The sequence below is a fragment of the Nostoc sp. genome (assembly GCF_036917135.1).
In the GTDB taxonomy this organism is placed as follows: domain Bacteria; phylum Cyanobacteriota; class Cyanobacteriia; order Cyanobacteriales; family Nostocaceae; genus Nostoc.
In genome coordinates this window covers 1-82,478 of sequence record NZ_JBALEA010000059.1, presented here as the reverse complement: position 1 = coordinate 82,478, position 82,478 = coordinate 1, and the positions used below count along the sequence as shown (strand labels likewise).

Annotated in this window: 85 protein-coding genes and 1 pseudogene; 48 read left to right on the top strand and 38 right to left on the bottom strand. The window is 42.1% G+C overall.

What is annotated here, in order from left to right; all coding sequences use genetic code 11:
* Positions 1-152 precede the first annotated feature (152 nt).
* From V7K50_RS17605 to V7K50_RS30745, 3 genes and pseudogenes are all read right to left on the bottom strand, one after another.
* Positions 153-719: an IS630 family transposase gene (locus tag V7K50_RS17605; protein ID WP_334962183.1), complete on the bottom strand. Its 567-nt coding sequence runs from the start codon at positions 717-719 to the stop codon at positions 153-155.
* Between the two features lie 35 nt (positions 720-754).
* Positions 755-1,111, bottom strand: coding sequence for a helix-turn-helix domain-containing protein (locus V7K50_RS17600; protein WP_334962181.1), 357 nt, complete (start codon positions 1,109-1,111; stop codon positions 755-757).
* A gap of 133 nt (positions 1,112-1,244) precedes the next feature.
* Positions 1,245-1,427: pseudogene (locus V7K50_RS30745) on the bottom strand (IS4 family transposase); the annotation flags it as partial.
* 823 nt (positions 1,428-2,250) lie between these two features.
* On the opposite strand from V7K50_RS30745, the gene ftsH reads away from it, so the two are divergent.
* The 5 genes from ftsH to V7K50_RS17570 all read left to right on the top strand — a co-directional run bounded on the left by ftsH (position 2,251) and on the right by V7K50_RS17570 (position 8,515).
* Positions 2,251-4,170 (top strand): ATP-dependent zinc metalloprotease FtsH, encoded by a 1,920-nt coding sequence (gene ftsH / locus V7K50_RS17590; protein ID WP_334962179.1) that lies wholly within the window; start codon positions 2,251-2,253, stop codon positions 4,168-4,170.
* Positions 4,171-4,658: 488 nt separating this feature from the next.
* A complete protein-coding gene (locus V7K50_RS17585; RefSeq protein WP_334962177.1) occupies positions 4,659-5,573 on the top strand; it encodes a DUF928 domain-containing protein in 915 nt (304 codons plus the stop codon).
* A 164-nt stretch (positions 5,574-5,737) separates the two neighbouring features.
* Positions 5,738-7,909, top strand: a complete 2,172-nt coding sequence (gene topA, locus V7K50_RS17580; RefSeq protein ID WP_334962175.1) for a type I DNA topoisomerase — start codon at positions 5,738-5,740, stop codon at positions 7,907-7,909.
* Between the two features lie 103 nt (positions 7,910-8,012).
* The gene (locus tag V7K50_RS17575; protein WP_334962173.1) at positions 8,013-8,252 is read left to right on the top strand and encodes a hypothetical protein; all 240 of its coding nucleotides are present in this window, start codon (positions 8,013-8,015) and stop codon (positions 8,250-8,252) included.
* Positions 8,249-8,515 (top strand): type II toxin-antitoxin system RelE family toxin, encoded by a 267-nt coding sequence (locus V7K50_RS17570; RefSeq protein WP_334962171.1) that lies wholly within the window; start codon positions 8,249-8,251, stop codon positions 8,513-8,515. Before V7K50_RS17575 ends, V7K50_RS17570 begins: the two co-directional genes overlap by 4 nt.
* A 174-nt stretch (positions 8,516-8,689) precedes the next feature.
* Here the strand turns inward: V7K50_RS17570 and V7K50_RS17565 are convergent, their stop codons facing one another.
* A complete protein-coding gene (locus V7K50_RS17565) occupies positions 8,690-9,226 on the bottom strand; it encodes a phosphoribosyltransferase (protein ID WP_334962169.1) in 537 nt (178 codons plus the stop codon).
* Positions 9,227-9,324: 98 nt separating this feature from the next.
* Between V7K50_RS17565 and V7K50_RS17560 the strand changes: the two genes are divergently transcribed.
* Positions 9,325-10,776 carry an MFS transporter gene (locus V7K50_RS17560; protein ID WP_334962167.1) on the top strand — a complete coding sequence of 484 codons (1,452 nt, stop codon included), beginning with the start codon at positions 9,325-9,327 and terminating at the stop codon, positions 10,774-10,776.
* A 177-nt stretch (positions 10,777-10,953) separates the two neighbouring features.
* Here the strand turns inward: V7K50_RS17560 and V7K50_RS17555 are convergent, their stop codons facing one another.
* The 3 genes from V7K50_RS17555 to V7K50_RS17545 all read right to left on the bottom strand — a co-directional run bounded on the left by V7K50_RS17555 (position 10,954) and on the right by V7K50_RS17545 (position 13,620).
* Positions 10,954-11,766 (bottom strand): class I SAM-dependent methyltransferase, encoded by an 813-nt coding sequence (locus V7K50_RS17555; protein ID WP_334962166.1) that lies wholly within the window; start codon positions 11,764-11,766, stop codon positions 10,954-10,956.
* Positions 11,767-12,253: 487 nt separating this feature from the next.
* Positions 12,254-13,363 carry a response regulator gene (locus tag V7K50_RS17550; RefSeq protein WP_334962165.1) on the bottom strand — a complete coding sequence of 370 codons (1,110 nt, stop codon included), beginning with the start codon at positions 13,361-13,363 and terminating at the stop codon, positions 12,254-12,256.
* Between the two features lie 110 nt (positions 13,364-13,473).
* Positions 13,474-13,620, bottom strand: coding sequence for a hypothetical protein (locus V7K50_RS17545; RefSeq protein WP_334962163.1), 147 nt, complete (start codon positions 13,618-13,620; stop codon positions 13,474-13,476).
* A gap of 586 nt (positions 13,621-14,206) precedes the next feature.
* Between V7K50_RS17545 and V7K50_RS17540 the strand changes: the two genes are divergently transcribed.
* The 3 genes from V7K50_RS17540 (at position 14,207) to V7K50_RS17530 (ending at position 18,608) form a co-directional block, all read left to right on the top strand.
* Positions 14,207-14,587, top strand: coding sequence for an RNA polymerase sigma factor (locus V7K50_RS17540; protein WP_334962161.1), 381 nt, complete (start codon positions 14,207-14,209; stop codon positions 14,585-14,587).
* A gap of 722 nt (positions 14,588-15,309) precedes the next feature.
* Complete coding sequence (locus tag V7K50_RS17535; protein ID WP_334962159.1) at positions 15,310-17,067, top strand: hypothetical protein; 1,758 nt, start codon at positions 15,310-15,312, stop codon at positions 17,065-17,067.
* A 296-nt stretch (positions 17,068-17,363) separates the two neighbouring features.
* Positions 17,364-18,608, top strand: coding sequence for a hypothetical protein (locus V7K50_RS17530; protein ID WP_334962157.1), 1,245 nt, complete (start codon positions 17,364-17,366; stop codon positions 18,606-18,608).
* An 81-nt stretch (positions 18,609-18,689) separates the two neighbouring features.
* Here the strand turns inward: V7K50_RS17530 and V7K50_RS17525 are convergent, their stop codons facing one another.
* Together V7K50_RS17525 and V7K50_RS17520 are read right to left on the bottom strand one after the other, a co-directional pair.
* On the bottom strand, positions 18,690-18,911 hold the full coding sequence (locus V7K50_RS17525) for a hypothetical protein (RefSeq protein ID WP_334962155.1): 222 nt from the start codon (positions 18,909-18,911) through the stop codon (positions 18,690-18,692).
* Between the two features lie 328 nt (positions 18,912-19,239).
* On the bottom strand, positions 19,240-19,407 hold the full coding sequence (locus V7K50_RS17520; RefSeq protein WP_334962153.1) for a hypothetical protein: 168 nt from the start codon (positions 19,405-19,407) through the stop codon (positions 19,240-19,242).
* Positions 19,408-19,450: 43 nt separating this feature from the next.
* On the opposite strand from V7K50_RS17520, the gene V7K50_RS17515 reads away from it, so the two are divergent.
* The 3 genes from V7K50_RS17515 to V7K50_RS17505 all read left to right on the top strand — a co-directional run bounded on the left by V7K50_RS17515 (position 19,451) and on the right by V7K50_RS17505 (position 20,437).
* Complete coding sequence (locus tag V7K50_RS17515; protein WP_334962151.1) at positions 19,451-19,867, top strand: XisH family protein; 417 nt, start codon at positions 19,451-19,453, stop codon at positions 19,865-19,867.
* Positions 19,855-20,184, top strand: a complete 330-nt coding sequence (locus V7K50_RS17510) for a XisI protein (RefSeq protein ID WP_334962149.1) — start codon at positions 19,855-19,857, stop codon at positions 20,182-20,184. Before V7K50_RS17515 ends, V7K50_RS17510 begins: the two co-directional genes overlap by 13 nt.
* Before the next feature lie 130 nt (positions 20,185-20,314).
* On the top strand, positions 20,315-20,437 hold the full coding sequence (locus tag V7K50_RS17505; RefSeq protein ID WP_334962147.1) for a hypothetical protein: 123 nt from the start codon (positions 20,315-20,317) through the stop codon (positions 20,435-20,437).
* Positions 20,438-20,621: 184 nt separating this feature from the next.
* On the opposite strand, the gene rtcA is transcribed toward V7K50_RS17505, so the two are convergent.
* The 3 genes from rtcA to V7K50_RS17490 all read right to left on the bottom strand — a co-directional run bounded on the left by rtcA (position 20,622) and on the right by V7K50_RS17490 (position 24,092).
* Positions 20,622-21,668: an RNA 3'-terminal phosphate cyclase gene (gene rtcA, locus V7K50_RS17500; RefSeq protein ID WP_334962145.1), complete on the bottom strand. Its 1,047-nt coding sequence runs from the start codon at positions 21,666-21,668 to the stop codon at positions 20,622-20,624.
* Between the two features lie 144 nt (positions 21,669-21,812).
* Positions 21,813-23,159: an FAD-binding oxidoreductase gene (locus tag V7K50_RS17495; protein ID WP_334962143.1), complete on the bottom strand. Its 1,347-nt coding sequence runs from the start codon at positions 23,157-23,159 to the stop codon at positions 21,813-21,815.
* Positions 23,160-23,264: 105 nt separating this feature from the next.
* A complete protein-coding gene (locus tag V7K50_RS17490; RefSeq protein WP_334962142.1) occupies positions 23,265-24,092 on the bottom strand; it encodes an ABC transporter permease in 828 nt (275 codons plus the stop codon).
* Positions 24,093-24,192: 100 nt separating this feature from the next.
* Here V7K50_RS17490 and V7K50_RS17485 point away from each other — a divergent pair, with 100 nt between their 5' ends.
* Complete coding sequence (locus V7K50_RS17485; RefSeq protein ID WP_334962140.1) at positions 24,193-25,422, top strand: ABC transporter substrate-binding protein; 1,230 nt, start codon at positions 24,193-24,195, stop codon at positions 25,420-25,422.
* A gap of 17 nt (positions 25,423-25,439) precedes the next feature.
* Here the strand turns inward: V7K50_RS17485 and V7K50_RS17480 are convergent, their stop codons facing one another.
* Positions 25,440-26,207 (bottom strand): ABC transporter ATP-binding protein, encoded by a 768-nt coding sequence (locus V7K50_RS17480; protein ID WP_334962138.1) that lies wholly within the window; start codon positions 26,205-26,207, stop codon positions 25,440-25,442.
* Positions 26,208-26,430: 223 nt separating this feature from the next.
* Here V7K50_RS17480 and V7K50_RS17475 point away from each other — a divergent pair, with 223 nt between their 5' ends.
* The gene (locus V7K50_RS17475) at positions 26,431-28,470 is read left to right on the top strand and encodes a DNA adenine methylase (RefSeq protein WP_334962136.1); all 2,040 of its coding nucleotides are present in this window, start codon (positions 26,431-26,433) and stop codon (positions 28,468-28,470) included.
* 52 nt (positions 28,471-28,522) lie between these two features.
* On the opposite strand, the gene V7K50_RS17470 is transcribed toward V7K50_RS17475, so the two are convergent.
* Positions 28,523-29,608 carry an ABC transporter substrate-binding protein gene (locus V7K50_RS17470; protein WP_334962135.1) on the bottom strand — a complete coding sequence of 362 codons (1,086 nt, stop codon included), beginning with the start codon at positions 29,606-29,608 and terminating at the stop codon, positions 28,523-28,525.
* 193 nt (positions 29,609-29,801) lie between these two features.
* Between V7K50_RS17470 and V7K50_RS17465 the strand changes: the two genes are divergently transcribed.
* Positions 29,802-31,811 carry a serine/threonine-protein kinase gene (locus V7K50_RS17465; RefSeq protein ID WP_334962133.1) on the top strand — a complete coding sequence of 670 codons (2,010 nt, stop codon included), beginning with the start codon at positions 29,802-29,804 and terminating at the stop codon, positions 31,809-31,811.
* Here V7K50_RS17465 and V7K50_RS17460 read toward each other — a convergent pair.
* From V7K50_RS17460 to V7K50_RS17450, 4 genes are all read right to left on the bottom strand, one after another.
* The gene (locus V7K50_RS17460) at positions 31,808-32,875 is read right to left on the bottom strand and encodes an ABC transporter substrate-binding protein (protein ID WP_334962131.1); all 1,068 of its coding nucleotides are present in this window, start codon (positions 32,873-32,875) and stop codon (positions 31,808-31,810) included. The two genes, V7K50_RS17465 and V7K50_RS17460, sit on opposite strands and share 4 nt — an antisense overlap.
* A gap of 20 nt (positions 32,876-32,895) precedes the next feature.
* The gene (locus V7K50_RS17455) at positions 32,896-33,378 is read right to left on the bottom strand and encodes a tetratricopeptide repeat protein (RefSeq protein WP_334962129.1); all 483 of its coding nucleotides are present in this window, start codon (positions 33,376-33,378) and stop codon (positions 32,896-32,898) included.
* A 718-nt stretch (positions 33,379-34,096) separates the two neighbouring features.
* Positions 34,097-34,366 (bottom strand): acyltransferase family protein, encoded by a 270-nt coding sequence (locus tag V7K50_RS30740; RefSeq protein WP_442944615.1) that lies wholly within the window; start codon positions 34,364-34,366, stop codon positions 34,097-34,099.
* A 497-nt stretch (positions 34,367-34,863) separates the two neighbouring features.
* Positions 34,864-35,958 carry a hybrid sensor histidine kinase/response regulator gene (locus V7K50_RS17450; RefSeq protein WP_334962127.1) on the bottom strand — a complete coding sequence of 365 codons (1,095 nt, stop codon included), beginning with the start codon at positions 35,956-35,958 and terminating at the stop codon, positions 34,864-34,866.
* A 436-nt stretch (positions 35,959-36,394) separates the two neighbouring features.
* Between V7K50_RS17450 and V7K50_RS17445 the strand changes: the two genes are divergently transcribed.
* The 5 genes from V7K50_RS17445 (at position 36,395) to V7K50_RS17425 (ending at position 40,789) form a co-directional block, all read left to right on the top strand.
* On the top strand, positions 36,395-37,114 hold the full coding sequence (locus tag V7K50_RS17445; RefSeq protein ID WP_334962125.1) for a response regulator transcription factor: 720 nt from the start codon (positions 36,395-36,397) through the stop codon (positions 37,112-37,114).
* 157 nt (positions 37,115-37,271) lie between these two features.
* Positions 37,272-38,969 (top strand): NAD(P)H-quinone oxidoreductase subunit 4, encoded by a 1,698-nt coding sequence (locus V7K50_RS17440; RefSeq protein WP_334962123.1) that lies wholly within the window; start codon positions 37,272-37,274, stop codon positions 38,967-38,969.
* Positions 38,970-39,332: 363 nt separating this feature from the next.
* Positions 39,333-39,596 carry a DUF433 domain-containing protein gene (locus V7K50_RS17435; RefSeq protein ID WP_334962121.1) on the top strand — a complete coding sequence of 88 codons (264 nt, stop codon included), beginning with the start codon at positions 39,333-39,335 and terminating at the stop codon, positions 39,594-39,596.
* Positions 39,580-39,900 carry a DUF5615 family PIN-like protein gene (locus V7K50_RS17430; protein ID WP_334962119.1) on the top strand — a complete coding sequence of 107 codons (321 nt, stop codon included), beginning with the start codon at positions 39,580-39,582 and terminating at the stop codon, positions 39,898-39,900. The genes V7K50_RS17435 and V7K50_RS17430 overlap by 17 nt, the downstream gene beginning before the upstream one ends.
* Positions 39,901-40,147: 247 nt before the next feature.
* Positions 40,148-40,789 carry a restriction endonuclease subunit R gene (locus tag V7K50_RS17425; protein WP_190963742.1) on the top strand — a complete coding sequence of 214 codons (642 nt, stop codon included), beginning with the start codon at positions 40,148-40,150 and terminating at the stop codon, positions 40,787-40,789.
* A 146-nt stretch (positions 40,790-40,935) separates the two neighbouring features.
* Here V7K50_RS17425 and V7K50_RS17420 read toward each other — a convergent pair whose 3' ends face one another.
* Positions 40,936-41,253, bottom strand: a complete 318-nt coding sequence (locus tag V7K50_RS17420; RefSeq protein ID WP_334962117.1) for a hypothetical protein — start codon at positions 41,251-41,253, stop codon at positions 40,936-40,938.
* Between the two features lie 370 nt (positions 41,254-41,623).
* On the opposite strand from V7K50_RS17420, the gene V7K50_RS17415 reads away from it, so the two are divergent.
* Genes V7K50_RS17415 through V7K50_RS17405 form a run of 3 tightly spaced genes read left to right on the top strand, consistent with a single transcriptional unit; the run spans position 41,624 to position 42,516 of the window.
* The gene (locus V7K50_RS17415; RefSeq protein ID WP_334962116.1) at positions 41,624-41,947 is read left to right on the top strand and encodes a hypothetical protein; all 324 of its coding nucleotides are present in this window, start codon (positions 41,624-41,626) and stop codon (positions 41,945-41,947) included.
* Complete coding sequence (locus V7K50_RS17410; RefSeq protein ID WP_334962114.1) at positions 41,925-42,395, top strand: hypothetical protein; 471 nt, start codon at positions 41,925-41,927, stop codon at positions 42,393-42,395. Before V7K50_RS17415 ends, V7K50_RS17410 begins: the two co-directional genes overlap by 23 nt.
* Positions 42,385-42,516, top strand: a complete 132-nt coding sequence (locus tag V7K50_RS17405) for a hypothetical protein (RefSeq protein ID WP_334962112.1) — start codon at positions 42,385-42,387, stop codon at positions 42,514-42,516. Before V7K50_RS17410 ends, V7K50_RS17405 begins: the two co-directional genes overlap by 11 nt.
* 357 nt (positions 42,517-42,873) lie before the next feature.
* Here the strand turns inward: V7K50_RS17405 and V7K50_RS17400 are convergent, their stop codons facing one another.
* The 4 genes from V7K50_RS17400 to V7K50_RS17385 all read right to left on the bottom strand — a co-directional run bounded on the left by V7K50_RS17400 (position 42,874) and on the right by V7K50_RS17385 (position 45,925).
* A complete protein-coding gene (locus V7K50_RS17400) occupies positions 42,874-43,032 on the bottom strand; it encodes a type II toxin-antitoxin system VapC family toxin (RefSeq protein ID WP_334962110.1) in 159 nt (52 codons plus the stop codon).
* Positions 43,023-43,247: a hypothetical protein gene (locus V7K50_RS17395; protein ID WP_334962108.1), complete on the bottom strand. Its 225-nt coding sequence runs from the start codon at positions 43,245-43,247 to the stop codon at positions 43,023-43,025. Before V7K50_RS17395 ends, V7K50_RS17400 begins: the two co-directional genes overlap by 10 nt.
* 144 nt (positions 43,248-43,391) lie before the next feature.
* Complete coding sequence (locus V7K50_RS17390; RefSeq protein WP_334962106.1) at positions 43,392-44,672, bottom strand: vWA domain-containing protein; 1,281 nt, start codon at positions 44,670-44,672, stop codon at positions 43,392-43,394.
* Positions 44,669-45,925 carry a vWA domain-containing protein gene (locus V7K50_RS17385; protein ID WP_334962104.1) on the bottom strand — a complete coding sequence of 419 codons (1,257 nt, stop codon included), beginning with the start codon at positions 45,923-45,925 and terminating at the stop codon, positions 44,669-44,671. The genes V7K50_RS17390 and V7K50_RS17385 overlap by 4 nt, the downstream gene beginning before the upstream one ends.
* A gap of 239 nt (positions 45,926-46,164) precedes the next feature.
* On the opposite strand from V7K50_RS17385, the gene V7K50_RS17380 reads away from it, so the two are divergent.
* The 3 genes from V7K50_RS17380 to V7K50_RS17370 all read left to right on the top strand — a co-directional run bounded on the left by V7K50_RS17380 (position 46,165) and on the right by V7K50_RS17370 (position 48,380).
* On the top strand, positions 46,165-46,827 hold the full coding sequence (locus V7K50_RS17380; RefSeq protein ID WP_069072491.1) for an ATP-dependent Clp protease proteolytic subunit: 663 nt from the start codon (positions 46,165-46,167) through the stop codon (positions 46,825-46,827).
* A gap of 104 nt (positions 46,828-46,931) precedes the next feature.
* Positions 46,932-47,543, top strand: a complete 612-nt coding sequence (locus V7K50_RS17375; protein ID WP_334962102.1) for an ATP-dependent Clp protease proteolytic subunit — start codon at positions 46,932-46,934, stop codon at positions 47,541-47,543.
* Between the two features lie 213 nt (positions 47,544-47,756).
* Positions 47,757-48,380 carry a J domain-containing protein gene (locus V7K50_RS17370; protein WP_334962100.1) on the top strand — a complete coding sequence of 208 codons (624 nt, stop codon included), beginning with the start codon at positions 47,757-47,759 and terminating at the stop codon, positions 48,378-48,380.
* 103 nt (positions 48,381-48,483) lie between these two features.
* Here the strand turns inward: V7K50_RS17370 and V7K50_RS17365 are convergent, their stop codons facing one another.
* Both V7K50_RS17365 and V7K50_RS17360 read right to left on the bottom strand, forming a co-directional pair.
* Complete coding sequence (locus tag V7K50_RS17365; RefSeq protein WP_334962098.1) at positions 48,484-49,683, bottom strand: aminotransferase-like domain-containing protein; 1,200 nt, start codon at positions 49,681-49,683, stop codon at positions 48,484-48,486.
* A 238-nt stretch (positions 49,684-49,921) separates the two neighbouring features.
* Positions 49,922-51,268 carry an AAA-like domain-containing protein gene (locus tag V7K50_RS17360; protein WP_334962096.1) on the bottom strand — a complete coding sequence of 449 codons (1,347 nt, stop codon included), beginning with the start codon at positions 51,266-51,268 and terminating at the stop codon, positions 49,922-49,924.
* A gap of 288 nt (positions 51,269-51,556) precedes the next feature.
* Between V7K50_RS17360 and V7K50_RS17355 the strand changes: the two genes are divergently transcribed.
* Together V7K50_RS17355 and V7K50_RS17350 are read left to right on the top strand one after the other, a co-directional pair.
* Positions 51,557-52,087 carry a hypothetical protein gene (locus V7K50_RS17355; RefSeq protein WP_334962094.1) on the top strand — a complete coding sequence of 177 codons (531 nt, stop codon included), beginning with the start codon at positions 51,557-51,559 and terminating at the stop codon, positions 52,085-52,087.
* A gap of 157 nt (positions 52,088-52,244) precedes the next feature.
* Complete coding sequence (locus V7K50_RS17350) at positions 52,245-52,613, top strand: pentapeptide repeat-containing protein (protein WP_334800117.1); 369 nt, start codon at positions 52,245-52,247, stop codon at positions 52,611-52,613.
* 220 nt (positions 52,614-52,833) lie between these two features.
* Here the strand turns inward: V7K50_RS17350 and V7K50_RS17345 are convergent, their stop codons facing one another.
* On the bottom strand, positions 52,834-53,874 hold the full coding sequence (locus tag V7K50_RS17345; protein WP_334962092.1) for a LysR substrate-binding domain-containing protein: 1,041 nt from the start codon (positions 53,872-53,874) through the stop codon (positions 52,834-52,836).
* 200 nt (positions 53,875-54,074) lie between these two features.
* Here V7K50_RS17345 and V7K50_RS17340 point away from each other — a divergent pair, with 200 nt between their 5' ends.
* The 3 genes from V7K50_RS17340 (at position 54,075) to V7K50_RS17330 (ending at position 56,294) form a co-directional block, all read left to right on the top strand.
* A complete protein-coding gene (locus V7K50_RS17340; RefSeq protein WP_334962090.1) occupies positions 54,075-54,785 on the top strand; it encodes a cadmium resistance transporter in 711 nt (236 codons plus the stop codon).
* A 63-nt stretch (positions 54,786-54,848) separates the two neighbouring features.
* Complete coding sequence (locus V7K50_RS17335; RefSeq protein ID WP_334962088.1) at positions 54,849-55,511, top strand: hypothetical protein; 663 nt, start codon at positions 54,849-54,851, stop codon at positions 55,509-55,511.
* A 225-nt stretch (positions 55,512-55,736) separates the two neighbouring features.
* Entirely contained in the window at positions 55,737-56,294 is a 558-nt protein-coding gene (locus V7K50_RS17330; protein ID WP_334962086.1) for a YidH family protein, read from the top strand.
* 140 nt (positions 56,295-56,434) lie between these two features.
* Here the strand turns inward: V7K50_RS17330 and V7K50_RS17325 are convergent, their stop codons facing one another.
* Genes V7K50_RS17325 through V7K50_RS17315 form a run of 3 tightly spaced genes read right to left on the bottom strand, consistent with a single transcriptional unit; the run spans position 56,435 to position 57,582 of the window.
* Positions 56,435-57,157, bottom strand: a complete 723-nt coding sequence (locus V7K50_RS17325) for a class I SAM-dependent methyltransferase (RefSeq protein WP_334962084.1) — start codon at positions 57,155-57,157, stop codon at positions 56,435-56,437.
* 20 nt (positions 57,158-57,177) lie between these two features.
* Positions 57,178-57,450, bottom strand: coding sequence for a hypothetical protein (locus V7K50_RS17320; protein WP_334962082.1), 273 nt, complete (start codon positions 57,448-57,450; stop codon positions 57,178-57,180).
* A 6-nt stretch (positions 57,451-57,456) separates the two neighbouring features.
* Complete coding sequence (locus tag V7K50_RS17315) at positions 57,457-57,582, bottom strand: hypothetical protein (protein WP_334962081.1); 126 nt, start codon at positions 57,580-57,582, stop codon at positions 57,457-57,459.
* A 482-nt stretch (positions 57,583-58,064) separates the two neighbouring features.
* On the opposite strand from V7K50_RS17315, the gene V7K50_RS17310 reads away from it, so the two are divergent.
* The 5 genes from V7K50_RS17310 (at position 58,065) to V7K50_RS17290 (ending at position 63,682) form a co-directional block, all read left to right on the top strand.
* Positions 58,065-59,261, top strand: a complete 1,197-nt coding sequence (locus V7K50_RS17310) for an ABC exporter membrane fusion protein (RefSeq protein ID WP_442944617.1) — start codon at positions 58,065-58,067, stop codon at positions 59,259-59,261.
* Positions 59,262-59,404: 143 nt separating this feature from the next.
* Entirely contained in the window at positions 59,405-60,577 is a 1,173-nt protein-coding gene (devC, locus tag V7K50_RS17305; RefSeq protein WP_334962185.1) for an ABC transporter permease DevC, read from the top strand.
* Positions 60,578-60,925: 348 nt separating this feature from the next.
* On the top strand, positions 60,926-61,618 hold the full coding sequence (locus V7K50_RS17300) for a DevA family ABC transporter ATP-binding protein (RefSeq protein WP_334962077.1): 693 nt from the start codon (positions 60,926-60,928) through the stop codon (positions 61,616-61,618).
* Positions 61,619-62,085: 467 nt separating this feature from the next.
* Complete coding sequence (locus V7K50_RS17295; protein WP_334962075.1) at positions 62,086-63,021, top strand: M23 family metallopeptidase; 936 nt, start codon at positions 62,086-62,088, stop codon at positions 63,019-63,021.
* A gap of 121 nt (positions 63,022-63,142) precedes the next feature.
* Positions 63,143-63,682 carry a late competence development ComFB family protein gene (locus tag V7K50_RS17290; RefSeq protein ID WP_334962073.1) on the top strand — a complete coding sequence of 180 codons (540 nt, stop codon included), beginning with the start codon at positions 63,143-63,145 and terminating at the stop codon, positions 63,680-63,682.
* A gap of 460 nt (positions 63,683-64,142) precedes the next feature.
* On the opposite strand, the gene V7K50_RS17285 is transcribed toward V7K50_RS17290, so the two are convergent.
* A complete protein-coding gene (locus V7K50_RS17285; protein ID WP_442944614.1) occupies positions 64,143-65,087 on the bottom strand; it encodes a L,D-transpeptidase in 945 nt (314 codons plus the stop codon).
* A 47-nt stretch (positions 65,088-65,134) separates the two neighbouring features.
* Between V7K50_RS17285 and V7K50_RS17280 the strand changes: the two genes are divergently transcribed.
* From V7K50_RS17280 to V7K50_RS17265, 4 genes are all read left to right on the top strand, one after another.
* Complete coding sequence (locus tag V7K50_RS17280; RefSeq protein ID WP_334962069.1) at positions 65,135-65,290, top strand: hypothetical protein; 156 nt, start codon at positions 65,135-65,137, stop codon at positions 65,288-65,290.
* Positions 65,291-65,366: 76 nt separating this feature from the next.
* Entirely contained in the window at positions 65,367-65,519 is a 153-nt protein-coding gene (locus V7K50_RS17275; protein ID WP_334962067.1) for a hypothetical protein, read from the top strand.
* 369 nt (positions 65,520-65,888) lie between these two features.
* Complete coding sequence (locus V7K50_RS17270; RefSeq protein WP_334802064.1) at positions 65,889-66,545, top strand: sigma-70 family RNA polymerase sigma factor; 657 nt, start codon at positions 65,889-65,891, stop codon at positions 66,543-66,545.
* A 157-nt stretch (positions 66,546-66,702) separates the two neighbouring features.
* The gene (locus tag V7K50_RS17265) at positions 66,703-67,320 is read left to right on the top strand and encodes an anti-sigma factor family protein (RefSeq protein WP_334962066.1); all 618 of its coding nucleotides are present in this window, start codon (positions 66,703-66,705) and stop codon (positions 67,318-67,320) included.
* A 9-nt stretch (positions 67,321-67,329) separates the two neighbouring features.
* Here the strand turns inward: V7K50_RS17265 and V7K50_RS17260 are convergent, their stop codons facing one another.
* Together V7K50_RS17260 and V7K50_RS17255 are read right to left on the bottom strand one after the other, a co-directional pair.
* Positions 67,330-67,785, bottom strand: a complete 456-nt coding sequence (locus tag V7K50_RS17260; protein WP_334962064.1) for a gamma-glutamylcyclotransferase family protein — start codon at positions 67,783-67,785, stop codon at positions 67,330-67,332.
* 254 nt (positions 67,786-68,039) lie between these two features.
* Positions 68,040-68,228: a hypothetical protein gene (locus V7K50_RS17255; RefSeq protein ID WP_292705282.1), complete on the bottom strand. Its 189-nt coding sequence runs from the start codon at positions 68,226-68,228 to the stop codon at positions 68,040-68,042.
* A 127-nt stretch (positions 68,229-68,355) separates the two neighbouring features.
* On the opposite strand from V7K50_RS17255, the gene V7K50_RS17250 reads away from it, so the two are divergent.
* The 5 genes from V7K50_RS17250 (at position 68,356) to V7K50_RS17230 (ending at position 75,299) form a co-directional block, all read left to right on the top strand.
* Positions 68,356-68,733 (top strand): hypothetical protein, encoded by a 378-nt coding sequence (locus V7K50_RS17250; RefSeq protein ID WP_334962063.1) that lies wholly within the window; start codon positions 68,356-68,358, stop codon positions 68,731-68,733.
* A gap of 252 nt (positions 68,734-68,985) precedes the next feature.
* Positions 68,986-71,634 carry a leucine--tRNA ligase gene (gene leuS, locus V7K50_RS17245; protein ID WP_334962062.1) on the top strand — a complete coding sequence of 883 codons (2,649 nt, stop codon included), beginning with the start codon at positions 68,986-68,988 and terminating at the stop codon, positions 71,632-71,634.
* A 451-nt stretch (positions 71,635-72,085) separates the two neighbouring features.
* Positions 72,086-72,412, top strand: a complete 327-nt coding sequence (locus tag V7K50_RS17240) for a DUF433 domain-containing protein (RefSeq protein ID WP_334962060.1) — start codon at positions 72,086-72,088, stop codon at positions 72,410-72,412.
* A 3-nt stretch (positions 72,413-72,415) separates the two neighbouring features.
* On the top strand, positions 72,416-72,757 hold the full coding sequence (locus tag V7K50_RS17235) for a DUF5615 family PIN-like protein (RefSeq protein ID WP_334962058.1): 342 nt from the start codon (positions 72,416-72,418) through the stop codon (positions 72,755-72,757).
* Between the two features lie 1,390 nt (positions 72,758-74,147).
* A complete protein-coding gene (locus V7K50_RS17230) occupies positions 74,148-75,299 on the top strand; it encodes a pyridoxal-phosphate-dependent aminotransferase family protein (RefSeq protein ID WP_334962056.1) in 1,152 nt (383 codons plus the stop codon).
* Between the two features lie 468 nt (positions 75,300-75,767).
* On the opposite strand, the gene V7K50_RS17225 is transcribed toward V7K50_RS17230, so the two are convergent.
* From V7K50_RS17225 to petM, 6 genes are all read right to left on the bottom strand, one after another.
* Positions 75,768-75,995, bottom strand: coding sequence for a DUF2949 domain-containing protein (locus V7K50_RS17225; protein WP_334800120.1), 228 nt, complete (start codon positions 75,993-75,995; stop codon positions 75,768-75,770).
* 510 nt (positions 75,996-76,505) lie between these two features.
* Positions 76,506-77,012 (bottom strand): DUF192 domain-containing protein, encoded by a 507-nt coding sequence (locus V7K50_RS17220; RefSeq protein ID WP_334962054.1) that lies wholly within the window; start codon positions 77,010-77,012, stop codon positions 76,506-76,508.
* 151 nt (positions 77,013-77,163) lie between these two features.
* Positions 77,164-77,850, bottom strand: coding sequence for a response regulator transcription factor NblR (gene nblR, locus V7K50_RS17215; protein WP_334962052.1), 687 nt, complete (start codon positions 77,848-77,850; stop codon positions 77,164-77,166).
* A gap of 377 nt (positions 77,851-78,227) precedes the next feature.
* Positions 78,228-79,145 (bottom strand): NAD(+) kinase, encoded by a 918-nt coding sequence (locus V7K50_RS17210; protein ID WP_334962050.1) that lies wholly within the window; start codon positions 79,143-79,145, stop codon positions 78,228-78,230.
* A 130-nt stretch (positions 79,146-79,275) separates the two neighbouring features.
* The gene (locus tag V7K50_RS17205; RefSeq protein ID WP_334962048.1) at positions 79,276-80,274 is read right to left on the bottom strand and encodes an SDR family oxidoreductase; all 999 of its coding nucleotides are present in this window, start codon (positions 80,272-80,274) and stop codon (positions 79,276-79,278) included.
* 210 nt (positions 80,275-80,484) lie between these two features.
* Positions 80,485-80,589, bottom strand: coding sequence for a cytochrome b6-f complex subunit PetM (petM, locus tag V7K50_RS17200; RefSeq protein WP_334800107.1), 105 nt, complete (start codon positions 80,587-80,589; stop codon positions 80,485-80,487).
* A gap of 205 nt (positions 80,590-80,794) precedes the next feature.
* Here petM and pdxA point away from each other — a divergent pair, with 205 nt between their 5' ends.
* From pdxA to V7K50_RS17185, 3 genes are read left to right on the top strand one after another with little or no spacing between them, the layout of a single operon-like run.
* Positions 80,795-81,886 carry a 4-hydroxythreonine-4-phosphate dehydrogenase PdxA gene (gene pdxA / locus V7K50_RS17195; RefSeq protein WP_334962046.1) on the top strand — a complete coding sequence of 364 codons (1,092 nt, stop codon included), beginning with the start codon at positions 80,795-80,797 and terminating at the stop codon, positions 81,884-81,886.
* 39 nt (positions 81,887-81,925) lie between these two features.
* The gene (locus V7K50_RS17190) at positions 81,926-82,099 is read left to right on the top strand and encodes a hypothetical protein (RefSeq protein ID WP_334962044.1); all 174 of its coding nucleotides are present in this window, start codon (positions 81,926-81,928) and stop codon (positions 82,097-82,099) included.
* Between the two features lie 57 nt (positions 82,100-82,156).
* Positions 82,157-82,396 (top strand): hypothetical protein, encoded by a 240-nt coding sequence (locus V7K50_RS17185; protein WP_334962042.1) that lies wholly within the window; start codon positions 82,157-82,159, stop codon positions 82,394-82,396.
* Positions 82,397-82,478: the final 82 nt, after the last annotated feature.

The following is an 82,478-nucleotide window of genomic DNA, read 5'->3' as shown; positions in this document are numbered from 1 at the left end:
TTTAGGGGTAGCCCTACGCAAAAATAGCTCGATGCCAGGGATCATAATTTAAACAAAAGCCTCCTCATGATAATTTGAGGAGGCTTTTGTTATTTGTGTGTTGCAATGTATCAAATTACAGCTATTTGCGAACAAACTAACCACAGAAAGAGCTATCTAATAGGGCTGAAAAATAGACCACAATGATGAAACCAATTGAGAGCATTTTCATCAGTAATAGCATTAACAGCCATAGTGATTGTTTCATCAAGAGCATCGAATGTGCGAGTTTTCGCAGAACGAAGAATTTCTTTTAACTTTGACCAACATAATTCTATTGGTGATAAATCAGGTGAGTATGGAGGTAAAAACTTAATTTTAGCTCCAACAGATTCTATTAAAGCTTTTGCACTATTAGCATAATGTACAGGTAAATTATCCATAACTACAATTGCTCCTAGCCACAACTGAGGTAGTAATATTTGCTCAAGAAAAACTAAAAAACTATCAGTGTTCAAACTACCGGGAAAAGTCATAGTGGCTATTAATCCTTCATCACTCATAGCTGCAATTACAGTGATGTTTTTACCTTTATTCCCTGGGCGATTGTCATAAACTCTCACTCCACCTTCACACCTGCCATAGTGTCGTGTCATAGCTAGATTTACACCTGTTTCATCAATGAATACAAGGTTTTTAACATCTATAGTATCTAACCAACGCCGAAATTCATGGCGCAATTCCTGTACTCTTTCTGTAGCTTGCTCAGTCGCGACTAAAGTTTTTTTTTGCGCTTTAGTTTTAAGCGGTTAAGAGTCCGGGACAAGCTTGATATACTTACTTCTATTTCTGTGCGTTCTTTTATTGCTTCTTGAATTTCTCGCAAATATATATCACTTTGTTCTGTCACCATTATCTTTAATAATTCTTCTTCTTTACCTTTGAGCTTCGAGCGGCGATCTCCTCCTTGTGGTCTGGCACTTATCTCCCCCGTCTCTCGATACCGACGCAAGAAGTCACGGATGAATGATAAACTAACTTTAAATCGTTTTGCTAATTCTCTTTGCGTGCCTTCTTTGTTTTGCCACGCACTTAATATCTTCTTTCGTAAGTCGATTGAATATGCTGCCATTTCTTAATAATCTTCTTTTTTACATCTTTAAAGTTTACGATATTTGTAGTGGATTTGATCTCAAATTGCTGTAATATCTACTGTGGACCATCGGTGAGAGGTAAGAGTGATTGCACTTTTGTCAAGAGGGTGCAGGAAAAGGGGATAAATCCAGCTTGGAGACTGGTTTTCGCAGCGCTTTAACAACTCCTAAATCTTGATTCTCTTTTGCAGCGAAGTACTTAATAGGGTCATCCGCCTTACCTTTGTCATAGGCAACACTAAAATGGTACAAACCGCGAAATATCATCTCCAAAGAAATGCGGTCAAATGGTAAAAATCTCTGTCAAGTAAAATCAGAGTTTTGGCAGGTAGCAAATTCAGTAATGGGGCTGAAAAATTCGTCTCGGATGCAGCGGGTTTTGTGTGAAACAAAACCTCGACAGGTAAACGATTAACCAAATCAATAACTGTACAAATTTTACCCGCTAGTTGCCCTGTTTTCAAGTCTTCCAGGCTTTTGAGCTTCCGAAAAAGCTTCTAAGTGTTTAGCAATCGCTTCATTATCTATAGTAGGAGTATGATGTCGGTGTGGGTGGTCAGAGTTTTATTTTTGTCCCTTGGGCATAATGGTAGACCAAACTTTTCATTACCTCGTTTGATAATTGAATTTACCTAACGATGCTGCCCACTTTTTACGTCGTTACAATACTTTTTCATCTCCGATAAAAGCAGTTAAACATTTTAAAGATAATGATAATCAAATATAGGGGGAGGAGGTGAGCGTCGCTCACCTCCTCCCCCTACCCTCAACACGATTATCATTCTTATTTAAGATATTTTGAGTATTTTAACTGATTGACAAAAGATACTTTATCCTAAGCTCTCACCGATGACTGTGGACTGACTGGGGAAGATGAGAAGCAGTAAGTCTTTGACCAATACCCAATACCCAATACCTGGTGTTAAAAGCTGCATAAATCTAAAGAATGATCTTGGTTGTTCAACTTCATGCGATCGCTGGAAGAAACTTGGGAATGGTTTTGTGTGGAAGTTAGACTAGATAAGAAAAGTGTAATTTCCAGTTATTACAATTTTTGATAGAAGAATAGGCATAAAACCATAGCTCAACTTGTGCCAGCAGACAAAGGGTAATTATTATGACAAATTTGGGAAAAAAAGCATTGGTAAAAAGGCAGTCATCAAAGCGGCTTGCTTGGGTTAGTGCGAAGGCGTTGCCCACCCTAGGCATCGCTGCTAGTTTGATTATGTTGCCAGGAATTTTCTCGACTTCTCCCGTCTTGGCACAAAAAGCAGATAGCAGCAGCAGCACCTCTCTAAATTATGGCGACTTGCTCAAGAAAGCAAAGGCGGGAGAAATCCAAAAAGTCGAGCTTGATGAAACCGAACAGCTAGCGAGGGTTTATCTCAAGGGGCAAAAGGAGAATACACCACCGCAACAGGTGAGACTCCTAGCCCAAAACACAGAGTTAATTAACATACTCAAAGATAAGAATGTTGATTTTGGGGAAGTTTCATCTGCTAACAGTCGAGCTGCTATTGGGCTGTTGTTCAATCTCATGTGGATTTTGCCACTGGCGGCTTTTATGCTACTGTTCCTCCGCCGCTCTACTAATGCTTCTAGCCAAGCGATGAATTTCGGTAAATCTAAAGCCCGCTTCCAAATGGAGGCAAAAACTGGAGTGAAATTTGAAGATGTCGCCGGGGTTGAAGAAGCTAAAGAAGAACTCGAAGAAGTTGTGACTTTCCTCAAACAGCCAGAAAGATTTACTGCTGTAGGCGCACGTATTCCCAAAGGAGTGCTGTTAATTGGCCCTCCTGGTACTGGTAAAACTTTACTAGCAAAAGCGATCGCTGGGGAAGCAGGTGTACCATTCTTCAGTATTTCCGGTTCAGAATTCGTGGAAATGTTCGTTGGTGTGGGTGCATCTCGCGTGCGCGACCTCTTCAAAAAAGCCAAAGAGAATGCCCCTTGCCTAATATTTATCGATGAAATTGACGCCGTAGGTAGGCAACGGGGTGCTGGTATTGGTGGCGGTAACGATGAGCGCGAACAAACCCTCAACCAACTGCTCACCGAAATGGATGGTTTTGAAGGTAACACAGGCATAATTATTATTGCTGCCACTAACCGCCCAGATGTTTTAGATACAGCGTTACTCAGACCAGGACGCTTTGACAGGCAAGTGATGGTCGATCCACCGGATCTTAAAGGGCGACTGGAAATTTTGAAAGTCCACGCTCGGAATAAGAAAATTGATCCTAGCGTATCATTAGAAGCGATCGCTCGCCGCACTCCTGGTTTTACTGGCGCAGACTTAGCTAATTTACTCAATGAAGCTGCCATTCTCACTGCTAGGAGGCGCAAAGAAGCTGTCACCCTTTTAGAAATTGATGCTGCTGTAGATCGAGTTGTTGCAGGTATGGAAGGTACTGCCTTAGTAGACAGCAAGAGCAAGCGCTTAATTGCCTATCATGAAGTTGGACACGCTTTAGTGGGTACGTTGCTCAAAGAGCATGACCCAGTGCAGAAAGTTACATTAATTCCACGGGGACAAGCACTAGGATTAACTTGGTTTACTCCCAACGAAGAACAGGGGTTAATTTCCCGTTCCCAACTCAAAGCCAGAATTACTGCTACTTTGGGTGGTCGCGCCGCCGAGGAAATTGTTTTTGGTCAGCCAGAAGTGACCACAGGTGCAAGCAACGACTTACAACACGTCACAGGAATGGCGCGGCAGATGGTGACACGCTTCGGTATGTCAGAATTAGGCCCATTATCACTGGAAAATCAAAGTGGAGAGGTATTTTTAGGACGGGACTGGATGAATAAATCAGACTATTCTGAAGAAATTGCTGCCAAAATTGATTCACAGGTACGCGAAATTGTCAACACCTGCTACATCAAGGCCAAAGAACTATTGCAAGAAAACCGGATAGTTTTGGAGCGTTTAGTAGATTTGCTCGCAGAACAGGAGACAATTGAAGGCGATTTATTCCGCCAAATTGTTGCTGATAATGCTGAGGTAGTCGATGCAAAATTGGCTGTACCTCATTAGAGATATGGTGAAAAATAATCTAGAGACCTAGCATCTCAGATTCCCGACTTCTTAAAGGAAGTCGGGAATCTTATTGCAAACAAGTCATATCATGTCCGAATAATTTGGTGAGAGTATTGACTCAGGTTTTTATAACCCTTATTGGTTCGTTGTTTATTCTCAATAAAAACGCAGTTTTAGCGAGAAGATTAAAAGCGAATTTGTCAAGTATGCCTAACTCTTAAATGTCTAAGACGGTTATAGAGCATAGGTTTCAAGATTGTTAAGAAAGATGTGACTAATGGATAGGCTCTTCGGGAGGGGAGACAAAGCATAGCTTTGCAGGCGGGGTGGGGTTCTTCGAGTTTAATAAGTAATCAAGCGGACATGATATCAGAAGGCTACCTCAGCCTTACCAAAAACTAGCACACATCAAGTCTTGCCACTGTAAAGCTTAGGCTATTGTATTATATAGACCAAGCAACGTACTACAAGTGGAAATGGACATCATGAAACATAGATTTTGGGCAAGCTATTTGCTTGCTGCTTTAGCCTTTCTTGCCTTCGAGCCTGTAAACACTACTCAAGTTTTGGCAACAGAGCCAGTTTACCAACTGGCACAAGCTAAAACTGCTTACACCCAATATATGCAGCTTGGCTATAATGAAACCAAACGGAGAAACTATCGAAAAGCTTTAGGATATTTTCAGCAAGCAGAGCAGCTACGTCCTGGAGATAGATATGCTAATACTGCAATTAGAAATGTTACAAGTTACATTCAACGCGGTAGAAATCGGATCGCCTTTGTCCCTGGTAGACCTGGTAGGGTAAGATCAGCAGGAACACGGGGAAGTTGCTTTCAAGCTGGACAATATCTGATTCCCCTGACACCAACAGATAAGGAAGCTCAACGAACCACAGCAGAACGTCCGACATTCTTTTTCTACGTTCCTCAAACTTCTACAACAGTACAAGCACTAGAATTTGTTTTGCGGGATGGTGATAACGTTGACCCATTGTATAAGGGAACTTTTAAACCTGTTGGGCAGAATGGTATTGTTAGTGTAAACGTGCCTGCTGATCAGCCACCTCTACAAATCGGGAAAGAGTATAATTGGACTTTTTCGATGATTTGTGATAATAGTAACCGCGATAAAGACTCGTATGTAGAAGGTACAATTGTGCGATCGCAAGATGAAAACCTATCTGTTCAGCTAAAGCAACCAAACACAGACTTAGATCGGGCAGTTTTATTTTCAACAGCTGGATTTTGGGAAGATGCTCTGAGAACTTTAGCTAATTTACGTCGCCAGCGTCCTAACGATCCTGAAGTTGAGAAATATTGGGAAGATTTGTTGAATTCAGTAGATATTAAAGATGTTGTGAACAAGCCTTTATTGCCCTGTTGTACTGCTCAGAAATAAATTAACAATTACTTAAAAACCCGGTTTTGATAGATAAATCGGGTTTTTTACCCTTAAATTTAAAACTAGAAAAAGCACTAGATGATACAGATATACTAAAATCTACTATGGAATTGCTTGTTGTTACAAACTATTCAACATAGAGCATCGAGAACGCAGTTGCTATGATCAAACGCCTGCTTGTGGTGGAATCTCCGGGAAAAGTCAAAAAACTCAGTCAAATTCTGGGTTCGGATTGGAAAGTTCTAGCCAGTTGTGGCCATATCCGAGAACTCAGCAATGAAGGAAACGATTCCTTGGGCTTCGTCATGGACGGGAGTAATGTACGCTGCAATTACGTCCCGCGTGACCAACGAGCGAAAGAAACAATCCAGAAGCTCAAGTCTGCGGTGAGGCAGGTAGATGAAGTTGTTTTAGCAACGGACCCAGACCGGGAAGGTGAGACAATCGCTTGGCATCTTAAAGAAACGCTCGGTCTAAGGGAACCGAAACGGGTAATTTATACTGAGATTACAGCATCGGCGGTGCAGAGTGCGATCGCTAATCCCAGAAAGCTAGACCAAAACTTAATCGGTGCTGGGCTGTGTCGAGATTGTCTAGATAAGTTGGTAGGTTACAAGGGTAGTCCTTTAGTTTGGGCATTGAATAACGGCGCTAAGAGTGTTGGCAGAGTCCAAAGCGCCACGTTGCACCTAATTTGTCAACGAGAAAACGAAATTCTGGCGTTTGTCCCCCAAGATTACTGGAGTGTCTGGGTAGATTATGCTGAAGGATTACGAGCTTTTTACAAAGGGACGGTCGATTCTGCAAAAGATGCAGCAGACCAAGAAACTGAAACTCACGATGACGCAAAGGTGGGTAATACTCCAGAAACACCGGAGTCTAAGCGTGTTCTTTCCGAAGCAGAGGCTACACGTTTAGTAGAAGAAGCACAGCGACATCCTCATCAGGTGATTCATTTTGAAGGAAAAATTGTTAACCGCCAGCCACCGCCACCATTTACAACTTCTAGCCTTCAGCAAGCAGCCGGTTCAAAGCTGAGGTTTGCTCCCGACAAAACTATGATTGTGGCCCAAAAGCTTTATGAGGCAGGGCTTATCACATATATGCGAACAGATTCAGTTATGCTGAGTCCAGAATTTTGTGCCAGCGCCCGCAAATGGTTAGAGCAAAATGACCCGCAGAATGTACCGTCGCAAATCGCCAAGCATCGCAGTAGCAAATCGGCTCAAGAAGCACATGAAGCGATTCGTCCAACGGATGTATTTCGTCCCTCAGTTCAATTGCGCTTAGAACTTCCTGATGATGAGTTTAATCTCTATGTGATGATCTGGAAACGGTCAATTGCCTCTCAGTGTTGCGCTGCCCAATTGCGTAAAACTTTGGTGATTACTCAGTCTGGTTCCTTACTTTGGTCAGCCAGAGGGCAAGTGATTGAATTTTACGGTTATGCCCGATACTGGAACAATCTCAGCAAAGATAGTATTTTACCTTCATTACAACAGGGACAAGCATTGAAACTGGAGAATGCTGGACATGAGCAGAAGCAGACGCAGCCACCACCCCGTTATAGCGAACCAAAATTAGTGCAACTGATGGAACGTAAAGGAATTGGTCGCCCAAGTACTTATGCTCCTACTGTTGCTACCTTAAAAAAACGAAATTATGTGGAGTTGAAAAAAGATCATCTGCAACCGACAGCGTTAGGGTTAGAAGTTGATGCGTTTTTGCTCAAGGCACTGCCGGATTTACTAGAGGCGGAATTCACAGCGAAAATGGAGGATGCTCTTGATGCCATTTCTGAAGGAAAGAATTCTTGGCAGCATTATTTAACTAGTTGGAATCAGAATTACTTTATACCAGCGCTCTCCAAAGCTAAAACTGTAGTTGCAAGTTCCTCAATAGGTAAAGCTAATGTGATAAATGAGCGCAAATATGAAACTTCCAAAACGCGATGCCCTGAATGCAGCAATTTTCTCGCCAAAATTCCCAGTAGTAAGGTTAAAAAGAAATATTTCCTCAAATGCACAAAAGGCTGTGAAAATGTCGTGCTATTTTGGAGCGACTTTAACAAAACTTGGCAGCCACCACAAACTAAAACAGTCCAAACTGAGAATCAACAAAAGCCTCCCATCAAGGTTACGGCATATCCCTGTCCAGTATGTAAGAAACCTTTAGAGGAGTACAGTTACATCAAAGAAGGGCAGAGTAAGACAATGTTGCGATGTTCTGACCCACAAGCGCGTAAGGACACCAAACATAAAGATGTGGCTTATTTCAATACGCCAAAAGGTTGGTGGAGTCCTAAGTTTGGGGAGTTAGGAGTTGGGAGTTAGGAGACTTCAAAAAAACAATAGGGATAATTGATATCATGAGATGCCTTTAGGGGAAACTAGAGACAGTGGCAGAAAAAGTAAAACGACCCTCGGATGATTAAAAATGAAACCAGCACACGAAAGAGAACAGTTAATCAAAGATATCAACTTACTGTTAAACCAAGCTTATGACAGTACTCTAGATGAAATTTATGCACTACTTCAAAAAATCGAAGATGAAGAGGAAGATGAAGATTTAAAATCCTATGAGCTAGCAAAAAAAGACGCTGAGATTGATGGCTCAGTGTCATGGGAGGAAGCTAAAAAAGAACTTAAACGAGAAATAAAAAAGGAAGTTGCGTGAGTTATAAAGTTGAAATATTAAAGGGGGCATTAAAACAACTTAAAAAACTATCGCCAGAACTTCAAGAACGAATACAAGTTAAAATTGATAATTTAGCCACAGAACCCCTTCCAAACGGGGTAAAAAAGTTAAAAGGTAAAGAGAATGCTTATAGGATTAGAGTAGGTGAGTATCGAGTTATATACGATATTTTTGATGATATTCTAATGGTGAATGTTGTAGAAGTTGGACATCGTAGCAAGGTTTATAAGGATGAAAGTTAGCACTAAGTAAGTCGGTGAGAAAAATTCAATGTATATGAAGAAATATAAATTAGCTGTAGGGTGTGTTATGCCTTATAGCAACGCACCTGGGATTGTTGACGGTGCGGCGCTTGGCGACAACACACCCTACATTAAAATTTCTTAACATAGCTGGAAATATTAGCACCGACTTACTTAATTAGGGCTTGCTGAATCAATCACATCTTCAACATTACCTGCAAGTTCTGCGATGTTCATCTGCTCGTAGTGTTCAAAGGGTTGGTGAATCCAGGGGTTCTCAGCCAAGTAATCGACATAATAATCGGGTGCTATAACTGAACAGGCTTTATACCAAAGTACGGCGGTGCGAATTTCCTCAATGGGGGAATCAGTATTTTGCTTGAGCCAAGGTATAGTTTCTTGCAGTGTGATCCCAGAGTCTACTAAGTCATCAACTAGGAGAATACGCGAACCTAACTTTTCAGCAGTCATCGTCAAGTGGCGTGAGAAAATTAAATTACTTCTTTCTTGCTTGCCAGTGCCACTGTAAGATGAGGTTGCTAAAATTGCCAGTGGTTGCTGGTATATACGGGAAAGAATATCTCCAATTCTTAGTCCCCCTCTGGCCAGACAGATAATCTGGTTAAATTTCCAACCGGATTGATAAATCTGAATAGCCAGTTGTTCAATTTTTTGGTGATAATCTGACCAAGAAACATAAAGGTCTGGCATAAGTCTAACGGGAGTGGTAGATAACTAGTATTGAAGGCGATGTCTACGACGGGCTACGCCTACCCAAACTTTATATTTTAGTATGAGTGCAAGTTATTATGAACGATTCTGTTGCTGATGGCGATGCCCAACGAGATATTCTCAGTAAAAAACTCGACTTAAAAACAAAGCTGGCTTACGGTGCAGGAGATTTAGGCCCAGCAATTACTGCAAATATCTCGGTCTTTTATCTCCTGTTTTTCTTTACCAATATCGCTGGTATCCCTGCGGGTTTAGCTGGCAGCATTTTGATGATTAGCAAAATCTGGGATGGTGTAAACGATCCGCTTGTTGGGTTCCTGAGTGATAAAACGAAATCTCGTCGCTGGGGTCGTCGTCTTCCTTGGATGTTTTATGGGGCAATTCCCTTTGGAATTTTCTTCTTCTTGCAGTGGATTGTACCCCAATTTAGTGCAAATCACAGTGATAATGTTTGGCCGTTATTCTGGTATTACGTAATTATTGGGGTGATATCTCAGTCTTTTTACACGGTTGTAAATTTGCCTTATACGGCGATGACTCCAGAACTAACTCAAGATTACGACGAACGCACTAGTCTTAACACCTTTCGCTTTACATTTTCCATTGGTGGTAGCATTCTGTCATTGATTTTAGCGCAAATTGTTTTTTCCCAAATTGCCGATCGCCAACAACGATATGTCTTTTTAGCAGCAATTTGTACGGTAATTTCGATTTTAGGATTATATTGGTGCGTTTTTGGAGTCCGCGATCGCATCTTGGCTTTTGAGGCCAAACGCATCCAAGCCGAGGAACCTGCATCTCTCCCCTTCCCCGAACAGCTAAAAATTGTCTTTAGCAACCGACCTTTTCTATTTGTTATTGGTATATATCTTTTTTCTTGGCTAGGTGTGCAAATTACAGCCAGTATTATTCCCTATTTTGTAGTAAATTGCATGGGTCTCAAAGAATCAGATGTGCCTACACTACTGATTGCAGTGCAAGGAACTGCCCTGTTGATGCTATTTGTCTGGGGGGCGCTGAGTAAAAAACTCGGCAAAAAAGTTGTTTATTTTCTGGGAATGAGTTTATGGATAATAGCCGCCGCAGGACTATTTTTCTTACAACCTGGTCACATAGTTTTGATGTATGTGATGGCTGTTATGGCTGGTATTGGCGTGTCCACAGCTTATCTAATTCCCTGGTCGATGATTCCAGATGTGATTGAATTAGATGAACTCCAAACCGGACAACGCAGAGAAGGCATTTTTTATGGCTTCATGGTTTTGCTACAAAAATTTGGTTTAGCTTTCGGACTGTTTTTGGTGGGAAATGCTTTGCAAGTATCGGGTTTCAAAGAATCCTTAGCCGGAAGTCCACCACCCATCCAACCGGAATCCGCACTTTTTGCGATTCGCGTTGCTGTTGGGCCTATACCTACAGTTTGTTTGATTTGTGGCTTAGTTTTAACGTATTTTTACCCAATTACCCGCGAGATGCACGCAGAGATCATGCTGAAACTCAAAGAACGACAAGAGAAAAGGGAGAGTTAAGGGAGCAGGGGGAGCAGGGGGGAATTTTGGAAGTTGCTAAATAGGCATCTCCAGAAATTAAATATGCGTTACCCAGAACCCTTGTAGAGACGTAGCAGTGCTACGTCTCTACTTTTTCGGAGATGTCTAATAATCCCGCTTTCTCTGCAACCCCAGATTTTTTGTGTTATGGCAAGCTCACCTTTCTAGCTTACGGCCAACCATATACCACAAACCCACGGCATAGGGAATGTAATGGAGTTCTGTAAAACCTGCTTTCGCAAACTCGTACTCAAAGTTGAAATGGATAAAGTCATCCAACCACGGTTCTTGAAAAGAAGCGCTCAGGGCGTATTCACCACGATAGGTGTCAGCGTATAGTACCCAACCTCCGGGTTTGGTAATCCGGTACATCTCTTTAAGAATCTTAGGCGTCCACTCTTTAGGTGTCTCGTGCAAGAGTAGCGATGACGTGACAAGATCAAAGGAGTTGTCAGGATAGCCAGTGTTACGCGCATCCACCTGCTCGAACGAAGCCCGCTCACTAAATCCAACCTTGTTAAACTTGTGCTGACTGATGACCAGCATATAAGGCGAAACATCAGTAACGCGAAAAGTGGCCTGTGAAAACCGTCGTGCTAGGGCCAGCGCTCCACCAGCCGTACCTGCACCAAGCTCTAGCACCGTCTCAATTTGGGTGTCTTCAGGAATTAGTTCAGCCATTTTCTCGCGCAGCTGCTGGCAACTAACATTGTGGCTGAGGGGAATAATGGCATCCATCGCCGCATCCCACGCTAAACACGACTGAGGGTTGGTGTAGGAATCCGTTGTCCCATGAATGGGAGCGTGGATGTAGTCAGGGTAATATTCATGGTCGGTATGGTAGCCTTTGAGTTCCTCTTCCCAATTAATTGAGGCATATTCCTGCATTACTAAGGGCATTGCTGCGGTAACGCGTTGAATCACCTCGGTTCGATACGCTTGTTTCTCCTGTGCGCTCCATCTTGGCATAAATGAATATCTCCTACTGACACTCGTTGCTGGCGTTCCTAGACTCCAACTTGGAAACAAGAAATAAACTGCAAATACACTGATATTCTAGTATCTTTTTTGTATGAGATGCAGATGATGCTTGGCAGATTGCCCCATGCCCAATTAGGAGTCCCTTGTATTTGCGATCGCAAACTGACTTAACCTAAATATATGCCTTTAGCAGAGGTAAATTTAAAGGCTATGTTCGATTTTTAAATACAGGGTAAGTATCAGGAAGGACTGAACTCAGTCTTAACCATAAGATCCCCGACAACTTTTACGAAGTCGGGGATCTTAGTCTCTCGATTTTCACAACTCATTTAGGATTGCTATGGTAGATTTATTGTGGAAGTGCGATCGCTTTTGGGACAATACGCTTGCGTGAACATAAGCAGAAACAAAAACCCTCTCCCGTTAACTTTTTGCTTCTCTTTCTATCTCCTTTGCTCCCCTGCCCCCACTTCCCCTAATCTTTCACCTCACGCACGGTAATTGAAAAGCCATCTCCCAACTTAACTGCTATCAAGTCATAGCATTTCTTTTTCATATCCGTTTCCCAAAAAAATTCTTGTTGGAGTGGTTCTCCTGTTTCAACCACCTGCACTAACTTTTCAAAAAATCCTGGAGTGAGTCGATTGAGCAGTTTCTTTTGCATTGAATTATTAGTGAGTTCTTGTCGTTTTTTCCCCAAGAGTTTGGCAAAGACAGGATTAACTAATAGATAGCGAAAGTCTTCGATTTCTCCAGTTACCATATTCCTCATGGACTGCATGGCGGCAATTCCATCTCTGGAACTGTTCAGCACACTGGCTAGGAGAGCGCGAGATTGGTAGAGAATTTCTGCGGTTTGTTGATGTTGCTCGATTTCTCGTCGAAGCTCGTGTTTTTGCTGTTGGAGGGTGAGGTGAGTTTGAATGCGGGCGATGAATTCTTCGGTTTGAAAGGGTTTGGTGATGTAATCTACTCCCCCGACTTGAAAGGCTTTGACTTTATCAAAAACTTCGTTTAATCCACTGAGGAAAATAATGGGAATGCTTGAAGTTTCTTCGTCAGCTTTCAGGATTGAGCAGACTTGATAGCCATCGATATCTGGCATTTTTATATCGAGTAAAATGACATCCGGGGGATTTTTGCGGACGGCTCTTAATGCCATATTACCGTTGGTGACGCTGCGAACTTTGTACCCCTGTTTGCTTAAGATGTCGTTTAAAAAATGCAGGTTTTCGATGAGATCATCAACAATTAAGATGTTGCCTTTGGGGTCTTCAGTTTGATCGGTGTCGCTTTCTGCGATTTCTAGAGGGGACTGAGTGGGGGTGGCGCTTCGTTCTAAAAGTAAATTGCGAAAGTTATTTTTGCTTACTTTTTTTTCGAGTAAGTCTGAAAGGTGTTTCCATAATAGGCAGGCTAAGTCTTTAATATGCCCCACGCTCATGTATAAGCTATCAGCAACATCTCTGTAGGTTTCATCTTCCCAAGCGGCTTTGAGAATTCCTTTTTCTGGGGCGGTTAGTTGTTTACCTGTTTTGGATTCAAGGGTAGATTCTACCCATTCGATTGCTTCTTCAAATGTCATGCGGGGTTAGATGTCATTTTGCTGGGTTTTTGATGTTTGCAGGCTGTATTGTATGTTACTGGAGTTTCCTCATTAGCGATCGCCCTTGGTGCAGCGTGTCCCCAAGGGACTCAGCTTACCGTTCCTCCTTCGCGTAGCGTCTCGTAGAGAAGGCGATCGCCATTGCTCCAGGGAGTGTTGCCGTTTGTAGATACTGTTTTATCATTTTCTACTCTTAGACTTTTATGCCCACCCGTATTTTCTCGTAATTTTTTCAAAAATCAAATAGAATTTTTATAATACTTATTAATAATTCAACTTAAGTATTTATATCATCAATTCCTCTCATAAGATGCTTCACCTTTTTTTGTGAATTCTCTTGAGAGCATTCCTAAGTATAAATATTTAGAGTAAAAATATTAGAGCATTTCTCAGTATAAATACTTTCCGTAAAAAATATTTTAGATATAATCCGACTTTACCCGACCTTAATATCCGACTTTCCGACTGGCACATAGGAGTGAAATGGCAGTAACTTTAAAGACAAGCAGCAAATACCACAATAGCTAATGGTAAAAACTTAACCAAAAATTATTACGCTCAAGTATCTTAAATACAAGCATCGTATATAAAAATACTTAAATAGCTAGGAGGTAAGAGATTTTTATTCTCTATTGACTCTGACCATTTTTCTCGAAAATTAGGCAATATTGACCTATATTGGTCTATTTAGCCAAAAAACTCTGTAAATCTTCATAACTACAATACTTCAGTCTAGCTGTGTTTGATGCGTGAGTTGCTTTTTATACAGAAGGCTGAAATCGAATTTCAATCAAATTTATTAGATTGTTGAGTTCTAACGTTATGGTAGTTTCTCAAACAGTTTTCTCCTCATCAGGGCGTAGTAGTTCTGATGACTTTAGTGCGGCTTTTTGGCAATTGTGGGAGCAGTATCGAGATGAGCTTTACCGATGCTGCATCAAGTGGATTGGTGGAAACCCTACTGATGCTGAAGATGCGCTCTCACGGGCGATGCTCAAGGCTTGGGAAAAGGTGCAACAGTATGCGGGGAAAATTACTAATTTTAAGGCTTGGCTGACAACACTGACTCATAATCTCTGCGTGGATATTCATCGAGAACGCAGTCGGGGGGCGAATCGAGTTGAGGATATAGAAATTTACGCCTCTGGTGAGGAGCAAGGACTGGTTGCTTTTGAGGATACGCCAGAGAGTGATGATTGCTAACATTGCAAAAGACCAAGGACAGGAAGCGCAATTCTGGGATTATGTATCCCCACAGAATGATACAAAAAAATGTAAGAACAACGTTTGATTTTCCACACAAATAAAACTCACAGAAACAAAATGGAAATAGAGAATAAATGCCCAATTTGCCATCAGCAGCTAATGCAAGGGTATGGCTCAAATCACGGTGACATTTTAGTGCATATAGCCCCAGGAGAAAGGGTATTACATGCATTTCATCAGGAATGCTTGAAACCATTGCTAAAGAAAAATTCATGTCCACTCTGTGGGAAAAAACCCGATTGGGAAGTACCTAAAAGTGTTATTCAGGGAGAGGATAAGCTCACAAAAGAGAGTAAGCTCACAATTGAAATCGATTAGTGACTTCTGAAATCGTCATTTAGTTGAAAGGCATCATAGCTGTACAGTGACAAATTAAATGGTGTTGAGACAAATTCCTGTCATCAAGCTAAGGCTTACCTACTTTAGATTTGCAACAATTTGTATTGGTACAGCCTGTAAGTTCTCTGTGGAGCTTCTAAGTTGAATGCTAGAAAATTCAGCCTTTAAACCTTTGATGACATTAATTTGGCACAGCGACAAATAAAAAGTCACTGTACATCTGGATTTCCTCATTGAGTGGATTCCAAATTCCTACAGGAAGCCTTAGCTATCGTTCATCGCTTAATTCAATTAACAGTCAAACAAAAGAGAACACAAAAATGCCTACAGATAGTCAGCAAACTGCTTTAACAGTATATAAAGCAGAAGTCGTAATGAAGATATCTTCTGACCCATCAGGTAAAAGCCTCATTAACGCAATTGATACTGATGGTGAACTGAAGATAATGTTGCAGAAGCAGGAAATGGGATTTGTTTCCGTCAACGTCAATGAAACCATGACAAGTTTAATCCAGGTTAGCGACTTGTTGCGGCTCGCATTCGCTGGCTCAAAAGGACTGCCCTGCTCAACCCCTATATTGGGGATGCAATCTGATTACCAAGATCTTGTCAAGATGAGTATGGTCACAACAGGAGCATTCCTCAGAGCTGCCTTGAGTGCTGTTGACTTTCATGCTAATGCTGTCATGATGTTTGAAGAGGCAATGAAGCCCGAAAACGAAGCTAGTCAACAGGATTTGATTGACGGTGCTATGGAAATGCTACAGCAGTGTAGCACCGTGGCTAAGGATATGGCAGCTCAATGCGATCGTTTGATCAAGAAATGTGATGACTTGATCAAGCAATCAAAGGAATCTTTATTAGCAGCGAATAATGACTCAAACACTACTGCTGCTGAAAAAAAAGAAATCGAGAAAAAAATTGCCGAGATGGAGGCATTGCAGGCTGAACTCAAAGCAAAGAAAGACGAGTACGTTTCGGCGATGGAGAAGTACGATAAGGATCAGGAGAAACTCGATGAGAAAGCTGGGAAAGCGATGTGGGTAGATATGGCAGCAACGGTGGTGTCGGGTCTTATTCAGGCAAGTGCTTCTGTTGCTTCTGGTGTTGTCGCAGTTTATGGTGGTCCACAGGCTCAAATAGCAAAAACTGCGGGTACACTTGCGAAGTCATCCGCAGGTAGTTCATCCGAGGAAGCGGCTCCGGTTTCTGAAGCATCAGCTTCCTCTGATGAGAAAGCCCAGAGTATTCTTGTGCAGTCAGAACGCAAAGCTAAAAATAAAGCAGCTATCGAAGAGAACAAAAAACAACTAGGGGAAGCTGAAAAGAAACTAGAAAAAGAAAAAGCAAAGGTAAAGGCTCTAGAGAGTTCAAGAGACAGTGTTGAGAAACTCGATATTGCGAAAAAAAGGGCAGAGCTTCTCGAAGAACAAATCAACGGGTTGAAGGAAGAATCAAAGAATCTTGCAGACGCTCGGAAAAAGATCGAAGAAGCTGGTAAAGCATTGTCTGATTCTCTTGGGAAGGTGAGTGATAAGGCTGCAAAACAGGCAGAGAGTCTTTCAGCGCGTGCAGAGGCAGCAGGTGAAAAGGCTTACGAGTTTAGAAAGCTTAAAGCTCAGGTAGCTGGAGAATTAGAAAAAGTAGTTATCACGTTGGCAGCAACGCAGGTTAGCAAGAATACAGTCGAAAAAACTCTCGCTTCTCTCGAAGTTGTTCTAGCAGTGCTTGGTAGGATTAAGACGGCATTCTCAAATACAAAAGTGTTTTGGGAAGGTGTTCAGGCTCATTGTGAGTCTCTTTCTGGTGGTGCATCTGCGGCTGAGAAGTTTAAGAAAACGATTAAAGTGCCGGCTATGCGCGAAAGATTAATGCTGACGGTGAAAGGCACTGCTCTCAGTTGGATGGCTCTTTCCTATATCAATTACCGGGCCTACAATGCCATGAAGTTAGCAGGTGCTGAGGTTGATAAAGCGATGAGTAATATCCCTGGAGCGGATGAGTGCGACGCAATAGTCAGTAAGCTCGGCCCCCAAATATTAAGCCAGATCAAAGCCGAGAGGACAGCTTCGGAATGAGGATTAAATAAAATAATGTGCTAACTTGTTTAGGCATTAAAGTTTTGTGACTTATTTAGTGGCGTTGCTCAATCTGGGGATGATTGCATTTCCGCCATTTTTGAAAGCCTTGTTAATCAGTGGTTTCAGAACCTGGTGATTTTAAATTCATCCTATCACCGAGCAACGCCTATTTAGTTTCCCTTACTGACTATGCAAATGCATAAGGTCAAGTACTGTTTTCCTAGACAAAGTGGGGTAGGGGTTTAGCTCCTCACTTCATTTTTGTTTAAATTTATTGAACATAGGAGTATTTTATGTTGAGTGGAGCGAGTGAACCGATTTCTTCAGATATTGTGCAATATAGTGAGTTGACTGATATGGTACTTGCTAATATCGGAAAGGACAAGACAGGATCTACCTTGGAGAAGACTTTGGATGAAAATCCGTTATTAAAAGAGCGGGTAGTCCAGATAGCAGATACGATGTTCACTATCGATTTTACTAAACACATCTCGTCGCTTAAGGTTTCAATCAAGGCGTTAGACCTAATCGCCATTCCCTACGTCGTTGTGAAAATGAAGTCGCCCATTGTGAATGTTGGTACAAAGCTTTACAAGTTGATGATTGTAATTAAAGATGATATTCGCTATTTTGCTCCGGCTTCTCTTGATTGTGTTTCCTACCATTCAAATGCTTTGACGTTGTTTCAAGAGGCCATAAAGAAAAACACACTAGAAGAACAAAAGGCACAAATTCAGGTTACTCTTGACGAGATTGCAAAATGCGAAGAGGTTGCAAAACAATTTTCGGCGAAGTGCAGTGATTGTTTGTCACAAATAGAGGAAGTAATAAATGCAATTCGAGAAGCTTTGCTCACAGCTTCTAGGGAACTCACAAAAACATTGTCGGAGAAAGAGGGGCTAGACAAACAGATTGCTACTAAGGAAGCTGAGATTCAGGGTATGCAAAAACGTTTTGATGAACTCAGGAAGGCGGAAAAGGAAGAAGAAGCAAAGCAGCCAGCTGATCATAGAAATTTTTTCACTTCTATAATTCCGTGGAAAGTTGAAGCAGATAAGGATTACAAAAAGGCAGTGGAAGCTCGTGAAAGACATCTTAGGGAAATCAAAGAAGAACAAAATAAACTCAACCAGGAAATGGAGAGGTTTCAAAGAGAAAAAAGCGTTGCTAGTTCTGAACTAAGCATAGCTGAGAGTGTAGTGAGAGTGCTTACTGACATTCTTAAGGTAACGGGAGTGTTAAAAACATTTTTATCTGATGCAAATTCGTTCTGGAGTGATTTAGCGATTCGTTGTAATGGATTACAAAAGATGAACTTGGAGAGAATCGCCATCAATGCAAGGTTTGAGACAGGTGTAAACAATAGCCTTCGCAAGGGTGCCCTTTACTGGATGGCTGTTGGACATATTCACTATGCTTCTGTTTATGACTTAGGCTTAGATTCTACCTTAATTCAGGATGTTCCTACCTTAATTCAGGATGCTCCTACCTTAATTCAGGATGTTGTGAAAAATTTAACTCGATGGTTCGCTGATTGAACACACTCAATGGCACGCTGTTGTTTATCGGGTTCATCCTGAGAATACCCATAGATGAGAATATTAGTATCAAGAAAAACTCTATCGGACATTAGCCTCTTCTCGATTAAAGTCAAATCCTTGAGTATTTAAAGAAATTGCGTTGAAAGTCACTTGTTTTGGCTTTTGCACAGGTTCTGACAAAAGTTCTGAGTCATTTAAAACAATCACACGGATAGCTTTACCTTCCCACTGAGATGAATATTCTGGGGGAATGACAACTGTACCATTATGAATAATGGCCTTAAATTCAATGGCTTCCATAGGTTAGCTCAATAAAACTTATGTCTAGTTTAGTATGAATTTTCTGGACTTTGCTGAATAACACTAAGCTTGATTCTAAGAGGTTGTTTGAAAAGTGTTTTGCTGTGACTTTAGGCACTTTTAGATCCCCCCTAACCCCCCTTTTTAAGGGGGGAACCGGAATTAAAGTCCCCTTTCTTAAGGGGGATTTAGGGGGATCTAAAACTTTTGATACCGACAAGAGGACTTTTCAAACATCCTCTAAGGATCAAGCTTAGTGCGATCGCTTGAGAATCAAGAAAATTGCTACATTTTAGAGCGTAGGCGTAGCCCACCGCAGGTATCGCCTTTACAAATCACGCAGAAACCCAATTGCGATCCTACAACGTAACAGAGCGATCGCCTTTTTTACAGGAGGGCGTAGGCGTAGCCCGTCGTAGACATCGCTTTTGTGTGGGGAGAAGGGCGACGCCGAATAGCCCGCACTTCGGCTGCGCTCAGTGACCGTCGTAGACATCGCTTTATGGTATGAGTATTGGTAAAATAAATTTAATTTATGTATGCCAGCTAAAGATATATTTCATAATACAGTTAAAACAGCCCTCGAAAAAGATAAATGGACAATTACTGACGAGCATCTATTTATTCAAGTTGAGGATATTGATTTTTACATAGACTTAACAGCAGAGAGAATTTTAGCTGCTGAAAAAACTGGTAAAAAAATAGCAGTAGAGATAAAATCCTTTTTAGGAGCTTCAGACGTAACTGAATTTCACCTAGCTCTTGGTCAATGTCTCAACTACCGTTCAGCATTGAGATTGACAGAACCTAATCGGATTTTGTATTTAGCCATTCCAGTAGATGTTTATAATGAGTTTTTTAGTCGGAAGTTTATTCAAAGAATTATTGCTGAATATCAACTAAAATTACTAATTTTTAATCCAGAGCAAGAGGAGATAGTTATATGGAGAGACTAAATTATCAAGAAATAGTCCAAAAAATTCTGGAAACTCATGCCAAAAATCGCTCAAATAGTCAGACAGAAGTCAAATTGTTATTTGATACTGAGCGCGATCGCTATCAAGTTATGAATATTGGTTGGCAAGAGCTAACGCGAATATTTGGTTGTATTATTTATGTAGAAATTAAAGATGGCAAAATTTGGATCGAACGCGATGGAACGGAAATCGGAGTGGCTAATGAATTAGTAGAAGCTGGAGTTCCTAAACAAGATATAGTTTTGGCTTTTAAAGCCCCATACAAACGAAAATTTACTGACTTTGCTGCTAGTTGAAGTACATAGGAGTTAGGAAATCTACGGCAATTAGGGAAATAACAACTTTATAGCGATCGCCTTGTCTTGTAAGCTAACGCACCTTTTCAATTATCGGTTAAATGTCTATGATGCTGTAAGCCAGAGAGCGATGTCTACGACGGTCACTGAGCGCAGCCGAAGTGCGGGCTATTCGGCGTCGCAACTTCTTCACCCAACAACTGCGATCGCCATAACACACCAAACTATCGCGATCGCTCTCTCTAACAGATAAAGTAGAGCGATCATAGCTCTTCCTGCATGATGGAATCGTAATCCTGCCCCCCGTAAAAAACGCCGTGGATTATTACCCTATCGGCTGTTACCGAAAAGGCGATGGTGGCACCTTTGGCATACCCGATAATCCGCAAATGCGATCGCAATCATACTTGATCAGAAAGCACTAATAAACACTTGTTTCATCTAGTCAAACTTTTTACTGACACTATTTTCTCAGCTTCATCTACCGTAATTTGCGCCAGCCCAAATTGTTCAATTACTGCTGCATTTGTCGTCAAATGTCTACTCACCTCAGCCACCCGATAATGACTTTCCTGTGAAGCTAAAGCAGCCGGCAATAATAGCTGATCTGCTAAGTGTTCATCCACTGCTGCGCCAGTGTGGTGAAACTCAAGGAGTTGCTGACAAGCAATCTCTGCAACCGTCTCCGCAGACAACCGCAAACGCCCAAATCCACCAAAGCCAGTCAAGCTGTTCTCATACTCAGCAGTTAAAAAAATACCCGCCCCAGGTGCCACGCCTCTTTCTCGCAAAGTCTGTACAGTAACTTTCAAATGGGCTGACCGTAACAAATTCTCCGCCCGATTCGCCATCCGTTGGGGAATATGAGAAGGCAATTCCGTTACCACCGCTAGCCCCCGCACCTGTTGTAAATCTCCGCGTTCCAACAAGTTGATCCCGTTGAGTTTACCACCACCACTCACCTGCAACTCTACCTCTCCCCCACCTTGGGGAAACCACCCCCAAGCGCCTAACTTGACTTGGGCTTCTACACCCATGCGTTGCAGTATCGGCAAATAAACTTGCTCAATGTACGTCACTGTTGGGCTAAAATTTACATGAGTTCCGCCCTTGAGTGTTACCTGGGAATTGCCAGATGCTAGTGCCAAAGGTAAGAGAATTGTCTGTAAAACTAGAGCGATCGCACCCGCCGAACCACCTTGTTGTACTTTAGTAACATCAAAGGTATAAATTCCCGCTTGCACACCACTACCTGGAATGAATTCCAGCACCATCGAACCCAAAGCATCACCCCGTAGTTGGGCATTACAAATTCTCGCCGCCGCCCGAACTGCTGTTAAGTGTTGTGCTGCTAATCCTGGCTTTTTGCGTCCGGCGCGAATGCCTGAAATCAGTATGGGTTCGCCGGTGATAGCGGCTAGACTTAAGGAAGTGCGAAGAACTTGTCCGCCTCCCTCTCCGTAGGAACCGTCAATTTCAATCATGGGCGATTTTGGGATGATGGATTTTGGGTTATCCCCACGGTTCTTAAAATCAAACCACAAATTATAACCGTCCAGAAACTAGCTTTTAGGAAGAAGGTTACACAAATATACAGAGAAAGTTCTGATATTTGTTTGTGTAGTTTGTTAATTTGGAATTTGGAATTGAATAACCTTGCTTTTACCGGGGTTCATCAACCTGTATGGATCAGCCATTTCTTTAAATTTCAACTGCTCAGGATCAATAACTTTTCTGCCGCCATCTTCAATAATATACGTATGAGGATTGGCAATACTCACACCATGTTTTTCGTGATAACGGATAATCTCATTGAGGCGTTCTTCTGTGGTGTAGCGCACAAGTTGCAAAGCACCAGGAACTACACCACCGTTCACCCGAAAAAATTCCAAATGCATCATTACCTCATCGCCGAAGTGATGATACATATGATCTACCATTTGCAAACTTTTATCCGCAGGAAACATACTTTGTAAATAGGTAATTCCAGTATCTACACTCCTGGCGTGTAAGGTGGTGTGGTTCCAGCTAAATTCTGCTAAATGTGTACCTTTGGCTGCTTCCTCGGCTGGTTTTTTATAAGTAATCTGGCCACCGTATTGCTGCACCAAACCTGGTAAGAATTCCAAACTCGATTCGGCAATTATCAAAAATACTGGGTGAGTCCCTTCAGGAATATACTCTTGTAGGGCATGAAAGTATTGAGGAATTGGGGATGCAAAGACAGAAATTAACTTCTTAATCATGCCATCAGCATTGCCAAGCGCCTGACCAAACTTTGCTGCTGTCATAAACTCGTCAAATGTGACAATGACTTCTGCCCAAGGATAAGCTGGACTTAAAGGGATTTCGACTTCGGTGATAATGCCGTTAATTCCCCAAGCATGATTGACTTTTTGTACATCGTCACCGCGTAATTCGATGGCACGGGGTTGATCTTCTACAGTTATCACTCGCAATGCTAGGATATTACCGCGATCGCCTAGTAACCCATATTGGATCGAACCAATACCCCCACTCCCCCCAGCAATAAATCCGCCAATTGTGGCTGTACGGTACGTGGAGGGTGCCATGCGGATTTCCCAGCCGATTTCTCGTGTTTTTTTATCTATAGCTGCCAACTTCATCCCAGCTTCTACCCGCGCCACCCCTGGCTTCATCCAAAGAATCTCTTGCATCCGCGTCATGTCTAAAATTACGCCACCATGCAAGGGTACGCATTGCCCATAATTCCCAGTTCCTGCACCCCGTACAGTGATGGGTACACGGTGTTTCGCACAGGCCCCGGCAACTTTTAAAACCTCTGCTTCATTGGCAGGACGCACTACGATATCCCCAACTTTTCCGTCTAGTTTCGGCACAAGCACCGGGCTAAAGTTGTGGTAATCCTGGGATAATTTTGCTACTTGGGTGGAATCCGTGATGGTTTCTATGCCTTCTAGAGAATTAATTAGGGCATCTAATTTTGTTGTCATATATATTCCTTTTTTTAACGCAGAGGAACGCTGAGGGAAGCGCAGAGTAACGCAGAGAATTAATTCCTCTGCGTTACTCTGCGTAAACCTTTGCGTTTTAAAATCCTAGTTTTCTTGTTTCACTGCACTTTCATGCCACTTACTTAATATAAGGTCAGATAAGGCGCTCAAGCTGACAAAAATTAATACACCCAACCCAGTTGTGAGAAATAATGCTGCAAACATCCGAGGAATTTGTAAGTTGTAGCTGGAAATTAAAATCTGGTAAGCAATGCCAGATTTTGCCCCACCAGTACCCGCAACAAATTCGGCAACCACTGCGCCAATTAATGCTAAACCACCGCTAATTTTTAAACCACCTAAGAAATAGGGCATAGCACTGGGTAAACGGAGATACAGCAGTGTTTGCCAGCGAGAAGCTTTGTAAAGTTGAAATAAGTTGAGCAAGTTTCGGTCAACACTGTTGAGTCCTAGTGTAGTGTTGGATACGATGGGGAAAAAGGCCACTATCCAGGCACAAACTACTAAGGCAGCAAAAGTATTATTTTTTAGCCAGAGGATAATTAAAGGTGCGATCGCAACTATGGGAGTTGTTTGTAAAATTACTGCATAGGGAAATAAACTGCGTTCAATCCATTTACTTTGGGTGAACAAAATCGCCATTAGTAAACCAGAAATAGCCGCAGCAATAAAAGCAACGACTGTGATTTGCAATGTAATTAATAATGATGAAAAAAGCTCGTTCCAGTCAGTAATTAAAGTTTTAAATACTAATAAAGGGCCAGGAAGGATATAAGGAGGTAGATGTGTTATCCGCACAAATATATCCCATAGCGATAATGCTATAATGCCAACCACCATCGGTGCTAAAACGTCAGCCGAAAAAAACTTTCTGGATGTTTTTTGAGATTGAGTGCGACGGATAACCGGCATATAAATTCAAAGTTAAATGTTAAAATTTTAGCGATATTATTATTGCACGTAATACACTACAATCCAGTATTATCCTAACAAACATTATGGTTAAGCATTTATGAAAAAAACTATCACACATCAAACTGCTTTACTATTTATCTGCTCTATGCTGCTGGTAGCTTGTGCTAAAAGTGGCAGTAATGATGGAAATTCCGCAAATAATCCAACAGTGACAACAGGTGCAGCTAATGCTATTCCTATCGGTATCGCCTTTGCCCAAACGAGTAATATAGCATTACTTGGTCAAGAGGGAACTGATGGAGTAAAAATTGCTGAGAAGTATTTTAATAACAAAGGAGGTATCAATGGTAGACCAATTAAATTAGTTTATCAAGATACTGGTGGCGATGAAGTTGGAGCCATTAATGCGTTTCAAAATTTAATTAGTAAAGATAAAGTTGTTGGTATTGTTGGCCCTACCCTATCACAACAAGCTTTTAGTGCTGATCCCGTAGCAGAACGCAATCAAGTTCCAGTTATTGGAGCATCAAATACTGCTAAAGGTATTCCCGAAATTGGTGATTATGTGGCTCGTGTTTCTTCATCTGTTGCTGTTGTCGCTCCTTATTCGGTGAAAGCTGCACTCAAACAAAATCCTAAAATCAAAAGAGTAGCTGTATTCTACGCTCAAAATGATGCTTTCAATAAGTCGGAAACAGAAATATTTCAGAAAACAGTTACAAATTTAGGATTGGATTTAGTCACAGTCCAAAAGTTTCAAACTACAGATACCGACTTTCAAGCTCAAGCCAGCGATGCGATAAATTTAAAACCAGATTTAGTGATTATATCCGGGTTAGCTGTAGATGGAGGTAATTTAGTTAAACAATTACGAGAACTTGGTTATAAAGGAATAATTGTTGGTGGCAATGGTTTTAATACATCCCATATATTTTCTGTGTGCAGAGCGTTTTGTGATGGTGTGATTGTAGCTCAAGCTTATAGCCCTATCTACAACAGTGAAATTAACACTGCATTTCGCAAAGCCTACCTTGAACAATATCATAGAGAACCACCCCAAGTAAGCGCCCAAGCTTTTGCTGCTTTACAGGTATATGTAGAATCTCTGCAATCTTTAGATAAAAAAAGCAACATTAAAAAATTAAACCTGCCACAACTGCGTACAGAATTGAATAAGGAGTTACTAACAAAAAAATATCAAACCCCTCTCGGTGAAATTGCTTTTACACCAGTAGGTGATGTAATTCAAAAAGAGTTTTACGTTGCACAACTCAAGATGGAATCAAACGGTGTCAATGGTAAATTTTCTTTTTTAAGCATAAAATAAATAGTAAATATTAGAAATCATCTCATATTTGTAAGGCTCATCGCTTCAGCAAGATGCTGAGAAACTTCCCGGCAATATTGGTTATAGAGCAATGATGTCCGAAAGTCATCGTCACGGGGATAGGGAGCATCAATTTCTATATCTGCTACAATTCGTCCGGGATTTATCCCCATGACTAGCACCCGATTTGATAAGTACACTGCTTCATAAATATTGTGGGTGACAAAAACCACCGTCCAGTGATGTTGATGCCATAAATCGAGTAAATCACCATTGAGTTTGCTACGAGTAATTTCATCTAATGCCCCAAATGGTTCATCCATCAACAGAATATTTGGCTGAGTAACTAATGCCCTAGCAATTGATACCCGCATCTTCATTCCACCTGATAATTCGCGGGGATAGTTCTCTTCAAAACTCTCTAATCCTACCAGTGCTAATGTCTGCTGTACCAATTTTTGGCTATCTTTTTTAGACATTCTCACCAACTTTAGCGGTAGGCGCACATTCTCTCTGACGTTTGCCCAAGGCATGAGTGCAGCATCTTGGAAAACAAAAGCCAGCTTTCGCGCTTGCTGAGTTACACCCCAATCAATACTACCAGAACTTATGCGCCCCAATCCGGCAATCACGCGCAGAATTGTACTTTTACCACACCCTGAGGGGCCAACTAAACTGACAAATTGCGATTCGGGAATTACTAAATTCAGGTCTTGCAGGGCAACAGTACCATTGGTGTAGACCTTGCTAATCTGATTGAGTGTGATAACGGGACGGTTACTCATTCATTCTCTAGATTAAAATTTGACTGTATCAGAAAATATGGAAAAGATGCTTAATGGTCAACCCAATTATCAGTTAAAACTCAAACTATTAATAACATTTTTTCGAGTAGATGTTAACTAAATGTTCCTATAAATACTGGTAATGCAAATCTGAGTAGTATCGATTTGAGTTTATCTGAACAACATAGTGTTAAATTATAAAATTACATAAAATAGCAAAATTATGAGTAAGCTGATAGCATTCGGTTGGTATGGAGGAAAATACAGTCATCTTGACTGGCTTCTACCACTCTTGTCAAAAACTACTCATTACTGTGAGCCTTTTGGAGGTTCAGCAGCAGTTTTGATAAATAAAGAACCATCACCTGTAGAAACTTACAATGATATTGATGGCGAATTAGTTAACTTTTTTCGTGTACTACGCGATGACAAGAATGAACTCATCAGGGCTATTACTTTCACTCCTTTCTCAAGACGTGAGTTTGAACTTGCCATTTCTCAACCCACTAAAGAGTTATCTAATTTAGAGAGAGCTAGACGATTTTTTGTCCGAGCTAGACAAGTGAGAACAGGATTAGCTCAGACAGCAAGTTACGGTAGATGGGCACATTGTTTGTTGACAAGTCGTGCAGGTATGGCTGGGGCTGTCTCAAGATGGTTAGGGAGCATAGATGACCTTTCTAAAATAGTTCAAAGGTTTCAGCGAGTTCAAATAGAAAATTGCCCAGCAATTGAAGTTATTCAAAGATATGACAACGAAGAAACACTCTTTTACTGTGACCCTCCTTATCCACATGATTCCCGTGGAGACAGCAATGCTTATGGCTACGAGATGACAGATGAAGAACATCGTAAACTAGCTTATGTCCTTCATAATGTCAGTGCTAAAGTTGCTATCTCAGGATATGACTGTACCCTGATGGAGGAATTATATGGTGATTGGCGACGTATTCCAGCACCATCAAAGTCCTGCCACTCTGTTAAAAAGTTACGTACAGAAGTCCTCTGGACAAACTATAACCTAGAATATCAACCTGTACAAATATCTCAAAGTAAGTCCAAAAAATCTAAAAAAGCTATTATGCCAATGCCTCCAGAGATTCTTAACTCAGCCTTTGATAGAGCATCCGAATACATTAGAACGGGTGATGCAATGATGATTGCTCCAGAAATTGTTGATAGAGTCGAATTTGTATGTAGACACCCTCAAAATAAGGTCGGAATCAGGCTTTTATTAGCTTGCTTATTGGCGAAAGTGCATCAACCTCATCTAGATATTCGTAAGCCATTCACTGAAATTGGCACAAAAGATTCTTACTCTGGTCGTTTTTACGATGAATCATATATAGCATTTTTTATTAATGAACGTAACTTACAAGATGTATGCAACCCAACAACTGCTTTTTTAACACCTGCACTTCGTACTAAAGCAATACCTTTAACTTTAGATGCTAAGTTGATAGGAAAACCTGCAATATTATATGAGACTGTTATTCAACTATTTGACGATGTTTTTACAGAACGTGTAGCAACAGAAGACCTGCTTGTAGAAACTATAAAATGGCTTTTGATTCTAAAAAAAGAGAAAGATCAACGCATTCAAAGTCTTATTGCTAATTTAAACACTCTAGATGATCAGGCAATTCCTCTTTCTGCTGAAGCGATTGTAAAACTTATTAGACAGCATTTGGATTGTCCGAGAGCAAGTCGTTTACCAGTGCTGATTGTAGCTGCTGCTTATCAATCAGCCTCAGAACATTTAGGAGAACGATGTTTACCGCTTGAAAGTCACAATGCAGCTGATAAACAAACTGGTTCTTTAGGGGATATTGAAATCAGGCTCATCAATGGGAACAATTTAGTAACCAGCTACGAGATGAAAATGAAACGTATTACTATAAATGACATCAATAATGCCCTGCAAAAAATTACCCTAAGAGTAGAAAAAACTGGATATAAAATTGATAATTACATATTTATAACTACTGAAACTATAGATAAAGATGTAGAAGATTATGCTGCTAATCTCTATGAAAAGACAGGAGGCATAGAGATTGTGGTACTTGACTGTCTTGGTTTTTTACGGCATTTTTTGCACTTGTTTCATCGCTTACGGATGCAATTTGTGGAGGAATATCAAAAGCTTGTGCTTGGAGAACCTGACAGCGTAGTTAGTCAACCCTTAAAGGAGGCTTTTTTAGCATTGCGTCAAGCTGTTGAGTGTGTGGAAGTAGAAATAAACTCAGATGTTGAGACTGAATGAGATACTCCACTTTGAAAGGTAGCTAAAAATCTGGAGAATAGCAAGCGATCGCTTACGTCTTGTAATAGCTTACCCCTTTATTCACAAATTGCAAGGTGAAGGCATCTTTGTAATTAGTGCTGGCATCGAAAACACCTGTTTTAACCAAGTTGTCAAAGAATGATTGCCAGCGTTCTTCTTTCATTGCACCGATACCCAATTGTTGAGCATCACCTCCAGTGATTATGGCATTTTCTTTCAGCTTCTCAAGGCTAAAGTTTAACTGCTCGTCAGTAATGTCTGGATTGTCTTTTTTAATCAACGTATTACCTGGAATTGGCTCATCAAGGTAGCTATACCAGCCTTTAATTGAGGCATCAACAAATCTCTGTACTAAATCTGGGTTTCTTTCTACTAGTTTTTTTGTGGTTTCAATGGTAAAAGCATAGGCATTGTAACCATAATCTGCTAACAAGATCACTTGTGGTTCTACCCCTCCTTTCTTTTTAATCTCGAAGGGTTCAGCTGTTAAAAGACCTTGTTGAATAATATTTTTATCTTTCAGAAATGGTTGGACATCAAAGTTATAGGGGCGCTTTTGGTCGTCTGTAAAACCGTATTTTGCCTTTAAAAATGGCCAGTATGTAGCTTCGCCACCAGAACCAACAAGAATCTGTTTTCCTTTAAGTTTTTCCAGCGAGTCGTTACCAGTACCGGGGTGAGTGATTAAAACTTGAGGATCTTTTTGGAAAATAGCGGCCACTGTAACTATGGGAACGTTATCTCTGGAAGCTCCAATTGCATCACCAGCATGTCCCATGATTAAATCAACAGATCCCCCCATCAACAATAAGGTGTAATTACCCCTTGGCCCACCTGGTTTGATGGTGACATCTAATCCATGATCTTTATAAATACCCGTCGCTAGAGCCTGGTAAAAACCGCCATACTCTGCTTCCGCCACCCAATGAATGCTAAAAGTGATTTTATCTAGTTTGCTATCAGACGTGGAGTTAGAAACAGAAGTTACTGGTGATGTTTTGCTATCGTTTGTACAAGCTGCTAACATTCCAGTACTTACTGCAATTGAGCCATATTTAATGAATTTACGGCGATTGATGCCACAGATTCCATTTCCAGAGTCATCTAGCTGACTCATCTAATACCTCTCATTTTTACGGAAATAGAGTATTTAAATATACTCTAAATTGTTGGTAGAATTATAGTATAAGATTATCATAACCGCTAAGGTTTTATTTCCATATTTGGCTCAGGTGGGTGACAATTTGCTTAAAAATATAATCACCTAATCATCTGGAAATAATATGTAAAAAAACTTATATGAAAAAACAATGAGCTTCTGCATTAATCCTCACTGCCCAAACCCGCAAAATCAAAACTCTACGTTATTTTGTCAGAGTTGTGGTTCGGAATTGTTGCTTGAAGGGCGCTATCGAGTAGTAAGTGTACTGGGTGGTGGTGGCTTTGGGAAGACTTATGAAGTAATTGAACGCAGTGGTACAACAAAAGTTTTGAAGGTTTTGCTACACAGTAACCCCAAGGCGGTATCGCTGTTTCAGCAAGAAGCTCAAGTCTTAAGTCAGCTGGATAATCCCGGAATTCCCAAGGGCAAAGGATACTTTAACTTTTTGCCCCAAAACAGTCAGGAGCCTCTGCACTGTCTGATTATGGAGAAAATCGAGGGGCTAAATCTCGAACAATATCTGCAACAGCGCAATTACCGCCCGATTGATCAAGAGCTAGCACTTGAATGGCTGGTGGAATTATTTACCATTTTACATCAAGTGCATCAGCAAAACTTTTTCCATCGGGATATTAAGCCGTCCAACATTATGCTTAAAGGCGATGGACAACTGGTATTAATTGACTTTGGGGCGGTGCGAGAAGTCACACAGACTTATATGCTAAAACAAGCTGGTGGACAGGTAACAGGTATAAATTCTCCTGGTTTCACGCCACCAGAGCAACTTAATGGTCAGGCGGTTTTAACATCAGATTTTTTTGCCATAGGTCGCACTTTTGTCTATTTACTGACGGGCAAAATACCAACGGATCAAGATATTTACGATATCAATACTGATGAGGTGCGATGGCGTAATTATGCTTCTGGTGTTTCGCCATTGTTAGCAGATTTAATTGATGATTTGATTAAGCGATCGCCTAGTCAACGTCCTCAAAGTACCAATGTAATTTTACAACGGTTAGCCGAAATTGAACGGGCATTGAAAAGACAACCCAATCGAGGCTCGCCCAAAAATTCATCAAGACCCAAAATAGGTTCACGGTTGAGCCGTCGCTTTGGCTTGAGTGTCGGTAATACATCTCCTTTGGTGATGGTAATTGGTGGAGCAATTGCCGCTAGTGCAGTAATTTTATTCATAATTCCGTATCTGATCCGTTCTGACTGGTTTTCTTTGATAAAACCTAACCCAGCCGAAGAATGGGCAAAAAATCTGACTTTGGTAAATACGTTAACTGGTCACTCTGACGCGATATCATCTGTAGCGATCGCACCTGATGGCCAAACCATCGCCAGTGGTAGCCACGATCGAACAATCAAGTTATGGAATCCCCAAACAGGCAAACTAATCCGCACTATTTACGGACATTCACTACCAGTTTTATCAGTTGCAATCAGCCCCGATAGTCAAAACCTCGCTAGCGGTAGTCTCGATGAGACAATTAAGCAATGGAATCTTAGTAACGGTCAACAAATTCGCAGCATTAAGGCAGATGGTTATGTAGCTTGGAATAATGCCATAGCAATCAGCCCCGATAATCAGTTTATTGCCACTGGCAGTACAGATAAGACAATTCGGTTATGGAATTTTGCCACCGGTCAACGGCTACGTACCCTTTATGGGCATTCACTGCCAGTTTTATCGGTAGCCATCAGTCCCAATGGCCAGACCCTTGCCAGTGGTAGTACAGACAAAAGCATCCGGTTATGGAATCTGGGCACCGGACAACAACTTCATACCCTTTCTGGGCATACAAGTTGGGTGACTTGCCTGGCCATCAGCCCCGATAATCAGATCGTTGTCAGTGGCAGCCTTGACAAAACAATTAAGCTGTGGAATGTAAACACTGGTGAATTACTCCGCACCTTATCAGGGCATTCTTACTCAGTTTTAGCAGTTGCCATTAGTCCCGATGGTCAGATTATTGCCAGTGGTGGTTTAGATGGGGAAATTCGCCTGTGGAATTTGGAGACGGGAAAACTTCTGCACACAATTTCTGGACATACCAAACAAGTTGTTTCCCTTGCCATCAGCCAGGATAGACAAACCCTTGTCAGTGGTAGTGCAGACGATACAATCAAGATTTGGCGATCGCCTTAAGTCTTTTGATAAAATTCTACTCCTTTATTGACAAATTGCAAGGTGAATGCATCTTTATAATTAACCTTGGCTTGATAAATTCCAACATTAACCATACTGTCAAAGAATGATTTCCATCGTTCCTCACTCATCGCTCCAATACCTTGTTTTTCTGCTGTACCAGAAACGATAATTCCATAAGCTTTCAGCTTTTGAATCCCATAATCAATTTGTTCATCTGTCATTTCTGGATTCTCTTTTTTAATCAGCTGATTACCTGGTTGGGGATTTTTTAAGTAGCTATACCAACCTTTAATTGACGCATCAACAAATCGCTGGACTAAATCGGGATTTTTTTCTACTAGTTCTTTTTTCGTTTCAATCGTAGTTGCATAGGTTTGATAACCATAATCTGCTAATAAAAATACTACTGGCTTGAACCCGCCCTGCTTTTCAATAGCGAAGGGTTCAGATGTGATATAACCTTGCTGCGCTGAGTTTTTGTCAGTTAAAAAGGGCGCAGGATTAAAGTTGTAAGGGCGTTTTTGATCGTCGGTAAAACCGTACTTAGCTTTGAGAACAGGCCAATAGGTAATGTTAGCAGAAGCAGAGACATAAATTGGTCTACCTTTGAGGTCGGCAAGGGTTTTAGTTGCTGTGTTGGGATGGACAATGAGACACTGGGGATCTTTCTGGAAAATTGCTGCGACTGTGATTTTGGGAATACCTTGTGCTATGGCGTTCACTGCATCAATGCCATAACCCATAAAGAAATCTACCGCACCCCCCATCAACAATTGAGTACCACTGGGAACCTGGGGGCCACCCATTTTAATAGTGACATCTAAACCGTACTCTTTGTAAATACCAGTGGCCATCGCCTGGTAAAATCCGCCGTGTTCTGCTTCTGCTATCCAGTTTGTACCAAAGGTAACTTTATCCAACCGAGAACTGCTAGTTGATGGTTGGTTACTGTTAGTACAAGCAGCAAAAATGCTGCTACCGATGCAGATAGAACCGTATTGAATAAAATTGCGGCGACTAAGGCGATGAATTGCTCTTGATGAGGGTGATGACGGATTCATAAAACAGTATAATCTCTCTCCTATTTACCGTTGTAGCTGAATCTAAATGTACATTCTAGAATCAACTTTTGATTCACCAGCGAATAGGGCTGAATTTCGAGAGCGCGTTCAAAAGCTCGAATCGCTTCACCATATTCTCCTAGTGCCGCATAACACAAGCCCATACCGTGAAGCGCTCCAAAGTGTATTGGATTTATTTGCACAACCATCTGACAATCTGCGAGAGATTTTTGATAATCACCAATACTGTAATACAGGAAAGCCCGACGATTCCAGGCTTCGGCAAAATCTGGCTGCTCTTTGATTAATGCTGTCAATGCTGTTTCCGCTTCAGCAATTTCACCTGCATCCAGTAACTTTTGACTGCGGTCAATTATTTCCAGCCCATATATTCCCTTTTGCTGAAACCATATCCGCCAGATTTTTCTGGTTGCCTTGTCCCGGATTGTGGCATCGGGGTTTTTCAACTCTTCAAGTAAGGAATTGATAGATAAAGAATCCATGAATTTGAGATCAGTGAATATACCTTTGTATTAACTTTCTCACAAAATATATCTATTAAATCATTTTTAAAGTCATCTTTAAATTTGCGGTGATTAATTGCTATTTATGAATTTTCTGTGTTGTTTCTTCTATTCAGCAATACGACTAATACCAATACTGCGGAGGTTTTGGCTAAAAAATAAAAATGTGTAGGTTGATTGGAGAGCCAGCGCAGTCTTCAGAGGTTAGCGCCTTTCCTTCGGAACGCTCCGCGAACGCGGAGCATTTGGTTCTCAGCAATTAGGCTCCGATTATCATCAATGAAGGCAGGAGGCAGAGAGCAGTCAAGAAGAGGAAAACTGCCCGACGCTCGCGGACTTATCTGTTTCCTGCCGCGACCAGACTCTTGTTGGGTTTAAAACCCATTCCCAAATCTCTGCCACAGGTGTCCTGCAACACGCTCGTTCGCCTTTGGTGTCTCCCTTTGGGAGAGGACTCGCTACCGCTACGCTATCAGTGTAGGTCTGAACACGAGTGCGTCTCGTTGGCGCAGCCTCTCGTAGAGAAAAGAAGCCTAGACTGATTGCAACCTCCTGCCTCCTGTCTTCTGCCTTCTTCACTATTCCTGTGCTTCAACCGCCTCATTTCCCCGAACTCAACTCAATCGTGAGGCTTTGGCAGTTCCTCAAAAAACTGCTCAAAAATGAACTGTTCTATTTACGCGTAGGCGTAGCCCAACTAGGCATCGCATCCAGCAACTGACCGATACTGAAGTAGAGTAAATAAAAAAAGGAATGAAAAATAAGGTACTATAAAATGAAAAAAATTTTTCTTAAAAAAAGCATAGTAGTCAGTTTTTTTGCTATAAAGATATCCACTGATAAAGAAAAAAAGCGGCATATGAAACCAGAAAATATATTTCGATACTGGGTCTACTATATGTCCGACAACAACTGTAATTATGGCAAGACCTTTCCAACAATCAATCCATTCAATTCTTTTGGACATTAATGATACGTCTTAATATTAGCTGTGTACTGTCTTAGTATTTCTAGGAAATGACTATTTAGGGCGTAGAACTTAATAAAGATGGTAGAAATATTTGGGAAATGCGATCGCTAGAGATTGATTAACTGCCTCGGAGATGGCCGAGGCGATCGCTTGTGTATGGATAAAAAACCTTTTTGCAGAATTAGGACTTAGGCAAAACTACACGCTGTAGGGGCAATTCATGAATTGCCCCTACCTAAAAATCATTCTTTTCAGCTATTGTTTGTGTAAGTCCTGAGAATAACTAGCAGAAAGAAGCGAGGGTTTCTGCGTTCTTCTCTCATATTTTTACTTATAGCCGATTACACAACAAAGATGTAAGGGGAAACATACTGGCATTGCAGTGTCGGGTCAAATTTGCTCCTGGTTACTGCTTTTAGGGCTAAAAGTAGCGAAGACACATTTTACTCCCACACAAAGTTTGAAAACCTTGCTGTGAATATGAATCTCTACTTTTAGTTTTCGTCAGCCACAGGTAGACGTATAGTAAATGTACTACCCTTGCCTGGTTCAGATGTCACCTCGATTGTGCCTTGATGCGCTTCGATAATGCAGCGAGATAAATATAGTCCCAAACCACTACCAGAACGTTGGTGTTTTCCTTGGCGAAATCGCTCGAATAATATTGCCTGATCTGGTTGAGAAATTCCCGGCCCTGTATCTTGGATATCAATATTCACAGCTACCGCAGTGAGATAACAGTGAATATGTACAGAACCTTTGTCTGTAAATTTGATGGCATTGCCGATAATATTTGTCAAAACTCGCCGCAGTTCTACACGATCGCCCATGACGGTGCTTGTAGTTTCGCCTTTATCAAGGTTTACAGCCAATCCTTTTTCTTCAGCTAAGGGAGTTAATTCTTGGGAAACTTCACTAACTAATTCCTGAATATTGCAGGGAGAAATTTTTAAAGTTTTACAGCCCGCTTCATGACGATAAACTTCTAACAAGGTATTTACCATTTCTAGCAGGTCTTGATTGCTGCCAATCATGGTATCAATTATTTCTTGCAGCTGTGGCGAAACTTCGCAAAATCTGCCTTCCAGCAATAATTTTAATACGCGGTTGGAGGCTACCAACGGTATGCGTAAATCATGAGTAAAACGCGAGACAAAATCTGCCCGGAGGTTAGCCATCTGGTCTCGTTCGTCGATACTATGCTTAAGGCGGAGGAGCGATCGCACTCGTGCATGAAGTTCATCAGGATCGAATGGTTTACGAATAAAGTCATCTGCACCAGCATCAAGTCCTTCCACAACGCTAGACTCATAGTGAGCCGTGAGCAGCAAAATGGGGATAAATGGCAACGCCTGATTCTGTCGGATGCGTCGAGTAAATTCATAGCCATCAATCCCTGGCATCATCACATCTAAGAGAATTATGTCTGGTGGTGACTCCTCAACCATAGCCAGAGCCATTTTGCTATCTTCCACCAAGCTAATTTCATAGTCCTCATCTTCTAGGACTGCTTCTAATACCAGTAGATTGTCAAAAATATCATCGACAACGAGAATTTTATCTTTTTTGACAGTTTTAGTTAAAGACATGGCTAAATAAAAAAAAGAAGTGCCTGGCTATCCCTAGCAAATCTAGTAATAGCTTACTTCACCAGCGCTGAGACTATTAAAGATTCACATTTTCCTTTAAAGTTTCCTAAATTAAACATTTTATCTAAGTAATTATACTAAAAATTACTAATTAAGTGTATAAATTAATAACTGTAGCTGTTTTTAGATTAAAAATTGTTTACCATAAAACATCTATCATCAGGTTAATGTATTCAAATATTTTTTGATTGAATTAGATGATCATATCAAAACTCTTGCCTGAGAAAGGCTTACGAGATAAGGTTATTTATGTCTAATGGTAGATGAACTTAGGGAAATAATACCAAACGCATTGCTTTTTGTATAAAATCCCGAATAGAAGAACGAGATTATTTTAATCTGTACTTGAGATAAATAACGGTCAAGTTAAGCAACTATGAGTGAAATCAAGATCCTTGTGATTGAAGATCACAACCTGACAAGAATCGGCTTACGATCTGCCTTACAAACCCAGCCAGAGTTTAACATTGTTGGTGAAGCAGCCAATGCAACCGATGGTATCAAGCTTCTGAAAAGTCTCAAGCCAGATGTTGCTACTATTGACATCGGTTTGCCTGATATGGATGGTATTGAACTAACACGCACATTTAGGAAATATCAAGCAGAGAACGAAGATTATACCACAAAGCTGCTAATTTTAACGATGCAGAATAGTGAACAAGCAGTTTTAGCAGCTTTTGCAGCAGGTGCAGATTCTTATTGCATGAAGGATATAGAAACTGAGAAACTAGTAGAGGCTGTGGAAACGACATACTCAGGTAGCTCATGGATCGATCCAGCGATCGCAGACCTTGTACTACAACAAATACGTCAAGATTTCCCCGATGCTAGCAAAGGGGCATCTGGAAAAAGAGTCATGATTGAAGGTATTGACCCAGATATTGAGAAAAGTATAGTCGGCTATCCTTTAACTAATAGAGAGATGGATGTTTTAGAGTTAATTGTCGCTGGGTGTGACAACGCCGAAATTGCTAAAAGGCTCTATTTGACAGTTGGTACTGTAAAAACCCATGTTCGAGGTATTCTCAATAAACTCTGTGTTGCTGATCGGACACAAGCTGCTGTTCGTGCCTTGCGTGCTGGATTAGTACCATGAGCAATTAAAAATCTTTCTTCCCCAACTCCCAACTCCTCACTCCCCAGTCAATTGTTTTTTAATTAAAGCCATTACCTGGGACAAAGATTTATAAAGAAATCGTTACACAGTTTAGTACAATGACATAATTGACAAATAAGTATTTTTCCTCATATACATGATAGCGGATCAATTTCCCTGGCTTACCGCAATTGTCTTGCTGCCACTCGTTGCTTCCCTGCTCATCCCTGTGCTGCCTGATAAAGATGGTAAGCGCGTGCGGTGGTATGCACTAGGTGTCGGTATTGCAGACTTTGCCTTGATGTGCTACGCCTTTTGGAAACATTACGACCCCAGTAATGCTAGTTTTCAACTCGTCGAAAATTATGCCTGGGTGCCTCAGTTAGGTTTTAACTGGGCGGTATCAGTCGATGGACTTTCAGCGCCACTTGTGCTTCTAGCAGGATTTGTCACCACACTCTCGATATTTTCGGCTTGGCAAGTTGATCACCGTCCCCGCCTCTTCTATTTTTTAATGCTGGTGCTGTATTCGGCACAGGTAGGGGTGTTTGTTGCCAAAGACTTGCTGCTATTTTTCATTATGTGGGAAGTAGAGCTGATTCCCGTCTACCTACTAGTTTGCATTTGGGGTGGGCAAAGGCGTCGTTATGCGGCTACGAAATTTTTATTGTATACCGCAGCCGCTTCTATATTTATTTTGGTGGCAGCCCTGGCAATGGGGTTATACGGCGGCGGTAATATGACATTTGACATCACCGCCCTCGCCAAAAAGGAATATCCCCTTGGTTTGCAACTGCTACTCTATGCAGGGTTGTTGATTGCATTTGGTGTCAAGCTTGCTGTTTTCCCCATGCATACCTGGTTGCCTGATGCCCACGGTGAAGCATCTTCTCCTGTATCGATGATTTTGGCTGGCGTATTACTAAAAATGGGCGGATATGGATTGATTCGCCTAAATCTTGAACTACTCCCCGATGCACATATTTACTTCGCGCCGGTTCTAGCAATTCTCGGTGTTGTCAACATTATCTATGGTGCATTGAACTCCTTTGCTCAGACCAATATGAAGCGGCGTTTAGCTTATTCGTCGATTTCTCACATGGGGTTTGTGCTGCTTGGCATTGCGTCATTCACTGATTTGGGAATCAACGGCGCGATGTTGCAGATGATATCGCATGGTTTGATTGCATCGGTGTTGTTCTTCTTGGCTGGTGTTACTTACGATCGCACCCACACAATGGTAATGAAAGATATGGGCGGTATTGGTCAAGCCATGCCCAAAGTCTTTGCCCTATTTACAATGGGAGCAATGGCATCTCTAGCACTTCCCGGTATGAGTGGTTTTCCTGGGGAACTATCGGTATTTGTTGGTTTAACAAGCAGTGACGTTTACAGTTCGACTTTCTGCACCGTCACAGTTTTCCTCGCCGCCGTTGGAGTCATCCTCACACCGATTTATCTACTTTCCATGCTGCGAGAGGTATTTTATGGTCAGGGTGCAGCACTGATCTGCGACGTTAATAATGCCGGCTTGGAAAATCAAGAAGATGACGGAACAGTTTGTTTTGGTACAGACTGCTTCGTGCCAGAAGATGCAGTCTACGACGATGCTAGACCCCGTGAGATATTTATCGCTGCCTGTTTTCTGCTGATGATTATCGGTATTGGTTTCTATCCCAAGATGGCAATGCAGATGTACGATGTGAAGACAGTCGCAGTCAATGCTAATCTTCGCCAGTCTTATGCCATAGTCTCGCAAACAAATCCCCAGATTTATGCTAATGGTTTCTTGGTTCCGCAAATTTCCGAGGTTGAGGTAGCGCCCGTTTTGGGAACTTTGAAGTCAGATTTTTGACCGATAAATTTGTTGAAAAGAGCGTTGTCTAGGACTTTATTACTTTGACCAAAGGCTCTACGCAACCTACAATTACTACATTAGAGTAATACATAAGTGGGTTGCGTATGAGTAATACTTCCTTCTTTGATGAGCAGAAAGAATTCTTGGGCAATCTTCTGGATCAGCATAAGTCAAACTCTTCGGTGGATGTTAATCAATACTTCGCTATTGAACGATTTTTCTATTTCAGTGGGAGAAGCCTTATTTCCTGTTCCTTGCTATAAAATTTTGCTTGGAGTAGAATCGTTTCTCATTAACTTGGCATGAAGCAATAGCAATATATATTGACGATAATTTTCATCAGGAGCTAGGGTTACTTCCATGAAATTAGATCGCATTACCAGCAATCCCAATCGCATGAATGGACAGCCCTCTATTCGTAATCTTCGGCTTACAGTTCGTCGAGTGATTGAGTTATTAGTTACCTACCCTAATCGTGAAGAACTGCGCCAGGAGTTTCCCGAATTAGAAGATGAAGATATTCACCAAGCCTTAATTTTTGCATCGTCTTACTTGAGCGATGCCTACGGCGGGCAAAGCCAACGCATCATTGAACTACCTAACAGCTATGAAACTGTTGCTTGATCAGGGATTACCACTCTCTGCGGCAACATTGTTACGTAATGCAGGTATCGACACTATCCATGTCGGTGAAATTGGGATGTCTGAAGCTGAAGATGCAGAAATCATCCAGAGAGCTAGAGAAGAAAGACGTGTTGTTGCTAGACTAGATGCAGATTTCCATACATTGCTGGCACTTGATGAAGCAACTACTCCTTCAGTCATTCGCATTCGGATTGTTGGATCATCTTTTTTGTGGAGTTCTCTAAGTAAAGTTTGGATGCGTTACATTAACAAACCCTACAATATCTGCGACTCAGGGGAGTAATGTATTGCGATCGCTATTCCTGTGAGTCGTGATTTCTAGGCGATCGCCTCAATTATCTATCTGCTAAAGGCTTTGCGGTATGCGATCGCATTAACAATCTATCTCCTGAAGGCGATCGCTATTCCTGTGAATCGTGATTTTTAGGCGATCGCTCTTTTGCTCTTATATATATCGTATATTAGGTATTGGAGCCTAGATCAAATGTCTAGACTTTTAAACTTCATGTAATTACTAGAAGAATTTAACCGTGATTACAAATGCTAGTAGCCTTACCCTTGGCGCTCTCCGTCAAACTTTTGGCTTGAGACTCGACTCTAGCGATCGCTTTTTTGATGAATGGTTAAATAATGCGCCGACTCTAACCGAAGCGGAACTACAAGGACTAGATCGCCTCACTCGAAACTATACCTATCTCAGTCAAGAAGAACCACCTCTCGAAGAAATTGTTAAGCTTGTAGTTATATCACCATTGCTAGATTTAGCAGGTTTCTATCAGTTTCCTTTTTTGGTAAAAGCAGAAGTAAGTACCAATATCGAAGTTGCAGACGAAGCTAATGCTATTGCAGTTCAAGGCAGGATTGATATTTTGGTGATTCAAGATAGTTTTTGGATTTTGGTAATCGAGTCAAAGCCTGCAAGACTAGACGTTACGGCGGGAATTCCCCAAGCACTTACTTATTTGTTGAGCGCTCCCAACTTACAGTCAAGTTGTTATGCAATGGTTACAAACGGAAGAGAAGTATTGTTTTTGAAATGCGATCGCCACCAAAATGTTCCTCAATATACTAGATCCCATACTTATCGGTTACTTGAAAATACATCAGAACGTATCCAAGTTTTGCAGGGACTTAAACAAATTGGGGCTTATATTGGCGATTTGAGGAGTTAGGCGATCGCTATTTCTGTGAGTCGTGATTTTTAGGCGATCGCTTATCAATTATTTGTCTTTGTGTCGGCACACATTCTGAAAAGAATTGCCGATAACTTCTCGGAACTCAACAACGAAGTCAATCATTTTTGATGGAACGAACTAGGCTAGAAGCATACAAACTTAACGGCAAAATGCAGTGGTGGTAGACACTTGCGAGTTTCCTTATCTGCATCAGAAGGCAGAGTAAAAGTGATTGGCCAACGACGGGCAGCAAGATTAAATGGCATTTGATCTTTGGGGCTTCCAAATACGTCATTCATTACTAGGATTAGCCGCTCGTCCCCAAGAGAATGCAGTGCAAAGCCAAGTTCAATAAGAACATTGGCATTCGCACAAAGTCTGCCTTTAGTAGACTGCGAAGTAAAAGACACATCAGCGACAAAAGCAGAACTCACTTCGATTTTTGAGAAGATCGTATGCACAATGTCTGGAATTCCTGGTGTTCCTCTTGTATCGTGATCTATTTATGGTCGCTCCTCAAGTCCATATTCTCGCTGAATTACACGCATTGCGTCCTTCAGAGCATCTCGAATGAAGTACCGATTAACAGACTCAGGGTGTTCGCTTTGCCATGAATAGAAAACTGAGATTGCCATGTCTCGATTTATTTGCGTATAGCTATGTTGAGAGCTAGCTATATATATTATCTTGCAGATTACAGGATAAATACTTATACAGGGTGAATATTACATAAATTATCTAACTGCTAGAGGTTTTGCTGATAACTTAAGAACAAGGAAATAAGCGATCGCGTAACATAGAATTATAACTGACTTCAAAATGGCAAATTATATGCTAGAAGCAAATATACGCGACAACCAAGAGCTTTCTCAGCTAATCCAACAAGCCAACTCTAAGCGAGAAGCGATCGCCTTAGTCCAAGAAGGGCAACCAAAAGCAGTGCTGTTAAGTTTCGCAATGTTTCAACATTTGATAGGGATTAGCGATCGCCGAGAACAGCTATCAAACGAAGGATTTGCAACTATGTCGCATCAACTTTTTACCAAATCTGGCTATGACTCGACCGACAAAATTATGGAACTTATTCAGGATGTAAAACAAGAAATATCCACAGAAAGAGAGCAAAGGCTAAATGACGGTGAAATCAAAGTCTAGTTTGCCCAAATCAATATTTCTCGATACAAATATCTACATTCTGGGAGCTATTGATTTAGCCAGCGATGAAAGCAAAATTTTATCCTTGCTAGTAATTGATGAAAACAGCGATGAGCAAACTAGAGTTATCTTCTCTCAAGAACTTATCGATCAAATCTTACGAGTTGGTAAACGCTTGCAAAACAAAGACTGGTCAAGTGGTCTGTTAACAAGACTTTGGCAGCAATTGAAAGTAGATTTCATATTTGTAGAAGACAAAGATATTCAAGCGATCGCTGATGCTGGCATAATTCCCCGTGAAGATGCAGGTGTTTACCTGACTGCCAAGCAAGGAAAAGCAAAATGTTTTGTATCCAGAAATTACAAACTAATTCGCGCACTTGTCGAGCAAACTGAAGAATTTGAATGTTTCACTCCAAGCGAATTCTTACAAAAATATGCCCCATAAGCTAGATAAACTGATTTGTTTGAGCGATCGCCTCAATTATCTATCTGCTAAAAGCTTTGCGGTATGTGATCGCATCAACAATCTATCTCCTGAAGGCGATCGCTATTCCTGTGAGTCGTAATTTTTAGGCGATCGCTTCAATTATGTAACTGCTAGAGGTTTTGCTGATAACTTAAGAACAAGGAAATAGGCGATCGCGTAACATATAATTATAACTGACTTCAAAACAGCAAATTATATGCTATAAGCAAATATACGCGACAACCAAGAGCTTTCTCAGCTAATCCAACAAGCCAACTCTAAGCGAGAAGCGATTGCCTTAGTCCAAGAAGGGCAACCAAAAGCAGTGCTGTTAAGTTTCATCAGAGGTTTGACTTACTAAATTGGCTTGTTTATTTAAGTAATTCACGCATTTATTTTGGTGTATCGCTATCTACAAATTTGGGATTACGGTAAGAGGCTTGATTTCACCTCTTACTCAACTTGGGTCAGTGGCAATTTCCCAAGCAGAAGCACTACTGACAATAATGCGATGATCTGGGTTGCGAATGATGTCTCGGCAGTCAGTGTGGAGTTTTGGGTCGTCAAAGAGCCACCATAGCAGGATATAGGTGTCGATGAGGTAGCTCATTCCCATTGCTGGAGTTCATCTTCAGGCAGTGGTTCAAAGAAAGCATCGCCGAGTTGTCCTTTCAATAAACCAGGGGTGCGCGGTTCGACTTCGCTCACCGCAAGAGGTTGTGTACGTTCTTGACTTAAACCTAGCCGAAAGTAGTGAATTAGGTCATAAAGTTCTGCTAGTTTGTCTTCAGGGATGTCTTGCAATTCTTGGACAATCTTCTGGATCAGCATAAGTCAAACTCTTCGGTGGTTGTTAATCAATAAGTTAGGAATATGCAACTACTTTGTTGCTCAATTAAGGAATAAAATATTTTTTCTTGCTTTGCGCCTTGGCATGAAACTTTCATATCGTTAATCAGCAACGCAGGATTTTTACTATTCCTGTAAAACCGTCTTTGATACAATCCTAGTTTTCTTCAGGTCTGCTTCCGAAAGTTCTTCGCCAGCTTGCAGGCGAGTGGCGGAAGTTTGCAACACTGTCGCCGCCCCTTTATCTCCGATTTGTAAAGCGGTTTTAGCAGCCGTTTGTAGCATCGTGGCTGCACCAGTGCGATCGCCTTGTTGCAATTTCGCCTCGGCTAACTGGGTTTGGCGATACTTCGCTAATGCCAAAATAGATTGTTGCACCTGGGGATTAGATGCTGGTTGATACGATCGCACCACATCTGCATACACTGGTACGAGGGATGAAAGTAAGCCTTCCTGGTTAACCAAAGGATCATCATAACGGATTTGCAGATGCCCGATCGCTTGTTTACCTTCTGGCAATTGTCCCAAATAAATATTAGCCAAAACTACCCGTTCTACATCCTGCATCAAATCTCCCAAACGCACAGCAAAGCTACCATCAGTTTCGCGTTCCACTGGTAACTCGATGGTGTCTGGGGCAACTTGGGCAATGGGTTTTAATTCTGCTAGTCTGACATTGGGCACTAGAGATAACAGCAAGTAGGCATTAGTTAGCCCAATCGATTGAATCCGCCCAAACAGGCGGCTAAATTGATCTAAAGCTTCTTCAGGATGTTCAATATGGGCTAAAGTTCCACCACCGACATCAGCAATTTTTTCCAGCAAATCCTGATTCCAGCTATTGCCAAATCCGAAAGTGTTGATAGTTAAGTTCAGCTTGGCTGCCTTCTGTGCAAGTTGAAGACAACGCTTGTGATCATCTCGCCCAATATCCCACTTCCAAATTCGCAAACCGCTTTCACCATGCCCATCCGTCAGCAGAAACGCCTGGGAAACAGCGCCTCTTGTACCCTTCATCAGTTCTGTAATTCCCAGTTCCAAACCCTCAGCAATTACAGTACCGCCGCTAGCAGTCAGTTTGCTTTTAATTTGGGATTTGATGCTTTCGGGGTCTTCGAGCAGTTGGTTGGGGATAATGACTTCCGCAGAACCGGAAAAAGCGACAACTGAGATGCGATCGCCAACTTTCAACCGATCGATTAACCCTTCCACTGCTTGAATTACCGTTTTAATTGGTTGTCCATGCATGGAACCACTTCTATCCAAAATCAAGCAGAGGTTAAGGGGGAGATTTTGGTCAAACTCACCAGCGATCGCAAAAATCGTGATTGCTAGTTGACGTTGGCTACTTGTTTGAGCCACATCAACATTATTGTCATTTAACGCCGATAGCAATTTAACTTTCATTGAGGAGGGGTATCTTGCAAAACTGTTTTTGAGACAATTCTGGTTTTCTTGCGATCGCTTTCAGATAAATCCCCACCAGATTGTAACTGAGTCGCAGAAGTTTGTAACACCGTCGCCGCCCCTTTATCTCCCATTTGCAAGGCAGTTTTTGCAGCCGTTTGTAACATCGTCGCGGCACCAGAGCGATCGCCCTGTTGCAATTTCGTTTCGGCTAGCTGGGTTTGGCGATACTTGGCTAATGCTAAAATAGATTGTTGTACCTGGGGATTGGGGTCTGCTTGGTAATTTTTCTCTACATGAGCATAAACTGCAATATTTGGTGTAAATAAACCTACCTGGTTGGAGGCTGGGTCATCATAGCGGACTTGCACATTAGCGATCGCTTGTTCACCTGCTGGCAATTGTCCCAAATAAATATTAGCTAAAATTACCCGTTCCGCATCTTTCATTAAATCTCCCAACCGCACAGCAAAACGTCCATCCGCTTCTTGTTGGAATGGTAACTCGATTGTGTCTGGGGAAACTTGGGCAACAGGTTTGAGTTCTGCTAACCGGACATTGGGCATTAGGGAGAATAACAGATAAGCATTAGTCAATCCCACCGTTTGAATCCGGCTGAACAGACGATTAAACTCATCCACAGCCTGTTCGGGTTTTTGAATGTAAGATAAAGTACCAAGAGCTGCATCAGCAATTTTTTCTAAAACATCTTGGTTCCAATTGTCACCAAATCCCAAAGTGTTCAAAGTCAAATTATAGCTGGCAGCCAATTCAGCAAATTTCAAACAGCGCTTGTTATCACCATGTTCGTTTTCCCCATCCGTTAATAGAAAGGCTTGGGAAACAGTATCTTTTTTGCCCTTTGCTAACTCCTCAATGCCCAAGCGCAATCCTTCGTCAATGGAAGTTCCACCATCGGCAGCTAGGCGATTAATTTGCTCTTTGATTTTCTCAGGATTTTCGATCAGTTGACTAGGTACTAAGACTTTAGCACGGTGATCAAAAACTACAACACTGAGGCGATCGCCAGGATTGAGTCTATCCACCAGACGATTCGCGGCTTTTTTCACCGTTTCTAGCGATCGCCCGTTCATCGAGCCACTATGATCGAGAATTAAGCATAAATTCAGGGGTACATGGCGATCTTGATTTTCTGCGATCGCCGAAATCGAAATTCCCAACTGACGTTGACTATTCAGTTGATTCGCGTCCAAATTACCATCATTCAAGGCAGGCTGCAAACTAACCTTCATAAATTAAAGTCCCTAATTCAGGATATACATATTAAAAAATAACTTCAAAGCACTACTTTAGCTCTACGGAAAACCTATCCAACCTAAATACATGAATATAATCAGAATATCTTAGAAGCCAAGCATTGGCAGATGCGAAGCCACCTTAAGCATTAGGGAGAAATCCGCACCTTGAGTCAGGCTAGCATCGCGCTAGGATGTATTACAGTTAACGGCATACTTTCAGGCGATCAGTTGCTATGGACATTTCCCCAATCAAGGCTGTTCAAGCCCCTTATTACGGCGATAACTTCTACCGGACACCGCCGCCAGATTTACCTTCCCTTCTATTGAAGGAGCGAATTGTCTATATTGGGATGCCACTGGTGCCTGCTGTCACCGAATTGATCGTGGCCGAATTGCTATTTTTGCAGTCCGACGACCCCGAAAAGCCGATTAAAATCTATATCAACTCCACCGGCACTTCCGGTTATAGTGGCGAACCCATTGGCTTTGAAACCGAAGCCTTCGCCATCTTTGACACCATGAAATATATCAAGCCTCCGATTCACACCATTTGCGTCGGTTCCGCGATGGGTATGGCAGCAATGCTACTCAGTGCTGGTACAAAAGGTTGCCGCGCTAGTTTACCTCACTCCTCGATTATCCTGCATCAGCCCAAGAGCTACGCCCAAGGTCAAGCAACGGATATTCAAATTCGCGCTAGGGAAGTTTTGGTAAATAAAGGCGCATTAGTTGATATCTTGCATCGTACCACTGGACAGCCCCCAGAAAAAATTACTAAAGACATGGATCGGCTGTTATATCTAACACCTTACGAAGCGAAGGAATATGGGCTGATTGACCGAGTTTTTGAGAAAGAAGAACTTGCAAATCCCCCACTTCCTGCCAGTGTCCTTTAATTTAGTTATGAGTTATGAGTTATGAGTTATTGAAAACTCCTAACTTTTAACTTCTAACTCCAAACTTTTCTACCGCCCCCAAATTATTAAAAACGGAGTAAATTATGCCTATAGGCGTTCCTAAAGTTCCTTACCGGATGCCCGGAGGACAATATACAGATTGGATTAGCATCTACGATCGCCTTTACCGGGAACGGATTATCTTCTTGGGGCGAGATATTGATGATGAAATCGCCAATCAAATTATTGCTGTAATGCTGTATCTGGACTCAGATGATCCAGGTAAAGATATTTATTTATACATCAATTCCCCAGGTGGAATGGTTACATCTGGCATGGCTATTTTTGATACCATGCAACATATCAAATCAGATGTGGTAACTATTTGCGTCGGTTTAGCTGCTTCAATGGGGTCTTTCTTGCTAGCAGCAGGCACCAAAGGCAAACGGTTAGCATTGCCTCACTCACGGATTATGATTCACCAGCCTTCCGGTGGTACCCGTGGACAAGCAACCGATATCGAAATTGAAGCTAGAGAAATTCTGCGGATTCGTCACCAGCTTAATGGGATTTATGCCGATAAAACCGGTCAGACCATAGCAAAAATTGAAAAAGATATGGATCGTGACTTTTTCATGTCTGCTGAAGAGGCTAAGGAATACGGTTTAATTGACCGTGTGATTGAAGAAAGAACTTCTGTAGTAACAGGGGAGTAGGGAGGCAGAGGGGCAGAGGGGCAGGGGGAGCAGGGGAAGAATTAATTAATTGCCCAATGTCCAATGCCCAATGCCCAATGCCTAATGCCCTTTTATAAACAAACTGTCAACATTGAACTTAAAAATAGCAAATTAGCCCTTATTATTAATAGCTTAGGCTTAAAGCTGATAGCTGATAGCCTAAGCTAGATATTCGATAGCTCATAGCTCAAGATGGATCTGGGAGATTGCTACCGTTTATTGGGTTTAAGATCGGGAGCTTCTTTTGCTGACATCAAAGCGTCTTACCGACGACTGGCGCAGCAATATCATCCTGATATCAACCCAGATGACAACAAAGCCAAAGATAAGTTTATTGCCTTGACAGAGGCTTACAAACTGCTGCTGACGGTAGTATTGCCAGAGGAAACTGTTGCACATTCAAGTCAGGTGCCAACCTCTGGGCGTGATGATGCCAAGGCAACGCAACGGCAGAAAACACCAGTAACAACGGTGACAAGCCAAGAACCAGGGAAACCAAAGCCGCCTAATTTGTTGGAAATAGAAGAGCGGCTGAAATGGAAAACTTATGAGCAATTGCAGCGATTTTTGCAAGAAAGACGATTTCCTCAAGCGATCGCACTGGCGGAAGCTTTAGCAGATCGTTTGTCAACAGATGCAGAAGTTCGCCAATGGCTAGCGATCGCTTATCAACTTTGGGGACGGGCGCTAATTTCCGAAAAACAACTGCTCAAAGCCAGAATTTATCTCAAGAAAGCTCTGAAGACAGACCCCCATAATAAAAGTCTTTGGTATGAAGTGCAGCGCGATTTCCAGCGCTTAGAGCAAATTTTTTAAATCTCGTTTTTATCTCTAAGAAGGTTCTACTGTTTATACGGAAGGCGGAGCCTTCCAGAGGGCATTCCCAGTCTGAGACTGGGAACGAGCTAGGAATTAGGAATTACCGCCAGCCGCGCAACACTGCCCCCAAAGTCGCAATTCCTTCGACAATCTTTTTGGTTGGTTGAAAGCTAAAAGCTAACCTGATGGCATCATCTCCTTGTCCATTGGCATAGCAGCGAGTCCCTGGTAGAAAGCTAATGCCCTGTTCAGTGGCAACCTTTAGGAGTGCTTTAGCGCCGATATCTGGTGGCAATTTACACCAAACGAAAAAGCCTCCATCTGGTCGCAGAGCAACTATATCACTAGGAAACTCGTGAGCGATCGCTTCTAACAACAAATTACACTTATGCTTGTAGCAGGCAATTAGTTCCTGAATATGATAATCTAGTTTGCCTGTACCACAGTAGCGGGCGACCACATGGCTGATAAATGGCCCTACGGGTCCCTCACTTTTGAACATTGCCAGCCGCTCAATAATTGCTGGATCGCCACAAGCCCACCCCAGGCGGATACCAGGTGCAATGATTTTCGAGAAGGTACTCACGTATAACACCCACCCATCCTTGTCGAGGCTTGCCAAGGAGGGCACAACTTCCCCTTGGAAACGCAAATCGCTGTAAGCATCGTCTTCCACCACTAGCACGCCATACTCAGCCGCTAATGCTACCAACTTTTGGCGGCGAAATAACGGCATAGTCGCGCCTGTGGGATTGTGAAATGTGGGGATGGTGTAAATAAATCGGGGTCGAATGCCCTGTTTCTGCAAGTCGCTCAATGTTACTTCTAGGGCGTCTACATCCATCCCCAACTCATCCACAGGAATGGTAATCACGCGTGCGCCAGCGTGGATAAATCTACTAACTACTCCCAAGAAGGTTGGCCCTTCCACAATTACCACATCACCATGTTCAAGAAACACATCTGGTAGTAAGCCCAAAATCTGACCAGAACCGTAGCCAATGATCAGGCGATCGCGATCGGCTGTGATTCCTTTAGCCTGTAACCGGAGGATAATTTGCTCATACAACTGGGCTGAAGGTGGCCCATAATTGAGGGCGATGGGAGCCTCTTCTGCCAGCACAGCAGCACTTGCAGCAGCCAAGTCAGCATGGGGAAAAAGAATTGGGTCAGGTAGATCGTAGGCAAAGCTGACGGTGATGATTTTGGTTAACTCTGTACCATAAGTTGCTGGTGTCAAATTTCTAGCTCGTTCGGCGAACAAATCAGTAATTCGGTAAGCAGAAGTGGTGGCAGCCATAAGGAAGTCAAAATTGGTAGTTAGAATAGAGAACACACAATAAGGTAATATTTTAAACGCGGATTAGCGATCCCTGTACGCGAAGACAACCAAAATATTAAACAATTCGATTTTAGTTTTGAAAAAATCTAATCTTACAAGAGATTATGGTTCAAATGGATCAAAAAAGGTGTGATTGCAAATAGAGCGATCGCTGTTTTCTACTGTTATATTCGTCTTTAAATAATCTCGCACCCAATCACCGATAAAGCCATTCTTCCCATCGTCGTCCTCTGGGATGGCGTGGGGCTGCTGGCGGAAATACGTCATCTTGAAAGTCCGATGCTACCCAACCATTGAATGGCTGTGAGTAAGGGTGCAAATTGTCTAACTGTTTTAAAACCCATTCAGTATTGAAAATACTGCGGTAGATCGGATTTTTAATTCTGAGATAGCCGTTGTGCTTCTCGACCAATCCCGATAGTAAAAGCTCTGTCTGTTCTCGACTATCATCAGTAGACACGGGAGACTGGGAAACACAAATACGGCAAGAGTCGCTAGTGTCTTCCCTCTTTGCGTCCCCCCATCCCCCCATCCCCCTATACTCTATTTCCTCTGCTTGCAATACCTGCTGATAAAGAGCTAACAACCGTCCGGCTTGTTGTTTGTTAAAAAGTAAGCGATCGCGAATAGTGCGGAAGTGTTCGGGTTCATCTTGTGATTCCCAGTGTTGGATAATGTGCGATCGCACCAATTCTTCTACCCAATACACCTCAGTTTTTGGTGATAGGACAATTTTTCGATCTGATGTCTTTAAGGCAGTTTTGATAATTAACTGACAGAGTTTTTGAGTTAGAAACGGTTGTCCCCCTGTCCAGAAAATCACCTCTTGCAGTACCACTTCTGGTTGGCTGATTGCTTCCTTTAACCCATTCAGCAACGGGCTAGCTTCATGCACTCGAAAACCGTATAACTCTATAGCAGTCCCAATGTTAAAAGGTGTCCGGCATTTGTCAGCAATTAAGTCAGATGGACTAGCGACTCCAAACAATGCAAATCCCAGGCGTTGGAAATTTGGAGCGTGTGTCTGCTGATTGTAGCAATGACGAATCCAGGCAAAAAAGTCATTGGCAGGAAAATTCAAACTCAGTAAACTATCAATTTCATCAATGAAGATGAAAATGCCTTTGGCTTGGCCATCTCCTTCACAATCGCTATTCAGATTTGGCAGCAACACTTCTTCAACAAACTGGTGTAATTTTTGTATAGGAGAAAGACCTGTTTGCATATCCCACCATTGCTTAAAGTTGACGTGTTCCGCCAAATTTAACCCATAGAATATGCTGACAATGATTCCTTTATACCATTGTGCTGATGTGGTATCCTCACTACCCAATTGAGTCACGTCTAAGTAAACACATTTATAGCCTTCTGACTTGAGACGACGACTTATTCGCTGTAGTAAAGATGATTTACCCATTTGGCGAGAGTTAAATACATAGCAAAAATCACCACCTTTCAGACTGGTATAAAGTTTTTCGTCTGCCTGACGCACAACATAGTTGGGATCGTCACTGTGGAGGCTACCGCCAACTTGGTATCTCATGTAAAATTGTGATTAGAAAAGAAAGATTTAACAATTCAAAATTAGCAATCCCCATAAATACATTTTGTTGCTTTGTATCCTTCAAATGCTGATGCAATGGTGTTTTAGTAGTAATGCACTGCTTTACTTAACTTAATAGTACAGCACGGCATAAATCGACCTACCATCTTAATTAACCTAAATTCCTGAAAGTAATTTCGTCTTTGTCTAACCATAGCTAACCTTGACCCGGAAAACATGGCAGATTACTTGAATAAGTACCAAAGGTCTGACAGGAAAACCATACTAATGAGAATTTGGACTACTACTGCTGTGCTAGCTTCTTTTTGGCTAATATCTGGAGTCATAAGTTCTGAGCCAATCAACGCTACTTCTGTTTTGGTAGAAAATGCCATATCATCTCCTGCGCCAACTAATGCAAAACAGATTACTGTCAGTAACAGTCAGTTTGGGCTGAAGAGAGTTGACTCCAAAGGAAACGTTACCGTTTTTCAGACAACAAGAGTGCCACTTCAGGAAGGAAACATCTACGGATGGCGGATTAAACTCAAAGACTACCAAGGTGAAGTTAAATGGCGTGAAGTCTTGCATTTACCAAAACCTCCAGAAACTTGGGGTACAGATAACGGTGACGACTTCTCAATATCAGCAGACGGCACTACATCTGTGACACGGCGCACACAGTCGGCTCCAGAGGGTGTGATTGAGAATTTTTGGACGATCGCTCCTGGCGATCCAGTTGGTAAGCATAGAATAGAGGTCTATATTAATGACCGTTTAATCAGTACTTTCGAGTTTGAACTTATCCCAGTCAAATAGATGTGAAAAGATTGGGTATGGGGAATAGGGCATTGGTTATTAATTATTCTCTTCTCCCCCTGCTCCCTTCAACCTTAGAGGATGTTTTAAAGGTTGTTGGCTTGAGGGTGGGGACTTCCGCGATACCGTTAAAGATAAAAGAAGGTCAACGCGACGCATGAATGCTGAAGAATTAAAAAGGCGTTTTGCCGCAGGGGAAAGATATTTTCCAGCCGTCAACTTGAGTAGGAACAAGCTGATTGGAGCCTATTTGCCTGGAATCAATTTATGGGGATCTGACTTGAGTGGGGCTAACCTTGCTAAAGCTAAACTCTGGGGAGCAGACTTGAGTAGAACTAACTTAGCCAAAGCGAATTTGACCAGAGCTAATTTGAGCGGTGTCAAATTGAATGAAGCAAATCTCCGAGGAGCAAAACTCAACTATGCCAAGTTGTATGGAGCGAATCTAACTGGCGCTTACTACGATGAAAGTACGCGGTTTTCTAAAGGTTTTGACCCCATAAGTAGAAATATGCACAAGGTGTGAAGGGAAGTGAGGACTGGGGACTGGGGACACTTCGACAAGCTCAGTGCATCGCTGGGGACTGGGAAAAGCCCTGCAAGAGGATTTGATATGACAGCGTTTTTCAATTAATCCGCTAGTCGTACAGAATTGCTGCATGAATTCTATTCTGTACGACTGACCCTTGATTTATTCTGATTAAATTGGCTTTCGCGTAGCGTGTCCTAAAGGACAAGGTATTGGTTTAAATAATTGATTTTGATAAATGTTGATGTGAACTATCTAACATAGACGATATCAACATTTGTTCAAAGACTTTGGAAAGAGCAGTTTGAAAACGCTGACGATGCTTGAGTTTGAAAAAAGGTCGAACTATTTCTGCGTAGGCGTAGCCCGCACTTCGGCTCCTTTCGACTTCGCTCAAGGCAAGTCGCTCAGTGACCGTTGGAGGCATCGCACCGTTGCCTTCTCTGTTATCAATAACTTGAATTGCCCGCAGAGTTCCCAACTGGATTTCTTTTTTTACCATCAACTCGGAAATGCCAATTGCACCGACACCATCTTCGATCGCTGCTTTTGTCATTTCTCCACTGTTGAACACTAAAATTACATCCAGTTCACTGAGATCGATTCCCCAATTTTGCAACGCTTCCTCAAACCTTTGTTGGGTTCCAGAACCTGGTTCTCGCATCACCCAAGGGGTTTTAGTCAATTGGCTTAAATCAATTTCTCCCCACTCAAACCAAGGGTGTTTTTGACCGACCACAATTTGCAAGCGATCGCTCCCCACTATTTCGTATTCTAGAGTATTCTGAAGCGCTGGCTTCACATCTCCTTCCACCAAACCTAAATCAAACTGTCCTGTCGCTGTTCCTAGACAAATATCTTCTGTATTGGCGAGGCTACAGTCAATCTTGATACCGGGATATCGGCTCTTAAATTCACTAATCTTACTTGGTAGCCAGTAATTACCAATTGTCAGACTTGACCCTAATTTCAATTCACCCCGTTGCAGATTGTTCAATTCTCGCAATCCCCTTTCAGTCAAGGAAACTTGATCGAGAATTTTCTGCGCTTCCACTTGCAATAATTTACCCGCCTCAGCAATCTCGATGTGGCGACCAATCCGATGGAACAGTTTCACACCATATTCTTGCTCTAAGTTGTGGATCGCTGCACTGACGGCAGGTTGTGTAATATAAAGCTCCTCTGCTGCGCGAGTAAAGTGTAAGTGCTGCGCCACAGCGATAAATATTTTTAGCTGCTCAAGCGTCATTCCTGCCATTTATGGTATCCCTGTAACTTAGTGTAAAAGTTTTAATCACTTTCATTTATCATTTTGACAAATAAAAGCATTTGATTCTATCGGTTAGTTTGACTAAAGTATAAATCAAGGCTTTCTACCTAGTCATTGGTCTTTCGTCCTTTGTAAATGACCAATGCCCCATGCCCAATTACCAAGCATGAAAATCAGGACATTCAAAAATGAGCGATTTAGTAACTGCAATTACCACAGGGATTACCGCATTCACTGCCACCAACATCGATGATATTGTCATTCTGACGTTGCTTTTTTCACAAATAAATAAAACGTTCCGCAGTCGTCACATCCTTGCTGGTCAGTATCTCGGTTTTGCTGTATTGATTATTGCTAGCCTTCCCGGTTTCTTCGGTGGAATGATTATACCGCAGGAATGGATTAGACTACTGGGCTTAATGCCAATAATCATTGGTGTAAGCAGTTTACTAAAACGCGAAGAGGATTCACCAGAGGAAGTCGAAGAACAAACCGAGCCGTCTTGTCCCTCTATAATTAGCAGTTTTATCTCTCCACAAACTTGCAACGTAGCTGCGATCGCCTTTGCCAATGGCAGTGATAATATCAGCGTTTACGTGCCTCTGTTTGCCAACTCAGAATTAGATAGTCTGCTGGTGATACTAAGTGTATTTTTTACAATGGTGGGTGTATGGTGTTATACCGCTTATAAGTTAACCTACTTGCCTGCGATCGCCAACTTTTTAACTGAAAATGGCAACACTTTTGTTCCTTGTATCTTGATTGGTTTGGGCGTGTTTATTGTCACAGAAAATGTTATTTGGACTCTTTCATCTGTAGTTTCTAGTTATATATTCTCATTAATCTTAGGTTTCAATACTCAGCAGTCGAGTGAAGAACAAGAAAAATTAAGTATCTAAAATTTTCTCACCAAAATGAATTCCAATCTGGAAAATACCTTACCCATCAACAGGAATCAAAACATGAAAATCTGGAAATCTCTGCTAATTGTCTTAATGATTGTCGCTAATCTAGCCTTTGCTCAACCTTCTTTTGCTGACAGACCCAAATTTAGCAAAAACCCTGATTACATCGAAGTCACGAAAGCACTTAATGAACTAACTCAGACAAAAGATGCCCAAACTCAAGCTGAAGGTTTCACCCCAGAGGAAATTCAGCAGAAAATCGATGAGTTAGCATTCCAAAAATATGCTTTAGAGACGGGAATCAACTGGGGTCAATGTGAAAATCAAACAGGTAATACCATAGCAGTATATGGCAAAAGACCAAATAGCGAAGAGAATGAAGATGCCATATATGACAATGGGCTGTATTTTTTAGCTGATGGTCAGTCCACTAAAAATAACTGGGATTGTGATGGGATCTATCTACCGAATGATGTCAAAGTAGCAAATTTTACTTCTAATCCTAATGGGCAAGGTGAAGAATTGACAGGATCGGCTGCTCTGAAGATACTTGATGGAACTCAGTTGGTGATTAAGACGAATCCAGATACTGCTGCGATTGAATTGAATGTCCCTACTGTGAAAGTTCTTAACAGCAAAGAGGCTAACTGGTTTATCCCAGATATATCGCAGGCTCTCATCGATACACGAGTTCCTAATGCGCCTAGCAATCAGTCTTGAGATAGAACTGCATAATCTATTTTTGAATGATTGTTCTCAATTTAAATAGAGTAACAGCCAAAATCAGAGGAAAAACAGGACAAGGACTGGTGAAAAATCTCTCTGATATTGGCTGTTTTTTTTATGACCCTTTATTACTTACAGTTGCTCCATAGCATGAATTACGAATTACTTGGTCAAGCTTGTTTTATTTCCATATCTGCATTAAAATAAATTTTGAAAAAAATGTACAATCGCAATAGGCATATTTCAGTAGCGCAAATATTGCGCTGGGTGCAAGTCATCTGGAAGGAGATTTCCTACTACCTTCGCATTTTTTTGAAAAGAGCCGCTTTCGGGATAAGGGTGTTATTGATGCAGTTAAAATTGAAACCTACAGAAGAAGATAAAGAGAAAAAAAAGCCAGGACGACTGAATCCGTCCAGAGTCCGAGATCACTTGGCAAATGAGCGTACCTACCTCGCTTGGATGCGGACAGGGATTGCTCTTTTAGGTTTTGGTGTCGTCATCGTGCGTTTGCGTGCTTTCCAAGTACCTTTGATACCCCATCCCGGCAACGGCTGGAAGTTAGGTTTAGTCTTCTCGCTGGTGGGTTTAACCACGGTGTGGCTCTCAACGTCACACTATTTCGCTGTCCGTCGTGATATCGAGGAAGATACTTATGAACCAACAGATCGTTGGGTATTGCTGTTCAGTCTCGCTGTGATGATTCTAGGAACTGGAGTAATCTATTTTGTTTTTACAACTTCTTTAGATCCAATGAGTCCACTTATCCCTGAGTGATGGTAACTAGGTAGGCATAATTTAAAGATACAATAAAATCTTAGTTTGTAGTGAGCGATTCATCGCTAATAGCAAAGTTTGTAGTCAGAACTTTAGTACTGACTACAAACTTTAATTTATTTACGCCTAGCTACTTATTTTTAAAACCGCACTTTATACAACTCGAATAATTCCCCTGATTTGTGCGTTACTACTTTACCACCAGCCGCTTTAATCGTTTTTTCCCACTTAGCCAAAGGCTCTAAAAACACCTCAGCCCCCAAATAGGTTTCCAAAACTGCCCAATCTTCTGCTAAAGGCTGTTCGGGATTGAGGATGTCAAACACAAAATGTCCACCTGGTTTTAACACCCGCTTGACTTCTGCTAATACAGCATCCCAATATTCCAGTGGAAAATAGCAGCTGAATCCTGTGGCGATCGCAAGATCAAATTGCTCTGGTGAGTAGTTTAACTGATGAGCGGCTCCCAACTCAACACCTTTGAACAGCTTAGAATTCAACTGCGGCCCACGAGAATTAAGGGTATCGCGGACTACATTACTGATTTCTTGCCCATGAAAAAACGCTTGCCAATCCCGCCAAGGATAAATTAAAAAGCTGATACCACAGCCAATATCTATACAGTGCTGGTTTTTTTGAGGTTGAGCAATTTCCCAAAAACGGGAAGCAATTCTCCCTGAAAAACTACCTCCAATCCACTCGCCAAATATCGGCATCGCCTGGACTTCTGTTGGCAGTTCAAAGGTTTCACGTTGATATTCTCGGTTAAAGCGATAGGCTATTTGGGCTAATCTTTCGTCCCAGTGGGTTGGTTTTTGTGAAGCAAAGAGATTTTGGAACTGTGAATCGGACTTTTTAGACATTTAGGTTTTTACGACTCTTTCTAAGGATTGTAGTCAAATTCGCTTTGCGATGGCGTAACTGCTTGCAGTGCCAGTTCAATGGCAGTTGTTTTGGTTTTAGCTAATGCACCCACAATTTGATGTTGGTAAGTGTAGTTGTATCCGCCGTGGTAGTAGCCGTAGTTGGTAATTGGGGTGAGATTATTAAGCAGAATTTGAACTTGAGTTATCAGATTTTGATTTGCTTGGCTTGGTGATTCTTCGGAGATAATTTGTGTTTTGGTGTGTTTTGGGTTGATGGCGGCTGCGATCATCGTAGCTTACTTGATCGGGGATGGTGGGGGCAAGGCAAAACCAGTGGCGATCGCTAGTTTCACCAACCACAATGGAAACAGAAAAATATGAATGTCTCCACTCAAAGCTTTGATGTGCTGCTTTGGCAACACAAAACGCAGGTAGTAGGGAATAAGGAATCAGCCTTTTCGAGTTGTATCGAGTTTATTCCTAAAATAGGAGTCTTAATATATGCATTTGCTGCATTTTTGATGGGATTAATCATCAAAATTTGACATTATTTTCTACTGATCATAATCACACCAAATATCTTTTGTTATTTACTTAATTTGATTATGATTGTTGGCACTGTTACAATCCGTAAATTTTAAACCGTTTACGATAACTGAGTAATTTCAGAAAACAAAGGTAGTTTACTAGGAAAATAAAGCTTTCTTTAGGAGAGTAATTTGTTGTTACCCTATCCAGCTAAATCACCTGATCTAAGTAAAATCTCAACAATTTACAATTTTGTTATTGACTTTGAAGTGATAGTTCAATAATAACTGACTAGAAAAGTAGGAATTAGCAAACAAGTACTGAGAAAAGCCTAATCTGTTCTTTTTTCTGCGCCACTAGTTAAGAGGTATCTATGGTGCGAAATTCAAAGCTAGGGTACAGAACGTTCCCTAAGTTTATTCTGCGTTCATCTGTTGCTATAGGTATAATTGCATCTTTATTGATTGGCGGAATAAGTTTTTATATAATAAAACGCTGGCAAAATTATGCAAATCTAGAGGCACAAGTGCCAGCAACACCATTGCCACAGTTAAAAACGGTAACAGCTTTAGGGCGGATTGAACCACAGGGAAAGGTAATTAAACTCTCTGCGGCGGTGTCTGCGGAAGGAAGTCGGGTAGAAAAGTTGTTGGTGAAGGAGGGGGATAGGGTAAAAGCGGGACAATTGATCGCCATTTTGAATAGTCGCGATCGCTTACAAGCCTCATTAAAAGAGACGCAGGAACAAGTAAAAGTAGCCCAGGCAAACCTCAACCGCACCCAAGCAGGTGCTAAACGCGGTGAAATTGCCGCCCAAAAAGCTGCGATCGCTCGTCTAGAAGCAGAACGCCAAGGTGATATTAATACCCAAGTAGCGACAATTGAGCGGTTTCAAGCCGAAGTGCGTAATGCCCAAGCAGAAGACGAACGCTATCAGCAACTACATCAACAGGGTGCAATTTCCACTTCCCAACGGGATAGTAAGCGTTTAAACTTGGAAACCGCCCAAAAAAGCTTGCAAGAAGCCCAAGCACAGTTAAATCGTACCCAATCAACTAGCCAGCAACAAGTTAAACAAGCTACAGCAACACTCGATGAAATTGCTGAAGTGCGTGGAGTGGATGTAGAAGCTGCCAAAGCAGAAATTAATCGTGCCGTAGCAGCTATGAATCTGGCAAAAGTTAATCTCGAACAGGCTGAGGTGCGATCGCCCCAAAATGGACAGGTATTTGAGATTCACACCCATCCAGGGGAATTAGTATCAAATGATGGCATTGCAGATATTGGACAAACCAGCCAGATGTATGTCACGGCTGAAGTTTACGAAAGCGATATCGGCAAAGTGCATTTAGGGCAACAAGTGCGAGTAGTTGGTGATTTCCTCCCCATTGAATTGCAGGGAATCGTAGATCGCAAAGGCTTGCAAGTGCGACGGCAAAATGTCATCAACACAGATCCCGTCAGCAATATCGACAACAGAGTAGTAGAAGTTCATATCCGACTAGATCAAGCCTCCAGCCGAAAAGCTGCCACCTTAACCAATATGCAAGTTAAGGCAGTAATTGAATTGTGAAAAGGGGATTGGGGATTGGGGACTGGGTACTGGGTACTGGGGACTGGGTACTGGGAGATTCTGAAATCGATGAACAAGTCCCTAATCCCCAATCCCTAATCCCTAATCCCCAGTCCCTAATCCCTAATCCCCAGTCCCTAATTATGAGATTAATCAAACAACTGCGACGGCGAACCCCTTTAGGATGGCTACAACTGAATCATGAAAAAAGCCGTCTTTTTGTAGCATTGTCAGGCATTGCCTTTGCGGATCTTTTGATGTTCATGCAGCTAGGCTTTCAAACTGCGCTGTATGACAGTAACACCAGATTACATCGCAGTTTGCAAGCAGATATTGTTTTAACCAGTCCCCAAGCCCGTAACTTGCCAAGCTTGTCTACATTCTCTCGTCGGCGACTTTACCAAGCAATGGATATACCAGGGGTGAAGTCGGCAGAACCAATGTATTTCAACAACACAATTTGGAAGAACCCCCAAACACATCGTGAGACAGGGGTGTTAGTTATCGGGTTTAACCCAGACAAGCCAGCTTTTGATTTACCAGATGTTAATCAACAATTGCAAGCGATCAAACTCCCCGATACCGTCTTGTTCGATCGTGGTGCAAGAGGAGATTATCAAAAAGCGATCGCTCAAATTGACCAAGGTAAAACCCTGACTACCGAAATAGAACGGCGCACAATTACCATTAGTGGCTTATTCCAAGTCGGGGCTTCCTTTGGTTCTGATGGCAACCTGATTACCAGCGATCAGAATTTTTTACGACTATTTTCTGGGCGACAATCCAGCAGCATCAGTCTAGGTTTGATTCAGATCAAACCAGGCTATGACCCAAAAAAAGTAGCCGCAATGCTCAAAGCCTACCTCAGAGATGATGTCAAAGTATTAACCCACGCCGAATTTATTGAATTTGAAAATAACTTCTGGAGAACAAATTCCCCAATCGGGTTTATTTTCAGCCTGGGTGTATCAATGGGCTTTGTGGTGGGAGTGATCATCGTCTATCAAGTCCTTTCCACCGATGTTAATGCCCACGTTCGAGAATACGCCACCTTCAAAGCAATGGGATATCGCAATTACTACTTGCTAGGTGTAGTGCTTGAAGAATCGTTGATATTAGCAGCACTGGGCTTCTTCCCTGGATTGGGAGTGTCATTAGCACTTTACCAACTGACTCGCCGTGCCACAAATTTGCCCATGTACATGACTGCGATTCGGGCATTACAGGTATTAATACTGACCATCATTATGTGTACAATTTCCGGTGCGATCGCCACCCGCAAACTCCAAGCCACCGATCCTGCTGATATGTTTTAGAAATGGGGACTGGGGACTGGGGACTGGGGACTGGGGACTGGGGACTGGGGACTGGGGACTGGGGACTGGGAAATCTTTCCAATCCCTAATCACTAAGCTGTTCCACATCTAGTTTGTATATCTAAATTTAATCAAACTCTTGTGGGGTGGGCATCTTGCCCGCTCTAATTATTCAATTTTAATGTGGAACAGCTTAATCCCTAATCCCCACTCCTCAATCCCCAATCCCCAATCCCCAATCCCCATTACCCCTTATCCCCAGAGGGGTCCCCACCTTCCCCAATCCCCACTCCTCAATCCCCAATCCTCAATCCCCAATCCCCAATCCCCAATCCCCAATCCCAAAATATGCTTCCCGTCATCTCCATCCAGAATCTCGACCACCACTTTGGTCACGGCTCACTCCGCAAGCAAGTTTTATGTAAAATTAACTTAGAGATTAACGCCGGTGAAATTATTCTCATGACTGGCCCCTCTGGTTCTGGAAAGACTACCTTGCTAACCTTAGTAGGTGGGTTACGTTCTACCCAATCTGGTAGTTTGCGGGTGTTGGGACGAGAACTTTGTGGTGCAAGTGCCGAACAACTAGTACAAGCACGACGGCGTAACGGTTATATTTTCCAAGCACATAACTTGCATGGTAGTTTAACGGCACTCCAAAACGTCAAAATGGCTTTAGAATTGCACAAACATCTTGGGTTAAAAAAGATGCAAGCTAAGTCAGCCCAGATGTTAGAGCAGGTAGGATTAGGAAATCATTTGCATTATTATGTCGATAAGCTGTCTGGAGGACAAAAACAAAGAGTAGCGATCGCTCGTGCTTTAGTCAGTCATCCTCGAATAATCCTCGCCGATGAACCCACCGCCGCCCTTGACAGTCAATCGGGACGAGATATAGTCAATCTCATGCAAAAACTGGCAAAAGAACAAGGCTGTACCATCTTGATGGTTACTCATGACAACCGGATCTTAGACATTGCCGATCGCCTCGTTGACATGGAAGATGGCAAACTCAAGTCAAAAGTAATATTACCAGCGTGACCGAATAATTACGAATTACGAATTATTTTAAAAATAAAATCGGGTTGCTATATCTGGTTTAGGTAATTTCCCCATACCGATTTCAACCGAACAGTGTGATATTAGTGTCCAGTTGAAAAAGTGTCCAGTTGATTCCAATATTTCCTTCAAGTATCATTATGTAATGATAGTAACCACAACGAGTTTTATTTGTTGCCTCACAAGTGACACACATAGCAGCCATGAGAGCATTTTTGTCATCAATCTAGTTAAATTTTATGCTCATTGCCAATGTCTACACCTTAGTTCTTAGAATTAAGACCAATTCACTAAAATTACAGATACAATAATTCCCCAAGAATCCATAAATACCTGAAACCGGATTTCTCGCATTTATGGTTTTCAACAACATCGGCTTCAAACAGGAAACACTAGCGATCATCAGCTAGTCTATTTTCCAACACAAGCAAGGGATTTTTTGTATTTCTATGATTATTGAGAATAGCGCTAGTAGTTCAAACAAAAAGTTGCTCGGTTTTGGTGTCAAAACTTTGACACCAAATCGGCGTGCAATAAATATGTTAAAGGGAATATTTGCTATTCTCCCGATCACCTTGGCATTACCTGTAGATGCTTTACAAGTAAAGGTGACTCCAACTAATCCTAAATTAGGGGATACACTCTCAGTAGAGATTAATCTAGCTAATCCAGAGAATGGTAGAAATCCAACAGTAACTAGTGGTAATAATACATACCCGGCATTTGAAATTGCACCCAATGAGTATCGGGCTTTTGTTCCCACAACTCCACTAGAAAAAGCTGGAACTAGAACACTTCGGGTTGCGGGAGATAGTCAGGTACAAAACTTGGCAGTGAATGTGCTTAATCGCAAGTTCCCCGTACAACGCATTACTTTGCCACCTGGTAAAGCTGGAGTGGATGCCACAGAGTACGAACTTAAGCGCGTGGCGGCTTTTAAGGCACTGCAAACACCAGAAAAGTATTGGAATGGAGTATTCCTGAAGCCAAATGCCGGGCGAATGAGTACAAACTATGGTGTACGTCGCTACTATAATGGTACATTTGCAAAAGACTACTATCATCGTGGTCTTGACTACGCGGGTGCTGCCGGTTCACCAGTAATTGCCCCAGCCGGTGGGCGAGTTGCTTTGGTAGGTAGGGTATCCCAAGGGTTTCGGATACACGGTAACGTAGTTGGCATTGACCACGGTCAAGGAGTAACCAGTATTTTCATGCACCTGAGTCGTATTAACGTTAAAGAAGGTGATTTTGTGAAAGCTGGACAACTAATTGGTGCAGTCGGTTCAACGGGTGCTGCCACGGGGCCACATTTACACTGGGGTCTGTATGTCAACGGACAATCTGTTGATCCAACACCTTGGCAAACTAAGGTCGTTAACTAGTAGAGGCGGAATTGATCGCTTCTTTGCATAATTGGTGTTTTTTTTGCTGAGAATTAGGCAAAACAAATTGGATTGATACCGTCCCTACCTTGCTTGGCCAACATAAATGATCATAAGCGTTATGAGTATCGAAAAAATTGTAGAACAAGCTCTCCAGGATGGTTATTTAACACCTGCAATGGAAGCAGAAGTCGGTAGAATTTGTGACAACGCCTCAGAACTCTCAATTGAAGAGTATATGGCGTTGGATCGGCTGATGGGTGCGCTATTGACTGGTGAAGTGGTGGCGGTACCTCGCAAACAATTCATTAACGTTATGGAAGAATTGGTACTGACGGAAGCGATCGCTCGAGTCGCAGAAATTGAAGCCACCAGCGAAAGTTCCCTAGATGTCGGTGATATTGCTGCTTACGCTCTTAATCGGCTACCACCTTTGTATGCTACTACAGAAGAAGGCGCTCACTTCCAGCGCCAAACGGCTCAGGAACAACTGCAAGAATTAATTTCTCAGCAAGTAAGTGAAGCCATTAACCGTTACCTCGATCGACCCAGTTTCTTCCCAGAACGGCAAGCCTTGGGCAAAAACACTGGGAACGAAGTTGTACGCCAAGTTAGTGCTTTACTCCAGGCTTATGCACCTAACTTTGAGCAAAAATTATAATTTTAATAGTCATTAGTCATTAGTCATTTGTTTTAGAGACTTCCAATTGAAGAAGAATTCAGAAGTCAGAATTCAGGAGCGGAGCCGGAGACGCTCCGCCTCCGGTCAGAATCAATTAGTCGGGGATTCAGACCCGCGACTTTCTTGTTGACCACCAAATTTTCTTCTTTTGTGGGGGTGCAAAAACGCCGATTATTCAGACGCTCTCTACGAGACGCTAAAAGCGAACGAGTACTCGCTTGCCGCCGGCACTATCCGCTTTTTCGGTCAGAAAACATTGCTGAATTCTGACTCCTGACTCCTGAATTCTGTTTGAAAAATACCCAACTACTTCTTGTGGGGTGGGCGTCTCGCCCGCTCCTAAGCTAAGGCGCTTATGTTGCTCACCCCACAAGATTGGCTAATTTATTTATTGTCAGTCCCTTAGAGAAAAGACAAAGGACTAATGACTCTTAATTAATCAATTACGCACTACCACTGTTGTCCCTAAACTGACTTGCTCATATAGCATTCGGACATCAGCATTACGCATTCTTAAGCAGCCGTGGGATACAGCCGTTCCTACCAGGTCAATATCTGGTGTGCCGTGAAAGCCAATTTCATTCCGTCCATCTGACCAAAAACCAATCCATCTGTCTCCCAAAGGACTATCCGTACCAGCCTGAAATACTTTGCCCGTAATTGGGTGACGCCAGATTGGATAGTGTCGCATGTGGATCACCTGAAAAGAACCTGTAGGCGTTTCCCAACCTTTTTTACCCACAGCGATCGGGTAGCTAGCTATCACCTCATCTCCTGCGTATACATAAGTGCGGCGATCGCTTAAAACAACTACTACTTGCGTTTTAGCATTTGCCAGCCTACTAGATGGTACTTGTTGGGCTGAAGCTTCAGCCCATAGACCTTTTGGCCAACTATCCGCAACTGGATTTTGTCTTTCTACTTGTGCCACCAGCCGCGTTTTAGCTGGTAGTTCAGTTGCTTTAGCTACATTCTTCTTAATAATTTGGGGCTGAGTTGGAGGCTTGATAGCAGAATACTTAAGTGTAGAAGCCTTCCGAGTAGTTGCTTTAGCTATATTCTTCTTATTCTTAATTATTTTCGACTTAGTTTGAGATTTATTAAATGCCCTCTGGACAGTTGAGCCTTGGGTAACTTCATCAGGTGGCACAGATGCACCCAGTGCAACTTCCCCTAAACTTACTGGGGAAAGATTTTTGTAGACTCCCTCTGGGCGGCTTCCCTTGGGATTGGTTCGGATAGAATCTCGCCGCATCAAAGTAGATGCAGACTTTTCAGACTGCCGTTCCGCCGTAGTAATGCGCCAATGGACAGCTAAAGATAAAAATGCTGTGCCAAAACAAAGCAGCATTACCATACGCCCTACAGATTCGTTTCTTACCATTGCCATCGCCTATTGTTTATCCCTGACATATCCAGCCCAGTAATTGGATGAGTTCATCATCCGATCATCAAAAATTTATCAATACTTATCATTTCTGCTATAAATCTGCCAACACCTCTGGGCAAACTAAGACTATGCGAATTGTCCCAGCAGCAAAACTCGGAGTGAGCAACCTCATTCCTCAAAAGTTCTGGGAGTCGTAAGCCTTTAATCAGACTTTCTGGTGGAACTTTTGAAATGTAGCAATCAATCATCAATGGTGTAGGTGGAAGAAAAACAATGTTTGAAAAACTATTACTAGCAGTCACAATTACATTTTCCCTCAATTTATTTTTTCAAGTTCGCGTACCAGAGCAACATAACTCTAGTGCTGCCTACGGGACACAGCCAGAACAATCAGCAACTATTCTGGTAACAAAATCAAAAAATTAAATCACCATCTTAGCAACTACAGCAACCCAACTTCCAGAAATTATTACCGGAATTTTAAAGGTATCAAGAAGTTGGAATTACAAAATTTTTATCTTCATCCTTATAACCAGATTTAATTCTTTTGATCAAGCGTATATACCCAGTTGCTAAAAGTATCCAATTGTGCATCTTGCTGCGCCTTTATTTAGTTGATGGGTGCAAGGGCAACTATGTGAGCAGTATAAGGAAAAAGTGGCTCTGCTTATTGCTATAAATGTATCCAAAATTGTATGCTTCAGTGTTCCAGTCATCAATCCGTCACCTGAGCATGGAACTTCTGTCTCATTAGCAGGTCTAATAGATAGGGATGATATAGAGCCAGTACGATCTATGAATCAGTCGATTACTGTATCCTGGTCAACGGTTGATGCAAAGTACCCAGAAGCATCAGTGCAAGTTGACAAACTCCCTAACCACGATTTAATTTTGCGCTGTCAAACGGGACTGCGACCAGATCGTGTTGCCTTTGCAGAACTATTACGCCGCTATCAAAGTCAAGTTGATCGAGTTCTATACCACCTAGCTCCCGATTGGGCTGACAGAGCCGATTTAGCTCAAGAAGTTTGGATTCGAGTGTATCGGAATATTAACCGATTACAAGAGCCTGCCAAATTTCGGGGCTGGTTAAGCCGCATTGCCACCAACTTGTTTTACGACGAGTTACGGAAACGCAAGCGGGTTATGAGTCCTTTGTCACTGGATGCTCCGCGTTCGTTAGAAGACGGCGAGATGGATTGGGAAATCGCTGGCGATACTCCAGGCCCTGAGGAAGAACTGACAACTAGAGAATTTTACGAACAATTGCGGGAAGCGATCGCTGATTTACCAGAAGTTTTTCGTACTACCATTGTCCTCAGAGAAATCGAAGGCATGGCTTATGAAGAAATTGCCGAAATCACTGGAGTTTCCTTGGGAACTGTCAAGTCAAGAATAGCCAGAGCTAGAACGAGGCTGCAAGCTCACTTGCAGAATTATCTAGACTCCTAATTTACATGATCTTGCCTCTGCCCAATGGCAGAATTTAAGCATAGATTAAGAATTACTAGAAAGACATAGATCGTTTCTGTCCTTAGGAGGAAAATTGGCTAATTTTCCGAAAATTCCCCCCCAGTTTACCCGTCTATGAATTGGTAATAATGTTAAGATGACTACTGATTCTCAGTTTTACGACCGTTCTCCTTTGCAACTTCCTGAAGATTTGCCAGATGGAATGGCCAAGCATACCAATGAATCAACGGGTCTTATTGATATGGTGAAGCGCGATCGCTTCGAGTTATTGAGTGCTTATCTCGATGGTGAAGTCACAGCCACCGAACGCAAGCAAGTAGAAGAATGGCTGGCAAATGATGCCTCGGTTCAATGCTTGTATGCTCGACTGTTAAAACTGCGTCAAGGCTTGCGGACTCTCCCAGTGCCAGCAGCCCAACAATCGCCAGAAGCAACACTTGGGCAAGTATTGACACGTTTGCGCCGCCGCTCCCGCTTAAACTGGATGCTGGGAAGTGCAGCCGTTGCTGCTTGTGCCATCGGCGCAGTATCTGGCTTATTAGCTGGTGGTGGTTCGAGAGTACCGCAACTGGCACAACGACCAGAAATAGAACCGATACAAACGTCTTCAGCGTCTATAGTTCCCCCTTCCCCTCTGATGGTGGGACTAAATAACCCGGTAATTGAAATTCCGAAAGCGGCAGTAGCGCCTCCAGAAAAACCAATTTATCAGGTACCGACACAACGACATGACCCCAAACAGGATATAAACTAATCGCAAAGTTCACAGATTATAACTGTACTTTGTGGTTAAACCACAGCCAGTCCACCAGCCATTAGGTTGGAGGCGTCCTCCTAATTGCTCAACTTGCTCTAGAGTCATTACATAAACCCAAGCCCAACTATAAGAGAGCGACTGTGGCTCATGAACCTCGATAATTTCTCGATTATAGAGGTTTTGTGGCGTTTGTCTATTGGGCTGGTAATCTTCTAGCACATCTAGCTCATTCAAAATCTTTGGGTTGGGAAAAGAGAGCAAATATCCGTGAACTTGGCGATCGCCTAGCGTCATGGCTGGATAACCCATTGGCAGAGCAAACAATTTACCTTGTACAAAGGCTCTTTTGAAATCAACTGCTTTGCCAGCACAGTATTTTTGATAGTTAGCTTCACCTGGTTTGAGTGTGCCGTAAACAAAAACCCGTACTAAATCAGAAAATTTTATATTTGCTTCAGCCATCGCCTATTTCAATGCATCTGGGTTGACAGCAATAAAAACATATCATAGTGAATCCCTCTAGATATAAGTTCTAGAACACCAATTCAGTAATCCCGGAAGAACCTCTCCCCCAACCCCTCTCCGAAGCGGAGAGGGGAGTTTTGCTCCCCCTTCCCTGGTAGGGAAGGGGGCTGGGGGGTTAGGTTTTTGATTACTGAATGCGATGCTCTAGAGGTATTTTTATTTACTCAGATTAATAGTTAAACAATTAAGTACTACTTTCCTTTTTTCTCATCCAGTGCTTTCTGAATTGCTTCTCTACAAAATTCTGGAGGGTCTTCTTGTGCCTTCACCTCTTCCTTCATTTCCTTGGTGACACGAAAATTTAATTGTTCGGTTAACTTAATCTCTCTATCTGACGGTGCAGGTTCTAAATTCTGAGGATTACCTTTAGGATTAGGCATTATTGCGAAAAGTAAATATAGCTTGATTGGAAGGTTAACATTCAAATAGAGTTTTAATCGGTGGTGTTTTCATCCTGGTAAATGGTTCACCACCGATACCACTTTTACAAATGGGTAACTCTATTTTATGTTCACAAGGTCAGAACTCGAAATCAAAACCACTGCTGAGTTGAGAAACTTATGTAGGCGTTACGGATTAAAGCCTACCGGGAATGGAGGCTATAAGACTAGTTGGATTGTCACATTGATGGCATTCCCACAGATAGCACTCGCTCAACTCAGGCAGGGAAGAGGGTTGAAGTCCCCAGGCTTTAGCGTTACTCAATTCCTGGAAGGGGTGGTAGATGAGATGAATTCACCCACCGATGAGCAAGCGGCGTTGATTAAGCTAACAATGGAGGGCAAGGCTATGAGCTATCCTGACCGATACGACCAAGAAAATTTGCTTAACTTCTACAAGGCTAAGATGCACCTGGAAATGGCGATCGCATTACTAACCCAGTAAATCAATTTAGAACCATAACATATCTAGTCCCCAGCATCCTCAGCTTAGGGACTTTTTTATGTCCTATATACCTAAACTTGTTGAACTTTAGGGATATAAGATAGATAGAAATAGGGGTAGAAAGAAATAGTGAATTGATTTTGTAAATTAAATTAGAAAATCACTAGACAGATAATTCCCTTAAGATAGTGGCTCAAATGTACTAATAAGGGTCAAATACTAGAAAATTAGTAGAAGTAAAGTGTAACAGGCATGAAACCATTGGAAATACGTGATTCTGTTGATTCCCGATACAACCCAGGAGCGATTGAGGAAAAATGGCAAAAAACATGGGTAGAACTTGGCTTAGATAAAACACCAACAGCTAGCAACAAGCCAAAATTTTATGCTTTATCCATGTTCCCTTATCCATCGGGAAGCCTACACATGGGTCACGTCCGTAATTATACGATTACCGATGTGATTGCCCGCCTCAAGCGAATGCAAGGGTATCGGGTAATACACCCAATGGGTTGGGATGCCTTTGGCTTGCCAGCAGAAAATGCCGCCATTGACCGTGGTGTACCGCCAGCAAAGTGGACTTATCAGAATATGGCTCAGATGCGGCAACAATTGCAGCGTCTTGGTTTATCCATCGATTGGGAATGTGAACTTGCTACTTGTTCACCAGACTATTACAAGTGGACACAATGGATTTTCTTGCAGTTTTTGCAAGCGGGGTTAGCTTACCAAAAAGAAGCAGCAGTAAACTGGGACCCTATCGATCAAACTGTACTGGCAAATGAGCAAGTTGATAACGAAGGGCGTTCTTGGCGCAGTGGGGCAATAGTTGAGCGCAAATTATTACGCCAGTGGTTTTTTAAAATTACTGACTACGCCGAAGAATTGCTCAATGACTTACATAAATTGACAGGTTGGCCGGAACGCGTCAAATCAATGCAGGCAAACTGGATTGGCAAATCCACAGGCGCTTACTTGGAATTTGCGATCGCTGGGATTGATGAAAAAATCGGCGTGTACACCACACGTCCAGATACAGTTTATGGTGTCAGCTACCTAGTGTTAGCACCAGAACATCCCTTAACAAAGCGTGTCACCACAAAAGAACAACAAGCAGCCGTAGAAGCCTTTATTAAAGAGGTTTCCAATCAAAGTGAGTTGGAACGTACCTCTGAAGACAAACCGAAACGGGGTATCCCCACAGGTGGTAAGGCAATTAACCCATTTACAGGGGAAGAAGTGCCGATTTGGATTGCTGACTATGTACTATATGAGTATGGTACTGGGGCAGTGATGGGTGTACCAGCACACGATGTCCGGGATTTTAAGTTTGCCAAAAATTACGATTTGCCAATTGATTTTGTCATCGTTTCTCCAGATGATGTTGCAGGTTTTGACTTAACTCCAACATCAGAGATTGATGAAGTCACACAACTCATCCAAATTGAATATAACCAGGCATACACGGAACCAGGAATTTTAATTAATTCTGGGGCTTTTACTGGTATGACTTCCATAGATGCTAAACAAGCGATCATTGAATACGCCGAACAACAAGGTTTTGGTAAAGTGCGGGTGCAATATCGCTTGCGGGATTGGTTAATTTCGCGGCAGCGTTACTGGGGCGCACCGATACCTGTAATTCACTGTCCTAACTGTGGGATAGTCCCAGTTCCTGATAAAGATTTGCCAGTACAGTTGCCAGAAGAGGTGGAATTTACTGGACGTGGCGGTTCACCTTTGGCTCAGTTGGAAAGTTGGGTAAATGTACCTTGTCCAACTTGTGGCACTCCAGCGAAGCGGGAAACTGACACGATGGATACTTTTATTGATTCCTCGTGGTATTTCTTGCGCTTCCCTGACGCTAAGAATGAACAACAGGTTTTCGATTCCAGTAAGATTAATGACTGGATGCCAGTCGATCAGTACGTGGGTGGGATTGAACACGCGATTTTGCATTTGTTGTATTCGCGGTTCTTTACTAAGGTACTACGCGATCGCGGTTTGATAAATTTTGATGAACCCTTCCAACGCCTGTTAACTCAAGGGATGGTACAGGGTTTAACTTACACAAATTCCAATAAGGATGGTAAAGACAAGTGGGTTCCCTTTAATCTTGTAGATCCAGCCGATCCACGAGATCCTAAAACAGGTGAAGCACTGGAACTCGTTTATGCCACCATGTCTAAATCAAAGGGCAACGGTGTAGCGCCAGAAGATGTAATTTCCAAATACGGTGTAGATACGGCGCGGATGTTCATATTGTTCAAAGCGCCGCCAGAAAAAGACCTGGAATGGGATGAAGCCGATGTGGAAGGACAATCCCGCTTTTTAAATCGGGTTTGGCGTTTGGTGACAGATTATATTACGGCTGGCGTATCCCGTAAGAAAGCCCAACTCTCTGATTTAACTAAAACTGAAAAAGAATTACGGCGGGCGATTCACACGGCTATTCAAGCGGTGACAGAAGACCTGGAAGACAAATATCAATTCAACACAGCTATTTCCGAATTGATGAAGTTGAGTAATGCCTTAACTGATGCCGATGGGAAAAATTCACCAATTTACGCAGAAGGTATTCGGACTTTGGTGGTTTTACTAGCACCCTTTGCACCACACATTGCGGATGAATTATGGCATTTATTGGGTGAAAGTGATTCAGTTCACACTCAAACTTGGCCATCATTTGACCCTGCTGCTTTGGTAGCTGATGAAATCACTTTAGTTATTCAAGTTATGGGTAAAACTCGCGGCTCGATTCAAGTACCAGCACAAGCAGATAAAGCAGCGTTGGAGAAATATGCCCGTGAATCAGAAATTGCCCAACGTTACATCGAAGGCAAAGAGATTAAAAAGGTAATTGTGGTGCCTGGAAAGTTGGTGAATTTTGTAGTTAGCTAAGTACAGCTTTGCCTAAAATCGTGGCGAATTGAGGGTTTAAATTTAAACGCAGATTCACTTTGCCTTCCCGCAGGGTAGTGGCGCAGAAAATTCGCTACGAATTAATAAAATATAGGACTTACGCATTGACAGAAAAGCCAAAATAAGAGGTATAGTTTTCAAGGCTTTTAGCTAGGTTTTTCAGTCATATTTTGGCGATGCCTGCGGGGGTCACTGAGCCTGTCCTGAGCGTAGCCGTTCGCGCAGCGTCTCCGATAGGAGAAGGGCGCAGCCGAAGTGCGGGCTACGCCTACGCCAGCAATCAAAAGCGACCGCCAAAAGCCTGAAACAAGGTATTTACGTTAATACACAAGATAGTTTTTTTGTAGAGTGCGTAAGTCCTAAAATATTGTATCTAGCAATCGATAAAATTGTAAATGTAGCCTGACAAAACATCAGAAGATTTACATCCATGACACTCAAAGAGTTAAAACAACAACTTCTTGCCCTCAGTGCTGGTGAAAAATTGCAGGCTATACAGTTACTTGCTCAAAGTCTCGGCAACAATTGGCAAGGAATTGAAAAAACTCCTAGAGTCTGTGGTGGAGAGGCACGCATCGCTAAAACTCGTATTCCCGTTTGGGTACTTGTGGAAGCTCGCCGTCTTGGATATAGTGATGCTGACCTTTTGACGAGCTATCTAACCATTACAGCTACAGATTTAGCTAATGCTTGGGTATACGCAGAAGCTCATTGCCATGAAATCGATTTGGCAATTGAGCGTAATGAGGTAGCCTAATTGATGCCACAGTTTTACGCAGATGAGCAGTTTCCTTTTCCAGTTGTGGAATTATTACGCGCTTTGGGGCATGATGTTTTGACAGTTCAAGAAGCACAAAATGCAGACCAAGGTATATCTGATGAGGAAGTGTTAGCATTTGCCATAAGTCAAGAACGCTCAATATTAACTATCAACAGAGTTGATTTTATCCGTTTGCATCGTCGTGATTCTAACCACTTCGGCATTATTGTTTGTACGAACAATCGTAATTGGGAACAGTTTGCAGCACGGATAGATGAGGCTGTGACAGCAGAAGAACCATTGCAAGGAAAACTAATTCGTGTGGTACGTCCATTCACTTAAAAAGTTTTGATAGAACGCGCAAACTTGAGATATTAAGATGCGATCGCACGGATATTAAAACCAGAGTATATTTTATAACAAAAACTACTGGTGTAGTTGACTTCTCTGTATATGTGTATTTAGAAACATCTATATGATCGTCCAGAGAGGTTAACTGTTTTATTTATACACGAAAAAGCGCTTGAGGTTTTGCTCACTCAAGCGCTTTTCCGTAAAAGCTTATACCAACTCACTTGTTTGATGCAACATTTGAAATCTGCAACACTCCCTGAGGAGGGACTATTACGGGGATAACTTGTGACAAACATTTGGTGAAATGGTATCACTCCTTGCACTAACTAAGAATATCTCTTTTGCAAGAATACTGGGGATCTGGTGAGTGACAGTTTATGAACTGAACACTAGTTAAAAAGGACTCATCATGAATGGTAAGGAAGAAGACTAAGCACGAATGTAGCATTTTTGTAAGTATAGTATAAAAACTTATAGTTTATTAGTCTAGGCGTAGGCATCGCTTACCACTAAGTGCGGTATCACAATGTGCAGCAATTAGAAGCATAAATATCTCAACTTCGGCGGGAAATCAATCACCACGGAGTTAGCTACAGAAGTCTTGAATATTAGCATCGAAACGATTTTGACTGAAATAAATCATCACCTCCTTTTATAGATGGAGGTATTCTTTAGAGAATGGCAATCCAAGAACAAATGTTCGAGTCAAGTAGATTGAAAAGTTTGGGTTGGGTGTCTTCTATCTCTTAGCAAACGGTGACACGCAATTCTTGGGCATAGTGTAGGCGGTTACTTACTTCGTTGAAGCAAAACACAGCTTTTTCACCGATGGTTCCCGCCATACTCAAAACGATTTCGCGTCTTTCTATAAAAACAAACGAGGCGAATTATGGGTAAGACTTAAGAATTTATCTTATATATACCTGATCTAGATTGACGTTTCACTACTTGGCTGAAATAGTTAGTTACTCCCTACGGGAAGACACCTTAACCTAGCGTCTAAGTGTGTGGTAAGATTGCCAGGAACAGAGGTTTTATCTGAGTTGGAGTCTGGTATAAATTGCAAAGGTCAAACGATTTTAGATTTTAGATTGACTGCACCCAATCTTGGGTTGCAGGTTGGGGATTTCAGATTTGAGAATAGGCATAGCGGCCTTGCTTGAACTGAAAAACCAATTCCCAAATCCAAAATCTAAAATTCGCGCGGTTAAGCTGACCGATCATTAACTCCCACGATACTTGTCATATAGATTTTGAAAATATACAACAAGACTGGTGACAAACTGAGTGGAATTTATAGATGAATATCTAGAATTTGCTATCAGACTTAAGCAACTTCCCACAATTTTGACTTTTATTTGACTTTTAGGATAGACACATGAACGATAAGCTGATGCTGATGATTCCAGGCCCAACCCCGGTACCAGAAGCCGCGTTACTGGCATTAGCCAAGCATCCGATTGGGCACCGGACTAGTGAATTTAGCAACATTTTGGCAGAGGTGACAGAAAATCTTAAGTGGCTGCACCAAACTCAAAGTGATGTGCTAACGCTGAATGTCAGTGGTACGGGTGCTGTAGAAGCGGGAATAATTAATTTTCTCTCTCCAGGCGATCGCATTTTAGTTGGTTCTAATGGTAAATTTGGTGAACGCTGGGTAGAAGTTGGCCAAGCCTACGGTTTGAATGTAGAAGAAGTTAAGGTGGAATGGGGAAAACCCTTAGACCCCGCAGTATTTGCCGAAAAACTCCAAGCAGATACCCAAAAGCAAATCAAAGCCGTAATCATTACCCACAGCGAAACCTCAACGGGTGTGTTGAATGACTTAGAAACCATCAACCGCCATGTTAAAGAACACGGTGAAGCTTTAATTATCGTTGATGCCGTCACTAGCTTGGGTGCGTTTAATCTACCCGTGGATGCTTGGGGCTTGGATATTGTCGCCTCCGGTTCCCAAAAAGGTTATATGATTCCGCCGGGATTGGGTTTTGTCTCTGTCAGCCCCAAAGCTTGGGAAGCTTACAAAACTGCGAAGCTACCGAAATATTATTTGGACTTAGGCAAATATCGCAAAGCCACAGCCAAAAATACAACTCCATTTACTCCACCTGTGAACTTGATCGTAGCGTTACACACTACATTGCGAATCATGAAGGAGGAAGGCTTGGAATCAATATTTGCTCGACACGAACGGCTCAAAAACGCTACCCGCGCCGCCATTCAAGGGTTAAATTTACCCCTGCTTGCAGCAGATAGTTCCGCTAGTCCGGCGATTACGGCTGTAGCACCACAGGGAATTGAACCCGATAAAATTCGGTCAGTGATGAAAAAACGCTTTGATATTGCCCTCGCAGGCGGTCAAGACCATTTGAGTAATAAGATTTTCCGCATTGGTCACTTGGGTTTTGTGAGCGATCGCGATATCCTCAGCTGTATAGCATCCTTAGAAGTTACTCTCTCAGAACTTGGCTATGAAGACTTTACCCCTGGTTCTGGTGTAGCAGCAGCAGTTAGAGTGTTTACAAAATAGTCATTGGTCATTAGTCATTAGTCATTGGTCATTTGACTGGTTTCCAGCCTCCAGGGTGGGAACTAGCCAACACAAGCCTAAAGAGCGAGTTGATAATTTAACTCGCTCTTTTGATTTGTATATAAGGGACTTCCAAATAAAAAAATACTCAACTACTTCTTATGGGGTGGGCGTCTCGCCTGCCCGTATACAAAGGCGGGCGAGACGCCCACCTCACAAGATTGGGTAATTTATTTATTGGAAGTTCCTAAATGAATAGAAACGGTCAGCTATATATCAACCTTTGTAGAAGGTAGAGTGGATGTGACATACCTCAATTCTCCAAAATCATACCAACTTGCCCTAGATAGTATTATTTGATCACAAGACAGTCGCCCAGAGTCTTTTACACCAAACAAGAGTAACTTTGGCAACTTAGTATGATACTAAATTGGCATAAAATAGTATTGCTTGAGATTTTGATATGACCTATGCTGTCTCCAGCCAATCATAAATTTGTTCTAATTGGTCTAGAGTAATCAACCCATACTGCCAAAGAATCATTGCCAAAGGTCCTGGGTCTTGCTCACGATGGCGAAGCGCCACCGCCAGTGATGCTGTGGAAATTGCCAAATCTTCTTGCAAAAAATGAATCAATCGAGAATATTTTGATGGTGACATTTGTATCTCACCTCCTTGTACAGAATGTATTGTCATATATAAGTTCACCATTTCTCGGTAGCCAGTAGCCAGTATTTCATTTGTCACTGTGCCGTTATCGGCTATACACCCCAGCACAGTTTTTTTGATTTGCCTTCAAGAAAGGCTTCTCATGGAGGGTCTGAGAAATAGAAATTTTGGTACAAATCATCTGCTTGAAAATCAAGCAGTATTTTTACTTAGTTAAATTAGCTCCATCTTGTTTACTTTTGTGCTTTATTTAATTACACAGGTAGTAACAAAGATTCCATAGCCTATACTCTCTTATTGGCGACTATTTACACTTACGCCCAAGGGAATATTTTTGCAACCAAACCTTAAGACTGCGATTTTAGGTTGGAGACAGTAGAATTTTACATTATTACCACAGTTTTTAAATAGTAGCGTTACAGATGACTTCTTCGCCATAATACGTGACATTTTTTACAAAAAAAACATATATTTCGACCGTGTAGGCTCTCAACCGAATAATCAACCAAATCTTTTTACCCGCAAAGCACTGGAGTATCAAAACTCAATTTTGATAATATCGCCCACTTTCAAGTTCAATTCGGCAGCTCTTCCAGAACGAAGTTCAATCACCTTATCGATTGGTGTCCTGGGGCCATAGGTAGGACAAGGATCATTCGCACAAGGAGGTGTAGCAGCCTGAATATATTTCACTACACCCTTATGTAGAAATACTATATCCAAGGGCATAGGTGTATTCTTCATCCAAAAACTGACTGGTTGTGCTGAAGGGAACGGAAATAGCATTCCTCGGTCATCTGGCAAAGCTGGTCGATGCATCAACCCCATCTCTTGCTGTTGTGGTGTCTGCGCCACCTCTAATTTAATTTTTGTGCCATTTGGAACAATGGCTTTAGCAGAAATTGGTAGTGTTTGACCTAAATTCTCTGGTGCTGGAGTTTGAGAAGCAGAGGTGGGGCTGGGAGGTTTAGCTGTTGTTGGCGCGGAACAGCCCATTAGAAATATACTCAGCAACATTGAGAGCAAACTTAGGCGACGAGTCATATAGTTTTTCGATTTTGTAATTTAGACTTCAATTTTACAGTCTTGTAGGCACAAAAACCCCGTGACTGGGAGGCAGCAGCCCCTCAATCTGCATTCCCAGTCTGAGCAGGGGAATGAGGCAAGGAGGTAGGTAAACTTCTGGTATATTATACTAGGATTCTCTTAAAACGTACCCGACACCACGCACTGTTTGAATCAGGCGCTTTTGACCTTCATCTTCGATTTTTAACCGTAAGTAGCGGATGTATACTTCAATTACATTCGACTCACCTAGAAAGTCGTAACCCCAAACATTTTCTAGAATTTGTTCGCGGGTTAACACTTCACGAGGATGTTCCATTAAGAATTTTAATAGTTCAAATTCCTTCATTGTCAAGTCAATTGGTCGTCCGTTGTGTATAGCGCGGCGAGTTGCTATGTCTAAAATTAAATCCCCAAAGCGTAATTGCTCGGTGGTATCCACATCGGGTTTTAAATAGAGGCGAATTAACTTCAAAAAGTCTTCCGAGCGGTAAGGCTTGAGGATGTAATCATCGGCTCCAGCTTCTAGACAAGCTACACGATCATCAACTGTATCCCTTGCCATTAAAATTAACACAGGCGATCGCAGACCAGTGCTTCTCAGATTTTTGCACAATGAGAGTCCTGATTCTCCTGCTAGCATCCGGTCTAAAACAATTAAAGCAGGTTGGCGATCGCGACAGTGTTGTAAACCACTCGCTGTATCATGAGCCACAATTGATTCATAGCCCGCTTCTTGCAAATCGCAAGAAAGTTGATTTGCAAGACTCTCATCGGTTTCAATCACCAAAACACAGGGACTTGGAGCAACTGTCATAACAATTTCGGATATTTGATTTGGGATTGTCAAGATATTCGAGTGAAAATCTTTACATCAGTTATAAAGTGCAATTACGAGTTTTTCGTGATCGAGCAATCCTGATTTGACAAGCAGCTAAGAATCTTTTAGCACGTTCAGGTATCAGCCATCGAATTCTCCGATGCAATCTTAATAACTAGGGATTGGGTACTAGGTACTGGGGACTTGTACTGAGCGAAGCCGAAGTATTGGGTATTGGAATTAAGGGAGAGACGATAGGTGACAGAGAATAATCTTTACCCTGTAGCCTGTTTCTCAACCCCAGTCCCGAGTCCCCAGTCCCCAGTCCCCAGTCCCCAGTCCCCAGTCCCCAATCCCCAATCCCCACCCAATCCCTACGGCAATTCTACCGAAGTTGGTTTGGCAATATGTGGCAAACCCCAACCTAGTTTTTCTCGCAAAATTCGGAAAAACTCAGGCGGTTGTAGGCGAATAAATCGGGCACTATATTGCGATCGCTCCATATACACTCGATCTTCTGGTAGGATATAGCACCCACCATTCCCATCTACCACCATCACCAGCCGAGGAATATTGACTGGGTAGATATTAACCGATTCATTATCTGGAAATACCAATGCTCTAGAAGCTAGCGAATGGGGACAAATGGGTACTAGTTGTAAAACAGGTACGCCAGGAGTCACAACTGGGCCACCAGCACTCAATGAGTAAGCTGTAGAACCAGTAGGCGTAGAAACAATCACACCATCCGCCGCAATATCTACTGGCGCATGACGACCTATGGCAATTTCAAAATGGCACATAGAGGTCAAAGGTTCCCGGTGTAGCACCATTTCATTCAAGCAGAGGGCTTCCCACAGTACTGAATCTCCCCGAAACACTTTGACGGTGAGCATCGCTCGTTCTTCAATTTCATACTCACCCGCCATTACCTGCTCTACGGCTTGGGGCAATTGATTCAGGAAAGTTTCTGTCAAAAATCCCATGTGGCCGGTATTCACTGTTAACAGTGGAATACCACAGGGTGCTACTTGACGAGACGCTGCTAAAACAGTACCGTCTCCCCCTAACACCACTGCAAACTTCATATCTGAGTCAAAACCAGGGGGTGTAAGACCGTCAATGGGGGTGTGGCATACAGAACTCTCAGGGGTAGAGTAGCCCAGTATTCCACCGATACTCGATGTGATACATACATTCCAACCGGCTGCGGTTAGCTTGTCTTTCAACTCGATAGCGACACGGCCTGCTATCGGTTTAACGTCATTGTAGATAATGCCTGCTTTCGGCACACTCAAATATCCAAGTTTAGGCGATGCTTTCTATTATGTAATCCTTACACATTTTTGGTCATGTAGTCATTAATCTAGAGTCAAATATCCAGATTCTAGAGTTTTACGACTAATGTCTGTTTTGTAATGACTATTGACTATTGGCTTTTGAAGACTGTTTAAAAGGAGTTTTTTTAGGTTTCTGCTTTTTATTTTTATTTTTCTGGTAGTCTACTTCTTTCAGTTTCTTCATTATTCGGCTGAAGTATTCTTGTAGATAGCTTTCTAGGGTTGTGGTTTGCTGCTGATCTAAACCAAACACTGTGTATACTTCATCCATTGAAGCGTTTAACTGTTTACCACTAGCCAATACTTCTGTAAATGCTAGCCTGTCTGCTACGTTCCATCCCCACTGGAAGAATCGCATTATACCCCGAACAGCACGCAGCAAGTTTATTGGCATCCGTGTTACTCTGGCATCTTTTCCAGATAAGCGTTCGCAGAGGTTGATGATTTCTTCTGCACTCCATGCACGAGTACCGACTACAGGGAAAGCTTGGTTTTCCGTTTCTGGTACACTCAATGCTCGGATAGCAAACTTAGCAATGTCCTGAGTGTCCATATAGGCGATGGGAGAAGAATTACCTGTCACCCAAACTGGCTGTGCTTCCAAAATCGGAATCCCGTACTGACCGATTAACCCTTGCATAAACCCAGCTAGCCGTAAAATAGTGTAATTTAAGCCGGATTCAGCTAGAAAGACTTCTGTACACCGCTTAATTTCCATGAGCGGTACTTCTGGGTATTTATCAGCATCTAAAATCGAAAAGAAGATAAAACGCTCTACACCTGCTGCTTTTGCTGCTTGAATCAATGCTACTTTACCGTCCCAGTCCACTTGTTTGATACTCAGTGAATCTGTTGGGCGAGATGTTGACGCATCAATAACTTGGGTTACACCAACTAAAGCTTGGGCTAGGCTTTCGGGGGAACGCAAATTTCCGGGGACGAGTTCTGCACCCCATTCTTTGAGAAAAGCTGCTTTTTTACTGCTGCGGACAAGACAGCGTACTTTATACCCCTCATCGATAGCACGACGAGCCACTTGTCTTCCTAAGGTGCCAGTGGCACCGACGATTAATATTGTCATGGGGGTTGTAATAAATTTTAATGTTTTATGAAAAGAATGTTATCAGAATAACCTATGCAAACAAAAGTTTACATCTTTTCTCAGAAAATCTATTTATTTAGATAGGGCTATGGGAAAATAGCTGTCCGGTTAACGGACAAGCTTTTTTCTCATTTGGATGAAAAAGGAGTGGGGAGAATAATAACTCCTAACTCCTAACTCAGCACTCAATTATTCTTCTGTGCCTTGGATTTTCAGTAACAACGCGCCTAAGCCCCAGCCTACGAAGATTAAACCGAAAGACAATACAGCTGCATTCAAAATTTCGCCGCCCATTAGTGTGATTCTCCTTATGCAAATTGGTGTGTAAACTAGGTCTACCAGAAGCTTTTCAACAGTTGCTAGGATTAGACCTGTGTAAATAATTTTAAACTAGTTTTGCAGGTAATCCCTACTGGCTTGGGGGGCAATCCCTACTATTGCCAGAAAGGGAGATGGGTAAAATGAGAAAATTTAATGATAATAATTATGAAGAAACTTTATGTATCAAAATAATCAAGGTAATTTAATAAGTTTTGTGAAAGAAAATCGTCCGCGTTTGGCGCTGACGCTGGGAGATCCGGCGGGGATTGGGCCGGAGGTGATTTTGAAAGCTTTAGCAGATCCAGAAATTAGTAAAAATTATGACGTTACAGTGGTGGGTAACGGAGATTTACTGGCACAGACTTATCACAAACTAAATTTAACTGAGAATTTAGCACCTTTGGCAAATCCAGATGAGTTGTCAGTCAGCGATGTGCCGTTAGATGGGAAAATTAAAGGTGAAATTATCCCAGGATTAGGTAATGCGGCGAGTGGTGCAGCTAGTTTTGCATATATGGAATATGCGATCGCTCAAACACTGGCTGGTAAATTTGATGGTATTGTCACAGGGCCCATCGCTAAATCTGCTTGGAAAGCCGCAGGGTATAATTATCCAGGGCAAACGGAACTTTTGGCGCAAAAGTCAGGTGTTGACCGTTTTGGGATGTTATTTGTGGCGCGATCGCCCCATACTGGTTGGATACTCCGTACCTTACTTGCTACCACACATATTCCCCTACGTCAAGTAGCCGATACATTGACACCGCAGTTGTTGACACAGAAATTGGATTTGCTGGTGGAGTGTTTGGAGAAAGATTTTGGGATAGAAAATGGGAGAATTGCGATCGCAGGTTTAAATCCCCACAGTGGCGAACAGGGACAACTTGGACATGAAGAACAAGATTGGTTAATTCCCTGGTTGGAGCAAGAGCGGCAAAATAGACCACAATTACAGCTAGATGGGCCAATACCACCAGATACGATGTGGGTTAAACCGGGTCAAGCTTGGTATGGAAATTCTTTAGTACAAAATCCTGCTGATGGCTACTTGGCACTTTACCACGACCAAGGGTTAATTCCTGTAAAGCTGATGGCGTTTGATCGGGCAGTTAATACTTCCATTGGGCTTCCTTTTGTGCGGACTTCACCAGATCACGGAACAGCGTTTGATATTGCAGGTAAGGGAATTGCTGATGCTACGAGTATGAAAGCAGCGATACATTTAGCGGCTGAGTTGGTTAGTCGAAGATTGGCGGTGGTTTGTGGTTAAAATTTTTTTGTTGCAATATTTACTAGGAGTAATGCTTACTTGAATTTTGAAATTATCGGAGACATCACCAATATTGAAATAATTGCTGTTGGTAACTCCATTCGTGAACTAGAACGCTTGCGTAAAACTTATGGTTCAGGACGGTGGCGGAAACTTAAAGGCTTTGGAACCATTAGCTTAGACGACGGAAGTATTTATGAAGCTGAGTTATGAAGCCCACGGAATTGGTAAGAAAGAAATCAAAATAAAACGCTTTCTATAGGAGTAGTTATGCAGTCAGCGAACACAGAAACTCAATATGTTGTTTGCATTCACAACAAAGATTATCCTGCTTCTTTAGAAATTCGGAAAATTTATCAGACTGTTCCTGATTCTGATGCTGTTAAGCACCAAATGATTAGAGTTATTGATGAATCAGGTGAAGACTATTTATATCCTAGCAATTATTTCGTATTGATTGAATTACCAAAAGCGGTTGCAGAAGCTTTTTCTCTAGCTAGGGGTTGCTGAAAAAGAAAGAAAAGTTGACACTCTGAGATTTTCAGACCAAAGAAGTATATTCAGGTGCAAGATTTGAAGGTAGAATAGCCCA

Excerpts from the sequence above, each read along its gene's own strand:
- V7K50_RS17600 (WP_334962181.1), bottom strand. The coding sequence starts at position 1,111 with ATGGCAGCATATTCAATCGACTTACGAAAGAAGATATTAAGTGCGTGG.
- ftsH (WP_334962179.1), top strand. The coding sequence starts at position 2,251 with ATGACAAATTTGGGAAAAAAAGCATTGGTAAAAAGGCAGTCATCAAAG.
- V7K50_RS17585 (WP_334962177.1), top strand. The coding sequence starts at position 4,659 with ATGAAACATAGATTTTGGGCAAGCTATTTGCTTGCTGCTTTAGCCTTT.
- topA (WP_334962175.1), top strand. The coding sequence starts at position 5,738 with ATGATCAAACGCCTGCTTGTGGTGGAATCTCCGGGAAAAGTCAAAAAA.
- V7K50_RS17575 (WP_334962173.1), top strand. The coding sequence starts at position 8,013 with ATGAAACCAGCACACGAAAGAGAACAGTTAATCAAAGATATCAACTTA.
- V7K50_RS17565 (WP_334962169.1), bottom strand. The coding sequence starts at position 9,226 with ATGCCAGACCTTTATGTTTCTTGGTCAGATTATCACCAAAAAATTGAA.
- V7K50_RS17560 (WP_334962167.1), top strand. The coding sequence starts at position 9,325 with ATGAACGATTCTGTTGCTGATGGCGATGCCCAACGAGATATTCTCAGT.
- V7K50_RS17555 (WP_334962166.1), bottom strand. The coding sequence starts at position 11,766 with ATGCCAAGATGGAGCGCACAGGAGAAACAAGCGTATCGAACCGAGGTG.
- V7K50_RS17550 (WP_334962165.1), bottom strand. The coding sequence starts at position 13,363 with ATGACATTTGAAGAAGCAATCGAATGGGTAGAATCTACCCTTGAATCC.
- V7K50_RS17540 (WP_334962161.1), top strand. The coding sequence starts at position 14,207 with ATGGTAGTTTCTCAAACAGTTTTCTCCTCATCAGGGCGTAGTAGTTCT.
- V7K50_RS17535 (WP_334962159.1), top strand. The coding sequence starts at position 15,310 with ATGCCTACAGATAGTCAGCAAACTGCTTTAACAGTATATAAAGCAGAA.
- V7K50_RS17530 (WP_334962157.1), top strand. The coding sequence starts at position 17,364 with ATGTTGAGTGGAGCGAGTGAACCGATTTCTTCAGATATTGTGCAATAT.
- V7K50_RS17525 (WP_334962155.1), bottom strand. The coding sequence starts at position 18,911 with ATGGAAGCCATTGAATTTAAGGCCATTATTCATAATGGTACAGTTGTC.
- V7K50_RS17520 (WP_334962153.1), bottom strand. The coding sequence starts at position 19,407 with ATGTCTACGACGGTCACTGAGCGCAGCCGAAGTGCGGGCTATTCGGCG.
- V7K50_RS17515 (WP_334962151.1), top strand. The coding sequence starts at position 19,451 with ATGCCAGCTAAAGATATATTTCATAATACAGTTAAAACAGCCCTCGAA.
- V7K50_RS17510 (WP_334962149.1), top strand. The coding sequence starts at position 19,855 with ATGGAGAGACTAAATTATCAAGAAATAGTCCAAAAAATTCTGGAAACT.
- V7K50_RS17505 (WP_334962147.1), top strand. The coding sequence starts at position 20,315 with ATGTCTACGACGGTCACTGAGCGCAGCCGAAGTGCGGGCTATTCGGCG.
- rtcA (WP_334962145.1), bottom strand. The coding sequence starts at position 21,668 with ATGATTGAAATTGACGGTTCCTACGGAGAGGGAGGCGGACAAGTTCTT.
- V7K50_RS17495 (WP_334962143.1), bottom strand. The coding sequence starts at position 23,159 with ATGACAACAAAATTAGATGCCCTAATTAATTCTCTAGAAGGCATAGAA.
- V7K50_RS17490 (WP_334962142.1), bottom strand. The coding sequence starts at position 24,092 with ATGCCGGTTATCCGTCGCACTCAATCTCAAAAAACATCCAGAAAGTTT.
- V7K50_RS17485 (WP_334962140.1), top strand. The coding sequence starts at position 24,193 with ATGAAAAAAACTATCACACATCAAACTGCTTTACTATTTATCTGCTCT.
- V7K50_RS17480 (WP_334962138.1), bottom strand. The coding sequence starts at position 26,207 with ATGAGTAACCGTCCCGTTATCACACTCAATCAGATTAGCAAGGTCTAC.
- V7K50_RS17475 (WP_334962136.1), top strand. The coding sequence starts at position 26,431 with ATGAGTAAGCTGATAGCATTCGGTTGGTATGGAGGAAAATACAGTCAT.
- V7K50_RS17470 (WP_334962135.1), bottom strand. The coding sequence starts at position 29,608 with ATGAGTCAGCTAGATGACTCTGGAAATGGAATCTGTGGCATCAATCGC.
- V7K50_RS17465 (WP_334962133.1), top strand. The coding sequence starts at position 29,802 with ATGAGCTTCTGCATTAATCCTCACTGCCCAAACCCGCAAAATCAAAAC.
- V7K50_RS17460 (WP_334962131.1), bottom strand. The coding sequence starts at position 32,875 with ATGAATCCGTCATCACCCTCATCAAGAGCAATTCATCGCCTTAGTCGC.
- V7K50_RS17455 (WP_334962129.1), bottom strand. The coding sequence starts at position 33,378 with ATGGATTCTTTATCTATCAATTCCTTACTTGAAGAGTTGAAAAACCCC.
- V7K50_RS30740 (WP_442944615.1), bottom strand. The coding sequence starts at position 34,366 with ATGTCCAAAAGAATTGAATGGATTGATTGTTGGAAAGGTCTTGCCATA.
- V7K50_RS17450 (WP_334962127.1), bottom strand. The coding sequence starts at position 35,958 with ATGTCTTTAACTAAAACTGTCAAAAAAGATAAAATTCTCGTTGTCGAT.
- V7K50_RS17445 (WP_334962125.1), top strand. The coding sequence starts at position 36,395 with ATGAGTGAAATCAAGATCCTTGTGATTGAAGATCACAACCTGACAAGA.
- V7K50_RS17440 (WP_334962123.1), top strand. The coding sequence starts at position 37,272 with ATGATAGCGGATCAATTTCCCTGGCTTACCGCAATTGTCTTGCTGCCA.
- V7K50_RS17435 (WP_334962121.1), top strand. The coding sequence starts at position 39,333 with ATGAAATTAGATCGCATTACCAGCAATCCCAATCGCATGAATGGACAG.
- V7K50_RS17430 (WP_334962119.1), top strand. The coding sequence starts at position 39,580 with ATGAAACTGTTGCTTGATCAGGGATTACCACTCTCTGCGGCAACATTG.
- V7K50_RS17415 (WP_334962116.1), top strand. The coding sequence starts at position 41,624 with ATGCTAGAAGCAAATATACGCGACAACCAAGAGCTTTCTCAGCTAATC.
- V7K50_RS17410 (WP_334962114.1), top strand. The coding sequence starts at position 41,925 with ATGACGGTGAAATCAAAGTCTAGTTTGCCCAAATCAATATTTCTCGAT.
- V7K50_RS17405 (WP_334962112.1), top strand. The coding sequence starts at position 42,385 with ATGCCCCATAAGCTAGATAAACTGATTTGTTTGAGCGATCGCCTCAAT.
- V7K50_RS17400 (WP_334962110.1), bottom strand. The coding sequence starts at position 43,032 with ATGGGAATGAGCTACCTCATCGACACCTATATCCTGCTATGGTGGCTC.
- V7K50_RS17395 (WP_334962108.1), bottom strand. The coding sequence starts at position 43,247 with ATGCTGATCCAGAAGATTGTCCAAGAATTGCAAGACATCCCTGAAGAC.
- V7K50_RS17390 (WP_334962106.1), bottom strand. The coding sequence starts at position 44,672 with ATGAAAGTTAAATTGCTATCGGCGTTAAATGACAATAATGTTGATGTG.
- V7K50_RS17385 (WP_334962104.1), bottom strand. The coding sequence starts at position 45,925 with ATGAAGGTTAGTTTGCAGCCTGCCTTGAATGATGGTAATTTGGACGCG.
- V7K50_RS17380 (WP_069072491.1), top strand. The coding sequence starts at position 46,165 with ATGGACATTTCCCCAATCAAGGCTGTTCAAGCCCCTTATTACGGCGAT.
- V7K50_RS17375 (WP_334962102.1), top strand. The coding sequence starts at position 46,932 with ATGCCTATAGGCGTTCCTAAAGTTCCTTACCGGATGCCCGGAGGACAA.
- V7K50_RS17370 (WP_334962100.1), top strand. The coding sequence starts at position 47,757 with ATGGATCTGGGAGATTGCTACCGTTTATTGGGTTTAAGATCGGGAGCT.
- V7K50_RS17365 (WP_334962098.1), bottom strand. The coding sequence starts at position 49,683 with ATGGCTGCCACCACTTCTGCTTACCGAATTACTGATTTGTTCGCCGAA.
- V7K50_RS17360 (WP_334962096.1), bottom strand. The coding sequence starts at position 51,268 with ATGAGATACCAAGTTGGCGGTAGCCTCCACAGTGACGATCCCAACTAT.
- V7K50_RS17355 (WP_334962094.1), top strand. The coding sequence starts at position 51,557 with ATGAGAATTTGGACTACTACTGCTGTGCTAGCTTCTTTTTGGCTAATA.
- V7K50_RS17350 (WP_334800117.1), top strand. The coding sequence starts at position 52,245 with ATGAATGCTGAAGAATTAAAAAGGCGTTTTGCCGCAGGGGAAAGATAT.
- V7K50_RS17345 (WP_334962092.1), bottom strand. The coding sequence starts at position 53,874 with ATGGCAGGAATGACGCTTGAGCAGCTAAAAATATTTATCGCTGTGGCG.
- V7K50_RS17340 (WP_334962090.1), top strand. The coding sequence starts at position 54,075 with ATGAGCGATTTAGTAACTGCAATTACCACAGGGATTACCGCATTCACT.
- V7K50_RS17335 (WP_334962088.1), top strand. The coding sequence starts at position 54,849 with ATGAAAATCTGGAAATCTCTGCTAATTGTCTTAATGATTGTCGCTAAT.
- V7K50_RS17330 (WP_334962086.1), top strand. The coding sequence starts at position 55,737 with ATGTACAATCGCAATAGGCATATTTCAGTAGCGCAAATATTGCGCTGG.
- V7K50_RS17325 (WP_334962084.1), bottom strand. The coding sequence starts at position 57,157 with ATGTCTAAAAAGTCCGATTCACAGTTCCAAAATCTCTTTGCTTCACAA.
- V7K50_RS17320 (WP_334962082.1), bottom strand. The coding sequence starts at position 57,450 with ATGATCGCAGCCGCCATCAACCCAAAACACACCAAAACACAAATTATC.
- devC (WP_334962185.1), top strand. The coding sequence starts at position 59,405 with ATGAGATTAATCAAACAACTGCGACGGCGAACCCCTTTAGGATGGCTA.
- V7K50_RS17300 (WP_334962077.1), top strand. The coding sequence starts at position 60,926 with ATGCTTCCCGTCATCTCCATCCAGAATCTCGACCACCACTTTGGTCAC.
- V7K50_RS17295 (WP_334962075.1), top strand. The coding sequence starts at position 62,086 with ATGATTATTGAGAATAGCGCTAGTAGTTCAAACAAAAAGTTGCTCGGT.
- V7K50_RS17290 (WP_334962073.1), top strand. The coding sequence starts at position 63,143 with ATGAGTATCGAAAAAATTGTAGAACAAGCTCTCCAGGATGGTTATTTA.
- V7K50_RS17285 (WP_442944614.1), bottom strand. The coding sequence starts at position 65,087 with ATGGTAAGAAACGAATCTGTAGGGCGTATGGTAATGCTGCTTTGTTTT.
- V7K50_RS17280 (WP_334962069.1), top strand. The coding sequence starts at position 65,135 with ATGAGTTCATCATCCGATCATCAAAAATTTATCAATACTTATCATTTC.
- V7K50_RS17275 (WP_334962067.1), top strand. The coding sequence starts at position 65,367 with ATGTTTGAAAAACTATTACTAGCAGTCACAATTACATTTTCCCTCAAT.
- V7K50_RS17270 (WP_334802064.1), top strand. The coding sequence starts at position 65,889 with ATGAATCAGTCGATTACTGTATCCTGGTCAACGGTTGATGCAAAGTAC.
- V7K50_RS17265 (WP_334962066.1), top strand. The coding sequence starts at position 66,703 with ATGACTACTGATTCTCAGTTTTACGACCGTTCTCCTTTGCAACTTCCT.
- V7K50_RS17260 (WP_334962064.1), bottom strand. The coding sequence starts at position 67,785 with ATGGCTGAAGCAAATATAAAATTTTCTGATTTAGTACGGGTTTTTGTT.
- V7K50_RS17255 (WP_292705282.1), bottom strand. The coding sequence starts at position 68,228 with ATGCCTAATCCTAAAGGTAATCCTCAGAATTTAGAACCTGCACCGTCA.
- V7K50_RS17250 (WP_334962063.1), top strand. The coding sequence starts at position 68,356 with ATGTTCACAAGGTCAGAACTCGAAATCAAAACCACTGCTGAGTTGAGA.
- leuS (WP_334962062.1), top strand. The coding sequence starts at position 68,986 with ATGAAACCATTGGAAATACGTGATTCTGTTGATTCCCGATACAACCCA.
- V7K50_RS17240 (WP_334962060.1), top strand. The coding sequence starts at position 72,086 with ATGACACTCAAAGAGTTAAAACAACAACTTCTTGCCCTCAGTGCTGGT.
- V7K50_RS17235 (WP_334962058.1), top strand. The coding sequence starts at position 72,416 with ATGCCACAGTTTTACGCAGATGAGCAGTTTCCTTTTCCAGTTGTGGAA.
- V7K50_RS17230 (WP_334962056.1), top strand. The coding sequence starts at position 74,148 with ATGAACGATAAGCTGATGCTGATGATTCCAGGCCCAACCCCGGTACCA.
- V7K50_RS17225 (WP_334800120.1), bottom strand. The coding sequence starts at position 75,995 with ATGACAATACATTCTGTACAAGGAGGTGAGATACAAATGTCACCATCA.
- V7K50_RS17220 (WP_334962054.1), bottom strand. The coding sequence starts at position 77,012 with ATGACTCGTCGCCTAAGTTTGCTCTCAATGTTGCTGAGTATATTTCTA.
- nblR (WP_334962052.1), bottom strand. The coding sequence starts at position 77,850 with ATGACAGTTGCTCCAAGTCCCTGTGTTTTGGTGATTGAAACCGATGAG.
- V7K50_RS17205 (WP_334962048.1), bottom strand. The coding sequence starts at position 80,274 with ATGACAATATTAATCGTCGGTGCCACTGGCACCTTAGGAAGACAAGTG.
- petM (WP_334800107.1), bottom strand. The coding sequence starts at position 80,589 with ATGGGCGGCGAAATTTTGAATGCAGCTGTATTGTCTTTCGGTTTAATC.
- pdxA (WP_334962046.1), top strand. The coding sequence starts at position 80,795 with ATGTATCAAAATAATCAAGGTAATTTAATAAGTTTTGTGAAAGAAAAT.
- V7K50_RS17185 (WP_334962042.1), top strand. The coding sequence starts at position 82,157 with ATGCAGTCAGCGAACACAGAAACTCAATATGTTGTTTGCATTCACAAC.